At 63.2% G+C, this 114,627-nt stretch carries 114 protein-coding genes, 1 tRNA gene and 1 riboswitch (2 of these 116 only partly in view); of the genes, 37 read left to right on the forward strand and 78 right to left on the reverse strand.

The annotated features are described in order from the left end of the window. Positions 1–316, forward strand: partial view of a YbaK/EbsC family protein gene (locus H2O75_RS06150; protein ID WP_182169683.1) — the 3' portion only. It extends 257 nt beyond the left edge of the window; only the last 316 of its 573 coding nucleotides appear in the window; its start codon lies beyond the left edge, outside the window; the stop codon is at positions 314–316. Positions 317–328: 12 nt separating this feature from the next. Here H2O75_RS06150 and H2O75_RS06155 read toward each other — a convergent pair whose 3' ends face one another. Genes H2O75_RS06155 through pheS form a run of 5 tightly spaced genes read right to left on the reverse strand, consistent with a single transcriptional unit; the run spans position 329 to position 6,617 of the window. Beyond that, positions 329–1,099, reverse strand: coding sequence for an SDR family NAD(P)-dependent oxidoreductase (locus H2O75_RS06155; protein WP_182169686.1), 771 nt, complete (start codon positions 1,097–1,099; stop codon positions 329–331). After that, on the reverse strand, positions 1,096–2,250 hold the full coding sequence (locus H2O75_RS06160; protein WP_240161643.1) for a glutamate--cysteine ligase: 1,155 nt from the start codon (positions 2,248–2,250) through the stop codon (positions 1,096–1,098). Before H2O75_RS06160 ends, H2O75_RS06155 begins: the two co-directional genes overlap by 4 nt. 2 nt (positions 2,251–2,252) lie before the next feature. Then, on the reverse strand, positions 2,253–2,972 hold the full coding sequence (locus tag H2O75_RS06165; RefSeq protein WP_182169689.1) for a glutamine amidotransferase-related protein: 720 nt from the start codon (positions 2,970–2,972) through the stop codon (positions 2,253–2,255). Next, positions 2,969–5,533 (reverse strand): phenylalanine--tRNA ligase subunit beta, encoded by a 2,565-nt coding sequence (gene pheT / locus H2O75_RS06170; RefSeq protein ID WP_182169692.1) that lies wholly within the window; start codon positions 5,531–5,533, stop codon positions 2,969–2,971. The genes H2O75_RS06165 and pheT overlap by 4 nt, the downstream gene beginning before the upstream one ends. Before the next feature lies 1 nt (position 5,534). Further along, positions 5,535–6,617 carry a phenylalanine--tRNA ligase subunit alpha gene (pheS, locus tag H2O75_RS06175; protein ID WP_182169695.1) on the reverse strand — a complete coding sequence of 361 codons (1,083 nt, stop codon included), beginning with the start codon at positions 6,615–6,617 and terminating at the stop codon, positions 5,535–5,537. Positions 6,618–6,891: 274 nt separating this feature from the next. Between pheS and H2O75_RS06180 the strand changes: the two genes are divergently transcribed. Then, the gene (locus H2O75_RS06180) at positions 6,892–7,107 is read left to right on the forward strand and encodes a CsbD family protein (RefSeq protein ID WP_182169698.1); all 216 of its coding nucleotides are present in this window, start codon (positions 6,892–6,894) and stop codon (positions 7,105–7,107) included. 73 nt (positions 7,108–7,180) lie between these two features. Here H2O75_RS06180 and H2O75_RS06185 read toward each other — a convergent pair whose 3' ends face one another. Beyond that, a complete protein-coding gene (locus tag H2O75_RS06185) occupies positions 7,181–8,758 on the reverse strand; it encodes an MFS transporter (RefSeq protein ID WP_259365197.1) in 1,578 nt (525 codons plus the stop codon). A gap of 610 nt (positions 8,759–9,368) precedes the next feature. Between H2O75_RS06185 and H2O75_RS06190 the strand changes: the two genes are divergently transcribed. After that, positions 9,369–9,602 carry a hypothetical protein gene (locus H2O75_RS06190; protein ID WP_182169701.1) on the forward strand — a complete coding sequence of 78 codons (234 nt, stop codon included), beginning with the start codon at positions 9,369–9,371 and terminating at the stop codon, positions 9,600–9,602. 115 nt (positions 9,603–9,717) lie between these two features. On the opposite strand, the gene H2O75_RS06195 is transcribed toward H2O75_RS06190, so the two are convergent. Next, positions 9,718–10,851, reverse strand: coding sequence for a zinc-binding dehydrogenase (locus H2O75_RS06195; RefSeq protein ID WP_259365198.1), 1,134 nt, complete (start codon positions 10,849–10,851; stop codon positions 9,718–9,720). A gap of 170 nt (positions 10,852–11,021) precedes the next feature. Between H2O75_RS06195 and H2O75_RS06200 the strand changes: the two genes are divergently transcribed. Next, complete coding sequence (locus H2O75_RS06200; RefSeq protein ID WP_204736256.1) at positions 11,022–11,732, forward strand: sulfite exporter TauE/SafE family protein; 711 nt, start codon at positions 11,022–11,024, stop codon at positions 11,730–11,732. A 71-nt stretch (positions 11,733–11,803) separates the two neighbouring features. Here H2O75_RS06200 and H2O75_RS06205 read toward each other — a convergent pair whose 3' ends face one another. The 5 genes from H2O75_RS06205 to iolC all read right to left on the reverse strand — a co-directional run bounded on the left by H2O75_RS06205 (position 11,804) and on the right by iolC (position 18,102). Next, positions 11,804–13,300 carry a CoA-acylating methylmalonate-semialdehyde dehydrogenase gene (locus H2O75_RS06205; RefSeq protein WP_182169704.1) on the reverse strand — a complete coding sequence of 499 codons (1,497 nt, stop codon included), beginning with the start codon at positions 13,298–13,300 and terminating at the stop codon, positions 11,804–11,806. Positions 13,301–13,478: 178 nt separating this feature from the next. After that, positions 13,479–15,371 carry a 3D-(3,5/4)-trihydroxycyclohexane-1,2-dione acylhydrolase (decyclizing) gene (gene iolD / locus H2O75_RS06210; protein WP_182169707.1) on the reverse strand — a complete coding sequence of 631 codons (1,893 nt, stop codon included), beginning with the start codon at positions 15,369–15,371 and terminating at the stop codon, positions 13,479–13,481. Then, positions 15,372–16,265, reverse strand: coding sequence for a 5-deoxy-glucuronate isomerase (gene iolB, locus H2O75_RS06215; RefSeq protein ID WP_182169710.1), 894 nt, complete (start codon positions 16,263–16,265; stop codon positions 15,372–15,374). Continuing rightward, positions 16,262–17,128 (reverse strand): Cgl0159 family (beta/alpha)8-fold protein, encoded by an 867-nt coding sequence (locus H2O75_RS06220; RefSeq protein WP_182169713.1) that lies wholly within the window; start codon positions 17,126–17,128, stop codon positions 16,262–16,264. Before H2O75_RS06220 ends, iolB begins: the two co-directional genes overlap by 4 nt. After that, complete coding sequence (gene iolC, locus H2O75_RS06225; RefSeq protein WP_259365201.1) at positions 17,125–18,102, reverse strand: 5-dehydro-2-deoxygluconokinase; 978 nt, start codon at positions 18,100–18,102, stop codon at positions 17,125–17,127. The genes H2O75_RS06220 and iolC overlap by 4 nt, the downstream gene beginning before the upstream one ends. A gap of 187 nt (positions 18,103–18,289) precedes the next feature. Between iolC and H2O75_RS06230 the strand changes: the two genes are divergently transcribed. From H2O75_RS06230 to H2O75_RS06250, 5 genes are all read left to right on the forward strand, one after another. Next, a complete protein-coding gene (locus H2O75_RS06230; protein WP_182169719.1) occupies positions 18,290–19,048 on the forward strand; it encodes a GntR family transcriptional regulator in 759 nt (252 codons plus the stop codon). A gap of 139 nt (positions 19,049–19,187) precedes the next feature. Continuing rightward, the gene (locus H2O75_RS06235) at positions 19,188–20,267 is read left to right on the forward strand and encodes a transaldolase family protein (RefSeq protein ID WP_182169722.1); all 1,080 of its coding nucleotides are present in this window, start codon (positions 19,188–19,190) and stop codon (positions 20,265–20,267) included. A gap of 31 nt (positions 20,268–20,298) precedes the next feature. Further along, the gene (gene iolG / locus H2O75_RS06240) at positions 20,299–21,285 is read left to right on the forward strand and encodes an inositol 2-dehydrogenase (RefSeq protein WP_182169725.1); all 987 of its coding nucleotides are present in this window, start codon (positions 20,299–20,301) and stop codon (positions 21,283–21,285) included. Positions 21,286–21,313: 28 nt separating this feature from the next. Next, on the forward strand, positions 21,314–22,174 hold the full coding sequence (locus tag H2O75_RS06245) for a sugar phosphate isomerase/epimerase family protein (RefSeq protein WP_182169728.1): 861 nt from the start codon (positions 21,314–21,316) through the stop codon (positions 22,172–22,174). Between the two features lie 188 nt (positions 22,175–22,362). After that, positions 22,363–23,205: a class II fructose-bisphosphate aldolase gene (locus tag H2O75_RS06250; protein ID WP_182169731.1), complete on the forward strand. Its 843-nt coding sequence runs from the start codon at positions 22,363–22,365 to the stop codon at positions 23,203–23,205. Between the two features lie 37 nt (positions 23,206–23,242). On the opposite strand, the gene H2O75_RS06255 is transcribed toward H2O75_RS06250, so the two are convergent. The 13 genes from H2O75_RS06255 to H2O75_RS06315 all read right to left on the reverse strand — a co-directional run bounded on the left by H2O75_RS06255 (position 23,243) and on the right by H2O75_RS06315 (position 32,807). Next, positions 23,243–24,331: an NADH:flavin oxidoreductase/NADH oxidase gene (locus tag H2O75_RS06255; RefSeq protein ID WP_182169734.1), complete on the reverse strand. Its 1,089-nt coding sequence runs from the start codon at positions 24,329–24,331 to the stop codon at positions 23,243–23,245. Positions 24,332–24,343: 12 nt separating this feature from the next. Further along, on the reverse strand, positions 24,344–25,156 hold the full coding sequence (locus H2O75_RS06260; protein ID WP_182169737.1) for an SGNH/GDSL hydrolase family protein: 813 nt from the start codon (positions 25,154–25,156) through the stop codon (positions 24,344–24,346). Positions 25,157–25,192: 36 nt separating this feature from the next. After that, positions 25,193–25,984, reverse strand: a complete 792-nt coding sequence (locus tag H2O75_RS06265; protein WP_182169740.1) for a TrmH family RNA methyltransferase — start codon at positions 25,982–25,984, stop codon at positions 25,193–25,195. Between the two features lie 58 nt (positions 25,985–26,042). Beyond that, positions 26,043–26,432, reverse strand: a complete 390-nt coding sequence (gene rplT, locus H2O75_RS06270; RefSeq protein ID WP_182169743.1) for a 50S ribosomal protein L20 — start codon at positions 26,430–26,432, stop codon at positions 26,043–26,045. Positions 26,433–26,454: 22 nt separating this feature from the next. After that, complete coding sequence (rpmI, locus tag H2O75_RS06275) at positions 26,455–26,649, reverse strand: 50S ribosomal protein L35 (RefSeq protein WP_182169746.1); 195 nt, start codon at positions 26,647–26,649, stop codon at positions 26,455–26,457. Between the two features lie 50 nt (positions 26,650–26,699). Then, a complete protein-coding gene (gene infC / locus H2O75_RS06280) occupies positions 26,700–27,335 on the reverse strand; it encodes a translation initiation factor IF-3 (RefSeq protein ID WP_259365202.1) in 636 nt (211 codons plus the stop codon). 174 nt (positions 27,336–27,509) lie between these two features. After that, a complete protein-coding gene (locus tag H2O75_RS06285; RefSeq protein WP_182169749.1) occupies positions 27,510–28,238 on the reverse strand; it encodes an SseB family protein in 729 nt (242 codons plus the stop codon). Continuing rightward, entirely contained in the window at positions 28,235–28,966 is a 732-nt protein-coding gene (gene priA, locus H2O75_RS06290; RefSeq protein WP_182169752.1) for a bifunctional 1-(5-phosphoribosyl)-5-((5-phosphoribosylamino)methylideneamino)imidazole-4-carboxamide isomerase/phosphoribosylanthranilate isomerase PriA, read from the reverse strand. The genes H2O75_RS06285 and priA overlap by 4 nt, the downstream gene beginning before the upstream one ends. After that, complete coding sequence (hisH, locus tag H2O75_RS06295) at positions 28,963–29,601, reverse strand: imidazole glycerol phosphate synthase subunit HisH (protein ID WP_220462704.1); 639 nt, start codon at positions 29,599–29,601, stop codon at positions 28,963–28,965. Before hisH ends, priA begins: the two co-directional genes overlap by 4 nt. Next, complete coding sequence (locus tag H2O75_RS06300; protein WP_182169755.1) at positions 29,598–30,206, reverse strand: hypothetical protein; 609 nt, start codon at positions 30,204–30,206, stop codon at positions 29,598–29,600. The genes hisH and H2O75_RS06300 overlap by 4 nt, the downstream gene beginning before the upstream one ends. Continuing rightward, positions 30,203–30,799 carry an imidazoleglycerol-phosphate dehydratase HisB gene (hisB, locus tag H2O75_RS06305; protein ID WP_182169758.1) on the reverse strand — a complete coding sequence of 199 codons (597 nt, stop codon included), beginning with the start codon at positions 30,797–30,799 and terminating at the stop codon, positions 30,203–30,205. The genes H2O75_RS06300 and hisB overlap by 4 nt, the downstream gene beginning before the upstream one ends. Beyond that, complete coding sequence (locus tag H2O75_RS06310; RefSeq protein ID WP_182175005.1) at positions 30,796–31,908, reverse strand: histidinol-phosphate transaminase; 1,113 nt, start codon at positions 31,906–31,908, stop codon at positions 30,796–30,798. The genes hisB and H2O75_RS06310 overlap by 4 nt, the downstream gene beginning before the upstream one ends. A gap of 44 nt (positions 31,909–31,952) precedes the next feature. Then, entirely contained in the window at positions 31,953–32,807 is an 855-nt protein-coding gene (locus H2O75_RS06315; protein WP_182169761.1) for a universal stress protein, read from the reverse strand. A 75-nt stretch (positions 32,808–32,882) separates the two neighbouring features. Here H2O75_RS06315 and H2O75_RS06320 point away from each other — a divergent pair, with 75 nt between their 5' ends. After that, a complete protein-coding gene (locus H2O75_RS06320; protein WP_182169764.1) occupies positions 32,883–33,803 on the forward strand; it encodes a hypothetical protein in 921 nt (306 codons plus the stop codon). Here H2O75_RS06320 and H2O75_RS06325 read toward each other — a convergent pair. The 15 genes from H2O75_RS06325 to hrcA all read right to left on the reverse strand — a co-directional run bounded on the left by H2O75_RS06325 (position 33,763) and on the right by hrcA (position 48,626). Continuing rightward, entirely contained in the window at positions 33,763–34,341 is a 579-nt protein-coding gene (locus H2O75_RS06325; protein WP_182169767.1) for a hypothetical protein, read from the reverse strand. The genes H2O75_RS06320 and H2O75_RS06325 overlap by 41 nt on opposite strands. A 103-nt stretch (positions 34,342–34,444) precedes the next feature. Then, positions 34,445–35,746: a histidinol dehydrogenase gene (gene hisD, locus H2O75_RS06330; protein ID WP_182169770.1), complete on the reverse strand. Its 1,302-nt coding sequence runs from the start codon at positions 35,744–35,746 to the stop codon at positions 34,445–34,447. A gap of 9 nt (positions 35,747–35,755) precedes the next feature. Further along, positions 35,756–36,538 carry an isoprenyl transferase gene (locus H2O75_RS06335; RefSeq protein WP_182169773.1) on the reverse strand — a complete coding sequence of 261 codons (783 nt, stop codon included), beginning with the start codon at positions 36,536–36,538 and terminating at the stop codon, positions 35,756–35,758. Between the two features lie 7 nt (positions 36,539–36,545). Further along, positions 36,546–37,268, reverse strand: coding sequence for a DNA repair protein RecO (gene recO, locus H2O75_RS06340; protein ID WP_182169776.1), 723 nt, complete (start codon positions 37,266–37,268; stop codon positions 36,546–36,548). A gap of 34 nt (positions 37,269–37,302) precedes the next feature. Continuing rightward, complete coding sequence (gene leuA / locus H2O75_RS06345) at positions 37,303–39,003, reverse strand: 2-isopropylmalate synthase (RefSeq protein ID WP_182175008.1); 1,701 nt, start codon at positions 39,001–39,003, stop codon at positions 37,303–37,305. Between the two features lie 196 nt (positions 39,004–39,199). Then, positions 39,200–39,904 carry an FHA domain-containing protein gene (locus tag H2O75_RS06350; protein ID WP_182169779.1) on the reverse strand — a complete coding sequence of 235 codons (705 nt, stop codon included), beginning with the start codon at positions 39,902–39,904 and terminating at the stop codon, positions 39,200–39,202. 10 nt (positions 39,905–39,914) lie between these two features. Next, positions 39,915–40,652: a PP2C family protein-serine/threonine phosphatase gene (locus tag H2O75_RS06355; protein WP_182169782.1), complete on the reverse strand. Its 738-nt coding sequence runs from the start codon at positions 40,650–40,652 to the stop codon at positions 39,915–39,917. Positions 40,653–40,666: 14 nt separating this feature from the next. Further along, positions 40,667–42,163 (reverse strand): alpha/beta hydrolase family protein, encoded by a 1,497-nt coding sequence (locus tag H2O75_RS06360; protein WP_182169785.1) that lies wholly within the window; start codon positions 42,161–42,163, stop codon positions 40,667–40,669. An 11-nt stretch (positions 42,164–42,174) separates the two neighbouring features. Then, entirely contained in the window at positions 42,175–43,074 is a 900-nt protein-coding gene (gene era, locus H2O75_RS06365; protein ID WP_182169788.1) for a GTPase Era, read from the reverse strand. Beyond that, a complete protein-coding gene (locus tag H2O75_RS06370) occupies positions 43,071–44,306 on the reverse strand; it encodes a hemolysin family protein (RefSeq protein ID WP_182169791.1) in 1,236 nt (411 codons plus the stop codon). The genes era and H2O75_RS06370 overlap by 4 nt, the downstream gene beginning before the upstream one ends. Then, a complete protein-coding gene (gene ybeY, locus H2O75_RS06375; protein WP_182169794.1) occupies positions 44,303–44,761 on the reverse strand; it encodes an rRNA maturation RNase YbeY in 459 nt (152 codons plus the stop codon). The genes H2O75_RS06370 and ybeY overlap by 4 nt, the downstream gene beginning before the upstream one ends. Continuing rightward, complete coding sequence (locus tag H2O75_RS06380; protein ID WP_182169797.1) at positions 44,758–45,744, reverse strand: PhoH family protein; 987 nt, start codon at positions 45,742–45,744, stop codon at positions 44,758–44,760. The genes ybeY and H2O75_RS06380 overlap by 4 nt, the downstream gene beginning before the upstream one ends. Before the next feature lie 27 nt (positions 45,745–45,771). After that, complete coding sequence (locus H2O75_RS06385; protein ID WP_182169800.1) at positions 45,772–46,512, reverse strand: 16S rRNA (uracil(1498)-N(3))-methyltransferase; 741 nt, start codon at positions 46,510–46,512, stop codon at positions 45,772–45,774. Then, entirely contained in the window at positions 46,509–47,621 is a 1,113-nt protein-coding gene (dnaJ, locus tag H2O75_RS06390; RefSeq protein ID WP_182169803.1) for a molecular chaperone DnaJ, read from the reverse strand. The genes H2O75_RS06385 and dnaJ overlap by 4 nt, the downstream gene beginning before the upstream one ends. A 36-nt stretch (positions 47,622–47,657) precedes the next feature. Further along, positions 47,658–48,626 (reverse strand): heat-inducible transcriptional repressor HrcA, encoded by a 969-nt coding sequence (gene hrcA / locus H2O75_RS06395; protein ID WP_374971571.1) that lies wholly within the window; start codon positions 48,624–48,626, stop codon positions 47,658–47,660. A gap of 108 nt (positions 48,627–48,734) precedes the next feature. On the opposite strand from hrcA, the gene H2O75_RS06400 reads away from it, so the two are divergent. Both H2O75_RS06400 and H2O75_RS06405 read left to right on the forward strand, forming a co-directional pair. Next, positions 48,735–49,598 (forward strand): DUF3097 family protein, encoded by an 864-nt coding sequence (locus H2O75_RS06400; protein WP_259365206.1) that lies wholly within the window; start codon positions 48,735–48,737, stop codon positions 49,596–49,598. A 112-nt stretch (positions 49,599–49,710) separates the two neighbouring features. Next, positions 49,711–51,420: an FAD-binding protein gene (locus H2O75_RS06405; RefSeq protein WP_182169814.1), complete on the forward strand. Its 1,710-nt coding sequence runs from the start codon at positions 49,711–49,713 to the stop codon at positions 51,418–51,420. Between the two features lie 8 nt (positions 51,421–51,428). Here H2O75_RS06405 and hemW read toward each other — a convergent pair whose 3' ends face one another. The 4 genes from hemW to lepA form a co-directional block, all read right to left on the reverse strand. Next, the gene (gene hemW / locus H2O75_RS06410; protein ID WP_259365207.1) at positions 51,429–52,661 is read right to left on the reverse strand and encodes a radical SAM family heme chaperone HemW; all 1,233 of its coding nucleotides are present in this window, start codon (positions 52,659–52,661) and stop codon (positions 51,429–51,431) included. Further along, positions 52,654–53,403, reverse strand: coding sequence for a tRNA (guanosine(46)-N7)-methyltransferase TrmB (gene trmB, locus H2O75_RS06415; protein WP_182169817.1), 750 nt, complete (start codon positions 53,401–53,403; stop codon positions 52,654–52,656). Before trmB ends, hemW begins: the two co-directional genes overlap by 8 nt. After that, positions 53,400–54,032: an MOSC domain-containing protein gene (locus tag H2O75_RS06420; protein WP_182169820.1), complete on the reverse strand. Its 633-nt coding sequence runs from the start codon at positions 54,030–54,032 to the stop codon at positions 53,400–53,402. The genes trmB and H2O75_RS06420 overlap by 4 nt, the downstream gene beginning before the upstream one ends. Before the next feature lie 83 nt (positions 54,033–54,115). After that, on the reverse strand, positions 54,116–55,963 hold the full coding sequence (gene lepA, locus H2O75_RS06425) for a translation elongation factor 4 (RefSeq protein ID WP_204736257.1): 1,848 nt from the start codon (positions 55,961–55,963) through the stop codon (positions 54,116–54,118). 156 nt (positions 55,964–56,119) lie between these two features. Here lepA and H2O75_RS06430 point away from each other — a divergent pair, with 156 nt between their 5' ends. From H2O75_RS06430 to rpsT, 4 genes are all read left to right on the forward strand, one after another. Further along, complete coding sequence (locus H2O75_RS06430; protein ID WP_182169823.1) at positions 56,120–56,668, forward strand: hypothetical protein; 549 nt, start codon at positions 56,120–56,122, stop codon at positions 56,666–56,668. 64 nt (positions 56,669–56,732) lie between these two features. Further along, complete coding sequence (locus tag H2O75_RS06435) at positions 56,733–57,230, forward strand: PH domain-containing protein (protein WP_182169826.1); 498 nt, start codon at positions 56,733–56,735, stop codon at positions 57,228–57,230. A gap of 58 nt (positions 57,231–57,288) precedes the next feature. After that, positions 57,289–57,840 carry a type II toxin-antitoxin system PemK/MazF family toxin gene (locus H2O75_RS06440; RefSeq protein ID WP_259365209.1) on the forward strand — a complete coding sequence of 184 codons (552 nt, stop codon included), beginning with the start codon at positions 57,289–57,291 and terminating at the stop codon, positions 57,838–57,840. Positions 57,841–57,999: 159 nt separating this feature from the next. Then, on the forward strand, positions 58,000–58,266 hold the full coding sequence (gene rpsT, locus H2O75_RS06445) for a 30S ribosomal protein S20 (protein WP_182169829.1): 267 nt from the start codon (positions 58,000–58,002) through the stop codon (positions 58,264–58,266). A gap of 131 nt (positions 58,267–58,397) precedes the next feature. On the opposite strand, the gene H2O75_RS06450 is transcribed toward rpsT, so the two are convergent. The 10 genes from H2O75_RS06450 to leuS all read right to left on the reverse strand — a co-directional run bounded on the left by H2O75_RS06450 (position 58,398) and on the right by leuS (position 72,140). Continuing rightward, positions 58,398–59,204, reverse strand: a complete 807-nt coding sequence (locus H2O75_RS06450) for an ABC transporter ATP-binding protein (protein WP_182169832.1) — start codon at positions 59,202–59,204, stop codon at positions 58,398–58,400. Continuing rightward, positions 59,194–60,018, reverse strand: a complete 825-nt coding sequence (locus tag H2O75_RS06455) for an ABC transporter ATP-binding protein (RefSeq protein WP_182169834.1) — start codon at positions 60,016–60,018, stop codon at positions 59,194–59,196. The genes H2O75_RS06450 and H2O75_RS06455 overlap by 11 nt, the downstream gene beginning before the upstream one ends. Then, positions 60,015–60,920, reverse strand: a complete 906-nt coding sequence (locus tag H2O75_RS06460; protein WP_259365210.1) for an ABC transporter permease — start codon at positions 60,918–60,920, stop codon at positions 60,015–60,017. Before H2O75_RS06460 ends, H2O75_RS06455 begins: the two co-directional genes overlap by 4 nt. Then, positions 60,917–61,873 (reverse strand): ABC transporter permease, encoded by a 957-nt coding sequence (locus H2O75_RS06465; protein WP_259365335.1) that lies wholly within the window; start codon positions 61,871–61,873, stop codon positions 60,917–60,919. The genes H2O75_RS06460 and H2O75_RS06465 overlap by 4 nt, the downstream gene beginning before the upstream one ends. A 78-nt stretch (positions 61,874–61,951) precedes the next feature. Beyond that, positions 61,952–63,436, reverse strand: coding sequence for an ABC transporter substrate-binding protein (locus tag H2O75_RS06470; protein ID WP_220462706.1), 1,485 nt, complete (start codon positions 63,434–63,436; stop codon positions 61,952–61,954). Between the two features lie 668 nt (positions 63,437–64,104). Then, positions 64,105–65,100, reverse strand: a complete 996-nt coding sequence (holA, locus tag H2O75_RS06475) for a DNA polymerase III subunit delta (RefSeq protein ID WP_182169838.1) — start codon at positions 65,098–65,100, stop codon at positions 64,105–64,107. A gap of 4 nt (positions 65,101–65,104) precedes the next feature. Beyond that, the gene (locus H2O75_RS06480) at positions 65,105–67,309 is read right to left on the reverse strand and encodes a ComEC/Rec2 family competence protein (protein WP_182169840.1); all 2,205 of its coding nucleotides are present in this window, start codon (positions 67,307–67,309) and stop codon (positions 65,105–65,107) included. Next, complete coding sequence (locus H2O75_RS06485; RefSeq protein ID WP_220462707.1) at positions 67,306–68,097, reverse strand: helix-hairpin-helix domain-containing protein; 792 nt, start codon at positions 68,095–68,097, stop codon at positions 67,306–67,308. The genes H2O75_RS06480 and H2O75_RS06485 overlap by 4 nt, the downstream gene beginning before the upstream one ends. 206 nt (positions 68,098–68,303) lie before the next feature. Further along, positions 68,304–69,263, reverse strand: a complete 960-nt coding sequence (locus H2O75_RS06490) for an aldose 1-epimerase (protein ID WP_182169842.1) — start codon at positions 69,261–69,263, stop codon at positions 68,304–68,306. A 9-nt stretch (positions 69,264–69,272) separates the two neighbouring features. Then, positions 69,273–72,140, reverse strand: a complete 2,868-nt coding sequence (gene leuS, locus H2O75_RS06495; protein WP_182169843.1) for a leucine--tRNA ligase — start codon at positions 72,138–72,140, stop codon at positions 69,273–69,275. A 94-nt stretch (positions 72,141–72,234) separates the two neighbouring features. On the opposite strand from leuS, the gene H2O75_RS06500 reads away from it, so the two are divergent. Beyond that, on the forward strand, positions 72,235–72,663 hold the full coding sequence (locus H2O75_RS06500; protein ID WP_182169845.1) for an HIT family protein: 429 nt from the start codon (positions 72,235–72,237) through the stop codon (positions 72,661–72,663). 67 nt (positions 72,664–72,730) lie between these two features. Here the strand turns inward: H2O75_RS06500 and H2O75_RS06505 are convergent, their stop codons facing one another. Beyond that, entirely contained in the window at positions 72,731–73,381 is a 651-nt protein-coding gene (locus tag H2O75_RS06505) for a vitamin K epoxide reductase family protein (protein ID WP_182169848.1), read from the reverse strand. A 278-nt stretch (positions 73,382–73,659) separates the two neighbouring features. Here H2O75_RS06505 and H2O75_RS06510 point away from each other — a divergent pair, with 278 nt between their 5' ends. Together H2O75_RS06510 and H2O75_RS06515 are read left to right on the forward strand one after the other, a co-directional pair. Continuing rightward, complete coding sequence (locus H2O75_RS06510; protein WP_182169851.1) at positions 73,660–74,697, forward strand: glutathione S-transferase family protein; 1,038 nt, start codon at positions 73,660–73,662, stop codon at positions 74,695–74,697. Beyond that, a complete protein-coding gene (locus tag H2O75_RS06515; RefSeq protein ID WP_182169855.1) occupies positions 74,690–74,944 on the forward strand; it encodes a thioredoxin family protein in 255 nt (84 codons plus the stop codon). The genes H2O75_RS06510 and H2O75_RS06515 overlap by 8 nt, the downstream gene beginning before the upstream one ends. A gap of 61 nt (positions 74,945–75,005) precedes the next feature. Here H2O75_RS06515 and H2O75_RS06520 read toward each other — a convergent pair whose 3' ends face one another. Then, positions 75,006–75,749, reverse strand: coding sequence for an HAD-IIB family hydrolase (locus H2O75_RS06520; protein ID WP_182169858.1), 744 nt, complete (start codon positions 75,747–75,749; stop codon positions 75,006–75,008). Positions 75,750–75,772: 23 nt separating this feature from the next. Beyond that, positions 75,773–76,312 carry a hypothetical protein gene (locus tag H2O75_RS06525; protein WP_182169861.1) on the reverse strand — a complete coding sequence of 180 codons (540 nt, stop codon included), beginning with the start codon at positions 76,310–76,312 and terminating at the stop codon, positions 75,773–75,775. Between the two features lie 202 nt (positions 76,313–76,514). Between H2O75_RS06525 and H2O75_RS06530 the strand changes: the two genes are divergently transcribed. Both H2O75_RS06530 and H2O75_RS06535 read left to right on the forward strand, forming a co-directional pair. Further along, positions 76,515–77,702, forward strand: coding sequence for a cobalamin-independent methionine synthase II family protein (locus H2O75_RS06530; protein ID WP_240161648.1), 1,188 nt, complete (start codon positions 76,515–76,517; stop codon positions 77,700–77,702). Between the two features lie 87 nt (positions 77,703–77,789). Then, on the forward strand, positions 77,790–78,494 hold the full coding sequence (locus H2O75_RS06535; protein WP_182169864.1) for a purine-nucleoside phosphorylase: 705 nt from the start codon (positions 77,790–77,792) through the stop codon (positions 78,492–78,494). Here the strand turns inward: H2O75_RS06535 and H2O75_RS06540 are convergent. Further along, complete coding sequence (locus tag H2O75_RS06540) at positions 78,463–78,954, reverse strand: winged helix DNA-binding protein (protein ID WP_187996215.1); 492 nt, start codon at positions 78,952–78,954, stop codon at positions 78,463–78,465. The genes H2O75_RS06535 and H2O75_RS06540 overlap by 32 nt on opposite strands. Positions 78,955–79,037: 83 nt before the next feature. On the opposite strand from H2O75_RS06540, the gene H2O75_RS06545 reads away from it, so the two are divergent. Together H2O75_RS06545 and trhO are read left to right on the forward strand one after the other, a co-directional pair. Next, positions 79,038–79,694: a metal-dependent transcriptional regulator gene (locus H2O75_RS06545; protein WP_182169871.1), complete on the forward strand. Its 657-nt coding sequence runs from the start codon at positions 79,038–79,040 to the stop codon at positions 79,692–79,694. A gap of 38 nt (positions 79,695–79,732) precedes the next feature. Then, positions 79,733–80,632, forward strand: a complete 900-nt coding sequence (trhO, locus tag H2O75_RS06550; protein ID WP_223147024.1) for an oxygen-dependent tRNA uridine(34) hydroxylase TrhO — start codon at positions 79,733–79,735, stop codon at positions 80,630–80,632. 53 nt (positions 80,633–80,685) lie between these two features. On the opposite strand, the gene H2O75_RS06555 is transcribed toward trhO, so the two are convergent. Together H2O75_RS06555 and H2O75_RS06560 are read right to left on the reverse strand one after the other, a co-directional pair. Next, positions 80,686–82,017 (reverse strand): NAD(P)/FAD-dependent oxidoreductase, encoded by a 1,332-nt coding sequence (locus tag H2O75_RS06555; protein WP_182169874.1) that lies wholly within the window; start codon positions 82,015–82,017, stop codon positions 80,686–80,688. A 125-nt stretch (positions 82,018–82,142) separates the two neighbouring features. Beyond that, a complete protein-coding gene (locus H2O75_RS06560) occupies positions 82,143–82,892 on the reverse strand; it encodes a Crp/Fnr family transcriptional regulator (protein WP_182169876.1) in 750 nt (249 codons plus the stop codon). Positions 82,893–83,013: 121 nt separating this feature from the next. On the opposite strand from H2O75_RS06560, the gene H2O75_RS06565 reads away from it, so the two are divergent. After that, positions 83,014–83,226 (forward strand): heavy-metal-associated domain-containing protein, encoded by a 213-nt coding sequence (locus tag H2O75_RS06565; RefSeq protein WP_240161650.1) that lies wholly within the window; start codon positions 83,014–83,016, stop codon positions 83,224–83,226. 5 nt (positions 83,227–83,231) lie between these two features. On the opposite strand, the gene H2O75_RS06570 is transcribed toward H2O75_RS06565, so the two are convergent. Continuing rightward, entirely contained in the window at positions 83,232–84,242 is a 1,011-nt protein-coding gene (locus H2O75_RS06570; RefSeq protein WP_182169882.1) for an ADP-ribosylglycohydrolase family protein, read from the reverse strand. A gap of 238 nt (positions 84,243–84,480) precedes the next feature. On the opposite strand from H2O75_RS06570, the gene H2O75_RS06575 reads away from it, so the two are divergent. From H2O75_RS06575 to H2O75_RS06600, 7 genes are read left to right on the forward strand one after another with little or no spacing between them, the layout of a single operon-like run. Further along, positions 84,481–84,666, forward strand: coding sequence for a DUF8730 family Cys-rich protein (locus tag H2O75_RS06575; protein WP_182169885.1), 186 nt, complete (start codon positions 84,481–84,483; stop codon positions 84,664–84,666). A 2-nt stretch (positions 84,667–84,668) separates the two neighbouring features. Next, positions 84,669–85,031: a thioredoxin gene (gene trxA, locus H2O75_RS06580; protein WP_182169887.1), complete on the forward strand. Its 363-nt coding sequence runs from the start codon at positions 84,669–84,671 to the stop codon at positions 85,029–85,031. 19 nt (positions 85,032–85,050) lie between these two features. Continuing rightward, positions 85,051–85,167 carry a DUF8730 family Cys-rich protein gene (locus tag H2O75_RS11040; RefSeq protein ID WP_488655873.1) on the forward strand — a complete coding sequence of 39 codons (117 nt, stop codon included), beginning with the start codon at positions 85,051–85,053 and terminating at the stop codon, positions 85,165–85,167. 19 nt (positions 85,168–85,186) lie between these two features. Next, a complete protein-coding gene (locus H2O75_RS06585; protein WP_182169889.1) occupies positions 85,187–86,602 on the forward strand; it encodes an MBL fold metallo-hydrolase in 1,416 nt (471 codons plus the stop codon). Positions 86,603–86,608: 6 nt separating this feature from the next. After that, positions 86,609–87,373, forward strand: coding sequence for a sulfite exporter TauE/SafE family protein (locus H2O75_RS06590; protein ID WP_182169891.1), 765 nt, complete (start codon positions 86,609–86,611; stop codon positions 87,371–87,373). 7 nt (positions 87,374–87,380) lie between these two features. Next, entirely contained in the window at positions 87,381–87,914 is a 534-nt protein-coding gene (locus H2O75_RS06595) for a DUF4395 domain-containing protein (RefSeq protein ID WP_220462708.1), read from the forward strand. Between the two features lie 5 nt (positions 87,915–87,919). Continuing rightward, positions 87,920–88,261 (forward strand): rhodanese-like domain-containing protein, encoded by a 342-nt coding sequence (locus H2O75_RS06600; RefSeq protein WP_220462709.1) that lies wholly within the window; start codon positions 87,920–87,922, stop codon positions 88,259–88,261. Positions 88,262–88,280: 19 nt separating this feature from the next. Here the strand turns inward: H2O75_RS06600 and H2O75_RS06605 are convergent, their stop codons facing one another. From H2O75_RS06605 to H2O75_RS06635, 7 genes are all read right to left on the reverse strand, one after another. Continuing rightward, complete coding sequence (locus H2O75_RS06605) at positions 88,281–90,323, reverse strand: sensor domain-containing diguanylate cyclase (protein WP_182169904.1); 2,043 nt, start codon at positions 90,321–90,323, stop codon at positions 88,281–88,283. A 732-nt stretch (positions 90,324–91,055) separates the two neighbouring features. Then, positions 91,056–91,131, reverse strand: a tRNA-Ala gene (locus tag H2O75_RS06610). A gap of 73 nt (positions 91,132–91,204) precedes the next feature. Beyond that, entirely contained in the window at positions 91,205–91,822 is a 618-nt protein-coding gene (locus H2O75_RS06615; RefSeq protein WP_259365213.1) for a histidine phosphatase family protein, read from the reverse strand. Then, positions 91,819–92,193 (reverse strand): ribosome silencing factor, encoded by a 375-nt coding sequence (gene rsfS / locus H2O75_RS06620; RefSeq protein ID WP_182169908.1) that lies wholly within the window; start codon positions 92,191–92,193, stop codon positions 91,819–91,821. The genes H2O75_RS06615 and rsfS overlap by 4 nt, the downstream gene beginning before the upstream one ends. After that, the gene (locus H2O75_RS06625) at positions 92,190–92,867 is read right to left on the reverse strand and encodes a hypothetical protein (protein ID WP_182169911.1); all 678 of its coding nucleotides are present in this window, start codon (positions 92,865–92,867) and stop codon (positions 92,190–92,192) included. Before H2O75_RS06625 ends, rsfS begins: the two co-directional genes overlap by 4 nt. Positions 92,868–92,898: 31 nt before the next feature. Beyond that, complete coding sequence (gene nadD / locus H2O75_RS06630; protein ID WP_182169914.1) at positions 92,899–93,615, reverse strand: nicotinate-nucleotide adenylyltransferase; 717 nt, start codon at positions 93,613–93,615, stop codon at positions 92,899–92,901. Further along, positions 93,605–94,867, reverse strand: coding sequence for a glutamate-5-semialdehyde dehydrogenase (locus H2O75_RS06635; RefSeq protein ID WP_182169918.1), 1,263 nt, complete (start codon positions 94,865–94,867; stop codon positions 93,605–93,607). Before H2O75_RS06635 ends, nadD begins: the two co-directional genes overlap by 11 nt. Positions 94,868–94,954: 87 nt before the next feature. Between H2O75_RS06635 and trxA (H2O75_RS06640) the strand changes: the two genes are divergently transcribed. Continuing rightward, positions 94,955–95,317 (forward strand): thioredoxin, encoded by a 363-nt coding sequence (gene trxA / locus H2O75_RS06640; RefSeq protein WP_182169921.1) that lies wholly within the window; start codon positions 94,955–94,957, stop codon positions 95,315–95,317. A 71-nt stretch (positions 95,318–95,388) separates the two neighbouring features. Here trxA (H2O75_RS06640) and H2O75_RS06645 read toward each other — a convergent pair whose 3' ends face one another. The 10 genes from H2O75_RS06645 to H2O75_RS06690 all read right to left on the reverse strand — a co-directional run bounded on the left by H2O75_RS06645 (position 95,389) and on the right by H2O75_RS06690 (position 106,799). Beyond that, the gene (locus H2O75_RS06645) at positions 95,389–96,288 is read right to left on the reverse strand and encodes an LLM class oxidoreductase (protein ID WP_182169924.1); all 900 of its coding nucleotides are present in this window, start codon (positions 96,286–96,288) and stop codon (positions 95,389–95,391) included. Between the two features lie 233 nt (positions 96,289–96,521). Then, a riboswitch (SAM riboswitch) is annotated at positions 96,522–96,624 on the reverse strand. Between the two features lie 120 nt (positions 96,625–96,744). After that, complete coding sequence (locus H2O75_RS06650; RefSeq protein WP_182169927.1) at positions 96,745–97,368, reverse strand: MusI family membrane protein; 624 nt, start codon at positions 97,366–97,368, stop codon at positions 96,745–96,747. A gap of 4 nt (positions 97,369–97,372) precedes the next feature. Then, the gene (locus tag H2O75_RS06655) at positions 97,373–98,287 is read right to left on the reverse strand and encodes a carbohydrate ABC transporter permease (RefSeq protein ID WP_182169930.1); all 915 of its coding nucleotides are present in this window, start codon (positions 98,285–98,287) and stop codon (positions 97,373–97,375) included. Beyond that, on the reverse strand, positions 98,284–99,129 hold the full coding sequence (locus H2O75_RS06660; RefSeq protein WP_182169933.1) for a carbohydrate ABC transporter permease: 846 nt from the start codon (positions 99,127–99,129) through the stop codon (positions 98,284–98,286). Before H2O75_RS06660 ends, H2O75_RS06655 begins: the two co-directional genes overlap by 4 nt. 93 nt (positions 99,130–99,222) lie before the next feature. Next, a complete protein-coding gene (locus tag H2O75_RS06665; protein WP_182169936.1) occupies positions 99,223–100,551 on the reverse strand; it encodes an ABC transporter substrate-binding protein in 1,329 nt (442 codons plus the stop codon). Between the two features lie 313 nt (positions 100,552–100,864). Continuing rightward, positions 100,865–101,968 (reverse strand): glutamate 5-kinase, encoded by a 1,104-nt coding sequence (gene proB, locus H2O75_RS06670; RefSeq protein ID WP_182169939.1) that lies wholly within the window; start codon positions 101,966–101,968, stop codon positions 100,865–100,867. Further along, positions 101,965–103,479: a GTPase ObgE gene (obgE, locus tag H2O75_RS06675; RefSeq protein ID WP_182169941.1), complete on the reverse strand. Its 1,515-nt coding sequence runs from the start codon at positions 103,477–103,479 to the stop codon at positions 101,965–101,967. The genes proB and obgE overlap by 4 nt, the downstream gene beginning before the upstream one ends. Before the next feature lie 71 nt (positions 103,480–103,550). After that, positions 103,551–103,808, reverse strand: coding sequence for a 50S ribosomal protein L27 (gene rpmA / locus H2O75_RS06680; protein WP_182169944.1), 258 nt, complete (start codon positions 103,806–103,808; stop codon positions 103,551–103,553). A 17-nt stretch (positions 103,809–103,825) separates the two neighbouring features. Further along, on the reverse strand, positions 103,826–104,143 hold the full coding sequence (gene rplU, locus H2O75_RS06685) for a 50S ribosomal protein L21 (RefSeq protein ID WP_182169947.1): 318 nt from the start codon (positions 104,141–104,143) through the stop codon (positions 103,826–103,828). Between the two features lie 133 nt (positions 104,144–104,276). Further along, the gene (locus H2O75_RS06690; protein WP_259365215.1) at positions 104,277–106,799 is read right to left on the reverse strand and encodes an Rne/Rng family ribonuclease; all 2,523 of its coding nucleotides are present in this window, start codon (positions 106,797–106,799) and stop codon (positions 104,277–104,279) included. 449 nt (positions 106,800–107,248) lie between these two features. On the opposite strand from H2O75_RS06690, the gene H2O75_RS06695 reads away from it, so the two are divergent. The 5 genes from H2O75_RS06695 to H2O75_RS06715 all read left to right on the forward strand — a co-directional run. Beyond that, positions 107,249–108,727, forward strand: a complete 1,479-nt coding sequence (locus H2O75_RS06695; protein WP_182169953.1) for a cytochrome ubiquinol oxidase subunit I — start codon at positions 107,249–107,251, stop codon at positions 108,725–108,727. Between the two features lie 12 nt (positions 108,728–108,739). After that, positions 108,740–109,873: a cytochrome d ubiquinol oxidase subunit II gene (gene cydB, locus H2O75_RS06700; RefSeq protein WP_182169956.1), complete on the forward strand. Its 1,134-nt coding sequence runs from the start codon at positions 108,740–108,742 to the stop codon at positions 109,871–109,873. 63 nt (positions 109,874–109,936) lie between these two features. Further along, a complete protein-coding gene (gene cydD / locus H2O75_RS06705; RefSeq protein WP_182169958.1) occupies positions 109,937–111,568 on the forward strand; it encodes a thiol reductant ABC exporter subunit CydD in 1,632 nt (543 codons plus the stop codon). Further along, positions 111,565–113,280 (forward strand): thiol reductant ABC exporter subunit CydC, encoded by a 1,716-nt coding sequence (gene cydC / locus H2O75_RS06710; protein WP_182169960.1) that lies wholly within the window; start codon positions 111,565–111,567, stop codon positions 113,278–113,280. Before cydD ends, cydC begins: the two co-directional genes overlap by 4 nt. Next, positions 113,277–114,627, forward strand: partial view of a GAF domain-containing sensor histidine kinase gene (locus tag H2O75_RS06715; protein ID WP_182169962.1) — the 5' portion only. 326 nt of this gene lie beyond the right edge of the window; the window shows 1,351 of its 1,677 coding nt (coding positions 1–1,351); the start codon lies at positions 113,277–113,279; the stop codon falls past the right edge of the window. The genes cydC and H2O75_RS06715 overlap by 4 nt, the downstream gene beginning before the upstream one ends.

Here is a 114,627-nt window from a genome sequence, read left to right on the forward strand (position 1 = left end):
GACGACCCGGGCCAACATCAATCACACCGTGAAGCGCAGGCTCGACGTCCGCAAGTGCTCGTTCCTGCACATGGAGGCGGCCGTGGAGCGGACCGGGATGGAATACGGCGGCATCACGCCCCTCGGGCTCGATCCGTCGTGGCCGATCTGGCTCGACCCGCTTGTCACGGACGGCCCCGCCATCATCGGTTCCGGCCTGAGAATCTCGAAGATCAAACTCCCGGGCAGCCTTCTCGCAGCATTTCCCGGAATCGACATCGTCCCCGATCTGGCGGTGGCTCAAGACCCTCCTCCCGTTCCCGGGCAGGATCGCTGACCGAACTGGTTCTCAGGACTGTCCCTCGGACCACGGCGTGAGGCGAAGCCTGCGCTCCTGGGGAGAGACGCCGTGACGTGCACGCTCGCGCAACTCCCCCAGAGCATCGACGCCGGCACGAATATGAGTCCCGGCTAGCGCGTCGAGCTCACCGTGGGAGATCGCGGCGATGATGGTGGCAACCTCCGAGACGTCGGTCCATTGAGTCCGCCCGTCGTGCATCATCATCCCCGCCGTCATGTCCGTCTGGACAACGCCCGGAGCGACCTCGAACACTTTCAGCCCGCGGTCTCTTCCCGCCTCGTGGAAGGACCCGCCGAGCCTCATGAGTGCAGTCTTGGACACCCAATAGTCGGCAGAGCGGGCAGAGTCTGTGACAGCGGCGCCCGAGGACAGGTCGACGATATAGGTACCGCGATCGAGCCTGCTGCGCGCCACGGCGGACGCGAGAATAAAAGGAGCGATGACGTTTGTCGTCAGGGTCTTGGCGAACTCCTCCGTGGCGATGTCCCACGGAACTCGTTCTGTACCGGAGATCCCGGCATTGTTGACGAGCATGTCGAGATCGGGAAGCTCGGCCGCGAAGGCTTCGACTGCCGCAACATCGGACAGGTCGGCTTCGTGGCAGACGACGTCCGCGCCGCTTTCGCGGCACAGTCCCGCAGTCTCGTCGAGAGAGTCGATACTCCGTGCATGCACGTGGATCACCCGGCCAGGCTCCGACAGGGCGTGGGCGATGGCGCGGCCGATGCCGCGGGAGGAACCGGTGACGAGAATGTTCAACGTGGCCCCTTGATCTCTGGAACGGTGGCCGCCGGCGGGAGCGGCTTATCTGCCTTCATCTCGGCCCTCATGTGCTCCACGACGGCGTCGAGCGAGCCGCCGTTACGGTTGGCGACCTCGGTGAAGCGCTGATAGGCGGCACCGATCTCGAGGATGTCGCGGATACCATCGAGCTCCTCGGCGCAGCGAAGCTTCTCGGCCGTCGGCTCGAGCGTCGTCAACAGGTCTTTCACCGTGTCGGCGATATGCTCTTCGTTGCCGTGCCTGTCCGTGATGAGGATCGCGTCGAGACCGTACCGGGATGCACGCCATTTGTTCTCCCCCACATACCAGTCCGGGATCGAGGGGATCTCCCTGCCCTCGTCGAGCTCCGTCGAGAAATAGTCGACAAGGCAATGGATGAGGGCGGCGATAGCCTGAAGCTCATGGAGATTCGTATTCGCGTCGCACACGCGCGTCTCGATCGTGCCCCATCCCGGTGACGGGCGAATATCCCAGCGAACCTCGTTGAAATCCTCGATGACGCCCGTCTTCGTCAAATCAGCCGTGTACTGCTCCAACTCCGCCCACTCGCCGAACTGGCGGGGCGTCCCAGCCGTTGGGAGCTGCTGGAACACCATGGCCCTGTTCGATGCGTACTGGGTGTGCTTGCCAGCCCAGTACGGGGAGGAGGACGAGAGCGCCTGGATGTGGAAGGCCCGGGTCAGCATGGCCTTGAGGATCGGCAGGACCTTGTCCCGCTTGTCGATCCCCACGTGCACATGGGTGCCGAACAGGAGCATCTGCCGCCCCCAGTACTGCGTCCGATTGACGAGCTCAGCATAGCGATCCGAGTCTGTCACCCGCTGGTAGGCGGGATTGGCGAACGGGTGCGAGCCCGCGGTGGCGATGTCGATGCGGAGCGGCTCCGTCACCTCGCGGAGGACCTGGGATCCCTGGATGAGATCCCCGATGCAGCCGGAGATCGACTGGTGCACACCGGACGTGATCTCGACCGTGTTGAGGAGCATCTCAGCGTGGATGAACGGTTCACCCTTGAGCTGGTCCATGACGAAGCCCGCGGCCTGCCGCAGGTCGTTGGAATCCTTGTCGATGAGCTGAAGCTCCCACTCGATTCCCACGGTGGATTGGGCAGACTGCGCGAAATCCATGCTCAGCTCCGATACGTCTCGATGAAAGTGGAAAGAATAGTGTGTTCAGTGTAGGCGTCCTGGCATTCCTTCATCACACGATCGCGCTCCTGCGGGTCGAAATAGGTTCCCCCGTAGAAGCCGACACGGACCGCGCTGCCCTGTTTCGTGATCTCGGGATGGAACTGCGTGCCATAGACGTTCCGTCCCCATCGACCCATCTGCACCGGCACCTCATCGGACGTGACGAGGACGGTCATCGACTCCGGCACCCGCCCGATAGCCTCGGCGTGCCCCACATAGGTCTGGAAGGTGTCACCCACCCCTGCAAGAAGGGGATCCTCTCGCCCCTCGGCCGTGACGCGAAGCGTGGGCGCGGAGAGCGGCTCGGCATGGTCCCTCGTCAACGCCCCTCCTGAGCGCAGCGCCAACATCTGCAGCCCGAAGCACAGTCCCAGGGTGGGAATGTCCCGCTCGAGAACCTCATCGCACACCTCGGCCAGCTTCTCCTCCACTGCGACCTGGGTTGCGGGCTTCGCCTCGGGCGCCGTCATGAGATTGTAGGGGGAACCCGAGATCAGCACTCCGGAATACTCATCAAGATCGGGCAGGGGCCCGGGAAGCTCGAGGCGGCGGCTGACAAGCTCGCCCTCCTCCAGCTTCCCGCGCTCGTGGACCTCGCCCAGCTCCGAATCCGCAACGAGACCCGGTGGACGGCAGATGAGGAAGAGGAACGGCCTCACGCCCGCAAAGCCGCCCCGACAGCATCGCCGGCGCGATCCACGATCGCAGTCCTGATCGCTGCTGTCTCCTCAGCTGTCAACGTGTGGTCCCCACGGAACTGCAGAGCATAAGCCAAGGACTTCGTGCCAGGCTCCAGCTGCGATCCCGTATAGACATCGAAGAGAGTCACGTCCTCGAGAAGCTCCCCTCCGGCCTCCCAGATGATTGCCTCGACCTCGGCAGAGGTGACGTCATCGGCGACGACGAGGGCAATGTCCTCCTTGGCGGCCGGATGGGTGGATACGGGTGCCACGCTGATCGGGTCATGACCACGAGCCGTGCCCATCGCATCCGTATCGACCTCGAACGCGATCGACCGGGACGGCAGCTCGAAGGCCGTGCACACCGTCGGTGCGAGTTCACCCGCGAAACCGATCGTCACGCCGTTCGCTTCGATCCGTGCACATCGGCCCGGATGGAAGGGAGCACGATCGGTTGCGTGGACGGTGACGGGCAGGCCGAGGATGCGGGCGATGGAGCGGACGGCCTCAATCGCATCGCGCCAATCCCATACGACTGCGTCAAGGCCCGCACGCGGAGCGAGCACCCGCGGTGCCGCGACGCCGGCGACGTGATGCGGCTGGCGCGGGATCGCGGCATTGAGCGCCGCGAGCTGGTCGTCTGTCGGCTTCGTCGCGACCGGCAGGGAGAGTGCGGGGACGATGCCATCCGGAATGGTGACAAGCCCTGCCTCGACAACCGCAGTCCCCTGGTTCTGTCGCGCCACGTTGAGGGCGGCTGTCTGCAGAAGAGAATCGAGGATCGACGTCCGCATCAGCGGCACATCGTCCTGGAGCGGGTTCTTCAGTCGAAGGGCGGTCCTGCGATCATCATCCTCGGGGATCCCCTGCGCGTCGTGCGCACCGGAGCTGACGAACGGATAGGACAGGACTTCCGTCCACCCCATCTCCACAAGCGTCCGCATCATATCCCTGCGGCGTCGCTGAGCATCGGTCAATCCGCGCCCGGCGGGAGCGGGCGGGAGGAGTGTCTCGATCTCGTCGTAGCCGATGAGGCGCGCGATCTCTTCGACGAGGTGTGCGGGACCGACAAGGTCGGGGCGCCACGACGGCGGTGCAACTTCGAGGGGGAACGAGCCGGACACGTCGCAGCCGATCTGCCCGAGGATGTCGATGACGTCCTCCGTCGATGGTGTGAGGCCCGTCAGACGGGTGACCTCTGCCGGGTCGAAAGCGATTGTCGGGAACGGAACCGTGTTGTCGACATCGGTGACCATGCCGGATGCTGTTCCGCCGCCGTATTCGACGAGAAGGTCGACGACGCGCTGTGCCGCGACGGGGGCAAGCTGTGTATCGACCCCGCGTTCGAATCGCTTCGAGGCTTCCGAGGGGAGCTTGTGGCGCCGGGATGTGCGGGCAACGCTCGTCTGGTCGAAGTGTGCGGCCTCGATGAGGACGTTCTCCGTCGTCTCGCTGATCTCTGTCGATTCTCCGCCCATGACTCCCGCCAGGCCGAGAATCCGCTCCCCGTCGCTGTCGGTGATGAGGAGGTCTTCCGGATCGAGGGTTCTCTCGACATCATCGAGGGTGGTGAGCTTCTCGCCCTCCTGCGCACGACGGACGACGATCGGGAGACTCATCTTGTCCAGGTCATAGGCATGGAGCGGCTGACCCAGATCGAGCATGACATAGTTCGTCACGTCGACCGCGAGCGAGATGGGCCGCATGCCGGCCTCTGTGAGCCTGTCCCGCATCCACTTGGGGCTGGCGGCCGTCGGATCGATGTTGCGGACGATCCGCGTCACGAACCTGTCGCAGCCGACGCGGTCATTGATCGGCGCCCGGTCGTCGATCACAACCGTGGTCTCTCCGCTCGGCTCCGGCAGACCTGCCGGGAGGTTCTCCGGCAGGCCCGGGTCCGTGAAGGATGCTCCTGTCGAATGGGAGTATTCGCGGGCAACGCCTCTCATGGAGAAGCAGTAGCCGCGATCGGGGGTGACGTTGATTTCGAGCGTCTCCCTGCCCAAGCCCAGGTAGGGCATGATGTCCTCGCCTACGGCCGGGAGCTCGGCGATCGCGTCCGCGTCTGCGCCGCGTGCCAGGACGATGATGCCATCATGGTCGCTGCCGAGTCCAAGCTCGAGGCTCGAGCAGATCATGCCGTCCGAGATGTGTCCGTACGTCTTCCGCGATGCGATCGCAAACCCGCCGGGAAGGACCGCGCCGGGCAGGGAGACGACGACATAGTCGCCCTCCGCGAAGTTGTGGGCGCCGCAGATGATGCCGCGGGACGGCAGGTCTGAGGGTTCCTTGCCCTGCCCCGGTGCGTCGTTGTGCTGGCCGACGTCGACCCGGCAGTAGTTGATCGTCTTGCCGTTCTTCTGCTCTTCCTTCGAGACGGTCAGCACGCGGCCCACGACGAGGGGGCCCGTGATATCGCCGCGATGGATTTCCTCCTCTTCGAGACCGACCTTGACGAGGTCGGCCGCGAGCTGATCGGCGGTCAGGCCGTCCGGTGTCTCAACGTGGGCGGAGAGCCAGTCGATGGGGATGAGTGGCATGTCAGATGCTCCTTCCGTTAGTCGAGAACTGTGCCGAGAATCGGACGTCCCCTTCAACAATGTCTCGCATGTCGGCGATGCCGTGCCGGAGCATGAGGGCGCGCTCCACTCCCATGCCGAACGCGAACCCTGAGTATTCGTTGGGATCGATGCCTGCGGAGAGGAGCACATTGGGGTTGACCATGCCGCAACCGCCCCACTCGATCCAGCCTGCTCCGCCCTTCTTCTGGGGGAACCAGATGTCGAGCTCCGCGCTCGGCTCGGTGAATGGGAAGAATGAGGGCCGCAGGCGGGCACGCGCCTCGGGCCCGAAGAGTGCCTTGGCGAGATGATCGAGCACACCCTTGAGGTGCGCCATCGTCAGACCCTTGTCGACCGCAAGGCCCTCGATCTGATGGAACACGGGAGTGTGCGTTGCATCGAGTGCGTCCGTGCGGAAGGTCTTGCCCGGAACCGCGACATAGAGCGGCACTCCCCTGCTCAGCATCTCATGCGCCTGGACGGGGGATGTGTGGGTGCGGAGGACGAGGCCCGGCTGAGGCTCGACTGCTCCGCCACGCTCGACGCCGTCGACATAGAACGTGTCCTGCATCTGGCGGGCAGGATGGTCAGGGCCGAAGTTCAGCGCATCGAAGTTGAACCACTCGTGCTCGACCTCGGGGCCCTCTGCGATATCCCAGCCCATGGAGGTGAAGAAGTCTGATACATCCTCGAGCAGGACCGACAGCGGGTGCCTTGCACCGAGCGGGGTGCGCCGCGTCGGGACCGTCACGTCGACGGTCTCCTCCTCGAGCATGCGCCGGGCAGCGTCAGCCTCGAGGCGGGCCGTTGCCTGCGCCAACGCGGCCTGCAGGTCTTTGCGCGCCTTGCCCATGACCTTGCCCGCCACCGGCTTATCGGCCTTATCGAGGCCTTTGATCAGCTGGTTGGCGAGGGTGATGGGGGCATGATCGCCGCTGTGCGCGAGTCGCGCCGCCTTCAGTTCATCGAAGGTGGTTGATGCGGCGAAGGCGGAGCGAGCCGCTTCGACGGCTTCTGCCACTCCTGCCTCGTCGCGTGGGTCGAGCCCAGGTGCCTCAGACATATTGGCCTTTCTCGTGGAAACCTCCCCCTATCGTATCGCCCGATGCGCAACCATCGCGCATCGACCCGTGGAACAGTGTCGGGCGGTCCGATCGTGTCGGTGCTCGAGCACCGATCGTCGCGGGCACATGCCTCCACACGGCCTCCCGGTGGACCCTTCCCACTCCCCCTACCTGGGAGAATCCAGGGAGAGGCCTCCCCTGACGGCGTAAAAAGATGCGAGTAAACGAGATCCAACGCACACTGGTCTCACACGACAACCGAGAGGAGACCTTATGGGTATTGACGATAAGGCGAAGAACGAGTTCCAGGATCTTGGCGGAAAGGCCAAGGAGGGCGCTGGCAAGCTCACCGATAACGAACGCCTCGAGGCTGAAGGCAAGGGCGATCAGGTCGGCGCGAAGGCCAAGAAGGCAGGCGAGTCCATCAAGGACTTCGCCAAGGACGCCACCGACAAGGCGAAGGATCTCTTCAACAAAGATTCCAAGTAGGTAGATGACGATGAGTGAGGCGGGCCGCTGGCCCGCCTCACTCGCGTCTAGGGTTCCGGTGTCGGCGTCCCGGTTAGGAGTATCGCCTCTCCATCTCCAGTTCGATCTCTTCCATGGACAGGCCTGCCGTCTCCGGCATCCACCGCCAAAGCGCAGCGAACATGACGATATTCATGAGGCCGTAGATCCCGTACGTCATCATGCCGCCCAGCCCGTCCATCATCACCGGGAAGGTGACTGTCACAAGGGCGTTGACCATCCAGAGGAAGAAGATGCAGGTGCCGTTGGCGATGCCGCGGACATAGGAGGGGAAGATCTCCCCGAGCATCGTCCACACGACAGTGCCGTTCGAGGATTGCACGATCAGCATGAAGATGCCCATGACGGCAAGGACGGCGAAGGCTGCGGCAGCGGCCGGCTGGGTGCCATCGTCGAGGTGCGGCTGGATGAAGACGCCGAAGAGGGCCGCGATCGAGAACATGCAGATCGAGACGCCGGCGATGCAGAAGAGAAGGATGGAGCGGCGCTTGAACTTGAAGATGAGGTAGAGCCCGAGCGTTGCGCCGATGACGGACATGACGCCGTTGGCGACCTGGGCCGTGATGGCCGCCTGGGTCGTCATGCCGGCATACTCCAGCACTTTCGGCGCGTCATACATGACCGTGTTGACGCCCGTGAGCTGGTTGGAGGCCGCGAGCAGCAGTCCGACGAAGAAGAGCTTGCGCAGCCAGGGCGTTCCCCATATGTCGGAGAAGGTTCCCTGCCTTGTCCTCTTCTGTTCGATCTGAAGCTGGATACCCTCGGCCATCTCCTCCTCGATCGGGTCATCCCGGTCGTCTCTGACGCGCTTCAGCGCGCCGATGGCATCGATGTATCGGCGATTCTGGGTATACCAGCGCGGAGATTCGGGCATGAGGCGCATGCCGAGCCACAGCGCAACGGCGGGTATTGAGCACAGGACGAGCATGTACCGCCAGGCGCTGCCGTTGCCGCCCTTGATGACGAGCTGATCGACAAACGCCCGGAAGGCATCGCTGGTCGCAAAGCTGTTCTGCAGTGCCGTGACATTCGACCAGAGCTGGACACCGGGTTCGAGGGGTCCTGACGGGTCGTTGATGATATCGATCTTGGGACCGCCAGCCACACTGTTGATGACGGCATTGAAGGAGAACGCGGTGAGCTGGCCGACGACGATCATGAGCTGGTCGATGGCGACGATCGTGCCGCGGATGCGCTTGGGCGCGGTCTCTGCGAGGTAGACGGGGACGGTTGCCGATGCTCCGCCTACGGCCAACCCGAGGACGAAGCGCGAGAGATACATGAACCACAGGCTCGGTGCGAGCGAGACCATGAGCGCACCCGTGAAGAACAGCATGGCGAGGAGCATGATGTTGTGGCGGCGGCCGAACCTGTCGGACAGGCGCCCTCCGAACAGCGCTCCACAGGCGGCGCCGATGAGGAGGATGCCGCCGATCAGGCCCTCCTCGAGCGATGTCAGATGCATTCCTCCCGCGCCCCAGGGCATGTACATGTAGGGCAGGGCCCCAGAGATCACGCCCGTGTCGTAGCCGAAAAGGAACGAGCCGAGGCAGGCGATGCTGGCGACCCATCCGATCGAGCGCCGCTTCCCCGACGGAGGGGTGTCCTCCACCAACGACTTGAGCGTCGCCCCTGTGGGATATTGGTATTCCTGACCGTCATCGACATGAGGTATTATGGTCCCTGCGTTCCTTCCGTTATCGCACGCGCTCACGACTACGTTCCGCCATCATCAGCGCAACGGGCGCGTCGTACGAGCACTATCGCCCGCCGCGTCGTCATCGACATCATGCTGTCTTCCGTGAAAGGCCAAGCTACCCTGCCTGGCGCTCCCCAACCATTCACACATATGTGCTAACAATGACTTAATTCATCGTCAGACATGCACACATATGTCAGAGATCGCGACGGCCGTGAACGTGAGGTCAGAGGTCTGGTGTCTTCGGTCAGTCGATAGTCGAGAGACTGCAAACTTCTGCAACATATTTCAGATCATTGCATGGGGGACGTTGACTGCGACGAGCTGCAGGATGAGTCGATCTCAAGCGACCGAGTAGAATCACGTTAAAGCCGACCATGCTCATGCAACATAGCGCACATTTCCTTGCATGTTTGTTGCATCGGCGTATGCTTGAGGTGTACCAAACGGAACGGGTCCCCCGGGATCGAGCACACGGATGTGCAGAGCATCCAGCGCTCTGCATCCTTGAAAGGACAATTCAATGTCGAGCATCATCGAAGCACAGGCCTACGCCCAGGGATTCACCCCCCAGGACTCGACCGTGACGCAGACTGACGCACGCTTCCACGCCCTCATCGGCTTCCTGATCCTCATGGTCATCGGCGCGCTCACGGGTGTTGCGCTTTCCGCTCCCGCGATCACAATCGCAGCGGGCCTCATCACCGCCGCCAGCGTGACGGCGGTCGCCTACTCCGCCATCAGCTCCGAAAACTGAGCCGAGACCAGGACGCGGCTCCCGCGCTGCGTCCTCGTCGCATCACACCGCACACGCAAGGGGCGAGATGATCTCGCCCCTTTTCTGTGCCCGCCCATACCCAGAGTCGGTCCGCTCAGAGGGTCATGTCGACCACCGCGCGCCCGCGGATCTTGCCCTGGGCCAGCAGGTCGTAGCCTTCACCCACGTTGTCGAGTGAGTAGTGCGCCGAGACGATCTCCTTATAGTTGACGATGTTGGCGGCGGCGAGTTCGACCACTGCCGGCAGATCGTGGCGGGTACGGGCACCATAGGAGCCGATGATCGACTGAGACCGGCGCACGGTCCGATTGATCTCGACAGAGGCCGATTGCACGCCGGCACCAAGGCCGATCGGGATCATGCGTCCGCCGTCTTTCAAGGCGGCAAGTGCAGAATCCCATGTCTCCGGCCGTCCGAGAGCCTCAAAGGCAACGTCCACGCCGCGGCCCCCGGTGATGGCGAAGACCGCTTCGCGCACGTCCTCCACTGCGGAGTTGATCGTATGCGTGGCGCCGAGATGACGGGCGGCCTCGAGCTTCTCGTCCGTCACATCGATGGCGATCACGTGCTTCGCACCGAATGCTCTGGAGATTTGAATGATGTTCGATCCGACGCCGCCGGTCGCGACGACTGCGACGCTCTCGCCGTGGTGCACGTCAGCGCCGCGACGAACTGCGCCATATGCCGTGAGCACCGCACATCCGATGATGGCGCCTGCAATCGGGTCGACACTGTCGGGAAGCGGCGCAACTGAGGTCGTCGGGATGACGCAGTACTCGGCGAGAGCTCCCATGGAATACTGGGCAATCTCTTCGCCGTCGAGACCGAAGAGTCTGGTTTGACCGTCGTAGAGCTGTCCCTTGAGACGGTTGAGATCGAAGAAGGGGCCGCAGAGATCGTCTCGCCCTTCGGCACAGGCGGGGCACTTGCCGCACGGCATGAGGAAGGCCCCCGCCACCATGTCGCCGACCTTGAGCGTCGAGTGTTCGTTGCCAGGCCCGATCTCGACGATCTCGCCGCTCACCTCATGGCCGAGAACTGCAGGCAGCGGAAAGGCGATCTTGCCGTGGATGACATGCAGGTCGGAGTGGCACATGCCGCAGGCGCGTACCTTGACGAGGACCTCGCCAGCGCGCGGCCGGGGTGTGCGAATCTCCTCAACCTGGAGCCCTTTTTCGACATCGCGAAGGACCGATGCTTTCATTGTCAGTGGGATTTGGATCGACATGTTTCCTCCATTGGAATACGGGGTAAGCGCACTGCCGCACCCTCAACCCCAGTCTATGTAACTTTGTTCAAACAAAACTAGGCCTTTGTGCTTACAAATATAGGTTCTTTCAACAAGGAGATGGAATCCTGGTACTCCCCGATCTCGCGCCACTCGCGTGGGCAGCCGTCGTGTCCGCAGCCCTCTTCGTCGGCATCGGCAAGACTGCGCTCCCCGGTATCGTCACCGTCTCCGTGGCACTCTTCGCGGCCGTCCTGCCCGCCCGGGAGTCGACTGCCGCGCTTCTCATACTCCTCATGACAGGGGATCTGGTCGCCGTGACCATCTACGCCAAGAGCGCGGACTGGACGATCCTGCGAAAGCTCGTCCCTTCCGTCATGGTCGGTGTGGCGATCGGCGCATGGTTCCTCTTCGTCGTCAACGACGAGGTGATGCGGCGTTCAATCGGCATCATTCTCCTGCTCCTCACTGCCATCACCCTGTTCCTCATGCGGAACAATACGGGCGAGGCCCTCCACGGCTTCTTCGCACGTCGCTCGACTCGGAGCCTGTACGGCTCGCTCGGCGGCTTCACAACCATGGCGGCCAACTCCGGCGGGCCCGTCATGAACCTGTACTTCATCGCCTCCGGTTACGAGATGAAGAGGTTTCTCGGCACTCAGGCCTGGTTCTTCTTCATCGTCAACGTCTTCAAGGTGCCCTTCTCCGCCAGTATCGGACTCATGACCCCTGATGTGCTCTCGCTCGCATTCACCTTGATCCCGCTCGTCCTCGTCGGCACCATCATCGGACGCCTCATCGTCGGGCACATCAATCAGAAGCTGTTCAATCTCATCATCATCGGGCTGACCGTCGTGTCCGCCGTCTACCTGCTCCTCTGAAGCGGCGATCGGACATGAGTGAGCGGCAGGATGCCTAGGCTTCCTGCCGCTCACTGTTCAGTCTTGTGGCTCTACTCTTCGCGGGCGAAAGACATGGTCGCTTCGTAAGCGCCCGATTCGGAGGGCCAGCGCGTGGTGATGGCCTTGGCGCGGGTGTAGAAGTTCACGCCTTCGGGGCCGTGGATGTGGTGATCGCCGAGAAGCGATTCCTTCCATCCTCCGAACGAGTAGTAGGCGACGGGCGTGGGGATCGGGACGTTGATACCGACCATGCCTGCCTCCACCTCCATCTTGAACTTCCGCGCCATGCCACCATCGTTGGTGAAGATCGCGGCGCCGTTGCCGAACTCGGAGGAGTTGACGATCGCGATCGCCTCCTCGTACGAGTCGGCATCGACGACGGTGAGGACGGGTCCGAAGACCTCTTCCTTGTACAGATCGGAATCCGTGGAGGCATGGGTGACGATGGTGGGGCCGATGAAGTGGCCCTTCTCGTGGCCGTCGACGACGAGGCCGCGACCATCGAGGAGAACCGTTGCGCCTTGAGCCTCAGCATCGTCGACGAGGCCGACGATGCGATCCTTCGCCTTCGCAGAGATGACGGGGCCCATCTGAACGCCCTCGTCCATGCCGTTGCCGACCTTGATCTTCTCGGCATTCTGCTTGACGAGTGCCGCCAGCTTGTCGCCGATTCCGCCGACTGCCACGACGACCGGCAGCGCCATGCAGCGTTCACCTGCGGCGCCGAAGGCAGCTGCGGAGATGTGCTTGGCAGCGAACTCGAGATCCGCATCGGGCAGCACGATGGCATGGTTGTTCGCCCCGCCAAGAGCCTGGACGCGCTTGCCGTGGGTGGCGCCGGTGTCTTGGACGATATGGGCGACCGGGGTCGAGCCCACGAAGGAGATGGCGTTGATGCCGGGATGCTCCAGCATCCTGGTCACGGAATGACGGTTGCCGGAGAGCACGTTGAACACGCCGTCGGGCAGGCCTGCCTCCTTGTAGAGACGCGCGATGATGAGCGATGCGGTGGGCGTCGGGCTTGCCGGCTTGAGGATGAAGGTGTTCCCCGTCGCGATCGCGATGGGATGCATCCACATCGGCACCATGACGGGGAAGTTGAAGGGGCAGATGCCGGCAACGACGCCGACTGGCTGGCGGATGGAGTGGACGTCGACGCCAGTCGACACATCGAAGGAGTACTCGCCCTTGAGGGCGGCGTTGATGCCGCAGGCGAAGTCGAGCGTCTCACGGCCGCGCTGGATCTCGCCCAGAGCGTCCGAATAGTCCTTGCCGTGCTCGGCGACGATCGCCTTCGCGATCTCGTCCTGATTGGCGAGGACCAGCTCCCGCATCTTGAACAGGATGGCGGTCCGCTTGGCGAGAGACACCTTGCCCCAGGACTTCTGCGCTTCGGTGGCTACGGCGACCACGTGGTCAAGGTCTGCAGCGGAAGCTTCGAGAAGCTCCCCCTCGATCTCGCCGGTAGCGGGGTTCTCTACCTCGATGGTGCCTTCGGGCTCGCCTGTGTAAAGCTCGCCATTTACCCAATGCTGAATCGTTTTCACTGTGAACTCCTCGTTGCGTTCAGGCCGTCAGTGTGCGGCTGTTCATGACTCCATCCTACAGGACCAAAGTCATTTGTTCTAACAAAGTGCACATTTGACTGGTGGTGATTTCACACATGAAAAGTCGGGAGGTACGGAAAAGCGGGCGGAGTATTCCGCCCGCCTCCCCGACATGCTCTCAGAAGTAGTGCCTCTGGGGTGCCTTGTTCGCGATGTGCTCCTCGTAGGCGCGCTGCGTCGACTCGATCCGAGAAACTTCGGACACCGGCACATCCCACCAGGACGACGACGGCGGATTGGGGCCGTACAGGTCCGTCTCGATGTAGATGAGGGTGGCCCGTGTCGCGGCTTCTGCCACCCGGTAGGCCTCCTTGAACTCTGCGATCGTCGAGACCTTGAGGACGTCGACGCCCCACGATTCCGCATTCTTCGCAAGATCGACGGGAATGAGCTCCCCGTCGGTCACGTGCGGGTTCCCCCCTCCCATCCGGTAACGGGTACCGAACCGCTGCGAGCCGCGGGACTCGGAGAGCCCTCCGATCGAGGCGAACCCATGGTTCTGGAGGAGCACGAAGATCACCTTGAGCCCTTCCTGGACGATGGTTGCCAGCTCCATCGGCAGCATCTGGTAGGTGCCGTCACCCACGATCGCGACCACCTCGGAATCCGGCAGCGCCATCTTCACGCCCATGGCCGCCGGTATCTCGTACCCCATCGTCGAGAAGGCGTACTCGACGTGATACTGGACCGGGGTCTTCGCCCGCCATAGCGCCTGGAGGTCACCCGGCATGGATCCTGCCGCGTTGATGAGGACGTCATCATCCCCCATCATCTCGTTCAGCGCGCCGAAGACTTCTGTCTGGGCGGGGAGAGGTGCGTTGCCCACGTGATAACACTCATCGATCGCCCTCTCCCAGGCGGCCTTTTCGCTGGCGATCCGGGCGGCGTACTCGTCGGAGACACGGTAGTCCGCGAGCGCCTCGGTGAGATCGACGAGTGCCTCGCGTGCGTCTGCCACGAGCATTTCAGCACCGTTCTTCACGGCATCGAAAGGCTTCGTGTTGACGTTGATGAACGTGACGTCCGGGTTCTTGAACTGGGTGCGCGATGCGGTCGTGAAGTCCGAGTACCGCGTTCCGATGCCGATGATGAGATCTGCCTCGTCGGCCAGGTGGTTTGCGGCATCGCCGCCCGTGGAGCCGACGCCGCCGACAGACTGGGGGCTGTCGTGGTTGATGGCGCCCTTGCCTGCCTGGGTGTCGGCGACGGGGATTCCGGTAGCTGCCGCGAAGGCTCGGAGCTCTTCCGAGGCTTCGGAGTAGATCACTCCGCCGCCCGCGATGACGAGGGGTCGCTTCGATGCCAAGATGAGATCGACAGCCCGCTTGAGGGCCGCCTTCTCGAGCGGGTCGCGGCGGACGTGCCAGATGCGCTTCTCGAAGGCTTGGACGGGGAAGTCGTAGGCCTCTGCCTGCACGTCCTGCGGCATCGCGATCGTCACGGCACCAGTATCGGCGGGGTCGATCAGGGCTCTCATGGCCTGCATGAGGGAGGGCAGGAGCTGCTCGGGCCTGTTGATGCGGTCGAAGAAGACCGAGACGGGGCGGAAGGCGTCGTTGACGGAGGTGTCGAGCGTCTGCGCGTTCTCGATCTGCTGGAGCACGGGGTCGGGTGTGCGGGTGGCGAACTGGTCCGACGGCAGGAGGAGCACGGGGACGCGGTTGGTCGTCGCGACTGCTGCGCCGGTGACCATGTTGAGTGCGCCCGGGCCGATGGAGGACGTGCACACCATGGTCTGGAGGCGGTTCTTCGCCTTGGCGAAAGCTGCCGCGGCGTTGACCTGGCCCTGTTCGTTTCTCGGCATGTAGTAGGGCATGGAGCCGCCATCCGGTTCCGGATCGAGCTCGTTCTGGAGGAGGGCCTGCCCGATGCCGGCCACGTTGCCGTGGCCGAAGATGCCGAAGGTGCCGGCGAAGAAGCGCTGCTCCACGCCGTCTCGCTCGACGTATTGGTTGACGAGGAAGCGGATCGTTGCCTGCGCGACGGTCAGCCGTACTGTCTCGACGGTCATTTAGTTCTCCTCATTGAGTGGTGTGAATGGGACGCGGGGATCGATGTCGTCCCCTTCCCAGGCTTGTCGCTGCCACGTGTGGCAGGGGTCGTCTGTCATGAGCCAGGTCGAGTCCTCGGACGGCCCGCCCATGACGTTGAGGTAGTACATGTCGTGGCCCGGGGCCGCGACGGATGGTCCGTGGTATCCCCAGGGGACGATGACGGTGTCGCCGCTGCGCACCTCGGAGCACACGTCGATCTCTTTCCCGGGAGAGGAGTAGACGCGCTGCAGGCCGAAGCCTTCAGTGCCGCGTTCTGGCCCACCATCGCGAATCTCGAAGTAGTAGATCTCTTCCAGGACTCGTTCGTCATCCGAGTGCACGTCGTGCTTGTGGGGAGGATACGAGGACCAGTTGCCGCCCGGAGTGAGCACCTCGCAGACGAGCAGGTGCGATGTCTCGACGTCGTTTCCGAGGGCATAGTTGTTGACCTGTCGGGTCATGATGCCGGAGCCTCGGATGCCGGTCTTGACATCGGTGCGAGGACAGTAGCGGACGGGGAGGTCCTTCGATGCTGTCGTCGCGGGCAGGGCGAATCGGCCTCCGCGCGTGGCGGTGATCGTCATGGTCTTGCCGCGCGGGACGAACAGATAATCCGTGATGTTCGTGAAGACGGAGTCGCGTCCCTCCAGCTCGTATGTCGAACCGTCGACGGTCACGGTCGCGGCGCCCGAGAGCGGCAGGACGAGGAGCTCGGCCCGGTCCGTGTCGACTTCGCGGCTCTCCCCCGCCTCGAGGGCAAGGATTCGGAGGGAGCAGAACTCCCAGCCCGCACGTTCGGTGGTGATAACCGTGTCGAAGGGCCCGTCAGCGGTCTCTCCCGCCCGGATTACGTAGGTGTCATTGTCATTCATAGCAGCTCCACAGCTTGATCAACGGCCCGCTCGACATCACCGTCGGGCGGGTACAGCAAGGATCGGCCGACGACGAGGCCGAGAACATTGGGGAGGGCGAGTGCATGCGACCAGCCCTCGAACATGGCGTCCGGATCTTCGGACACTTCGCCGCCGAGGATGAGGGCCGGTAGTGTCGTCGCCGCCATGACCCTCTCCATGTCCGCCACACAGGGTAGCTTGAGCCACGTGTAGGCGGAGGTTCGTCCCAGGCCGGCGGCGATGGCGATAGACGTGATGACAGCATCAGTCGAGAGATCGTTGACGATGCGCTTCCCCTCCCAGCGGGAGATGAAGGGCTCGATCATGATGCGCTTGCCGGCGTCTGCCAGAGCATCGACAGCCTGGGACGTCGACTCGAGAGTGTCGGCCGTCGCGTCGTCATCGAAGTTGATCCTCGTCAGGGTCTTGCCGCCATCGAGATGGGAACGGATGATCCCCTCCGCGTCGTAGCACGTGAACCTGTCGTCCATCTCGAATCGTGCGCCCTTGAGGCCCCCTCGATTCATCGAACCGTAGACATTCTTCCCCTCGAGAGCGCCGAGAAGGACGAGATCTTCGATCATGTCCGCAGTTCCGAGGAAACCCGTCACTCCCGGACGCGCCAAGGCGGCCTGGCATCGCGCGAGCAGCTCCCCACGGTTCCCCATCGCCCGCGGGTCCTCTCCTGCGCCGAGTGCGCCGCGTGCGGGATGATCGCAGGCGATGATCATGGACTTCCGACCATCCAGCGGGCCGGGCCCCGGGGTGCGCGATTCGAGGGCGGTCTGGATAGCAGTGGGCTCGTACGCTCTGATACGAGTCAGATCGGCCATCTCGATCATGTCCGCGGCCTGACGACGGGAGCGGACCGAGGGTGCTGTGCCATGAGGGCGAACACTTCGTCCTCGCGCGGCATTGCCGCGGAACATTCCAGCCGGGAGACGACGATGGAACCGGCAGTCGAGGCGAACTGGATAGCCCTCGGGATATCCCACTGCTCGATGAGGGCATGGGCGAGTGCTCCAGCGAAGGCGTCCCCCGCCCCCAAACCGTTCAGCGTCTTGACCTCGGTGACGGGGACTTCGATCCGTTCGTCGGCTGTTTTCGCGAGAGTGCCTTTCGGGCCCTGCTTGACGATGGCGATCTCGACGCCGCGTTCGAGCAGAGCATCCGCGGCGCGATCGGGATCGTCTTCGCCGACGGCGACCCAGCATTCCTCACGATTGCCGACCGCCACGTTGACACGGTCGAGGATGGAGGAGATCTCACGGGAGGCGACTGCGGAGCTCTCCCAGAACATGGGCCGATAGTCGAGGTCGGCGATCGTCCATCCCTTCTTGTTCCGCACGGACAGCGCGTGGCGATGGGCGGACCTCGAGGGCTCCTGGGACAGTCCCGTGCCGGACAGGAGGAAGACGTGCGCGTCCCGCACCGCATCGCCCGGAATGTCGGAGGGGCGAAGCTGGAGGTCCGGGGCGGACGGCTCACGATAGAAGTAGAGAGGGAAATGATCGGGCGGGAAGATCTCGCAGAAGGTGACCGGAGTGTTGAAGTCCCGGTTGACGACGACGTAGTCGTCACGGACGCCGAGGCTGCGCATCTCGTTGCGCACGAAGCGCCCGAACGGATCGTCCCCGACGCCGGTGATGGCGGCGGCCGTGTGTCCGAGACGGGCTGCCGCGACGGCGATGTTGGTCGGTGAACCGCCGAGGAACTTCCCGAAGGTGGAGACCTCCTCGAGGCCGATACCGACCTGCAGCGGGTAGATGTCGACGCCGGATCGCCCGATCGTCAGAACGTCGATATGTGCCGACACGGCGACTCCTTTCCGCAACGTCGAGGGAGGTACCCCACTATCATCATCCACTTGTTAGCGGTAGTCAACACAATGTCCTAACATACAGAGCAATCACGTCCGCCAAGGAGCATGCTAAAAGTGCTTTACAAACGGAAAATCTGCGTGCTTAATGTTAACTACCAACGACGTAAAGAAGACGAGCGCCATGACCGACACATCTCTCGATATCCCCTATATTGCCGACATTACGCTCGATAGGACCTCGACTACTCCGCTCTACCAGCAGATATCGGAGCCGCTGACAAAGCTCATCATGTCCGGCGCCGTCGAGCCGGGGCGCCTCATCGAGGACGAGGTCTCTCTCGCGCAGCGCCTGCAGGTTTCGCGCCCGACGACGCGGCGTGCTCTCCAGGAGCTCGTCAACGGCGGGCTCCTCGTGCGGCGCCGCGGCGTGGGCACGCGCGTCACCCCCACCCACGTTCACCGCCAGATCGGCCTCACCTCGCTCAACGACGACCTCGAGGCGGCCGGCTTCGAGACGCGTACCGAGGTGGTGTACTACCAGGTTCAGCTTGCGGACGAGGACCAGGCCGCCAAGCTCGCCTGCAAGGTCGGGGACGAGATCGTCACGATCGAGCGCCTGCGGTGGATCAACGACACTCCGCTCGGCATCATGCACAACACGATTCCATCCCACATTGCGCCCTCCCTGACAGAGCTTTCGCAGAAGGGCCTCTACCGCTGCCTCGCCGAGCGCGACGTCAAGATGGCGACGGGCGTGCAGACGATCGGGGCCCGTGTCGCGAACGAACGCGAGGCGAAGCTTCTCGGCATCGAGGTCGGATCCGCCCTCATGACAATCGAACGCACCGCTTACGGGGTCTCCGGCGAGGTGGTCGAGTTCGGCAAGCATCTTTACGATGCCACGCAGTACAACGTGACAATTCCTCTCGTCGCAGACTAGGTCGAATGCGGACAACACACGCATATTTGTCCGCACATATGATTGACATTGTTCTCACATTGTCAGTAATCTTGGAAGTGCGAACCACGGGCCCCCAACGGCGGCGGCCGGCAAGAGTGGATTACTTCAGGAGCATGACATGAGCGAAATTCAGTACACTGACGGGCCTCTGCTGGAGGCCTCCAAGGCATTCGACACGGTGCTGTGGAATGACTCATCGGATCTCGATGAGCTCAAGCAATCCATCTCGTTCGGCGGCGTCGGCGCAACCTGCAACCCGGCGATCGCATACGCCACGCTGAGCAAGCACCCCGAGATCTGGACGCCGAGGATTCGTGCGATCGCGGACAGCAATCCGACGTGGAGCGAGTCAGAGATCGGATGGCAGGCAGTCAAGGACATGTCGGTCGAAGCGGCCGCCCTCCTCAAGCCTGCTTTCGACGCGAGCAACGGCCGCAATGGTCGACTGTCAGTCCAGACGGATCCCCGCCTGGCCCGCAGCGCGAAGGCTCTCGCTGACCAGGCCGAAGAGTTCCATCACCTGGCCGAGAACATCGTCGTCAAGATTCCCGCGACGAAGACCGGCATCGAAGCCATCGAGGATGCGACGACACGCGGCGTCTCCATCAACGTCACCGTCTCCTTCTCGGTCCCGCAGGCGCTCGAGGCGGCCGCCGCGATCGAGCGCGGACTGGATGCTCGCCGCGCCGCCGGGCACGACGTGTCCCGCATGGGACCGGTCGTCACGATCATGGTGGGCCGCCTCGATGACTGGATGAAGGCCGTCGTCGCCCGCGACAACCTCTTCATCGACCACTCCGCCCTCGAATGGGCGGGCATCGCGGCCGTCAAGAAGGCCTACGGCATCTTCCAGGAGCGCGGATACACCTCCCGCCTGCTCGTCGCCGCATTCCGCAACCCGTTCCACTGGACTGAGTTCCAGGGCGGCGATCTCGTCGTCTCCCCGCCGTTCGTGTGGCAGGAGAACGTCAACAACTCCGACTATGTGGTCGAGGAGCGGATGTCCCGCCCCGTCTCCGAGTACTACATCGAGCAGCTCCGCCGCATCCCTGACTTCAACCGCGCCTACGACGAGGACGGGATGACCGTCGAAGAATTCGAATCGTTCGGCCCCGCCGCGAAGACGCTCCGACAGTTCCTCGCAGCCGACAACGATCTTGACGTGCTCGTCCGCAACATCATCCTCCCCGCACCGTAAACCCATCCACCCTGAAGAGAATCGAACTACCGTGATCAAAATTGGCATTATCGGAGCTGGTCGCATCGCGCAGGTCCACGCCCGTTCTGTCTCAGCCCACCCCGATGCCACTCTCGTTGTCATCTCCGACCCGATCGAGCAGGCAGCCGCATCCCTGGCCGCCCGCTATGGTGCGCGCTTCACCGTCAGCGCCGACGATGTCCTCTCGGACCCCGAGGTGGATGCGGTCATCATCTGCTCCCCCACGCCCTTCCATCCCGAGCAGATTCTCGCCGCAGTGAAGGCCGGCAAGCCGGTGCTGTGCGAGAAGCCTGTCGCCATGGACATCGAGACCGTCGACCAGCTCGAGAAGGACCTCGAGGGACTGAACCCCGTCGTCATGATCGGCTTCAACAGGCGCTTCGATCCGTCGTTCCAGAAGATTCACGAACTGGCTGCGAACGGAACCGTCGGCAAGGTCGAGCAGGTCACCATTATCTCGCGCGACCCGGCCGCTCCCCCCGTGGAGTACATCGCCTCCTCGGGCGGCATCTTCAAGGATATGACGATCCACGACTTCGACACGGCCCGCTACTTCCTCGGCGATGTCGTGTCCGTTGTCGCCATCGGTCAGAACCTTGATCCGGCGCTCAAGGACTCGGGCGATTTCGATGGCGCGATCGTCACCCTCGCCAATGCCGAGGGCGCAACGGCGACGATCACGAACTCCCGCCACTGCGCGTCCGGCTACGACCAGCGCCTCGAGGTGTTCGGTGACCGTGCAACCGTCAACGCCGACAATGTCAGGCCGACAACGGTCCGCGTATCGACAAGCGACCTGACGGATGCTCAGGATCCCTACCTCGACTTCTTCCTCGCGCGCTACGAGCAGGCCTACACGAACGAGCTCAGCGAGTTCCTGTCCGCTATCGCTGAGGGCCGCGAGCCCTCCCCCACGATCGAGGACGGTCGCAAGGCCCTCATCATCGCCGAGGCGGCCGAGAAGTCGGCACGCACGGGCACCATCATCACCCTCTGACTTGGCAGCGTTGCCGAAAGGATTGACTATGAAGATCGCCGGAGCCCCCATCAGCTGGGGCGTATGTGAAGTACCGAACTGGGGATACCAGATGGCGCCGGAGCGCGTCTTGGCCGAAATGGAGGAGATCGGCCTGACAGCGACCGAGTTCGGCCCCCAGGGCTGGCTGCCCGTCGAAGCAGAGGCACGCGCAGCGGTTGTCGCCGAGTACGGCCTCCAGCCCGTCGGTTCGTTCTTCCTCGCCGTCATGCACGATCCCGACATCGACCCCATTCCGGCCGTCAACGTCGAACTCGATGCGTTCGAGGTTGCTGGCGGCAAGTACCTCGTGCTCGCTGCCGACTCCGGCCAGGAGGGCTACGATGATCGTCCCGTCCTCGACGACGAAGGGTGGCAGACGCTCTTCGCCAACATGGATCGCATTTCCGAAGCGTGTGCCGCCCGCGGCATCGAGGCCTGCATCCACCCCCACTGGGGCACGATGGTGCAGAACATCGACGAGGTCGAGCGTGTGCTCGACAACTCGAGCGTCGGACTATGTCTCGACACGGGTCACCTGGCGTGCGGTGGAGCCGACGTTGTCGAGCTCACGAAGAAGTACGCCGACCGTGTCTCGATCGTTCATGCGAAAGACCTGCACAAGGACATGACAGACAAGCTCCTCACCGGCGAAATGGTATGGGGTGAGGGCATCAAGGCTGGCATGTTCGCCCCCGTCGGTCAAGGCGATATCGACTTCCCGACGATCGTTGCCACCCTCAAGGACGCAGGCTTCGACGGCTACTACGTCCTCGAGCAGGACATCATGCTCGATGAGGAGCCGGCTGCCGGTGCCGGTCCCATCGAGAACGCACGGGCAGCCTTCAACGCATTGAAGGCACTCGCGTAGGACAGACCGGGGCGGGGCCCTTGGCATACTGCGACCGGACTGCGTGTCTCGGTTCGAGTATGTCAGGGGCCTCGCCTCATGTCTGAGACAGATCAACAGTCCCACATCGCCGCCGGCCGGCGGCGGTAGTGTCGATCTAAGCGGGCCGACGAGGGTCCGCTCGAACGGCCACACGTCAAGGACATATCATGCTTATCAGCCTCCACGATGCTCTCGCCTACGCGGAAGAGAAGAACTGTGCGATTGCGGCGGTCAACACGCCGACCTTCGAAATGCTGCTCGCGGCGATCCGCACTGCCGAACGCCATCGCGTCCCCCTCATCCTCCAGCACGCGGAGGTTCACGAGCCCATCAACACGATCGAGAACATCGGCCCTGCCATGGTGGAACTCGCTCGACGCTCGGAGGTGCCTCTCGTCGTCCACGTCGACCACGGCGAGTCCTTCGACTACGTGAAACGCGGATTCGACGTCGGCTTCAACTCGGCCATGATCGACGCCTCGGTGCTCCCGTACGAGGAGAACCTTGCGGTGACACGAGAGGTTGTCGCTCTTGCGAACGAGTACGGCTACGGGGTCGAGGCCGAGCTGGGCGTCATGCCGGGCCGCGAGGACGGCCGCACAGAGGCAAGCGCGCAGGCACTCTACACGGATCCCGATCGTGCCGAATCTTTCGTGCGCGATTCCGGCGTGACAGCGCTCGCCTGCTCGTTCGGGACGGTGCACGGCCTGTATAGGGCGGAACCGCACCTCAACTACGATCTCATCGACACGCTGCGCTCCCGTACCGGCGTGCCGATCGTCATGCACGGCGGGTCCGGTCTCAGCGCATCCGAATATCGCGACTGCATTCGCAGGGGCGTCCGAAAGATCAACTATTACACGTACGCCGACAAGGCCGCCTTCGAGGCAGCGCAGCAGCATGTGGCCGAGAACCCCGACACCTTCACGTTCTCGCCCCTCACCGTGGCTGCCGCTGCGGCCGTGGAGGAGAACCTCGACGAGCTCGTGCGCGTCCTGTACGGACTGTAGCCTGCGCCGGGCCGTCGAGGCCGATCTCGGCGGTGGGTCAGTACCGGGTGAGCTGGCGATGGTAGGGCTGCGCCATCGCCGGTTCTTCCCGAAGCCGTGTCCGCCACGCCTGGAGCAGGTAGGGGTCGGAGAGCAGGCTGCGTCCGAGGAGGACGACATCGGCGCTTTCGCGAACGATCTGTTCGGCCTGCACCGCCTCGGTGATGAGACCGACGGTTCCCGTCGGCACACCGGTCTGTGCAAGGTCCCGGGCGAAGCGAACCTGATATCCGGGCCCTGCAGGGATCCGCACATCGGGAACATTGCCGCCTGAGGACACGTCGACGAAGTCGAGACCCAGATCCTTCGCCTCCCGGACGAAGGATACGGTGTCTGCCACCGTCCACCCCGCCCTGTCGTCGACGAACTCGCACCAGTCGGTTGCCGAGACTCGGATCGCAAGGGCCCCGGGGGTCTCTTTCCGCATTGCTTCCAGCACCGCGAGCGGGAAAGCGGCCCTCGAGTCCCCGCCCCACCGATCGGTGCGAGTGTTCGACAGGGGCGAGAGGAACTGGTGGATGAGGTAGCCGTGGGCTCCATGCAGCTCGATGATCTCGAAACCGGCCTCGACGGCTCGTCTCGTGGCCTGGGCGAAGGATTCGATGAGAGCAGTGATCTCCCCATCGGACAGTTCGCGCGGCTCCATATACATGTCCGAGAACCCGATCGCGGACGGGGCAACCGGTTCCCATCCGATCTCCGACGATGACGGGTAGACGAGCCGCGCCTCATCCCACGGACGGGGCCCGGATGCCTTGCGCCCAGCATGTCCGAGCTGGATCCCAGGAACGGCGCCCGTTGAACGGATGAGTTTCGCGAGACGAGCGAAAGAAGGAATGCTGTCGTCCGAATGCAGGGAGAGATCGAAGGGCGAGATGCGACCCTCGGGAGTCACCGCCGTGGCTTCGACGATCACGGCACCGACGCCGCCCCATCCGCGCGATGCGTAGTGGACATCGTGCCAATCGGTAGGCCTCCCCATCTCCTCCCCCGCAGGCGCGGCCGAGTATTGGCACATGGGAGACATCCAGGCACGGTTACGCGCAGTCACGGATCCGATGGTGATGGGGGAGAACAGTGAAGACAACAGGTTTCCTTTCTAAGCCCAGGGCTGGTAGGCGGCTACGTCAGCCACGTCGACAGTGGGCGCGTTCAAATCCGGCGCGATGGCGTCCACCCACATCTGGGCCCAATGCTGATAGGCATGAGTATTGGGGTGGAAGAAGTCTGTGGCATGGAAGCCGAAGAGGTAGGTGGGCAGCGGCAGGCCGGCAGTGAACTCCTCGAGCGGGATGATATGGTGCCCGTCCCGCTCTCCATAGCTGTGGATCATCTCGGAGATCTCCCGCGCCCGGCGGCCGCTCGGGGTGGGCCCGAAGCTCGGCACGTCGGCCAGGTATGTTCCGTCCGGCAGGGATGCGGTCAGTGACTGGACCAGGTCAGACATCGACATCACGTCCATCCCATACCCCACGTCATTGCCACCGATGTCACACGTGACGATATCGGGAACGATTCCCTCCTGGCACTCCAGGCCCTGCACGGCCATGAGCTGGTGGGTGAGCACGGACGGGATAACGGCGCCGGACACGGAGAGGTTGATAAGGGCAACCTCCCGCCCAGTCATGTCGCCCAGCGCTGCAGCCAGACGCGGCACGTACCCGTCGATGACGGAACTCGCGCCGAGACCCTGCGCCGCCGAATCGCCGAGCGCGATATAGATGAGTGGGTCAGGTATCCCTGCGTCACGATTGCGGGCAAGCTTCTCCACAACGGCAAGATTGCGATACTCCCAATACCTCGCGTAGGGGCGTCGCTGGTGTGCAACGCGACGGGCGCGCCGTACGAGAACCTGGGAGCCCGCGAACACCGCGCCCACACCCCATGCCGCTGCTGTCGATCGTGAAACCACCGCTCTCCTCTCGCTCACGTCAAGAGTAGTCGAGGTCTAGGACTGGCGGGCAAAGACGCTCGCGTAGAGGCATACCGCTGCCGCGGTGGCAACGTTCAATGACTCTGCCTGACCCGGAATCGGAATCGCGACAGTCGTATCGGCGCGCCCGAGAATGTCCGAGCCGAGACCGCGGGCCTCGTTGCCGAGGATCCACAGGGTCGGACGAGCCAGGTCGAGTCCCGGCCCGCCGAGAGTCACCTCGCCGTGCCCGTCCGTCGCGAGAACCTGGAAGCCCTCGCGCGAGGCACGGGCGATAACCGAACGGGGATCGAGGCCGCCCGCAACGGGAAGATGGTAGGTCGAGCCGGCCGCTGAGCGGATCACTTTCGGGGAGTTCACATCGACGGATCCGGACGTGAAGAGGACACCGCCGGCGCCGACCGCATCGGCCGTGCGGATGAGAGTCCCGGCGTTGCCCGGGTCCTGCATCTCAACACCGAGCACGACGAGCTCAGTATCCGCGAAGACCTCGTCGAGGCTGGGCGTGGGGGCCGTGTTGAGGACGACGAGCACACCCTGGCAATCCGAGGAGACCTGGTGGAGGACCGGGCCGGGGACGACATGTGTCCAATGGTTCGCCGTCAACGCCTCAATGTCGGGATAACGGTCGAGAACGTCCTCCGTCACATAGATATCGCGGACACGATCTTTCGCCCAGGTGAGGGCTTCTCGGACAGCCTGCGGGCCCTCGGCGATCTCCTGGGAATAGGTGGAGCGGCTCTTGGCCGTGTACAGGCCTTGGACCTTTTGGAGTTGACCCGTCAACGAGTCGTGGTATTTACGCATGGTGTCCTTCGAGTAGACGAAAACGGGGCCGGCATGTGCCGGCCCCGCCTCAACAGATTCAGGCTGCTTCGCCCTTGGGGGCGTTGACATCTTCGGGGAGTGCCGCGCGAGCGGTCTCCACGAGTGCCTTGAACGCTGCGGGTTCGTTGACCGCGAGCTCTGCGAGCATGCGGCGGTCGACCTCAACCTCGGCGAGCTTCAGGCCCTGCATGAAACGGTTGTACGTCATGCCTTCGGCGCGGGCTGCCGCGTTGATGCGGGAGATCCACAGCTTGCGGAACTCGTTCTTACGGACCTTGCGGTCGCGGTAGTTGTACGTGAACGAGTGGGTGACCTGTTCCTTCGCCTTGCGGTAAAGGCGCGAGCGCTGGCCGCGGTAGCCGCTGGCCTGCTCGAGTACGGTACGACGCTTCTTGGCGGCGTTTACTGCGCGCTTGACACGTGCCATGATCTAGTTCTCCTTTTCAGCCTTAGCGGCCGAGCATCTTCTTAACGTTCTTGGCATCTGCCGGGCTGAGGACCTGGTCGTTCGACAGGCGGCGGGTACGGCGGGAGGGCTTGTGCTCGAGCAGGTGGCGCTTGCCAGCCCTCTCGCGCATGACCTTGCCGGAACCGGTAACGCGGAAGCGCTTCTTGGCACCAGAGTGCGTCTTCATTTTAGGCATGGGTATTTTCCTCTTTCGTCAGCCACGGGTGTCCCCGTGGTCAGGGAGTGTTAGTCGGCCTTGTCGGCCCGGCGCGCTTCGCGCTCTGCCTCGCGGCGGCGACGCTGGTCGGATTTCGCTTCGGACTTCTTCTTGAGCGGGGCGATCACCATCACCATGTTCCTGCCATCCTGGCGGGGGTGGGATTCGATGGTGCCGAGCTCGGCGAGGTCGTCGGCCATCCTCTGAAGCAGCTTGACTCCCATTTCCGGGCGGGACTGCTCGCGTCCACGGAACTGGATCATCACCTTGACTTTGTCGCCACCATTGAGGAAACGCTCTGCGTGACCCTTCTTGGTTTCGTAGTCGTGGGTGTCGATCTTGAGGCGAAGTCTGATCTCCTTGAGCTGCGTATTGACCTGGTTACGACGAGCATCGCGGGCCTTCATCGCGGCCTCATACTTGTACTTGCCGTAATCCATGAGCTTGCAGACAGGCGGCTCAGAGTTCGGTGCAACCTCGACAAGATCAAGATTGGCTTCCTGTGCAAGGCGTAGTGCGTCTTCAACGCGGACTACACCAACCTGCTCGCCGGCGGGGCCGACAAGACGTACCTTGGGCACCCGGATCCGCTCGTTGACTCTTGGTTCGTTAATAATTGCTCCTCTGTCGTCTCGACGTGTACGCGCACGGAGCAGAGGTATCACGGGACATGACTGTCCCCGCGACTCTCATAACCCGGTGCCGTAGGCACCCAGGTGGGATCTCTCCGCTTGCGTCCCGGTCCGTTGACCGGTCGGTCGCCAACCAGTCTAACAGAACACTGCACCCGCACCCCTGTGCAATGTGGCACGGAGGGGTACGGGTTTCAGTGGCGTTCGTTACGCCGTGCGTGCGGGAACGAGCTCGATCGAGTCGAGGCGATGCTGGAGCTCGTCGATGTGCGCGAGCCGCCGGCTCGCCTCAGCGAGGGCGGCAGAGACCTGCTCGCGCGGTGCAGATCCATCGACTGCGAGAACGATCGCCGTCTCGGCCTTCCGCCCGGGAGTGATCTGAAGGCCCTTCAGACCGTCGATCCCCGCAAGCGCCCTGGCAAGAATCGTGGGAAGCTCGTCATCCTTCCACGGCGGGCGCCACGTCTCCCCGGTGGCGAGTGCGTTGACGGCGGGCCGGCCGAGAAGCATGGGCCGGTCGGACCCCGGGTCGAGGACGAGCAAGCCGTCGGCCTCTGCGAGAGCGGCGATCGCGGCGTTCTGGGTGTGGACGGGAACGGGCCGGGCGCTCGGATTCCAGGCATGGAGGGCGGCGACAGAGGAGAAGATCGGCATGGCGGCACGACCATCCGGTGCTTCGACGGCCAGCATCGCGGCAGCCGTGCACGGGTCTTTCTCCATCCCGCCGTGCGCCACGACTCCGCCGCTCTCGGTCCGGCCGGGGTGTTCGTGCGCGAGCACGGGGACGAGGACGCGGACGTCCGCGATCACCGCAATGATCGCTTCGAGACGCGGAGCGAAGTCATCATGGTCGAGAGCCTCCGCCAGCCTGGGGTCGATGTCTCCCGTGTCTCCGGCGAACGGGTTGGGGCGGAGCTTATCCTGTGCGAGACTCACTGCTCCCCCGCCACCTCGATAGCCTGCGGGAGAGTGAAGGCGCCTGCGTAGAGCGCCTTGCCGACGATGGCACCCTCGACGCCTTCGCCTGTCAATGCTCGCAGGGCGGCGATGTCGGCAAGGGAGGACACTCCCCCGGAGGCGATGACCGGGGCGTCCGTGTGGGCGCACACCTCGGACAGCAGGACCGTGTTCGGCCCCTCCATCGTCCCGTCCTTGGCGACATCGGTGACGACGTAGCGCGAACATCCGGCAGCATTGAGGCGGTCGAGGACCTCGAACAGTTCCCCGCCGTCCCTCGTCCAGCCTCGAGCGGACAGGGTGTGCCCGCGCACGTCGAGCCCGACAGCGATGCGATCGCCATACTCTTTGATGACACGCTCCGTCCATGCCGGATCTTCCAGTGCGGCGGTGCCCAGGTTGACTCTCGTCGCGCCAGCATCGAGGGCTGCGGACAGGGTCTCGTCGTCGCGGATGCCGCCGGAGAGCTCGATGCGGACAGTCGATTCGGCCACGATCTCGCGGATGAGGTCACGATTATCGCCCCGGCCGAACGCCGCGTCGAGGTCGACGAGGTGGATGAAGGTCGCGCCGCCGGCGACCCAGTCCTTGGCCACATCCTTGGGATCGCCATAGCCCGTCTCGGTTCCGGCCTCCCCGCGCAGGAGCCGTACGGCCCTGCCGTCGACGACATCGATGGCGGGAAGGAGTTGAAGTGGTGCTGTCATCGTGATCCTTTAAGGCTCGTAAGCCAGTTGCGGAGAAGTGCCAGGCCAGCGTCGCCGGACTTCTCTGGATGGAATTGGGTGGCGGACAGGGGGCCCTGTTCGACTGCGGCCACGAATCGCCCGCCATGGTCTGCCCACGTGACGCGTGGTGCATCGAAAATCGGGTCAGCCTGGGCTGCGGGGTCGGTGTGGACACCGTAGGAGTGAACGAAATAGAACCGTTCGTTCTCGATCCCCCGGAACAATGTCGAGCCCTCGGGGGCGGAGATCGGAGACCATCCCATGTGGGGGATGATGGGCGAGTCGAGCTTCGTGACACGGCCCGGGAACTGGTTGAGACCCGGCTTCGTGCTGCCGTGCTCCTCCGATCCTTCGAAGAGCACCTGAAGGCCGACACAGATCCCCAGGACCGGCATGCCGCCCGCGAGACGGCGCTCGATGAAACGATCCCCGCGGCGCTGCCGCAGACGATCGACCACCGTGTCGAACGCACCCACTCCGGGTACGACGAGCCCGTCCGCCGCCATGACGCGATCCTGATCGGCGGTCAGCTCGACATCGGCTCCCGCCTGCGCGAGGGCGCGGACTGCGGAGTGGACGTTGCCGGAGCCGTAGTCGAAGACGACGACCTTCACGAGCTGTCCTTCCCGAAGAATCGGCGGGGACGGCGGGGCGGAAGCGGCGTATCGGGCCCTCGCTCCGCGAGGCGTTCGATCGCTGTCGTGTCGATCTCGCCCGACCGTATCGCGCCCGCTACCTTTTCTGGATCCTTGTGGCCCAGGAGGAGATCTTCGAGGATGTCCTCCCCCGTTGCGACGATGAGACCCGCGGGCGTGTCGGATGCTGTGCCGTTCGAGTCGTAGACGAGTGCCGTGACGAGACCTGATACGCCCTCTTCGTGGCCGACGTCTTCGCCCAGTTCCGACGTGAGCAGGATGACTCCAGCCCGGGACAGTCTGGCCAGGGCTTTGGCCACGCCCTCGTGATCATCGGCCGACAGGGTTGGGGTGTCCGCTGCTGGTTCCTCGCTCTGCTCATCGTCAGCGGGCTTGGCGCTCCCGCCGAGAAGCTCGGAAATGTCCCAGTCGTCGAAGACCGGCACGGGCAGATCGTGGACGACCATCGCGCCCTGCTTCGAGGGGACGATCCACACATCGAGGCCCTGGATCTTGCAGATCCCCGCAAGCACATCGGCCTTGGTGAACGGGGTGACGATGACGTACCGCTTCGAGGAGCTCATAAGGATCCCTTCGTGGAGGGTATGGCGGTGACGCGCGGGTCCGGCTCGACTGCGATGCGGAGAGCTCGTGCCAATGCCTTGAACTGTGCCTCCACGATGTGGTGGGGGTCCCGCCCGCGAATCACGTCGACATGGAGACAGATACCGGCATGGAAGGCAATGGACTCGAACACGTGCCGTGTCATCGAGCCCGTGAAGTGTCCCCCGATGAGATGGTATTCCTGGCCGGCCGGCTCGCCATCGTGGACGAGGTAGGGGCGGCCGGAGATGTCGACGACCGCACGTGCGAGGGCCTCATCGAGGGGGACAGTGGCATCGCCGAAGCGGCGGATCCCGCGCTTATCCCCCAGTGCTTCCCGAAGCGCCTCCCCGAAACAGATCGCCGTGTCCTCCACGGTGTGGTGGACATCCACCTCGATATCCCCGCGTGCGTGCACGTCGAGGTTGATGAGGGAATGCCGGGACAGAGCCGTCAGCATATGGTCATAGAAGGGCACGCCCGTATCGATGCTCGATGTGCCGTCCCCATCGACATTCAGTGTCAGCGTGATCGTCGATTCGCTCGTCTCGCGGTGAATTGTTGCCGTTCTCATTCCATTGCCTCTTCCAGTGCCGAGAAGAATGCGTCGTTCTCCTCGGGTGTTCCGACCGATACTCGCAGCCAGCCTTCGGGACCGACCTCTCGGATAAGGATGCCTCGGCGGAGAAGGTGGGCGAATATCGCGTGCCTGTCCGGGAAGGTCCCGAACATGACGAAGTTCGCGTCGGTTGGTGCTGTCGCTAAGCCTAACGAATTCAACCGCTCGACCATACTGTCGCGGCTGCGGCGAAGCCCCGCGACTTGGGACAGCTGACTGTCCGCATGGCGGAGGGCGGCCCGTGCCGCCGCCTGGGTGATGGCAGACAGGTGATAGGGCAGGCGGACGATCCGAAGCTGATCGATGACGTCCCGCGCCGCGCCGAGATAGCCCAGACGCAGCCCTGCCGCCCCGAACGCCTTCGACATGGTCCGAGACACCGCGAGATTGTCGTAGTCCGACAGAAGTTCGAAAGCTGATGGGACGCCCTCCCGACGGAACTCGCCATACGCTTCGTCGACGACGACGAGAGCATCCGTCCCCGGAGCATCTTCTGGGCCCTGCCCGCGGGCGGCCTCGAGCACCGTGCGGAGCTCGGCTTCGCGCAGCGCAGTCCCCGTCGGATTGTTGGGGCTGGCGAGCAGGATCACGGCTGGGCGGATCTTGGCGATGTCGGCTGGGATAGCGTCGAGATCGAGGGAGAAGTCCGCCCGGCGGGGCAGCTCGTGCCATGTCGAGTTCGTGTCTCGAGCATATTCGCTATACATCGAATACGTCGGCGCGAACGACATGACGGACCGCCCGGGACCCGCGAAGGCGAGGAGGAGATGCAGCATGACTTCGTTCGAGCCGTTCGCCGCCCAGATCTGCTCGGGACGAAGAGCGACTCCGGCTTCACCTGCGACGTAGCGGGCAAGATCCTCCCGCAGGGCCAGGAAGTCTCGGTCCGGGTAGCGGTTGAGGTTCGTCGCGGCCTCAGCGACAGCCTCCGCAATATCGGCGATCATGGCCGGGCTGGGCGGGTACGGGTTCTCGTTGACGTTCAACGTCACGGGAACATCCAGCTGGGGTGCACCGTAGGGCTCGAAGCCGGCCAATGCCGGGCGGAATGGAATACTCACCAGGCCAGTCTACGAAACCTCGGGGCGCCTCGGCACTCCCGTCCATCTCACCGCGCGACGAGAACCGCGGGCGCGTGGTGGAGGACGGCCAGCGCAACCGAGCCGAGCGTCTTCTCCTCGGGGCCGCGGCCGTTGGGCGCGACGACGACGAGCCGCGAGATTCGCGACGCGTCGATCAGGCAGTCGGTCGCATGCGCTTGGATGTGGACGAACGTGGCGTGCACGTCGGGATGGTTCGCGCAGACCTCCGTGAACAGTGCCTCGCTGTCTCGGACGGAGGCCGCGATGTCTCGGCGCAGGCTCTCCTTATGGTCGCCCTCCGGCATATTGCACAGTCCAGCCGCAGAGTGCTGATGTGCCCGGAGCGCCCGGAGGGACGTGCCTTCGGCGCGTGCCGCTCCCATCGCGAGATCGAGCGTGCGCCTGGCGGGCCCCTCGGGGGCGAGGCCAACCGTGACCGGACCGTCGGGGTTGTACTCTCCCGCTCTCACGACATAGACCGGCGAGTCAGCATAGGTTGCCACCTTCGTCGCCACTGAGCCGACGAGCATGCGATGAACGGCGCCCTGGCCGCGTGCACCGACGACAACGGCTGACGCGTAGCGGCTGGCACGGACGAGAACCGTGGCCGCGTCGCCGACGCTCCACTCGGTCTCGATGTCGATATCGCCGAATCGGTCCCTGATTGCGTCGCGAGAATCTCGCAGGATCGTTTCGAGCCTCTCGATCTCATCCGAGGTCGGTTCGGGATCGAAGGCGGTCATCGCGAAGAGGGGCGAATGGGCCGTCACGATACGGAGCGGACGTGAGTACATCCGCGCGATCCGCGCGGCTTCGAGTACAGCGTATCGTGCGCGGATCGAGCCATCCGTGCCAACAATAATTGGTCGATCATCTGCCACGCGCTCCACCTTAGCCCATGTCGGCTCCCGATTCCGAGACCGATTTCTGGCGGGACCGCCTGGCAAGATCGAAGCATGCCAGAGTTCGAGCTCCTGCCCCAGCGATTATCCGCCATCATGTCGGCGATCGAGAGCGCCCCTGGCCCCGTCCAGGTCGTCGTACCGGATGCTGGCGGTGCAGAGAGTGTCATCGCCGCCGCGCAGGCATGCGGTGTTCCGCTGTCCGATGCTCGGGGAGCACATCGGGAGCGGGCGGTGCACGAGGTCTCCTCCGGCCTGTCCCGCGGATACGTGACGACGTCGGAGTGGTCCTTTCCCGACGCGGGCACCGTTCTCACGCTCGGAGATGTTCTGCCTGGCCGCGACCGAGCCCGGGAGGCACGTATCGGAGCCCTCCTGCACGAGCGCTGGCGTGCGGGCGTAGATCTGCCCGCGCTCGGCGCGTGGCCGTCGGGGTCGCGGCTGCCCTCGGCCTCCCGCCTTCTGCCGGGCAAGGCCCTGGCAGACAGGAGGGATATCGGGCTTGGGGAGGATGTGGCGGCGTGTGTTGACGGGCGGGATGGAAGCTTCCCCCTGGCGTTGCGCACACCGTGCGCCGATTTCTTCTCCGCCTGGCAGCAGGTGAGGGGCCGCACTCGTGTCGAGGCGGTCGTGACCGCCCCACATCCCTCACATCCGGTCATGACGGCTCACCTCGCGGTGGGGATCGCCGCGATCCTGTCCGCCCGTTATGCGGGAGAGCTGGCGGGCAATGTGCCGCCGCCGGGAGCTGAGGAGCCGGGTGAGAGGGTGCGGCGGTTGGCCGGCCAGTTACGTCTCAATCCGGCTCTCGTCGACGTCAGCCAGGTTGCCGGTCGGCACGTGCTCCTCGTGGGGTTGAGCTGGGCGGAGGGCTGGACGATGACAGTCTCGGGTCAGCTGCTCCTCAGTGCGGGTGCGCGGTCGGTGCGGCCCTTCACTCTGAGTAGTGATAGTCGACGAGCACGCCGTCGATGACAGTCCCGTACAGAGTCGGCCCCATATCCGCCGCGTAGCGCGATGAGGTGAGAATGACGAGGCCGGTTCGGGAGTCGTCGAGTTCTGCCGCATAGTAGGAGGGCGTGCCGAAGTCCGCGACGAACCTGTAGGCGGCCCTGCTGGCATCGCTGTCGCCCGGCATGAGGCGCACGTCGGCATCGACCGCGTAGTCGTCGAGGAGATCGATGATGCCGCCCGACTTGGCGGGGCTGGAGACCCAGACGGTGACGTTGCCGTCGAGAACGCTGTAGCCCTCGTAGATGGCGGAGAAGCGCTCGCTCACATCGACGAGGCCGTGCTCGCGGTTGTCCTCTCCCAGATACCAGAGGTAGGCCTCGTCCCACGTCATGTCGAACATGTCCTCGTAGGTCGAGATGTGGGCCTCGAGGGAGTCGGAGACGTCCGACCGGGCCACAACCTCCGTCCCAAAGTGAACATCGTCAACATAGGCCGGTTGGACCGAATCGCTGCCCCCGCCGATAGCGGTCAGAGAAGCAATCAGTAAACCAGTCAGCACACAGTCTCCATACGTCGAACGTTCACACGGTCCGGAGAGACTTTATCAATCCCCACTGGGGGAAGGTCCAGCCGTGCGACTCTTTGTTATGAGCTTGCAACCATCACTGTTGTGTTCGTCTCACCGTGAGCGCATGACCGTGCGCGGGAAGATCCTCTGCGTCCGCGAACGTCACGAGAGGCTCCGTCAACGTTTCGAGGGCCTGCCGGGAGTAATCGATCTGCTGCACGGACTTGAGGAAGGCATGCACGTTGAGTCCCGAACTGTATCGTGCCGTGCCGCCGGTGGGGAGGACATGATTCGAGCCCGCTAGGTAATCTCCTGCCGGTACCGGAGTGTAGGGACCGACGAAGATCGCTCCCGCGTTCGTCACGCGCCGCGCAACGCTGTCAGCGTCGGCAGTCTGGATCTCCAAGTGCTCCGCGCCGTAGGCGTTGATGACCGCAAGACCATCGTCGATCGAGGAGACGAGCACGGTGCCGGACTGCGGACCCGTCAAAGCCACATGGACGCGTTCCGCATGCTTCGTCGCGGCGGCCTGTCGCACAAGCTCGTCGTCGACCGCGTCAGCGAGCGCGGCGGACGTGGTGACGAGAACTGACGCGGCGGCGGGATCGTGCTCTGCCTGCGACAGCAGGTCGGCGGCCACGTAGCGCGGATCGGCAGTATCGTCGGCAAGGATCGCGATCTCGGTGGTTCCCGCTTCGGAGTCGATCCCGACAGTGCCGAGGACGAGACGTTTCGCGGCGGCCACGTAAATGTTCCCCGGCCCGGTGATGACATCGACCGGCTCGCACTCCCCCGCACCGTAGGCGAACATGGCGATGGCACCGGCACCGCCCGCGGCATAGACTTCGTCGATTCCGAGGAGGGCGCAGGCGGCGAGAATCGTCGGATGTGGGAGGCCGCCGAATTCGGCCTGGGCGGGCGAGGTCAGGGCGATCGAGCCGACTCCGGCCACCTGTGCGCAGACGGCGTTCATGACGACCGAGGACGGATAGACGGCGAGACCGCCCGGCACGTAGAGCCCGACGCGCTGCATGGGGATCCAGCGCTGGGTGACGGTGCCGCCGGGAACGATCTCGACGGTCCTCTCCTCCGGCATCTGCATCTCATGCCCGATGCGGACGTGGGCGATGGCGAGCTCGATGGCGGACACGAGCTCCGGGTCGAGGCTTGCGAGCGCTTCCTCACACGCATGTGCCGGCACTCGGATCGACGTGGGGCGAACCCCGTCGAACCTCTCGGCCTGGTCCATGAGGGCGTCCACTCCGCGCTCGCGCACGTCTGCGACGAGCGGCTTCACTGCCGCGAGCGCGGCATCGATGTCGATCGCGGCGCGGGGGAGGGATTCTGCAAGGGCTGCGGCGGTGACACCGCTGCGGAGATCGAGTCGAGAAAGCATGGGACTATCCTATTCTCCCGCGGGCTGCAGGGACGCATTGTCCACGGCCCCGCCCCAGCGGCGGTTCCTGCGGGCGTACGTGTCGATCGCGTCCCACAGGTCGCGCCTGTCCACGTCCGGCCAGGGCTTGTCGGTGACGACGATCTCGGCGTAGGCGGATTGCCACAGGAGGAAGTTCGACAGCCGCAGTTCTCCGCCGGTCCGCCAGAACAGGTCCACATCGGTCATGGGCTGGTGGAGGTAGGAGGCGAACACGTCATCGGTGACGCGGTTCGGCTTGAGAGTACCGTTCGCAACATCGCGCGCGAGTGCAGCCGCTGCGTCGACGATCTCGGCCCGCCCGCCATAGTTGACACACATATTCACCGTCATCGCCGTGTTGTTCTTCGTGAGCTCCTCGGCGATCTCGAGCTCTTTGATGACGGAGCCCCACAGCCGGGGCTTGCGTCCGGACCATCGAACTCGGACACCCCACTCGTGCAGCGTGTCGCGTTGGCGGTGGATGACGTCCCGATTGAACCCCATGAGGAACCTGACCTCGGCGGGACTGCGGGACCAGTTCTCGGTCGAGAACGCGTAGGCGGAGAGCTCCTTGACGCCGATCTCGAGGGCTCCCGCGATGATATCGAGGAGAACGGGTTCGCCCTTCTTGTGGCCCTCGGTGCGCGGCAGGCCGCGAGCATTGGCCCACCGCCCGTTCCCGTCCATGACGATCGCGACATGTCCGGGGATCATGTCGGCGGGAATCTGAGGAGGTGTGGCGCCCGGGAGCGGTGTCGGCGGGGTTGGCATAGTGATCCTAGAGCAGTGAGAGGGACTTGATGCGGTGTTCGAGATGCCATTGAGCATGCGCGACGGCAAGAGATTTCGCCTGGTCGCGGACGTGGGGAGGCTCCTCGTCGGCGCCGTCCCACTCCCCTGCCATGAGGGACCCGAGGAGGAGGACGCTCTCCCGGCTGGGCGCTGCTGCACCCGGGGGCCGGCAGGCGAGGCAGACGGTGCCGCCTGCCGGGATGGAGAACGAGTCATGCGGGCCGATCGCGCCGCATGAGGCGCAGTCGCGCGTCGAGAGTTCGAAGCCTGCCAGGCCGAGGGCGCGGAGCAGGTAGGCGGTGACGATGAGCTCGGGACGGTGATCGTTGTTCGCGATCGAGTGGAGTGCTCCGTGGAGGAGCAGATACTGCTGGACGTCGGACTCCCCCTCGTCCCACGCGAGCCTGTCAGCGGTTTCGAGCAGCACGGTGGCTCCCGTGTAGCGCTCGTAATCCTCGACGATCTCCTGCCCGTAGGCATGGACTGATTCCACCTGCGTCACGATATCGAGGGTGCGACCCCGATAGAACTGGGCATCGACGTGGGAGAACGGCTCGAGGCGTGCGCCGAACCGTGACGTGGTTCGGCGCACGCCTTTCGCCACGGCACGGACTTTGCCGTGCTGTCGCGTCAGGAGGGTAATGATCCTGTCTGCCTCCCCAAGCTTGTGGGTGCGCAGGACGATCCCCTGGTCGCGGTAGAGTTTCACCCCACCATCATATTCCCACCGCTCGGGACTGTGCCTAGCGGCGGGTCCTGTTGAGTGCCGAGATGATCGCCTTGAACGAAGCGTTGATCGTCGAGGGGTCGATTCCGACGCCCCAGAGGATCTTGTCGTCGATATCGGCCTCCACGTAGGCGGCTGCCGTCGCGTCGCCGCCCTCGGACAGTGCGTGCTCCGTGTAGTCGAGGATGTGGATCCTGTGGCCGAGCTGTTCGATCGCGGCGACAAAGGCATCGATGGGGCCGTTGCCCGACGTGGAGATCACGCGGTCTTCCCCGCCCACCGAGATCGTCACGGTCAGCTGGGATGCGGACCCTTCACCGGTCGAGATGTTCATGCCCTTGAGCGCATACTGCCCCCACGGTTCGAGCCCTGCGACCTCGGAGGCCGGCAGGTATTCGTCAGCGAAGATGTACCACAGTTCGTCCGCCGTGACCTCTCCGCCGCTCTCGTCCGTGTGATCCTTGACGATCTGTGAGAGTTCGATCTGCAGGCGGCGCGGCAGGTCCATATTGCGCGTCGTCGAGAGCAGATAGGCGACGCCGCCCTTGCCGGACTGGGAGTTGACCCGGACAACAGCTTCGTAGGACCGGCCGAGATCGGCGGGATCGATGGGCAGGTAGGGCAGATCCCACGTGTCGTCACCGGTCTGGGCGATCTTCTTGCGGCGTGCCTCGAAGCCCTTCTTGATCGCGTCCTGATGCGATCCGGAGAACGACGTGTAGACGAGATCACCCACGTACGGCATCCGTGCCGGTACCTCCATGCGGGTGCAGTACTCGACGACGGAGCGGACTTCGTCGATGCGGGAGAAGTCGATCTGCGGGTCGATGCCCTGGGTGTAGAGATTGAGGCCGACGGTGACGAGATCGACGTTGCCGGTCCGCTCCCCCTGCCCGAACAGGCATCCCTCGATCCTGTCGGCGCCGGCCAGCATGGCGAGCTCCGATGTTGCGACGCCGGTGCCCCGATCGTTGTGGTTGTGCGCCGAGAGGACGATGAACTCGCGCCGCGACAGGTTCCTGCTCATCCACTCGATCTGGTCCGCGTACACGTTCGGTGTGGAGCGTTCGACCGTGGACGGCAGGTTGAGGATGATCTCCCTCTCCTCCGAGGGCTGCCACACGTCCATGACCGCCTCGCACACCTCGAGGGCGAAATCGAGTTCCGTGTCGACGAAGATCTCCGGCGAATACTGGTAGCCGACGATCATGTCATCGCCGAGGGTCTTCTCCATGTAGTCGACGACATCCTGCGTGCCCGCGATAGCAAGCTGTTTCGTCGCTTCCTTGTCGTTGCGGAACACGACGTTGCGGAAGACGGGAGCGGTCGCGTTGTACAGGTGCACGGTTGCTCGGGGGAATCCCTCGAGGGAATCGATCGTGCGGTGGATGAGGTCGGTGCGCGCCTGCGTCAGAACCGACACGGTGACGTCCTCGGGGACGGCGTCGTCATCGACGAGGGATCGTACGAAGTCCCAGTCGGTGCGCGAGGCGGCGGGGAAGCCGATCTCGATCTCCTTGTAACCCATCGTCACCAGAAGATCGAACATGGCGCGCTTGCGAGCCGGATCCATGGGTTCAATGAGTGCCTGGTTGCCGTCCCTCAAGTCGGTCGACAACCATCGCGGGGCTTTGACGATGCGGTTGTCTGGCCACTGGCGGTCAGGCAGGGAGACGGGGTTCGTGTCGAGGAAGGGCCTGTACTTCGTGTACGGCATCGTCGACGGCTGCTGCTGATTGTGGGGTCCGGAGGTTTTCACTGCTTATCCTGCTTCGCTATGGTTCCTGGACCGGCGCGCCGTAACTCCGCGGTGAGGGGCCGGTCGGATCAGGCCTCGCCGCGGCGACTAAGCAGGAGGTTACGCACAGGGCCAGTGTACGCCCTCCCCGCAAAAATCTCGCCCCTGTCCATATTCAGTTCGCGTCGTCGTATTCTGCCGGATTATCGAGCCGGTAGAGGTCCTCCGCGGTGACGAGGCGCGTCGCGACCGAATGCTCGACGAGCCTGGCACGACGGTTGACGGCAAGCTTTCCGGGGCCCCCGTGCAGGCCCCGCACACCGTATCGTGTCAGGCGTTCGCAGATGTGGTCGAGCTTGCGGTTGAAGCGGGTGATCGGCCATCCCAGCCTGTCGGCCGCCTGCTGGGAGGACGGGATGGAGGATGTGGTGCCCCGCCCCGTCAGGACGGGCTCCGCGAGCGCGAGGATGAGAAGGATCTGGGAGGGGGTGAGTTCGACGGGACCGATCGTCGTCTCTCCCGTCTCGTCGGTATCGGCGACGTGCGAGGGCAGGTAGGCGGGTTCGTCGTTGAAGATCGTCATCTCGTATGTTGTGGGGCCCGCCGTGAAGAGGAGAACCGTCTGCGGATAGACGAGGGGAAGCTTCGCGCCGGGGGCGAGATAGGCCTGGGTGGCACCATCGTTGTCCGCGAGCGTCGCCGACAGCCTCGAGCCTACGTTCTCGATCCAATACATGCCATCGACGTTCGTGATCGTGAGGAAGCGCCGATGGAGGTAGGGGTTGTCGTCCAGTTCGAGGGGGCCGTCGCGTCCGATGAGAAAAGGCTCCGTCCCGTCCACCGTGTACCATTCGCCGACGAACTCGATTGACACAGTCATGGTCTGTCCTTCACTTCCGTTGTACAGCTCTCGCGAGGACGACGGTTGCGTTGTCGCGCCCGCCGGATTCGAGGGCGGCATCGACCAGTGCTTGCGCCGTGTCGGTCAATGTCTCGCCTTCGTACCTTCGCATAATGTCAGAAATTTCTTCGTGCGTCAGTTCGTCCGAGATGCCGTCAGAGCAGGCGATGAGGATGCGGGGGGTTGCCTCCACGTGTCGGAAGCTGGGTTCTGCCGAGACGGATGTGCCGATAGCGCGGGTCACGATGCTGCGGCGGGGATCGTAGCGTGCCTGCTCGCGCGAGATGATGCCAGCATCGATGAGTTCTTGGACGAGAGAATGATCGCGGGTGAGACACTCGAGATCGCCGTTCTCGTAGGAGTACATGCGGGAATCCCCCACATGGAAGATCAGCCACGAGGGGGAAGCAGTCCCCTGACCGAGGACCGCACCGACGACGGTCGTGCCGCATTCGGCGCCGCGATGGGATGATCGAGCGATCTTGTGGCCGGCGCGATTGATGGCACGCTTGAGCTCTGTTCGCACCTGTGCCGTGCGGTTCGGCATCCGCCTCTCGGCGAGAGCATCGATCATCGTGCGGGCCGCGAAGTCTCCCCGGGCTAGGCCTCCCATGCCATCCGCGACGGCGATCATGCGGCCCGAATCGAGGTAGCGGTCCTCCTGTTTCGTCCGCACCCGTCCCACGCTCGTCGCGTGTCCCGTCTCGACGCGGAGGCCCGCCGACATCCTGCTTCTCCTCATCATGTCAGTGCCGTCAGGAGCGATGGGTAGACGTTCCAGTAGGCCAGTGCGGCAAGGAGAGTGGTGAGACCGATGATCGAGGTGACGAGCACGACGTGCGGGAACCCTGTCAGGGGCCGCGCCCGCCACCATGCGAAGCCGAGACGGACAACCATGCCCGCCGCGATCAGCGCAATGATCTGGCACGCGAACCAGCCGCCGCGGACGATCAGGGCGTCGCGCTGATAGGACAGTGCCAGTTCCGCGATCGAGATGAGGTACCACAGGAACGCCGCCCAGGCAGCGACGACGGACACGCCGGCGGCGACGAGGGGTCGTGCTGTTCCCTTGAGGTCGAGGAGCGGGGCCTTCCGCACCGTGATCTGGCCGATGAGTCCGCTGAGGAAGCCCCCCAGTGTAAGGACGAGGCCGAGGACGAGAATAGCGACCGCCGCGGTCCCGGATGCGTACCAGCGGGGGGTTCCCGGCCGCTCGGCCGTGAAGTTCTGGACGGGTTGGGCACCTGCGATATGAGGGTCGGCAGATGCTGTCGCGGGGAGGCCGAGTATCCATCGCGAGAGGTCCCTGCCAGCATCGCTGGACAGCGTACGCGAACCGCGCTCGAGCACTTTCAGCCCGTGGTCGGCATCCTTGTAGTAGCGCAGCGTGTAATTCGTGTTGCCGTTGACGGCAAGATCGTCGATGATCTGGTTCGCGCCCTGGATGACGGGCATGGAATAGTCTCCCGTCCCGTACATGATGAGCACGGGCTGGTTCATCTGCTGCTGGTAGGGGCTGACATCGAAGTCGATATAGTCGAAGCCTCCCGGCAGCTCGCCGCCGATCAGGCGGGGAATGGCCTGGAGGAGCTGCTCGGGGACGCCGAGTTGGCGCAGGTACGTGTCCGCGGCAAGAGCGCCCTGGTGTCGGATCGGGAGAACCGGGGAGGATACGAGGACGACGAAGGCGACGTCCGGTTCGGCCGCGGCCACGATGGGAGCGACGAAAGCTCCCTCGGACTCCCCGTAGACACCGACCTGGTTGGGGTTGATGCCCTCCACCTGCGTCAGCCACTGCCACTGCTCACGATAAGCATCGGCAAGGTCCGCGTAGTCGCGTGCGGTCGTCGAGTACCTGTCGAGCGGCTTGTCACCCACGAGGGTGGTGATGCCGGAGCTGGCCAGGAGCGTCGCGTGCTGGGAGAACGCGGTATGCAGATAGGTTCCCGTTCCGTGCATGAACACCACGGCGGGACCATCCCCGTCGCGTCCGACAGGGGTGCGAAGCGTCGCGTTGAGGACTTCCCCCGACGCGGTCTCGATGCTGACCACTTCTTTCTTCACGTCGTACGTGTGCGGCGGGGTCGTCTGGACGGAGGAACCGATCGACGTGTCGGACGTGGCGGGAATGATCTGGTTGAGATAGGGATCGGGAGACCATCCGGGACCGGCGATCGTCCCCCACATGCCGAGGATGAGGATGACGATGGTGGTGACGATGAGTCTCGGATGCCTCACCTCCCTGGGCACTAGAAGCCTAGGCGGCGCAGAAGCTTCGGATCTCGCTGCCACTCTTTCGCAACCCTCACGTGAATATCGAGATAGACGCGGCATGCCAGCATCCGTTCGATCTCTGCCCGTGCGGCCTGCCCGACCTCCTTCAGGCGGGCGCCTTTCGCGCCGATGACGATGCCCTTCTGGGAATCCCTCTCGACATAGAGGTCGGCGTGGATATCGACAAGCGGTGGACGCGTGTCGCCCTTGCGCTGGGGACGCTCGTTCATCTCCTCCACGAGGACGGCGATCGAGTGCGGCAGTTCATCGCGCACCCCTTCGAGCGCCGCTTCGCGGATCAGCTCGGCGACGACGAGTCTCTCCGGCTCGTCGATCGATTCGCCCTCCGGGTACAGGATCGGGGATTCCATCATGAGGGACACGAGGAGATCCGCCAGGTAGTCGACGTTGTCCCCCGCGGTTGCCGAGACTGGCACGATCTCCGTGAAGTCGGCGAACTGAGACACCTCGATGAGATGGTTGGCGAGCTGCTCCTTCGTCACAAGGTCGGACTTCGTGACGATCGCGATGACGGGGGTGCGGGAGTTCGCGATCTCTCCCAGCAGATAGCTGTCTCCGGGGCCGAGCTTCTCGTTCGCCGGCAGGCAGAGCGCGACGAGATCGACGTCCCCGAGTGTCTGGCGGACGAGATTGTTGAGGCGTTCGCCGAGGAGCGTCCGCGGCCTGTGCATGCCGGGCGTGTCCACGAGGATGACCTGGCCGCCCTCCCGGTTGACGATTCCGCGGATCACGCGGCGCGTCGTCTGGGGGCGTGCCGATGTGATGGCAACCTTTTCTCCCACCAGGGCGTTGGTGAGAGTGGACTTGCCCGCATTGGGCCGTCCGACAAGGCTGACGAAGCCTGCTCGTGTCATTGTTCCTCCAAGCTCGCGATCAGGGTCGCGAGACGTTTGCGTCGTCCCTCGAAACGTTCCGCAACGAGGTGCAGGCCCAGGATATCGGTCTCGGAGCCAAGAATTGGTATCTGGCCGAGTCCCTTCGTGAGCAGGCCGCCCGCCGTGTCCACATCTTCGTCCTCGATCTCCAGGCCGAACAGGTCACCCAGTTCGTCAATCGGGAGGCGTGCAGGAACCCGGTATCGGCCCTCGTCAAGCATTTCCACCTCGGGGGCGGCATGATCGTGTTCGTCCACCATCTCACCGACAAGCTCCTCCAGAAGGTCCTCGATCGTGACGAGTCCCGCAATGCCGCCATACTCGTCGACAACGAGCGCCATGTGGAAGTACTTCGCCTGCATGTCGTGCAGAACATCGTCGACCGGCTTCATCTCCGGGACGAAGACCGCTTCCCGCATGACGTCCTTGACGGTCAGATCGTCCGTGTCGAGCCTGTGATGGATGCGGCGGACGATGTCTTTCGAGTAGACGATCCCCGCAACATCATCGACCGTGTCGCCGACGACGGGGATACGGGAATAGCCGGAGCGCACGAAAAGGCTCTGAGCATCATCCAGGCCGACATCCTCGTGCACCGTGATCATGTCGGTGCGCGGAACCATGACCTCACGGACCATCGTGTCCCTCATGTCGAACACGGACTGGAGGAGGATGCGCTCCTCGTCCTCCAGTTCATCCGATTCAGCCATGCGCTCCACCATGACGGCAAGATCGTCATCGCCTCGCTCCTCATCGTCACGCTTGACGAACGGCGCGAACATGGATGTCAGCCAGGAGAGCGGCAGGGCTGTTGCTGTCAGCACCTGGACGGGATAGCGATACCCGACACGGCGCGGAGAGACGAGGCCCAGCAGGAGGGAGAGGATGATCGCGACAAGAAGCGCGCCCAGGACGACCTGCCACCAGGCACCGAGGAAGTCGGCGAGAAGGAGGGCGATGCCGGCGCCTGCCAGCATCTCCGCAACCGTGCGCAGGGTTGCGAGACCCGAGCGCGCGGCCGTCTTCGATGCGACGATGGCAGCGATCTTCGCCGCACCCTTCCGCCCGCTCCCCATGGCTTCCGCCGCTTCCGTCCGGGTGATCCGCAGGAGTGCCGAATCGGCCATGGTTGCCGCGGCAGCGATGATCGTGAGGACGAGAATGGTGATAACGAGGGGCCCTTCGGGCACCTCATCGATCATGGGGATCATGTGCGTGTCGCGAGGAAGCCGAGCAGCAGCGTGCGCTGCAGCCCGAACATTTCGCGTTCCTCCTCCGGTGTCGCATGGTCATAGCCGAGGACGTGCAGGATGCCGTGGGTGACGAGAAGGAGGATCTCCTCGATCGTCGCATGGCCCGCCGTCAATGCCTGCTTCGCGGCGACCGTCGGGCAGACGACAACATCGCCGAGCAGTCCCTCGGCCGGCTCGTGGCCCGGCGGCGGGGGACGCACCTCGTCCATGGGGAAGGACAAGACGTCGGTCGGGCCCTCCTCATCCATCCACTTCACGTGGAGATCCGACATGACAGCTTCGTCGACGAGCATGACGGACAGGTCGGAGCCTGGATGGATCCTCATCTCTGCCAGCACATAGCGCGCCAGTTCGACGATCTCTTCGCCGTCTATCGTCGGTTCGAAACCCGACTCGTCTGCGTACTCGATCAACGCCGTCTCCTCGTCCGATTGTCTGTGTCGGGATGATCGGCACCCCACCGTTCGTAAGCATCGATGATCTCACCGACGAGCCGATGCCGGACAACGTCGGCACTCGTCAGCTCGACAAAGGTCAACGCTTCGATGTTTGTCAGAATCCGGCGGACGACACGCAGGCCCGACTGTGTCCCGCCCGGCAGATCGACCTGGGTCACGTCACCCGTGATCACGGCTTTGGAGCCGAATCCGAGACGGGTGAGGAACATCTTCATCTGCTCCGGCGTCGTATTCTGCGCCTCATCGAGGATGATGAACGCATCGTTGAGAGTGCGCCCCCGCATGTACGCAAGGGGTGCGACCTCGATCGTGCCGGCCGCGATCAGCTTCGGGATCGCCTCCGCGTCAAGCATGTCGTGGAGTGCGTCATAGAGGGGACGCAGGTAGGGGTCGATCTTGTCTGTCAAGGATCCCGGGAGGAAGCCCAACGACTCCCCCGCTTCCACAGCGGGCCTCGTGAGGACGATCCTCGACACCTCGCGCCGCTGCAGCGCGACAACGGCCTTCGCCATCGCGAGATAGGTCTTGCCCGTGCCGGCCGGACCGATGCCGAACACGACAGTGTTCTCGTCGATCGCATCGACATACTGCTTCTGGCCCACGGTCTTCGGGCGGATGGTCTTGCCCCGGTTGGAGAGAATGTCGGTCGTCAGGACGTCGCTCGCCGCGGCCAGCCCATCCTTCGTGATCTTGATGGCGCGCTGGACAGAATCGACGCTGAGAGCCGTACCGCCCCGGACGACGTCGATGAGTTCGCTGATGAGCGAGGCGGCAAGGGAGACCGGCCCCTCGTCGCCGCTCACCGTGATCTCACGCTCGCGCACGTGGATGACGGCAGGGGCGAGACCTGTCTCGAGAGCACGAAGGACCTCGTCCCTGTGCCCGAGAAGATTGATGAGCGGAACATCGCTCGGGACAGTGAGAACCTGTGTCGTCACGGTGTGCCTTCCTTGTCTGGCGTCATTCTAGCGCCACGTCCCGCTGATCACCTGGAGGATAGTCGCAGCAACCGTACCCGCGGTACCTGATCGCAGGACGGAGTTGCCGAGGAGGACGGGCTCTCCCCCAGCCGCCACGAGGCCAGCCAGCTCCTCCTCGGAGATGCCGCCCTCGGGGCCGACAATGATCCAGAGCGGTCCAGGGACGCCGACTGTCACGGAGGACAGGGTGGAGGTTGCCGTCTCGTGGCAGATGAAGACCCGTCCGCCCGCCTGTGTCACCGACCGGGCCCGGTCGTTCAGCTGCCTCGACGTGACGACATCGCTGACGCCGGGAAGGAATGCCTGGCGGGACTGCTTCATGGCCGAGAGGGCCACGTGGCGCCATTTCGCTGCGCCCTTCTCGCCCTTCGGCCCCGACCATCGAACAATCGACCGATCAGCCTGCCACGGGACGATACCGGCGACACCCACCTCGACCGCCGATTCGATCGCGGCTTCGTCCCGCCCGCCCTTGGCGAGAGCCTGGACGAGGGTGATGGGATGCTCCGGCCGAGGATCGACCCTGCGGCCGATGATGGTCCCGCGCAGCGATGACGGTGACACGCCCGTGACCTCGACAGTCACCCTGCCACCATCGCCGTCGACAAGGTCGATCCGTTCGCCGACGGTCGTGCGCTTGACGTGGGCGTGGCGGGCCTCCTCGCCGAGGAGCTCCACCTCACCGCCGTCCGGCAGATCTGCGCAGTAGTAGACGGGAAGGGTCACAGGAAGCGGTCCTTGAACCGGGTGAAGACCGATGCGCTCTCAGACATGAGCTTCGCATCCGGCTGGGTCTCCCCGCGGACCTCGGCAAGCTCGCGCAGCAGCTCTTTCTCCCGCGCGGAGAGCTTCGTGGGTGTCTGGACGTGAAGATTGATGACAAGGTCTCCGCGGTCGTGCCGGTGGAGACGACCGACGCCCTTGCCCCGTACCCGCAGCGATACCCCGCTCGAGGTGCCGGGCTCGATCGTCAGCTCCTCCGGACCGTCGAACGATTCGATCGTCACAGTCGTTCCCAGGGCCGCGGCCGTCATCGGCACCTGGAGGTCGCAGACAAGATCGTCGCCCTGCCGTGTGAACTGCTCGTGGTCGGCGACATGGACCTCGATGAACAGGTCGCCCTGGGGGCCACCTGCTGGACCAACCTCGCCCTTGCCGGACATGCGGATCCGCATGCCGTCTTCGATGCCGGCGGGGATGCGGACGGACAGTGTCTGCTGAGCCCTGACCCGGCCCTCGCCAGCGCAGTCGAGGCAGGGATCTGTGATGACGGTGCCGTGGCCCTGGCAGACTCCGCACGACGTTGTCGACATGACTTGGCCAAGGAACGAGTTCGTCACCTTCCGCACCGAACCCGACCCGCCACACGCCGTACACGTCTGCGGCCCGGACCCTTCACGGGTACACGAACCCTGACATGTCGTACATCGCACGGCCGTCTCGACCGTGATGTCCGTATCGAGTCCGAACACGGCGTCCCTGAGCTCGATCTCGATGGGCACGAGTGCGTCTTGGCCGCGCCGGCCGCGCGGCACGGGACCGCGTGCGGCGGTCGCGCCGCCGAAGAACGTGTCGAAGATGTCCTGGAAGGAACCCCCGAAACCACCGGGAGCCCCGCCATTGCGCACGGCAGACTCCCCTCCCATGTCGTACAGGCGTCTCTTCTCCTCGTTGGAGAGGACCTCATAGGCGGCGGTCACGTCCTTGAACTCGCCCTCTTTGTCGGGACCCGCCACGTCCGGATGAAGCTTGCGTGCAAGTTTGCGGTATGCACGTTTGATCTCGTCCTGCGTTGCACTGCGAGACACGCCAAGAATGTCGTAGTAGTCAGCCACTAAAGCCGGTTCTTTCTCATCGGGAACTGTTGAATATCAGGATCCGAGGATCCTGGTCAAGTATCGGGCCACCGCGCGCACGCTCACCATGGCACCTGGGTAATCCATTCGCGTCGGGCCGACGATGCCAAGCCGAGCGGTCCCGGCACCACCGTAGGTGGATGTGACGATCGAGGCCTCGGAGAGGCCCTCGTCATTGTTCTCCGAACCGATCGTAATAGCAAGATCGCCGCTCACCTCCGCGAAGAGGCGCAGCAGCACCACCTGCTCTTCGAGCGCCTCGAGGACGGGGGTGATGGTGTGGGTGAAGTCGATGTTCGTCCGGGCCAGGTTCGCGGTGCCTGCCATGACCAGGCGCTCCTCGACATCGTCCGTCATCACGTCCTTGAGCACGGCAATGATGGAACCTGCACGCTGCCTGTCCGCCGGGGACAGTGTGTCGTCGTCGAAACCCGACTCTGCGATATCGGGACCCGATTTGTTGACGAAGGACGCGTTGAGCCTGCTCGAGAGGTCAACAGCCTGCGGGTCGGTCAAGCCGACCTCGATGCTGCGCTGCTCGACCGTGCCCGAATCGGTGATCACGATCAGGAAGGAGTGATGGTCAGAGATCGGCACGAGCTCGATATGCCTGACCGTGCTGCGCTCCCGCGTGGGGTACTGCACCACGGCGACCTGCTTCGTGAGCTGAGCCAACAGCCGGCCCGCACGGAACAGCACATCATCGACGTCGACCGCCCCTTCCAGCCACGTCTCGATCGCCTTCTTCTCAGCAGGAGACATGGGTTTGACCTGGGAGATCGTGTCGACGAATGCTCGATATCCGCGATCGGTCGGGACCCGCCCAGCCGACGTATGCGGCTGATGGATGAGACCGACCTCTTCCAACGCTGCCATGTCGTTGCGGATCGTCGCAGAGGACACGTCAAAACCGTGCCTGTCCGCAATGGCCTTCGACCCAACAGGTTCGCGGGTCTGCACATAGTCCTGGACAATGGCCTGCAAAACCTTCAGTCTTCTCTCGTCGCTCCGCACGCCATCCCCCTTCCTTGCACTCGACATGCCCGAGTGCTAATTCTACGCATGAATCGATTTAATGCCTACCCTGGACCCGTGAGAGCTTCGCGACCAGCTGACAGATACGGCAGGGATGTCCTGTCGTCACCGCGCACCACCAGCCGCCTTCGTGCCCAGCGGGACGTCCCCGCAACCCCCGGGCTCGTTCTCGAGGACGTCGAGAGCGGCTTCGTCGGGGAGATCGTCGACGTCGGGAAGGTTGCGGGCGAACTCCTCCTCACCCTCGAAGGGCGCGGCGGAGCACGCCGCCGGTTCCCGCTCGGGCCCGGCTTCTGGATCGATGGCGAACCCGTCAGGATCGTCCCGCCGCCGCGCGCCGCACCCGAGCGGCCCACCGAACTCACAGCATCCGGGTCGATCCGTGTCCGCAAGAAGGCGACCACCATCCTGCCCTCCCGCATGTGGGTCGAAGGCAAGCACGACTGGCAGCTGATCGACAAAGTGTGGGGTGAAGACCTGCGGCTCGAGGGGATCGCCGTCGAGGAGCTGGCGGGTGTCGACCATCTGGCCGAGATGCTGGCCGATTTCAAGCCTGGGCCCGGTCGGCGTGCCGGCGTGCTCGTCGACCATCTCCTGCCCGGCACGAAAGAGAGCCGCCTCGTCGAGGAGGCCCTCGCACGCCACGGCAACGGGCATGTCCTCGTCCTCGGCCATCCCTACGTCGACGTGTGGCAGGCCATCAAACCCGGCAGGGTCGGGCTCACGGCCTGGCCCCACATCCCCAAGGGCACGGACATCAAGGCCGGCAGCCTCGCGGCCCTTGGGCTTCCGCACGAGAGCCTCGAAGACATCGGCATCGGCTGGTCCAAGATCCTCGGCCGGGTCCGCAACTGGAAGGATCTCGAGCCTTCCCTCCTCGGCAGGGTCGAAGAGCTCATCGACTTCCTCACGCAGGGCTGACCCGCGGCCCTCATCTCAGGCGGGATACCGCTGCAAGCTCTAGATTCTCGGTCGCACACTGGTTAGGTTGAGCACAACACGCGTTGGGTTCGAGCACGACAAGGGAGTTGCGATGAACACGAGTTGGGATGAGACATTCGATGTCGTCATCGTCGGCAGCGGCACAGGCCTCTTTGCGGCAATGATGTCGGCTCGGCGGGGGCTGAGCACGCTTGTCGTCGAAAAGGACGAACGCTTCGGCGGTTCGACCGCACTGTCGGGAGGAGGCATGTGGCTCCCCGGCAACAGGATCGTCGCGCGGGACGGAGTGAAGGACACGCGCGAACGTGCCGAACGCTACCTGCGCGGCATTGTCGACGGCGTGTCTCCCGAGGAGAGGTGGCAGACGCATCTGGACTATGGTGCGGCAGTTGCCGATGCGATCGAGGAGAACACGAGCCTGAGGCTCGAGACGATGCGGGAGTATGCGGACTATTTCTCGGACGAGCCGGGCGGCTCGAGCGGCGGACGGTCTGTCGAACCCTCCCCCTTCGATCTGAACACTCTCGGCTCGGGATCTGACATGATTCTCACCGGCACCCTGTCAGCCCCGATTCCCATGCCGATCACAGGAGGGGACTTCAAATGGATGAACCTCATGTCGCGCAAGCCGGGCAAGGCAGTTCCACGGATTGTGCGGCGCGTCCTCCAGGGGCTTGGTGGTCTCGCCCTCGGAAAGAACTATGTTGCCGGTGGACTCGCACTCGCTGCGGGACTATACGACGGCGCGGTCAAGGCGGGTGCCACCCTGTGGAACTCGACTCCGCTCACGGATCTGATCATCGAGGATGGTGCTATCCGGGGGATCGTCGTGGACCACGGCGGTCGACAGCTCAGGATCGGAGCGGAACGCGGAGTCATTCTTGCGGCCGGGGGCTTCGACCGTGACATGGCAAGCAGGAAACGTTACCAGTCTGAGGCCATTGAACCGGGCTGGCAGTTCGGCGCTCCGGGCAACACGGGGGATCTGCTCGGACTGGCCGAGAAGCACGGTCTCGCCCTTGCCCTCCTCGACAAGGCGTGGTGGTTCCCCGCTATTCCAGAGCTCGCGCCCGGCTCGGGACCCATCGTCCTGCTGGCTGAACGATCCCTGCCGGGCTCCCTCATCGTCGACAGGAGCGGTCACCGCTTCTTCAACGAATCCGTCAACTACATGACGGCGGGCGAAGAGATGCTCGGGTTGGACGACGGACAGCCGCCTCACCTGCCGGCGTGGATGATCGTCGACAGCGACTTCGTCAAGGCGTATGTCATGGGCGGAGTGAAGATGCCGGGCATGAGCATACCGCGCGCCTGGTTCGATGCCGGGGTCGCCTTCTCGGCGCCAAGCATCGAGGAACTCGGACGAATCATCGGAACCACGGATCTTCCCGGCGGGGTGGCACGCTTCAACGTACTCGCCGCGCAGGGCAACGACGATGATTTCGGCCGCGGTCGGACAGCCTACGACCGCTACTACGGAGACCCGACAGTCACCCCCAACCCCAATCTCAGGCCGCTGTCTCCCCACGGACCATACTTTGCGCTCTCCGTCGTCCCCGGGGATCTGGGAACGTGCGGCGGACTCCAGGCCGACGAGCATGCCCGCGTCCGCTCGGTGGACGGCAGCATCGTGCCGGGTCTCTATGCGATCGGGAACGCGGCCGCGAACGTTTTCGGTGGGGTCTATCCGGGCCCCGGCGCCACCATCGGCCAGGGCCTGACGCTGGGATATGCGGCCGTCCTCGACATCGCCGGAGGCGAGAGTCGACAACGGGACAGATTCACTCCCGCAGAGAGCTGATCACCGTCTCACTCCCACAGAGAACGGATCACCGTATCGGCGAGGAGCCGACCCTTGAGGGTGAGTACCATGCGCCCCTCGGCGAGACGATGAGGTTGGAGAAGGCCGTCGGACGCGAGGAGCATCGTCACATGCCTGCGCTTCGCGAGCGCGGCGCGGGCGGGCGCCTGGCCGGGTTTGGCGATACCGGCGGTGAGAGGCAGTCCCTCCGCGAGACGGATCCCCAGCATGATGTCTTCCTCGGCCCGCTCGCGAGGAGTGAGGATCTCTCGGGCAGCGGCCGGTGATTCGCCTGCCTGGAGGCGGGCTGACCAGGCGCGCGGATGCTTGACGTTCCAGAAGCGGGTGCCGTTGATGTGGGAGTGGGCGCCCGGTCCGAAACCCCACCAGTTGTCGTTTCGCCAGTAGGCGATGTTGTGTCGCGCCTCGTGGCCAGGCTTCGCCCAGTTAGACACCTCATACCAGGCGTAGCCTGCCGCCGAGAGCATACTGTCGGCGATTTCGTATTTCGCCGCGAGATCGTCAGGATCCGTATCGGGGAGGAGCCCGCGCTTCACCTGCTGACCCATCTTCGTTCCCGGCTCGATGCCCAAGCCATAGGCCGAGATGTGGTCCGGCTCCATCGCGATCGCCTCGCTGAGCGAGAGCCGCCAATCGTCGAGAGACTCCCCCGGCGTGCCATAGATGAGGTCGAGCGAGGCGGACAGCCCAGCATCCCGAGCCCAGTCGCGCACGAGCGGAACTCTCGCTGGCGTGTGGAGCCTGTCGAGGGTCGCGAGAACGTGGGGCACTGCCGACTGCATCCCGATCGACACTCGCGTGAACCCTGCCTCCTTCAACGTGTGAAGGTAGTCCCCGTCGACGGTTTCCGGGTTCGCTTCGGTTGTCACCTCCGCAGCTTCCTCAAGGCCGAACACGAGGTCGAGGACGCCGAGAATATGTGCCAGCTGGGAGGCTTGGAGGAAGGTGGGTGTGCCGCCGCCGAAGAAGACGGTCTGGAGGGGCCGTCCGCCCTCGAGCACGGTACCCGCCAGGGCTATCTCCCCGAGGAGCTGCGTGTCGTATTCGCGCGGGGTCGCGCCAGCACCGAGCTCGTTCGAGGTGTACGTGTTGAAGTCGCAGTAGCCGCACCGCACCTGACAGAACGGGACGTGCACGTAGGCGGAGAGGGGCCTCTCCATCGAAACGTCGTCCAGCCTGCCATCGCGCGGAGCGTCCTCACCGTCGGGAAGATCAGCCACGGTAGACCTCGAGATCGTGGATCCGCCGGTTCTCGCCGAGGCCGCGGGTCTCGAAGCGGGTGGTGATGCGGCCCTCCCAGCGGGGGGCGAATCCGCCGACGATCCCCTCATCACCCGGGTCATCCTCATCGATACGCTGGCCGGCGTGAGGGTTGACGAGTTCCGGAACCGCGGCGATCGCGTCCCTCATCTGCCACGCGTAATCGTCCCAGTCCGTTGCAAGGCGCCACACACCCCCGGTGGGGAGGATGTCGGCAACGATCTGGGCGAAGCTGGGCGTGACGAGCCGCCGCTTCCGGTGGCGGGCCTTCTGCCACGGGTCGGGGAAGAACGTCCACACTTCGACCGGTTTCTCACCCTGCCCGAACAGCAGGGGCAGTGCGACAACGGCGTCAGCGTTCAGCAGCCGGACATTGTCGACGCCCTCTCGAACGATTCTGGAGACGGAGGAGGCGACTCCGGGCCACCACACTTCGAGGGCCAGATAGTTGTTCTCGGGATGCTCTTTGGCGTGGGCAACGATCTGATCGCCGGCCCCTGCACCGATCTCGACGATCAGGGGGGCCTGCCTGCCGAACGATTCCTCGAGACGAGGCCGCTCAGTCAGCACATACGTGTCGTCGATCTCTGCATCGATGATGTAGGTCGCTCCGTGGGCGCGCAGCGCGCGCTCCTGCCGTTCGGGTATACGCCCGCTCCGCGGCACGAAGCTCGTGATTCGACGATGGCGCTTCTCTGTCACAGGGTCTCCCTCAACTCGCGTGGCATGTGTTTGATCAGGTACGGGGCTAGCGTGATATCGCCGCTCCGATGGGCCGCAACGAGTCGCGGTGCTGGTTCGGGACGTTCACGGAACCACTCCCCGACTGTCACGCCATGGGAGGGCACGCTGAGGGTCTCGAGGATGTCACCGGCCTGCGCCACTCCGGGATCGATGACACGGAAGTAGGCGCCTGACCGGCCGCGTGCCATGAAGCGTGCGATCCAGTCCTCGTCCCCGCGCCACCACGCGAACGTCCGGCAGGGTGTGCGGCAGCCGGTCGCTTCGAGGAGTGCTGAGCCGAAGCGGTAGCGGCTACCGATGACGATCTCATCGACATCACCGTCCACCCGCAGGTTCTCTCCGAAGATCCCGGGCTTCAGATCCTCGCCGCTCTGCGCCCACCACGCCATTTCCGCGTTCGACATGGCATAGACAGCCTTGTCCAACCCTCCGTGGTTGGCTCGGTCGCACTGGACGTCACCCCACACGCCATAGCGTCCGATCTTGACCGGCCCCGTGACGGGCCGCTTATCGATCCCGGTCACCCCGACTCTGCCGATATCGACAGGGACGAGGCGCGAGGCCGTGCAGATGTGAGTGACCAGCATGGAGTGTCACCTCTCGGATGGTGGGTTGGCCCTGCCCCAGATGATGACGACGACGATGATGATGACGGCGAGAAGAAGCCACTTCATGGTTTTGCCGTCGGCTGATCGGATGTCAGGGCGGCGACGAACGCCTCCTGGGGAACCTCCACGCGGCCGATGTTCTTCATCCGCTTCTTGCCTTCCTTCTGCTTCTCCAGAAGCTTGCGCTTGCGGGAGATATCGCCGCCGTAGCACTTGGCCAACATGTCTTTGCGCAGGGCCTTGATCGTCTCGCGGGCGATGACACGCGACCCGACGGCGGCCTGGATGGGAATCTCGAACTGCTGGCGCGGGATCAGGTTCTTCAGCTTCCCCGTCATCTCCGTGCCGTAGGCGTAGGCCTTGTCCCGGTGGACGATAGCGGAGAACGCATCGACCTTCTCGTGGTTGAGCAGAATATCGACCTTCACCAGGTCGGCTGTCTCCTCCCCATCCATGTCGTAGTCGAGGGACGCATATCCCCTCGTCTTGGATTTGAGCTGGTCGAAGAAGTCGAAGACGATCTCGGCGAGCGGGAGGCGGTAATGCATCTCCACCCGGTCCTCCGAGAGATAGTCCATGCCTCCCATGATCCCGCGGCGCTGCTGGCACAGCTCCATGACGGCGCCGATATAGTCAGCCGGCGTGAGGATCGTCGCCTGCACCATCGGTTCGGAGATCGCGGACAGTTTGCCGTCGGGGAACTCGGACGGGTTGGTCACCTCGATGATCTCCCCCGTCTCCGTCTCGACGCCGTAGATGACGGACGGTGCGGTCGCAATCAGGTCGATGTTGAACTCTCGTTCGAGTCGCTCCCGGATGATCTCGAGGTGGAGCAGGCCGAGGAAGCCGCAGCGGAACCCGAAGCCGAGCGCTGCCGAGGACTCGGGCTCGAACGTCAACGCCGCATCGTTCAGCTGCAGCTTGTCGAGTGCTTCGCGGAGCGCCGGGAAATCGGATCCGTCGATCGGATAGATGCCGGAGAAGACCATGGGTTTCGGCTCGACATAGCCATCGAGCTGCTCGGTCGCCGGGCGTGATGTCAACGTGACAGTGTCACCCACGCGGGTCTGGCGAACGTCCTTCGCGCCGGTGATGAGGTAGCCGACCTCGCCCACGCCCAAGCCCTTCGAGGCCTTCGGTTCGGGAGAGATGATACCGATCTCCTGGAGTTCGTGGCTGATGCCCGTCGACATCGTCGTCACCTTCGTGCGTGGCGTGAAGCGACCATCACGCACACGGACATAGGTGACAACGCCCCGATACGAGTCGTAGACGGAATCGAAGATCATCGCCCGCGCGGGAGCATCCGGATCCCCGACAGGCGCAGGGATCTCCCCGACGATCCGGTTGAGAAGCTCGGGCACCCCGACACCGGTCTTGCCCGAGACGCGCAGGCAGTCCTCCGGCTCACCGCCGATGAGGGAGGCGAGTTCTTCCGCGAATTTCTCCGGCTGGGCGGCAGGGAGATCGATCTTGTTGAGGACGGGCACGATCGTCAGATCGTTCTCGAGCGCCATATAGAGGTTCGCGAGTGTCTGCGCCTCGATGCCCTGCGCCGCATCGACAAGGAGGATCGCTCCCTCGCACGCCGCGAGGGAACGGTTGACCTCATACGAGAAGTCGACGTGGCCGGGGGTGTCGATCATGTTGAGCGCGTACTCGGTCCCGTCAACCGTCCACGGCATGCGAACAGCCTGCGACTTGATGGTGATGCCGCGTTCGCGTTCGATATCCATCCGGTCCAAGTATTGGGCTCGCATGAGGCGCTCATCCACAATGCCGGTGAGCTGCAGCATGCGATCGGCCAGGGTGGACTTACCGTGGTCGATGTGGGCGATGATGCAGAAATTCCGCAACCGGTCAGCGGGCGTGCTGGCCGGCTGCAGCGACTGGGTGGGATTCGTAGACACTGGTCTCCTTAAGATATTCCGCACCAGTCTACCCACCGCCTGCCCGATGCGATCTACTCGCGCGGGTGACCTCCCTCAAACGCCGCCCTGTTCGCTCTCCGAAGAGGCTCGACCGGTTTTGCTCCAACGCCCAGGAACGTCTGGAATGCTTGAGCCATGAGTGCTCTTCCCGGTGCCCTATCGGTCTTCCTGCCCCTCCTCGTCAGGCTCCTGCGCGGGCCGGGGAAATTCATGCTCGCCGTCAACGGCGCCCTCACTGCGCTCCTTGTCGCGCTGGCAGCGGCCGCAGTGCGGGACGGTCACGCTGCGGTATGGGTTCCGCTCGTGCTCGGCATCGTACTCGCCGCCGCGATCGTGTTCTTCGGCGTGCGCCTGGCGCGGCTGTCGAAGCATGTGGATGATCTCGAGAAGCTCCAGACGGAATCGACGGATGTGGAGATCATCGCGAAGGATGGTCGCCCGGTCGTCGATGACGAAGCCCGCCAGCGGTTCCAGGACGCCTCGTACGAGGCATCGCTCCGAACGAGCCGTTTCATGCCACGCGTCGAGGCCGCCCAACGGGCCGCTGTCGCCGCCGCTGGAGGCACGGTGGCAGCCCCTTATCTCAAGGATGATCTCCGGTGGACGATCGTGTCCGGCCTCGTCACCGCGGCGGCAGGTCCCGTCGCGTTCTTCCTCCTCATCGTCACCGCGATCATCTCCTAAAACCCGTCCGTCTCGCCCATCCGATAAACAGTCGCACATGCGGTGCGTGTGCGACGATGGTGACATGGGACTACCACGCAAATACTTGGGTCAGGACGAAGTCGTGATCCGTCACATGCACAGCCACGTCAAGGAGCTGTTTCTCGCCGGGATCATCGCCGTTCTCCTGATCGCCGCGGTGATCGCCGCCTATGTCTTCATTCCGGACTCGGCCCAGCCGTGGGGCACTCTCGCCGTCGTCGGCGTATCGATCATTCTTGCGATCTGGAAGATACTGATCCCGTGGCTGACATGGTTGACCGATACGTACACGATCACGTCGCGACGCATCATCACCCGCACCGGGATCATCGCGAAGAACGGACACGATATTCCTCTCGCCCGGATCTCCAATGTGGCGTACGAGCATGATCTCATCGACCGGATCTTCGGCTGCGGCACCCTGATCCTCGAGACCTCGGCCGACAATCCGCTCCGTCTCCACGACATTCCTCACGTCGAGAAGGTTCACGTCGAGCTGACCGAACTCCTCTTCAACTCAGATCAGTCCGACGAGTATTAGACTGTCTCGGTCCTGACTGTGCGCGGTCAGGACCGAGACACTCAAGATTGGTGACACTGTGGCTCTTATCGACCGAGCAATGAGGATCGCCGCATCCTTCTTCACACCGAAGCCTGCAGGGAGGCAGCAGAGCCGTCCCACTGCGCGGGACGCACACGCCCGCAGCGGGCTCACGCTCAACCCCAATGACGTCCCGGTCGAGTACTCGATCGAGAAGCATGGCATGCCGCGTTTCTCGTACGAGCCGTTCCCTGACAGCGATGCCGATCCGGGAGAGGTTGTCTGGACGTGGGTACCGTACGAGGACGATCCCGCGCAGGGGAAGGACCGTCCCGTCCTCGTGCTCGCACGCGACGGAGAGACCGTCATCATCGCCCAGATGACATCCCAGGATCACACGAGCACCAGCATCAGCCGCGAAGACCACCTGGGACGGGTGTGGATGGAGATGGGGAGCGGTGACTGGGACCGTCAGGGCCGGCCCTCCGAGGTTCGGATCGACAGGCTTCTGGCCGTCCACAAGGACGCGATCCGCCGCGAAGGCGGAAAACTCGATAAGACGAGATTCACACGGATCACCGACGCTATCGGTTCGTTTCACGCACGCTAAGCTGATAATCTGGTTCATCGGACTTGCTATCTGGTCGATACGCAGGTCATAGCCACCGACCACTCCACGGGGTGCCCCACGCCCTAGTCCCGGTCATGGCGGAGCCCTCACTGACCGTGTAAGCATTCGCATCCGCGAATAGACGAAAGAATTGAGAACGTGGCAAATATTAAGTCGCAGAAGAAGCGCAACCTCACCAACGAGAAGCGCCGTGTCCGTAACCAGGCATACAAGGCCGAGCTGAAGACCTACGTCCGTAAGGTTCGCGCTGCCGTTACCGCTGGCAACAAGGAAGAGGCCACCGCGGCTCTCGGCGTCGCCGGTCGCAAGCTCGACAAGGCCGCGTCCAAGGGTGTCATCCACAAGAACCAGGCAGCCCAGCGCAAGTCCAAGCTTGCCAAGGCTGTGTCGAAGATCGACGCTTAAGCATTCATGGGGAATGGCGGCACTCAGGTGCCGCCATTTTTCTTTGCCTCAAAGCTCTCCCGCCCGAGCATGCACCATGGACGCCCATTGATCCCGGCGCCCCGGGCGACAATCCCGCGGGGCGCCGCTCGTCACACCTCGGGCAGTGTCGGCACGGCTGCCAAGAGCTCGCGCGTGTACGAGTCCTGAGGATTCGTCAAAACACGATCTGTTGGGCCCCACTCGGCAATCCTGCCATCATGGAGGACTGCCGTGCTCTCGCACAGGTTGGACACGATCGCAATATCGTGGCTCACCAGGATAAGAGTGAGCCCCAAACGTTCTTTCAACTCCGCCAAGAGGTCGACGAGCTGTGCTTTGACCGACACATCGAGCGCACTGACAGGCTCATCGGCGACGAGAATGTTGGGACGCGGCGCGAGCGCTCGCGCGATCGCTATCCTCTGCCGCTGTCCCCCGGAGAACTGCCCGGGATATCGCGAGACGATATCCGGGTCAAGACCGACGGCGTGGAGGACTTCCGCCACTCGTTCATCATGACGTCCCGGTATTCCCAGCGATTTCAGCGGCTCCGCGACGATCCTGCCGATCGTCAGACGAGGGTTGAGCGACGAACGCGGATCTTGGAACACCATCTGAGTGTCCCGCCGGAAGTCGCGCAGGGAGCCGCGCTTCCTGGCCGATAGGTCTTCTCCGCGCCACAGGATCTGACCGCGAGACGGTGTGTTGAGAGCCAGCAGCAGTCTCAACATGGTCGACTTCCCTGCCCCTGATTCCCCGACGATTCCGAGGCTCTCGCCATAGACGACGGTGAGGGAGACGTTGTCCAGCGCGAGCGTATGGCTGGGGCCGTTTCCGAACTCCTGGCTGACCCCGCGCAGCTCAAACGCCGCGGCCTGATGGCCTGGCACGACAGCATTCTCTTCGTTAGCGCTCATGAGTTTTTTCCTCAGCCGGTTCTGTCGCTTGAACGCCGTCGGGCTTTGCGAAGCTGACGTGGCGTGCGGCCTCGATCAGGCGCGCCGTGTACGGATCCCCCGGATTCGTCAGAGCGCGATGGACGGTTGTTCGTTCCACCACTCGCCCGTCCTTCATCACCACGAGGTCCTCCGAGACCTGGGCAATGACAGGGAGGTCGTGCGTGATGAAGACGAGGGTGCTGCCGGTTTCTGTGATGAGTTCGGACAGGAGGGACAGAATATCCGCCTGCACGGTCACGTCGAGTGCGGTGGTCGGTTCGTCGGCGATCAGGACGTCCGGTTCACAGCCGAGAGCCATCGCGATAGCGACACGCTGACGCTGCCCACCGGAGAGCTGCCACGGATAAGAATTCGCCACACGATCGTTCAACGCCACCTGGCGCAGAAGTTCACCCGCCCTGGCTCGTGATGCTTGCCTGGATACCTTGTGATGGAGGCGAATGGGCCCAGCGATCTGCTCGCCGACCTTCATGAGAGGATCGAGAGACGTCAGAGGCTCCTGAAAGATCATGGCGATCCTCGAGCCACGAAAACGGCGCTTCTCCCGCTCGGACAGAGAGAGGAGTTCGCGGCCGTCGAGCATGACAGAGCCGGACGCCGTCAAGCCGTCCGGCAGCAGGCCGAGGATGGCGAGCGAGGTGAGAGACTTACCCGAACCGGATTCGCCGATGATGCCGAGGCGTCCCCCGGTCTCCACCTCCCATGAGCAGCCGGAAAGAAGGGGCTTCCCCTGCTCCGTGGTGATCGATAGGTCAGTTACTGACAGAGTCATGTGCCCGTCCTCAATGTGGGATCCGTGTAATCCCGAATACCGTCTCCGAGAAGATTCAGTCCAAGGACGGTCCAGGCGATTGCCAAGCCGGGTGCTACCGCCGCCCAGGGCTGGACCAGCACCGTCGATTGGGCCTCTTGCAGCATGCGCCCCCAGCTCGCTGCCGGCGGCGGTGCTCCCAACCCCAGATAGGATAGGGATGCTTCGGCGAGAATAGCGGCGCCTGCCAGCAGCATGAGCTGGACGATCAGCATCGGCATGATGCCGGGCAGTACGTGGATGCGGATGATCCCGAACCAGCCTGTTCCGCTGACACGGGCAGCCATGACATAGTCCTCGCGCAGCACACGGGCCGCGTTGACGCGAGTGACGCGCGCGATCACGGCAGAGCCCGCGATACCGATCGCGAGAATCGCGGAGCTCAGCGAGGCTCCCCGGACCGTCACGATCAGCATCGCGAGAAGCAGAGTGGGAAAGGCAATCATGACGTCGATGAGCTTCGAGATCCCAGCATCGACGAACCGACCCGATAATGCCGCAAGTATGCCGAGAATGAGTCCCAGCGATCCGGCCAGCGCCGCTGTCGTCACCGCAACGATCACCGCTGACGTGAAACCCGCCATGAGTTGGCTGAAGAGGTCGCGGCCAAGCCTGTCCGTCCCGATCCAGAACTCTGAGGACGGGCCTGAGAGCCTGCCTCCTGCACCGACAACATCGAGCGAATAGGGAGTCCACAGGGCCGCAATCGCCCCGATGATGGCGACCGTGCCGACCATGACGAGACCCATGATGAACGTTGGAGGGAGGCCCCGGAGCCGCTGGTTCCGTGTCCGGTTCGCGGGTTCGCGAGATTCGTTCACCGCTGTCGTCACGCCCTGTGATGGAGAGACTGACTGCATCATGCACCCACCTGACTCTTCGATACTCGCAGGCGTCTGCGACGACCGTGCGGAACGCGCAGACGCGGATCCAACCACTGCTGCAGGATCTCGACGAGGGCGTTGATGATCAGGACAACCGCGGTCAGCAGCAGGACAAGGTTCTGGATGATCGGCAGGTCCCTCGACGTGACGGAGGAAAGAAGCAGCTGGCCCAGTCCCCCGAGACCGAACACGTTCTCGACCACGACAGCCCCGAGGAGCGAGGTCCCGAGTTCGATGCCCAAGATCGCGACGACCGGCACGGCGGCGTTTCGCAGTCCGTGGCGCAGCAGCGCCCTGGACTGGGAGTACCCAAGCGACTGGGCGGTGCGCATGTAGTCGGTCTCCAGCACGTCCAGCACTGAGGAGCGAACATATCTGACCATGACGGCGGACATGGCGATAGCTATCGTCAATGCCGGCAGGATGAGCGCACGCAGGGCCTCTCCCGGATCATCCCAGCCCTGTCTCGGGAACGTGCCTGCCGGCAGCCATCCGAGCTGGAGAGAGAAGATGGATATCAGGAGGATTCCAACCCAGAAGATCGGAACAGCCACACCCACCTGGGAGGCTGCCGACACGAAGGCACCGAGCGCAGACGTGCGCTTCGTGGCCGACACAATGCCGAGCGGAAGCGACACGAGGACAGCGATCGTGAATGCCATGAGGCTGAGAGGAACAGTGATCGACGCGCGCTGTATCACCAGCTCACCGAAGCTGCTGCCGGAGATCAGCGAGACGCTCGAGCCGGTCACGAAGTCCTTGAGCCATTGCGCGTATTGGACGACGAGGGGCTCATTCGCTCCCAGTTCATCGCGCAGCTGGTCCAGCTGTTCCTCGGTCGTTCCGACGCCGAGCAGCGTTGCCGAAGCATCTCCCGGAAGCATCCTCAGCACGAAGAAGATGATGACGGACGCGAGGAAGAGCGAAATCACCAACGAGAGCAGTGTTCCTGCTGCGACTCTCAACCCGTCCACCACGGAAGAACTCTTCCTCGCGTCCGCCCTCATCACTCAGCCTTCTTTGACCAGGTTGCCCACGTAGAACGGTTCGGCGTTCTTGCTGGCGGAGAACCCGCTCACGCTGGCGTCGGCGATACGGATCTGCGGCGCCATGAACAGCCAGGCCGAGGGTGCTTCGTGAGCGATGATGTCCGACAGTGAGTGAATGAGCTCGACCTGTTCCTCTTCGCTCGCCGCGCTGTCGGCCTGCACCGCGAGTTCCTGCACCTGCGCATTGTCGTACTGCCAGTAGAAGTCAGGATTCGCGTACCACAGCACATCGCGCGGATTGTTGTGGTTCATGAGGGTCGTCTCGTAATCCTTGTTCGTGTAGACATCCTCATACCAGGCGCTGTCGTCGACAGGCACAAGATTGAGGGTGACGCCGATGTCCGCAAGGTTGGCGCGGAGCTGCTGGACGATGATCTCTTCCGTTCCACCTGCCACGTAGGTGATGTCGGTGGTCAATCCGCTCGCCCCGGCTTCTTCGAGCAGAGCCTTCGCCTCTTCCGGGTCGTAGGCGTGGATGTCGGCGAAGGACGCATCGAACCAGGGCTCGGAGACGGGCGGCATGGAGCCGATCACTTCACCGTATTCGCCCCACACGGCGGTGAGAAGCGCTTCCCTATCGATCGCCTTGTACAGGGCCTGGCGTACGCGTTCGTCGGTGAACGGCTCTTCCTTGTTGTTGAAGGTCCACACCCACTTCTTGATCGAGTCGCCCTCTGTCACGACAAAGTCCGGATTGGACTCGAAGGTGGCCAGCTGGTCGGGGCTCTCCTGGTGGATCACAAGATCGACTGCACCGGTCTGCAACGCGTTGTTGAGCGCTGTCTCGTCGGTGAAGAACTGGAATGTGATGACGGGAGTCTTCGCGGGTTCACCCCAGTAGTCATCGTTGAGAACCATCGTCAAGTGGTCACCCTGCACCCATTCGTCGAGGACGTAGGGACCGGTGCCGTTCTCGGAGTTGTTCTCTTTATCCCCATCTTTGACAATCGTCACGGAGGCGAGGAAGAAGGGAAGGGAGGCGCTGGCATGATCCAGGTGCATGACAACCGTACGATCGTCTGGGGTTTCGATCTCCTGAATAACTCGAAGATCCGAGGCGCGGGCAGAGAGCGAGTTCGGACCGATTGCTTCGTTCACAGACCAGGCGACGTCTGCCGACGTCAGAGGTGTTCCGTCGTGGAACAGGACGTCGCGTTGAAGGGTGAACGTGTACGTCAACCCATCCTCAGAGACCTCGATGGTCTCGGCAAGCGTATTCTCTACCTTGCCCTCATCGTTGATCGAGGTGAGACCTTCGAAAACGTTGCGTGTCAGGGCCTCTGATATTCCCGAGGACCCGCCGACGTTGCGTTCGAGTGTGGTCGGCTCGTTGGTCGAGCCGACGATCACTTCGTCGGCGATCTGTCCCGTCGATGTTTCTTCGTTCGGGGACGCGTCGTCGTTCGATGCGTTCGAGCATGCGCCGAGAACGAGCGCTGCCGACACGAAGAGGGCTGTTGCTACTGAGGCTTTACGTGGGTTGTGTGATGATCGGCGAAATCTCATGGACGCCATTCCTGTCTACTGCGGCTTATCTGCCAAAACTTCAAGATTGTCTGGTGGCTTGATATGCGTCGCCATGACGCGTGGGGCTACTGCTTGTCGTGTGCTTGACTTCCCTCGAGCGGGATCGTGTCGGTCTTCAGGTTCGCTCATGACCAGATTGCCGTACCACCGGCGTCATTCGCGTCGCTTCCAGCAGAAGTGGTGGCGGAATTACGGGGTGAAGGGCGAGCTGGGCGGAAAGCCTGAACAGCCGGGCACGGCTGGCTCGACCAGCGCGTGCGTGTCAAGTGGCGGGGAGCAGGCCCCTAACAACACTCGAGCGGACAGGAACAACCCATAGCGTCGTTGACGCATACGAACGGAGCTAAGGCGTCGTGTCGGGTCATGGTGTTCATGGATGGGACAATATCACGGCCGATAGAGCATGTGGGAAGCCCCCGCTCGATTTTGAGACGGCAACAACACTGAACGGCGGTCTTTGTTCATGAGAATCCGCTAGATCCGCCGGTCGCGACCAAGCGCTGGTCTCGGTCATCAGGATTACCTCGCGGCGGATCCTGGCAGGCCCCTTCGAACGGCGCTTCTGCGGAGGTGACGGGCCCTCGTCCTTAAAGCCGCCTGGCGAGAGTGATATCGCGGATGCAGCGCTCGACCGCATAGGCGGGATCCTTCGCCTCTCCACGGAAACCCTTGACGTCACTATCGGCTTTGGCGATCGCGGTGATAGCGGCGGCTAGCCCAGCATCCGACCAGGTCCGCAGCTCCATGCGGGCATTCTTGATCTGATTCGGGCTGCCCTGGACCGTGACCGACTGCCCATTCTTCCCCATCGACGCAGAGACAGTCGCGAGTTGGCGGAACTTCCAGGCAAGCGCTGCGACGACGAGAACCTCGGGCGTCCCTGTCGCTAGCGCCTGCCGGAGCAGCTGGAGGGCGCGGCCAGCATTCCCTGCCACCGCAGCGTCTGCGATATCGAAGCCTGACGATTCGACCCTGCCGCCGAAGTACTTCTTCACGATCGGGCCCGTGATCGTGCCGTCGACATCGCTGAACAGCTGGTTGAGCGCCGCTGACATCTCCCGAACGTTCGATCCCATGCTTTGGACGAGGGCCTGGTATGCATCGTCGGTCACTGCCCGCTGTGCGCGTCGAGCATCGCCCTTGAGGAGGCCGATCTTGTCAGAATCCCATTTCAGTTCGTCGATGGTGACGACGGGGAAACCTGCCTGCGCGGCGGAGGTGAACAGTTTCGGGCCCTTGTTTCCGCCATTGCGGATAGCGATGAGGTACAGATCAGGGCTCGGATTGGCGATCAGCTCGAGCAGGTCCCGAAGGAAGTCGTCAGTCGCGTTCTCGACCCCGCTGGCACGCACGATCTTTGCCCCACCGAACAGGGATGGACTGGCGAGAAGCGCGATCTCTCCGGCTGTGTAGGCACCCGCATCGATCGTTGAGACGTCGATCTCGGGATCCTGCGCACGGGCCTGCGAAAGAAGCCGCTCCCACGCACGGTCGGCAAGCACCTCCTCTTTCGATTTGATGAGAACAATCGGCGCCAGGTCCACTCGATCCCACGTCGTCTCGCTACCGCGTTTGTGTGCCATGGTTCTAGTATCCCACGCCTGCCGGCACCTCTTCTGACCCGTCGATATGAAGGACGATATCGCCCTCGGCCGTCGCGAGAATCGCCCCGAAAGCCGCATACAGGTCGATGGTCGAAGGGGCGGGATGTCCGTAGGTGTTGTCCCCGTATGACAGAAGTGCGGTCGCTGCGCCGACAGACTGTGCGAACGACTCATCTTGGTTCGGCGATCCGTGATGGGGAATGAGCACGATGTCGGCCGCGATGTCGCGCCGTGCCAGCATCTGCTGCGTCTCTCGTTCGATGTCTCCCGTCACAAGGAGCGTCTGCCCGACGTTCGCGCGCACGACGAGCGACTGGTTGTTCTCGCATGATTCGTCGTAGCACGGGACGTGGCGATCGGGCCATAGCGTGTCGACCCCGAACTCGCTGTCACCGGCCGATCGTTCGATGATCGGCACCGTCACGCCCAACTGGGCCACAGGGTCTGTCATGCCGGGACCCACCCAGACTTCGGCGACGCCGTGACGCAGGGCGCCGTCCAGGTTCCCGGCATGATCGGCATGCAGGTGCGTGAGAATGAGAACGTCGACTCGTGCTCGCGCCCGTTGGAGACAGTCCTCCAATCGCCCCTCAGACGGCCCCGTGTCGACGAGAAAGATGCGCCCGTCGAGGCGGAAAAGTGTCGCGGCGCCTTGTCCGACGTCGCATTGGATGACAGACCATTCCCCCATTGCCGGGGAGACAAGCCTGGCGGCCGCAACCCCCACTGCGGCCGCCGCGATCCAAAGCCGACGGACTCCCCGCGAGACGATCAGCCACGACGAGAAGAGGATGGCGGCATACAAGGCCAGGACGAGACGCCCGTCGATACCGGAGCCGGGCCATTGCGACACGCTCCCCGCCACGATATCGATCCATGACACGCATCTCGCCGCCAGCCAGGCGAGAATCGGTCCGGCGGGCGTCCCTGCCAGAAGAAGCGCGCATAGGGCAAAGACTGTCCCTGCGGGAACCACGGGGGCAACGAGCGCGTTGGCAAGTGCTGACCAGACGGATGCGGTGTCGGTGAGGAGGAGGATGATCGGGGCACACGCCACGTGTGCGACAAGGGGCACCGCGAGAAGGTTCGCTCCCGGAATCGTCACGAGCGGAGCAAGAAGTCCGGCCGCTGGCCGCGCCCAGGCGATGATGGCGGCTGTCGACACGACGGAGAGAACGAAGCCGTAGGCGAGAGCGAGCGTCGGCTCGAGTGCGAGGAGGACGACGATCGAGACACCGAGGGCAGGCAGCGCACTGCTCGGGCGGCGCAGCCAGACTGCCCCGAGGACAACGACCCCCATGACTCCCGCCCTCATGACAGACGGCTGCGCCCCTGTCGCAACGATGAGGGAGAAGAGCACTCCACCGGCAACTGCTACCGACAGCAGTCTGCGCCTGCGTCCGACGAGTGCGAGAGCAATGGCGCACACCATCGATACGTGAGCGCCAGATACCGCAGTGAGATGAGTGAGGTTGACGGCGGCGAGCGCTTCCCCGCGGTCCTCGGGGATTCTCGAGTCGTCACCGATCGCTAGACCCGGGACCAGTCCCTGCACCTGGGGTGTTTCGTCGGCCAGATGGTCCATCATGTACGACGCCCTCACTGCGATCCAGCGGGACAGCGGACCTGCTGGTTCCACGACTGTTGCACGTCCGATCACGGTGGCCCACGCGATCTCTCGCGATGCTCTCCCCTGCGGTTCAAGACGTACATCCACAATGATGGTCTCGTCGAGATTGAGGCGCGAGAGCTCCTCGTCTCCGAGGAGCATGACGGACGCATGGGCGCGGGAGACCTGCCCCCGTCCCTCGACGGTCTCCACGCGCAACCTCCGCAGCACACGTTCCCCTGCCGGATTGGGATATGACGCGACAGTCCCCCGGATTGTTGCCGTTGCACGCGCGGAGGCAAGGTCGGCAAGAATGCCCGAACGAGCCGCATGGTCATGTGCGGCCGTCACACCGGCGGCGCATAGCATCGCCACGGCAACGACGAGGAGCGTGGGCATCCAGAATCGCAGCAGCCGTCCACGGTTGGCGTGGCCGAGCGCCATGCTCGTCACGAGGGTGGCGCCCGCCGCCGCGACGACAACGGTGACCACGAGCCCCATTCCTTCGAGCAGGGCAACGACTGTGGACAGCCACCATGCGGCGGCTGCGAGGAGGACCCTCAGGTCACCATGCGTCATAGTGTGACGCGATCTCGCAGTTCGGCGAACGTTGCGGGGCCGATGCCAGAGACTTCCATGAGCTCCTCGATGGAACTGAACTGCCCATTCGTGTCCCGCCAGTCGATGATTCTCTGCGCAAGAGTCGGGCCGATTCCGGGCAGGGTCTCGAGGTCGGCGGCACTGGCGGCGTTGAGACTGACCAGCCCACCCTCAGAAGACGACGGCTCGGAGAGGGAAGGGTCGGACAGGGACGGGTCGGACAGGGACGGGTCGGACAGGGACGGGTCGGGGGCCGGGAGGTCGTCTCCTGGTGCGGGCACGATGATGTGCTCCCCATCGTTGAGGACACGCGCGAGGTTGAGTGCGTTCTGGTCTGCCTCGGCGGTCATGCCGCCCGCACGATCGACAGCTCCTGCGACGCGCGAGCCCGCGGGGAGCTCGACGAGACCTGGGGTGTTGACGTGGCCCGACACGTAGACGGTCACCGTTGTGGCCGGTGGGGGTGATGCAGGCTCGGAGTTCTCCGATGTCTGTTCCGGCGCCTCCTGAGTGGAGGCGGGTGCTGGTGTCGTTTCTGGCGGGCTGTCTGAGGTGACAGATGCTTGCAGCGCATGCACTTCCACGGGGCGCGACAGCGTCCATCCCACGACGAGCCCGCACAGCACTGCCAGCGTGAGGATAACGATCGCGGCCGCCCGGCTATCGAATGCTAGCCGCCTCGTCCTGTCGGCGCGCTCCGGGGGCGCCATGACGTCTTCTCCGGTACCGATCCGGTAAGCGGTCCGCACAAGATTCTGAGTCTTCATGCGCCTAGAATCGGCTAGATCCCGCCTGCTCACATCCACGGAGAAGCTCAGGGGGATGAGGCCGCCGTGCACAGGACGCGGAACTCAGCCCGCGTGACCTCATGGTCGTTCGTGACCGTGGGATGCTGGACGGGTGAGCTCCGCGCCCGACATTCGACTCGACGGCACGTGTGCGGGCGAGACGTCGACTGCCGGAGGCTAGGACATCAGGCGTAGACGAGCGTCGCTGTCATCGACCGCGTTGCGCCGGGTGCGAGACCGATCGATGCTGACGCGTCCGCACGGTTCACGGCGTCCGGGACGTGCGAGTAGGGTTCGAGCGCGACTGCTTCGCGGGCTCCGCGGTCGAGGCCGTCGGCCGTCCACACCACGACAACGGGCGCGGCTGCGGGCTCTTGGACGAGCGAGATCGTCCGCCCCGAGAGGGGATTCTTCAGAGTTGTCCGAACAACTCCCTCATCGTTGGGAACGAGGCCCATGTAGGCAATATCGAGAGACTGGCGGCCGATACGATCCATGGCGACGGGAGCGAGGATGCCCGCGTATGCCGACTCTCCGGGAAGCGGGATGAGATCCTGCGAGGTCGATACCTTCTTCCTGGCAGGGATCGTCAGACCCAGATCGGTGATCTTTCCGCCGCCGGGGAACCGGACGAGTGGATGCCAGCCGAGACCCGCCGGGGCGGCCTCCGCGGAGAGGTTCGTCAACGAGATATCGATCGACAGATGCGATGTCCTGCCATCGCCCTCGCCAAGCGCATAGACGACGTCGACCGCGAAGGACCACGGCCATTCCTCATTCGCCTCGTGTTCGCCCCGCAGCTGGAGCGTTGAGCCCGTCGAGACGCGCACGAAGTCGAGAGACGAGACGAACCCGTGCCGGGCGTGGCCGTCCGACGCGACGGGGAGGGTGATCTTGCGACCATTCCACGTGAAGGTTCCCCGATTCACCCTGCCCGGGTAGGGGGCGAGTATGCGGCTTCGAGAGCCGTTGCCCTGCGCGAGCTCCTCGGGAGACTCGTAGCCATCGATGATACTCTCCCCCACACCTGGATCCCAGGAGATCAGGGTCGCGCCGCGAGAGGCGACGACGGCGGAGGCACCTCCTTGGTCGATGCGCCAAGCAGTGCCTCCAAAAGTCACCTCTGTGACGGTCCCGTGATCCATGCCTACTCCTTAGGGAACGATGTTGATGAGCTGGGGGGCGCGGACGATGATCTTGCGCGGCTCGCCGTCGAGGTACTGCTGGATGCGGGGCAGGGCTAGTGCCTGCGCAGTCAGCTCAACGTCAGAAATGTCGGCGGGGACGTCGATGCGATCGCGCACCTTCCCCTTGACCTGGACGACACACGTGACCGTGTCTTCGACAAGAAGTGCCTCATCGATGACCGGGAACGGAGCGTAGACGACCGAGGTGTCGTGCCCGAGACGGGACCACAGCTCCTCCGCGATGTGAGGAGCGACCGGTCCGACCATCGCGACGATCTGTTCCGCAGTCTCACGCGGAACCACGTCGAGGGACGTCAGGTGGTTGTTGAGCACGATGAGCTTCGCGATCGCCGTATTCGGCCGCATCGCCTCATATTCGGTCCGAACATCCGTCACCGTGCGGGCTGCGAGCCGTGCCGTCTCCTCAGAGGGCGCAGTATCGGACACGATCACTGCGCCTGTCTCCTCGTCGACGATGTTGCGCCACAGGCGCTGCAGAAAGCGCTGGGCACCGACGACGGCCCTGGGCTCCCACACGCGCGACTGTTCGATCGGGCCCATCGACATCTCGTACACGCGGAACGTGTCGGCGCCGTACTCGGAGCTGATATCTTCCGGCGTGACCGTGTTCTTCAGCGACTTCCCCATCTTTCCGTACTCGCGGTTCACACGCTGGCCCGCGTACGTGAAGATCTGTTCGCCGTTCTCCTCGCTCGTCTCGACCTCATCCGCAGGGACGTACTGGCCCCTGGAGTCCGTGTAGGCGTATGCCTCGATCATGCCCTGGTTGAAGAGCTTGTGGAATGGTTCAGAGGACGAGACGTAGCCCAGGTCGAAGAGCACTTTGTGCCAGAAACGGGCGTACAGCAGGTGCAGGACGGCGTGCTCGACGCCGCCGACATAGAGATCGGCTCCGCCCGACAGGTTGCCGGCCTCGGGCCGCGGCCCCATCCAGTACTTCTCGTTCTCGGAGGATACGAACTCATCGCTGTTCGTCGGATCGAGGTATCGCAGCTCGTACCAGCACGAACCCGCCCAGTTGGGCATGGTGTTCGTGTCCCGATAATAGGTCTTCTCGCCGTCTCCGAGGTCCAGTGTGACCTTCACCCAGTCGTGCAGGCGCCCCAGCGGCGGCTCGGGCTGTGAGTCAGCATCGTCCGGGTCGTAGGAGCGCGGGGAATAGTCCGGAGTCTCGGGCAGTTCGACGGGAAGCATCGAGGCGGGCAGATCGTGCGCGACGCCCTCCTCGTCGTAGACGATGGGGAAGGGCTCACCCCAGTACCGCTGGCGAGAGAACAGCCAGTCGCGCAGACGGTAGGTGACGGCGGCCCGGCCAGTTCCGTGTTCGCCCAGATAGGAGGTGATCGTCTCGATCGCCTCCGCCTTGTCCATGCCGTTGATCGAGACGTCAGCATTCTCCGAGTTGATGACAACACCATCTCCGACATAGGCCATGTCGCCCTCGAAGCCAGCCGGGGGCTGGATCGTCAACCGGATGGGCAGATCGAAAGCCGTCGCGAAATCGTAGTCGCGCTGATCGTGGGCGGGCACCGCCATGATCGCGCCGGTTCCGTAGCCCATGAGGACGTAGTCCGCCGTGAAGACGGGGATCTGTTCGCCATTGACCGGATTGGTCGCGAAGATCCCGGTGAACACACCTGTCTTCTCGCGATCGTCGCTCGCCCGTGCCGCATCCCCCAGGCGCTTCGCCTCAGCCTGGTAGGCGGATACTGCTGAGCGCGGATCGGAGGCCCCACCGGTCCACGCATCCTTCGCACCATCGGGCCACTGGTCCGGGACAGCACCATCGAGCATGGGATGCTCGGGCGAGACAACCATGAAGGTGGCGCCGAAGAGAGTGTCGGGCCGTGTCGTGAACACGGTGAGCTCGTGGTCGAGGTCGGCGCCGTGCGCCGTGAACGTCACGTAGGCTCCTCGGCTCTTACCGATCCAGTTCCGCTGCATCGCCACGACCTTGTCGGGCCAGTCGACCGTGTCGAGGTCTGCCGCGAGCCGGTCGGCGTAGGAGGTGATCCTCATCATCCACTGACGGAGCTGGCGCCGGAAGACAGGATAGTTGCCGCGTTCGGACCGACCCTCGTTCGTCACTTCCTCGTTCGCGAGCACCGTGCCGAGACCGGGGCACCAGTTGACGGGGGCATGGGAGATAAAGGCGAGACGATGATCGTCGATGATCGCGTTCTGCTCGGCCCGGCTCAGGCTCGACCAGGGCGCCCCGGTGGGAGTGGGGCGGACTCCGGACTCGAACTCGGCGATAAGGTCTGCGATGGGGCGAGCCCGTCCGACCGTGCCCGGCACACGGCCATCGGCCGTCTCGTCATAGAAAGAGTTGTAGATCTGCAGGAAGATCCACTGCGTCCAGCGGACATAGTCGACATCGGTCGTCGCGAACGATCGGCGCTGGTCGTGACCGAGACCGATCTGGCGCAGCTGCCTGCGCATGTTCTCGATATTCTGCTCGGTCGTGATGCGCGGATGCTGGCCGGTCTGGACAGCGAACTGTTCCGCAGGAAGCCCGAAGGCATCGAAGCCCATCGTGTGGAGGACAGACTTTCCCAGCATGCGCTGGAAGCGTCCCACGACATCGGTGGCGATGTAGCCGAAGGGGTGACCGACGTGAAGGCCCTTCCCTGACGGGTAGGGGAACATGTCGAGGAGGTAGAACTTCTCATCCGAGACATCGCCGGCAAGGTCGCCCTCCGGATTGGGCACGTGGTAGGTGCCGTCCTCATCCCATCGGTCCTGCCAGCGGCGTTCGATCTCGCCAGCGAGTTCTGCCGTGTACCGATACGGATGCTCGGTCATCTCAGACATTGTTCTCCCTTCGTTTGCCCTCAACTCTAGCGCAGGACATCGGTCATTCCGGCTTTGGTCCACGTGATGGCGACGACCCTCCTAGAATGGCGCCATGAGCGTTTTCGTGAAAATCATGTCAGGGGAGATTCCCGGTCGTTTCGTCTGGGCCGACGACATCTGCGTCGTCCTCGCAACCATCGAGCCACACGCCGATGGTCACGTCATGGTCATCCCCCGCGAGGAGATCGATAAGTTCACGGACCTCGACGATTCAACGGCTGACCACCTGTTCCGGGTCGCACGGATCGTCGCACGCGCCCAAGAGGCTGCGTTCGATGTCCCGCGGGCCGGCCTCGTCATCGCCGGTTACGGAGTTCCGCACTGTCACCTCCACGTCATCCCCATGGTGTCCGAGAAGGTCCTGTCGTTCGATTCCGCGAGGAAGGATGCGACCGCGGCCCAGCTGGATGACGCGATGGAGAGGCTCCGACGTGCACTCATCGACGCTGGCTACGGCGAGTTCGTTCCCACCACAGCCTGACACTGCCGAACACCCCGGCCGCAGGTTCGGGACTGCGGAGCCGGCGCGTCAGCGAGTCAAAGCTCCTCTAGGACGACCATCCGAAGATGAATGCCCACGTGTCGTAGAAGTACACGAACGCGAACACGACGACTCCGAGAATCCAGAGCGCAACGATCGGCCATCGCATCCGCCACACCCAGCTCGTCGGCCCCGCGAGATTCGCATGTGCCTGCCCCACCGTGAGGACGATGAAGGGAATGAGGCATGCCCAGATCACAAGGCACCACGGGCAGAGCGTGCCTGCTTCGATGAAGGAGGTGTACTGGAACCAGAGAAGGGCGAGGAAGGCGAAGGCAGACCCTGCGAGGAGTGCCACCCACATGAACGAGGGCAGGGTCTTCTTGAGGAGGAGATAGACCCCGAGAAGGGCCATGGCCCCAAAGCTGGCGATACCGAGATAGCTGTTCGAGAAGCCGAGGACGCTGCCCTCCCACGAGGTGAGGAAGGTCGAGCATGCGAGGATCTCGTTGACGTCACAGGCAAGGTTCGCGTACGGGTCTGCCTCGAGCTTGCGCTCCCCCAGCAGGAGCTGGAAGGAGGCGAAGATGCCGACAAGTCCCGCGATGATGAGGAACCAGGAGTACTCCGTCACGCCCTTCGCGGCGGGCTTGGGTGCCTGATGGGCTGCGAGGTAGGCCTCGACTTCCTCATCTGTCATCTTCTCGAAATCGGTCATCGTCCGTCCATCTCCCGACACTAGGCGGCTGCTGCCGCCGTGCGCCATGGCAGCGCCGTCCCGATCGTACCAAAGGACTTTCGCCGCACCGTCCGACAAACGTCTCCTCCGTCACCCCCGGGGTCCAGCTCCTCGCATCCGCCAGACTTTCGGCACGCCTCTGATCAGCGCTGACGGCGATTCTGAAACTAGGCTGAACATTCTGGAATTAATATCGTTTTCAACCAGTTAACCTGGGTAGAGGCCGCCGTGCGGAATCGAAAACTGGAGGAAAGAACGTGACTGAACGACAGGAACACTCAAAGGGCGGGGTCTACTCTGTGCCGGGGCAGGCTTTCGAGCGCGATTCGAGGTACATCACGACGCGGATCACGAAGGATGGTGCCGACGGGTACGCGGTTGAGGCCGGACGCTATCGACTCGTGGCCGCCCGAGCATGCCCTTGGGCGAACCGGACCCTGATCGTCCGCCGTCTCCTCGGATTGGAGGACGCCATCTCTGTCGGGCTTCCGGGACCGACGCACGATGCGGATTCGTGGACCTTTGACCTCGACGAGGACGGTCTCGACCCCGTCCTCGGCATCCACCGCCTCAAGGATGCTTATCTCGCACGCGACCCGCACTATTCGAAGGGCATCACCGTCCCCGCCATCGTCGACACCCGCGACGGTGCCGTCGTGACGAATGATTTCGCACAGATCACCCTCGACTTCTCGACCGAGTGGACCGACTTCCATCGGGATGGCGCACCCGATCTCTATCCCGCCCACCTGCGGGAGGAGATGGATGCCCTCATGCGGTACATCTACACGGAGATCAACAACGGCGTCTATCGCTGCGGTTTCGCGGGCTCGCAGGAGGCGTACGCCAGCGCCTACCATCGTCTCTTCGATGCTCTGGATACGATCTCGGAGCGCCTTGAGACCCGCCGCTTCCTCATGGGCGAATCGATCACCGAAGCCGATGTTCGACTGTTCACGACGCTCGTCCGTTTCGATGCGGTCTATCACGGACATTTCAAGACGAATCGGAGCAAGCTGAGCGAGATGCCGGTCCTGTGGGCCTATGCCCGGGATCTCTTCCAAACGCCTGGTTTCGGCGACACCGTCGATTTCCAGCAGATCAAGAGCCACTATTACGAGGTGCACCGGGATATCAATCCTTCGGGAATCGTACCCCTCGGCCCCGATCCTGCTGTCTGGCTCACCGCACACGGGCGGGAGACGATGGGCGGGCGGCCGTTCGGCGATGGCACACCTCCCGGGCCGGTGAAGCCCGGCGAGGAGGTCACTCCCGACGGTCGTGCCGATGCCTGAGATCACCCTCTACACGACGGGGTTCTGCGCCCCGTGCCGTGCAGCCCGCCAGGTGCTCGACTATGCGGGCAGGAGCGTGCGCGTGACCGTCACGGAGATCAACGCCGCCGATCATCCGGGTGATGCGGAGCGAGCGGGAATCACGTCGACGCCCACGATGATCGCCTTCGACGGCGATGTCGAGACCTGGCGCCATGTGGGAGTTCCGCGGCTTGCGGAACTCACCGCAGCGCTCAAGAATCTCTAGGCGAGACGAGTGTGGGATGCTCCGAAGATCCGGAGCATCCCACGTCACGAATGTGGTGCGGCTACACGGGGAAGCACTCGACGAGCTTCTCGACGAGCTCGGCAGTATCTTCCCAGTTGCGGACCGCGACCGTCTTGCATCCGAGCGCGACGACAGGATAGTCGTTCCCGCCCTTGTCGAGGCGGTCCCCGACGAACACCATGTCCGCGAAATCCACCCCGGTGTACTCGGAGAGCCTCGTGATTCCGAAGGCCTTGTCGACCCCCGTGCGGGTGATGTCGATCGATGTCGACCCACCGGAACGCACCTCGAGCTCCGGCAGATCGTCCGCGACGGCCGCCCGGAGGGCCTCCTTCTTCGAACCGTCGGGATCCCATGCTCGCTTCGCCTCGATCGGGGCCTCCTGCCCGAGTGCGGAGAACGTGATCTGGGATCCCCGATCCTCGATGATGTCTCCCCACGTCTCGGTCTCCCACAGCCCGAGCTCCTCGGCGCGGTCGCGCAGCGACGCGATAGCACCGTTGCGCTCCTCATCGGTGAGATCGTGGGCGTAGACCGTCACCCATGCCCCGTCCTGGAAACGCAGGTATCGGGTTCCGCAGGTCGGCATGAGGTGCAGATGTTCGAGGGCTTCGTGTCCAGCGACGATCTGGTCGAGGACCTGCCGTTCGAACTGGGTGACGTTGCCTCCCGAGATGATGCAGACGTCCGCACAGGCGAGCAGCTCGACGAGTGCCGATGCCATGCGGGGCGGAATGGGAGACTTGGAGGGCGCTAAGGTGTCGTCGAGGTCGAAAGCGACCATACGATAGTGGGAACTCACGTGGCTTACTGAGCTGCTTTCTTGTCTTCTCGGTTCACGTACTCGAGGATGACGCGCAGGAGACCCAGGAGTACGAGGCCGATGGCGATGCGGTAGGCGAACTGGATGATCAGGGTGACGATAGCCATCCCACCCGGACCGTAGTCGGCCGTGACGTATGTCAACAGATCGAAGAGAGCGTATCCCGCAAAGATGCCGAACGCAACGACACCCAGAAGCATGATGATGGAGACGAGCGACGATGTCGCTCGGGATGCGAAGTTCGTCGAGAACACTGCCGCCAAGCCCGACTGGGGGCGAACGCCCGCACCGGGGAAGCCGTGCGGGCCGGGCTGTCCGAATCCCGGCTGCTGGCCTGGCTGCTGACCGTACTGCCCGTACCCCGGCTGCTGACCATAGGGTTGCTGGCCATATCCCGGCTGGGGAGCTGAATATGCGGATGGAGCATAACCCGGACTGTGCTGCTGAGGATTGTTCGTCTGATCAAAGCTCTGGCCCTGGGGGCCACCGTCATGACCCTGGGGGTCTCCTGGCTGTTGTGACATGGTTGATCCTTTCCACTGTGGTCCCGAGTCTACCTGACCGGACCACGACAGGTGATGACCATTCTTGCTGATAGCAGGCGTCTCCGCACCCGATGCGCCCCGCTGGCGCGGCCACGATGTGAGATGTTGTGTCCACCGACGCCCGCCCTGCCGGTTCACTGCAACGATGAGACCCACATACATCTCCTGAAAGGACACTGCCTTGATTTTGACAACGCATGCAGGATCACTGCCCCGCACAGAACGGCTCTTCGAGGCGAACCAGGCGGACATGCCGATGTCTGATCCGGCAGGGTACGCGTCCCTCCTCTCAGAAGAAGTCGCCGTCATCGTCCAGAGGCAGCGCGATGCTGGAATCGATATCGTCGGCGACGGCGAGTACGGCAAGTTCATGTCCAAGTCCGTCGACTATGCCGCCTGGTGGTCGTATTCCTACGCGCGAACTGGCGGGCTCGAGATCATCGAGGGCGACGACTCCTGGCTGACCAAGGTGCACCATTCCACACCGGATGACATCCAGCTCGCCGGCTTCGGTCAGCGCCGCGACTTCAACCGCTTCCTCGATGCCTACTTCGGCCCGAACGCCACGGTGGAGATGGGCTCGAGCAAGGCCCAACCCACCGCAACCGGTCCCCTGTCCTATATCGGTCAGGACGCTGCCACGGCCGATGCATCGAACCTCGTCGCCGCGCTCGCGGCCGCGGGTCGTCCCGCCGATACGGGCTTCGTCACCGCTATCGCGCCCGGCTCCGCAGCACGAATCTCGAATGCGTACTACGGTTCCGAAGAGGAATTCATCAAGGCCTGGATCCCGGTGCTGCGCGAGGAGTACAAGACGATCCTTGACGCGGGCCTCCTGCTCCAGCTCGACGATCCGTCCCTGGCGGAGTCCTACGATCAGATCACGCCGGAGATCGACCCGAAGGATTACGTCCGTTTCATTCGGACGCGAGTCGATGCCGTCAACGAGGCCCTCGAGGGCCTCGACAGGTCCCGAGTCCGCTACCACCTGTGCTGGGGCTCGTGGCACGGCCCCCATACGACAGACCTCGAATTCGAGAACATTGTCGATGCGATGCTGGACATCGATGTCGCCCAGTACTCCTTCGAGGCCGGCAATGTTCGCCACGAGCACGAATGGCGCGTGTGGGAGAACCGGGACCTGGGCGGACGCACCATCCTTCCCGGCGTTGTCTCCCACGCGACCAACGTCGTCGAGCATCCTCAGCTGGTCGCGGACCGTCTCGTGCGTTTCGCTCGTCTCGTCGGCGAGGATCACGTCATCGGATCGTCTGACTGTGGCTTCGGCGGGCGTATCCACCCGCAGATCGCCTGGGCGAAGCTCGAAGCACTGTCCGAGGGTGCGGCTCTCGCCTCCGATCAGCTGTAGAGCTGCCTGACCCCCGGGCCTCGAGAACCTCCGCAACGATGGGTCCCCACGCGTACACTTGTGGGGACCCATCTAGTAAGGAGCACTATGCCTACCCCTCATATCAATGCCCCCGACGGCGCTTTCGCACCTGCCGTCCTCATGCCCGGAGATCCCCGCAGGGCCGAGCGCATCGCCAACCTTCTCATGCCGGATGCGGAGAAGGTCTCCGACGTTCGCGGCATCGGCGCCTACACGGGCGTCTACAACGGCAAGCCGCTCTCCGTCATGGCGTCGGGAATGGGTCAGCCCTCCCTCTCCATCTATGCGACCGAGCTCTTCACCCACTACGGCGTCAAGCGCATCATCCGCATCGGTACGTGCGGCGGTCTGTCCTCGAAGGTCACGGTCGGTGATGTCGTCATCGCGATCGGAGCCCACTCCGACTCGTCGGTCACGAACCTGATCCCGGGAATCGGCCTGTCCCACACAGCATCGTGGGAGCTCCTCTCCGCGGCAGTCGCCGCCGCCGAGGGTGAGACCTCGGTCCATGTCGGTCCCGTCGTGTCACGCGACAAGTTCTACGGCAACGATCCGTCCGAGGTTCAGAAGCTCGCGGATCTGGGCACGCTGGGCGTCGAGATGGAGACCGCTGCGCTCTACATGCTCGCAGCCCAGCACGATGCTCAGGCCCTCACGGTCCTCACGGTCTCAGACCATCTTCTCGACGGTTCCGATGACATGTCGGCCGAAGACCGGGAGTCACGCTTCCAGGGTGCACTCAAGCTCGCGGTAGCTGCCGCTCACTGCTGAGCCCTCTCATGAGGTCGAGAGTGGCAGTCAGCCTCTCGATTTGATGATCGTTGAGCCTGGTGGAGGCCAGGTCGGCGCTGCGGATCCGGATCGCATCGGCGCGATCCACCATTGCCGCCCCGGCCTCCGTCAGGTGAAGCAGGTTCGACGTGTCGCGCACGAGAAGCGCCCGCTGGATCAGGGCATCGACAACCGTGGCCGCGGCATCATCGACAAGTCCGAGAGCGTCGGCAAGGTCCTCGAGTCGATGGGCTCCGCTATCGACCAGCTTGAGGGCTTTCACTTCGGAAGGCTTGAGTCCGGTCACGTCCTCAACCGCACGATCGAGAAGCTCATCGACCTGCCGGGCACGGTCGATCTGATCGAGCAGGCTGACCGACAGGTGCAGATGAGGGGTGGGGCCTTCGGCCATCATCTCGTCGAATTCGGTGTGACCGTTATTCAAGGCTTCGTCGTCCATCACACCATCTCAACGTACCTTCATGAACATTTGTTCCGACGTTCGTGAGAATTCGCTGGGAGCAAAGCTCGGAAGGAACACCCATGAGCGATATGTCGGCAACCGTCCAGGACTATCTGAAACACATCTGGGCGGCGACAGAATGGTCGAACGAGCCCGTCAAGACCTCGAGTCTGGCGAGACAGATGGGACTATCGGCATCGACCGTGTCGGAGACGATTGCGCGCCTTGCTCGCGACGGGCTCGTCGAGCACGAGAAGTATCAGGCGATCAGGCTCACCCCTGAGGGCACGGCACACGCACTCGCCATGGTTCGCGCCCATCGGCTCATCGAGACCTTCCTCCATTCGTCACTCGGCTATTCATGGGACGAGGTGCACGTCGAAGCAGATGCGATCGAGCACGCCGTGTCCCCTCGATTCATCGATGCGATCGACGAATTCCTCGGCAGGCCCACCCACGACCCTCACGGGGATCCGATACCGACGAGGGCAGGGATCCTGCCGCGCACCAGGGCAGTACCCCTGCGGGAAGCGGCAGACGGCATTGTCACGATCGTCAGGGTCGATGACGGCGACCCCGAGCTGCTTCGGGAGGCCTCTCGTCTCGGCCTGCACCCCGGGCACACTGTCACCGTGGTCGACGGCATGGTGCGCGGCGCGCGAGACAGCGAGAACGTGGGCGCCTGCGCCGACATCGTGTGGGTCACAGACCCGAGCTCTCACCCTCCGATCCCGTGACTCGCCCCTATACTTGCCTAGTCTGAAAGGTGCCCATCATGATGTCCCGCGTTCTCCTCTTCTACTGCTTCACTCCCCTCGCGGACCCTGAGGCGATCCGGCTGTGGCAGCGCGAGCTGTGCGAGCGCCTCGGCCTGCGTGGCCGTATTCTCGTCTCAGAGCACGGCATCAACGCCACCGTCGGAGGCGAACTGAAGGCCTGCAAGCAGTACGTGAAGAACCTCAAATCGTACGGACCGTTCAAGGACATCGACATGAAGTGGTCGGAGGGGACCGGCCTCGACGAGTCCGGCATGTCGAAAGACTTCCCGCGTCTCGTCGTGAAAGCTCGTCCAGAGATTGTCGCCTTCGGTGCCCCTGGAGAACTGGAAGTCGATCGTGACGGTGTCGTGGGCGGCGGCATCCACGTGCGCCCAGACGAGGTCGAGGATCTCATTCGCAAGCATCCGGATCTCGTCTTCTTCGATGGGCGCAACAGCATCGAGGCCGAGATCGGCCGCTTCGAGGGAGCGATCGTCCCGCCGACGGAGACGACGCACGACTTCATCAAGCTTCTCGATGCCGGGATGTACGACCATCTCAAGTCCACACCGATCCTCACGTACTGCACGGGCGGGATTCGCTGCGAGGTGCTCTCGGCACTCATGCGCAACCGCGGATTCGAGCACGTCTATCAGCTCTCCGGCGGAATCGTCCGATATGGGGAAGAGTTCGGCAACGAGGGCCGTTGGACGGGTTCCCTCACGGTCTTCGACAATCGCGAGACGATGACATTCGGACCGGATGCCGACATGATCGGCGTCTGCTTCGGATGTGGGGCGCCGGCCGGATCGCTTCACAACTGTGATGACCCCTCGTGTGTATCGCGCCTCGTCACGTGTCCAGAATGTGCGGCAAAGCCCGTCTGGTGCGGGAAGCACGCCCCGGTCACGGCATAGGGGGAAGGGGAGACGGATAAGACCGTCTCCCCTTCTTCACTCTCGCGAGTGTGTCACTTGTGGTGGTGGCGCTTCATCGACCTCGCGGCTGAGAGCGGGCCCGTTGTGGCATTGCGGGAGAAGTCGGTGATGTCACCGACGATGAGATTGTGGCTCCTCCCCCAGACCAGATACTTCGTCCCCAGGTTGACCATGGAGGAGATGCGATTGCGTCCGCCCATGAGGGTCGCGATATGGACAGAGTTCCAGATCATCCACGCGGCGAAGCCCTTGAGCTTCGGCAGGCCTGTCACCTCGGCGACAGCATCGGCGCGGCCGATCGTCGCCAGAATACCCAGATCCTTGTATCGGAAGGACCGTGGAGTTCGATTGTCGAGCAGGTCCCGGATCACGCCGGCGGCATGATGGCCGGTCTGCTTGGCGGGCTGGGCAAGCTGCGGAAGCGGTCCGTCGGTCATCGCCGCGACATCGCCGACCGCGAAGACGCGGGGCAATCCGTCGACTTGAAGCGTTCCCGAGACGGGGATCCGGCCGCCACGCACCTGGGGCAGATTCCAGTTCGAGACGGCGGAGGGAACGGTGACGCCCGAGGCCCAGAGAACAGCCGCGGCAGGCACCCACGTCTCCTCGCCCGACCCGTCCATGGCGCCGAGGGTGACGCCGTCGACCCTGACCTCCTTGACGGACTGTGCAAGGACGACGTTCACTCCGCGCTTCTCGAGTTCCTTCTTCGTATAGGTCGAGGATTCTTCGGAGAATGCACCGAGGACACGGTCGGCCATATCGACCAGCATGATCTCGAGAGCGTCCGGATCGAGCTCGGGATAGAGAACGGGAAGGTCCTTGTCCTTGAGCTCGGCGATGGCTCCGGCTGTTTCGATGCCGGTCGGGCCGCCCCCGACGATCATGATGCGGACCTTTTCGTTGGGACGCTTCGTCGCAGCATCGAGGAGTCCGTTGATCCTGTCACGAACATCGATCGCCTCTTGGCGGGTATAGAGCGGAAGGGCATGATCTTCGGCCCCCGGGATCCCGAAATAGTTCGCCGATACACCGGTTGCGACGATGAGGTAGTCGTAGGAGATTGTCCGGCCGTCGTCCATGACGATCCGCTGATCATCGTGGTCCATCGACATCACGGTGCCGAGCTCCACTCGCAGATTCGGCTGCCCGCGCCGTACCGCTCGGAGGAAGTAGGTGACGTCTCCCGGGTTGAGCGTCGACGTCGCAACCTGATAGAGGAGCGGCTGGAACGTGGAATAAGGGTTTCGATCGATCAGGGTCACACGAACATTCGCCTTGCGCAGACCGCGGGCGGCCGCGATCCCGCCGAATCCTCCGCCGACGATCACGACGTGGGGCAATGATGCAGTTTCATCGTTCATGCGCTCCACATTAACGATACGAGTTCGTGACGTATAGGACGGGGGCGTAGGACTTTGGCCACGTAAATTATCAAAAACCGTGATTCTTTAACGGAAATCCGCGAGAAATCACGTGACTTCTCGGATTACGCCGTGCGCGTGATCCCGGTTGCGATGGTGCGGATGATGTCGGGTCGCAGGACGCGCGTCCACTGCCGCCCCGAGTCGACGATCCCCTCCGCCTTCCACACGCTCATCGTCCGCGATACGGATTCCGGGGTGGATCCTGCCATGGCGGCGATATCTACCCGTGTCAGCGGCAGGTCGATGAGGATCCCCTCTCGGTCGCGCCGCCCGACTTTCGACATCAGCATGAGGAGCACGTCTGCGAGGCGTTCGGGGACCGGCCTTGTTCCGACGGTCACGGAGTGCCTCGTCCGAGCCAGCTTCCCCGCCACATCATCGAGGACATGGAGGGTGACACTGGGGTACCGGCGCAGGATCGTGGAGAACCGGTTCGCGTCGATGCGGAGAGCACACGTCACCCCGAGCGTGACGACTGAATCCGCATAGACGGGATCGCCCAATTGGGGAAGCACGCCGACGAGATCTCCCGCGACCGCAATATCGACAATGTGGGCGGTTCCGTCAGGAGCGATCTTCTCGACCTTGGCCACGCCCTCTGCGATCACGTGCAGACTGTCGGCAGCATCCCCCTCGATGTGAATGTACTGGCCTGCCGCCCACGCATGGGAGGTGATCCGCCCGTTGAGCTCGATCAGCTCCTCGTCCTCGAGGTCCGCGAACCATCGCACCTCGCGAAGCACCCGCAGGCGCGTCTCGATCGAGCACTGGTGCGGCTCTCCCGCTGAACGTGTTACCGGTGACTGTGGCACTGGCACATCCCTCCCTTGGGTCGTCCCCCCATTGTAGGCATGTCGCGCTCGTTCATTGACGCACGTCATGGAAGCCCCACCGGGATCCTCATAACGTGGGATCACCAAGGAAAGGATGACCATGACAACACTGCTCCGCGCCGAAGGCTTCTCCTGCCCCTCGTGCGTCGACAAACTCGAAAAGGCACTCAACCGAGTGGATGGCGTCGAAGACACGACCGTCCATTTCACAACGGGCCGGATCACCGTCGACCATGATGACACGGTGGACCCTCAAGCCCTGGCCGATATCGTGACGAAGAATGGGTACCCAGCCCGGGTGTCAGCCATGTAGCGCGATCAGCCGATACTGCCTTTCACAGCAGTTCCCCTGCCCGAGAGCAGAACGAGCCTGTCTGCGAGATCGAGAGCATCCTCAGCCGCGTTCTTGGCGATCTGCGCCAAGACGGGCTGAGGAAACGCCTCGATCCCGAGGCATGCACCGAGGATCGCACCGGCCATGCTCCCAATAGCGCAGGTTTCTCCCCCGATCTGCGCCGCCAGACACAGTCCGCGACAAGGATCGTGCGAGAAGGCTTTCGCGATGATGATCGCAGCAGGGATCGCTTCCCCGGCTCTCTTCGAGAGGCCGACAATATCGTGGAGGTGTGCACCGATTTCAATGTCCCGCAGGTTCTCTGCCCAGTCGATCGCTTGGAGGGTTCGCGCGATGACGGAGGATTCGGATGTCCACTCCCCCCGGCGCGGCGTTGACGCGACGATCTCCAGGCCATATTCGATCGCGTCGTCGACGCCGGCCCCATCGACACCCGCACTGATGATGTGGGCGAACAGCGCCGCACCCTCGACCGCCTGCCGCGACCTGTGGGTCGATTGACAGGTCACGTACACGGCATCACCCAGATCACTGCACTGCTCTGAAGAGTGGGCGAGGCCAAGAGGGAGCACCCACGCCGTCGGTTCGCACGTCGTGCTGCGATGATCGCCGGGCACACCGGCGAGCAGCTGGTCGAAGCCGTATCGGCTCTCGGCTTCGAGGAGATCGAGGCGCCCCGCCATTCTTGCCCTATCATCCCATGCCACCATGAGTCTAGCCAGACGCGTCGGATCGATCGGGCCACCGTCGATCATGCTGGCGACGAGCAGCGCATGCTCGGTCCGCGACGTGACAGAACCCGTTCCCATGCCCGGATTCATCGGCTGCACAGTACTCGCCGGCCCGAGACCGATGACAAAACCGTAGGTTGCGATGATGTTCTCCCCGCTCATCGCCCGCGTCGGCATGCCGAGACTGTCACCCAGGACAAATCCTGCAAACGCGCCGCGAGCGCGGTCGTGATAGCTGGTCACGTGGCATCCTTTCCGTCACGCAGGACGCTACCACCGCCCGTCGACGCCCTCAGATGATATTGAGTCGATCGGAGTGTCCAATCAGAGGACTGCTTCGGAGCCATGGGCTGGCCGTCAATCAGTCTCCCTGACGCACGCTGTCGACTTGACAACCAACATACCCCCCTGGGTATCATAAACCGTCAAGATAAATACCCCTCCGGGTATGTGATGGTTGTGAAGACCGAGGAAGGCAGACATGTGTAGAGCAGTCACCTGTAAGACGTGCGGCAAGACGACATGGGCGGGATGTGGGCAACATGTTGCCCAGGTCAAGAAGTCCGTTCCCGCCGGCCAATGGTGCAACGGCAAGCACTCCCAGGCAGAGATCGATGCCGCGAAGAGCGAGCGGGGCGGGTTCTTCTCCCGTCTCTTCGGGCGGTAGAGATGGCGACCGTGAACCTCACTGCGCAGACCTTCGCGCAGACCGTCGAGGACGGCATCACCTTCGTCGATTTCTGGGCGGCATGGTGCGGCCCCTGCCGCAACTTCGCGCCCGTTTTCGAGAAGGCCTCCGATGATCATCCCGACATCACGTTCGGCAAAGTCGACACGGAGAGCGAACAGCAGCTCGCGGCGGACTTCCGGATCACCTCGATCCCGACTCTCATGGTCTTCCGCGACGGCATCCGAGTCTTCTCCCAGCCAGGGGCTCTTCGCGGCCCGCAGCTCGAGCAGCTGATCCAGGGCGCACGCGACCTCGACATGGATGACGTCCGCCGTCAACTCGCAGACAACCCCACCCCGTAAACACCTGAAAGGACCACCTATGTGCTCACGAATCACCTGCCACCGCTGCGGCAAGCCGACCTGGACAGGCTGCGGCCAGCACATCGACGACGCTCTCGCGGGCGTGGCCGAGGCCGACCGCTGCTCGTGCAGCTGACCCCGACGAAAGGACACTCATGCTTCTCGAACGCATCTACGACGAAGACCTCGCACAGGCGAGCTACATCATCGGCTGCCAAGCCAAGGGCGAAGCACTTGTCGTCGACCCCCGCCGCGACATCAATGTCTATCTCGACCTAGCCGAGAAGCACGGCATGACGATCACCGCGGTCACGGAGACTCATATCCATGCCGACTATTTGTCCGGCACTCGTGAGCTTGCCGCGAGAACGGGGGCACGCATGTTCGTGTCGGACGAGGGAGGCCCCGACTGGACCTACTCCTCAGCATTCGACGACGCGACGAGGATGAAGCACGGCCACAGCATCAACCTCGGGAACATCACCGTCGAAGCCGTCCACACGCCGGGACACACACCCGAACACATGTCGTTCCTCATCACCGACGGAGCCCAGTCCACCGAACCCGGATTCATGCTGACCGGTGATTTCGTGTTCGTGGGAGACCTCGGCAGACCTGACCTCCTCGACGAGGCCGCCGGCGGCGTCGACACCAGGTTCCAGGGAGCGAAAGACCTCTTCGCCAGCCTCAAGAGCCGTTTCCTCACCCTCCCCGACTACGTGCAGGTTCTTCCCGCACACGGTTCAGGATCTGCGTGCGGGAAAGCGCTTGGAGCGATCGCCTCCTCCACCGTCGGCTACGAACGCATCTTCTCCTGGTGGGGGCCCTACCTCTCGGCAGACGACGAGCAGGGCTTCATCGACGAGCTGCTGTCGGGGCAGCCGGACGCTCACGCCTACTTCGGGCGGATGAAGCGGGAGAACAGGGAAGGACCCGCCGTTCTCGGCCCGCTCCCCGAGCTCATCGACTATACGGCCGAATCCCTCCGGGACGCTCTGGCGGACGACAGCGTCATTCTCATCGACACCCGCCACCACAGCCAGGTCCACACAGGCACGGTGCCCCGGTCGCTCAACGTGCCCGGTGTCGCGAAGGCCGCAAGCTATGGCGCATGGGCTGTCAATCCTGAAGAGGAACAGCGTCCCCTCGTCGTCCTGGCCGAATCGTTGGAGATGGCGACAGCACTGAGAGACCATCTGATGCGAGTCGGAATCGACACGGTCAGCGGCTATGTCACATCCCTCGATGGGCTCGATCTCGTCACGCCCACCGTCGTGGCACCGGCCGATATCGATCGCTATCCGCACGTCATGCTGCTCGATGTCCGCAACAAGACCGAATATGCCGAGGGGCATATCCCCGGCGCGCACCAGCTCTCGGGCGGGCGTGTCCTGTGGAACCTCGACATGCTCCCAGAGGATGGAACGATTCTCACGTACTGTCAAAGCGGGGTTCGCAACAGTGTTGCCGCAAGTGCCCTGCGGCGTGCCGGCTACGACGTCGCGGAAGTCGAGGGCAGCTACGCGGCGTGGGCGTCGATTCCCGGCAACGAACCCGTCCACAGTAACTGAGGCCGAGTGGATCCCATCGTCCTCGCGCTTCTCCTCGCCGCACTCGTCGGCGTCTCCCTCGGCCTGCTCGGGGGCGGCGGTTCCATTCTCACCGTTCCCATACTCACGTATATGGTGGGGATGGAGCCGCGGGAGGCGATCGCCTCATCCCTCTTCATCGTCGGAGCAACGAGTGCAGTCAGTGCCATCGGCCACGCGAAGGCGGGGCGGGTGCGGTGGCGCACGGGGCTGATCTTCGGCGGTGCCGGCATGGCGGGAGCCTTCGCGGGCGGGCTCCTCGGCGGTCTCATACCCGGAGCGGTTCTCATGGTGCTCTTTGCACTCATGATGATCGTGACAGCCACAGCCATGATCCGAGGAAGATCGAACACGTCGGACGCTCCGGCTCGCACAGCATCAGCAACCCGTGTCGTGATCGACGGCTTTGCCGTCGGCATCGCAACCGGGCTTGTCGGGGCAGGAGGAGGCTTCCTCATCGTTCCTGCTCTCAATCTGCTCGGCGGCCTGCCCATGGCTGTCGCCGTCGGCACGTCCCTTCTCGTGATCACGATGAAGTCCTTCGCGGGACTGGGCGGATACCTTCTGTCTGTCAGCCTGGACTGGCCGTTGCTCGCAGCCTTCACCGGCACTGCGATCGCAGCATCATTCCTCGGAGTATCACTCGCGGGACGACTGCCTGAGCGGGCACTGCGCACAGGCTTCGGAATCTTTGTCCTCATCATGGGAGTCTTTGTCCTCGCACAGGAACTACCCGCGCTTTTCACCTCATAGGGGCCACATGTTGACCACCACATCCGATTCACCAATCGGTACGATCATTCCCGGCTACTCAGTACCCGTTATCAACGAACGTGCCGTGCGCGCCGCTGCGGGGCTCCTCTTCTTGGCGGGAGCAGGCGCAGTCGCGCATGAATCGCGGACCTCCCTACAGGCTTTCGGCATGCTGTTCATGGTCGACATGATGATTCGGCTCACGGCGGGAGATCGGTGGTCGCCGAGCTTGGCGGCGGGCCGACTCATCGTCTCCAGGCAGAAACCCGAATGGGTTGGCGCACCCCAAAAGGAGTTCGCCTGGTGGCTCGGCTTCGGGCTCGCCTTCGTCTCGTGCATGAGCATGAGCGTGCTGTCGCTCCCCATGGCTTTCACGATCTCGCTGTGCAGCATCTGCCTCGCACTGCTCTTCGCAGAGGCATCTTTCGGCATCTGCGTCGGGTGCGCTATTGCGGCCAGAGTCGGTTCCACGCCCCAATACTGCGCGGGAGACACCTGCGCGCAGCCTCACTCGGACTCTCAGTCCCGCTCGGAAGGATGACAACCATGCGACGAATAGCGATCCTCACCGCCTTGCTCCTCGGCCTCGTCGGATGCTCGACCGCGACAGAATGCCTACCTGCAGATGTGACAATCATCGACGTTCGAACGTCTGAGGAGTTCGCCTCCGGCCACCTCGAGGGCGCGATCAATATGGATGTCACAGCCGCAGGCTTCGCTGAGGCACTCGAATCCTTGGACCCGGATGACTCCTACGCGGTCTACTGCCGGTCCGGAAACCGCTCCGCCCAGGCAGCAGCGCTCATGCAATCAGCAGGCCTGACAGTCACCGATCTCGGATCGTTGGAGAACGCGGCGGACCTCAGCGGGACCACCATCGTGCGGTAGTGACGCTTGGTCCCCTCTGTCACTCAGAGTGCCGCTGTTCCTTCTGGACGCGCTTGCGCTCGTACATGGCTCTATCCGCGCGGCTCAGGACATCAGCCGCAGAATCGCCCTCCCGGCCGATCGTCATACCGACAGACGCGCTGAGAGAAACTGTTTGAGTCGGAGTCACAACGGGCTCCGAGAGCGTACGGTCGAGACGCTCGACAATCGTTCGAGCCTTCTCATCGCTCACGTCATGGCAGATGACGACGAACTCGTCGCCCGCGAGACGGACGGCGATATCGCCGTCGCGGGTGACGTCCGTCAGCCGCTCCCCCACTGCCATCAGCACCGCATCACCCACCTCATGTCCGAAGCGATCGTTCGTCATCTTGAAATCGTTGACGTCGATATAGATGACGGCAATCGACTCGCACGAGGAGTGCGAGCTTCTGCGATGAAGGAGGCGATCGAGGTGCTCCTCGAGAAAACGCCTGTTGGGAAGCTCGGTCAGAGGATCCTCGTACGCCAATTCTGCCAGTCTCGCCTGTTCACGGGCACGCAGCGCCAGTGAAACGCTGTCGCCGAACGCGTATGCATCCTCGGCGACCTCTCCCCAGGGCACTGACTGGCTCTGGAAGCTCTCCCGCCACGACGCAAAAGAGCTGCGCGGAGACAGCGGCGTGGGCCTATTGCTCGCCGTCTGGTCGCCCAGCCACACCACTTCCCTAGCTGCAGCCACACGGCAGAAGACCAGACAGTCACCATCGTTCACCAGTGGGACGACAAGAAGACCCTCATAGCCCGGCAGATGCTTCGACACCTCCGGATAATCACGCGTGACAGAATCGGTCATGATGCGATCGGTTCCCAGGACATCGAGGGCCGCCTCGATCTCGGCGAGGACCGGCAGGCTGCCCAGCGTGTAGATCTCTCCCTCGTAGCGCAGGAACACAGCATCGCACGGGATCAGCGACCGGATCGACGCCTTCGCCTGCTCGAGGATTCCCTCGAGCGGATCATCCCCATAGAGCGGTGCGAGGATGCGAGCCATTTTCGTCCTCGTCTCCAGCCGACGTGCCATGCGCTCCACTCGGCGCTCTGACGCAACATGCTCCGCAATCACGCGCGCAAGGACCTCGAGTTGACGTCGGGCTGCGATGGGAAGCCGGCGCGGGGATCGGTGCGCGCACGTGATCATGCCGTATAGCTGTCCCTGATAGGTGAGGCTCAAGCTGAGCGTCGCACGCTGACCCATGTTGCGCATGAACTGAAGGTGATGGGAGGAGGCGAGGCGGAGTTCAGACAGGGAGAGGTCGAGCTTGCCCTCGCCCGCCTGCAGGAGAGCATCGCCCGGGTCCTCCGTATCGACGATCATGCGCGAGAGCTTGCGCAGGTAGAGGCGCCTGGCCTGGGCCGGGATGTCGGAGGCGGGGAAATGGAGGTTGAGATATCCCTCCATGTCCTCAGGATGCTCGTCCGCCACAACCTGGCCGTGACCATCCTCGAAGAACGTGTAGCCTAGCACCCTGTCGTAGCCGGTGATACGCCGAAGCACGCGGGCGGCAACCTCCATCGACTCCGAAGCGCCCCGCACCTCGCTGAGTTCGTGGATAGCCCTCGAGATCTCGACGACGCTGACATCCGCCGTGCCCTCCACGATCTCGAACTCGATGACAAGGAGCTCATCGTCTGAAACGCCCTCCCCTACCAGGGTGGAGCGATGGATGGAGAAGCAGCAGTCCTCGCCGAGAATCGAGAGTCGATGCGTATCGTCGTCAACTGCGGGCGTGGCGATCATCGCGGCGAGTTCTTCGTGAACATCGGCGAGATTCGCGCCGAGCCATCCACTCAGCCGCTCGCTCGCAACAACGACAGTTCCGTCGCGCATGGCAATGACGTGACCGTGGGAGCCGACTCGATCGATGAGATGGATCGCTTCAGATGAGCAGGACTCCAGGCGGAGCTGCTCGTCTAAGTCGACTCGAACTCCGGTTCGATGTTCACGAGCCTGCGTTCGCTCGTTCCATGTCTGTTCACCCGACGCGAGTGTTGCTTCGAGGAGATCAACCTGGTCTTTCATAATGTCATCAATTTTCCATCCAGAAGGAACAGAACACCAGCACGTGTCGCCACCGGCACAGTGGCACGAGCTCTCTCTCTTTGCCGATCACCTGAAATAGTCAAAAACAATAATAAGAACTCACTCGATAAGAAACGCGGACACAATCTATATAAACATCGTTAACATCGTTGACATTCGATTCTCTATCATACCCTGTTCGACGAATTCAGAGCCGAAGGATATTGGCGGCTCACATCATGCATGACCCGCGTTGACCACCCACCCACACCCTGCTTCGTGCTGGTCAGAGCATTGGCCAGCACCGTAGCGTATGAATGCCGTTCCTCGACCGCCAACAGCATAAAGTAGCGAGTACCACCGTTCCCGCACGCTTCGAGACAGTAATGATCGCCCGCACCACTCTTGGCCGCGGCGTCCAGACTGGAGCAACAGCACCGCTGGGAGATAGCCGAATCCGCTTCCGGTGCATATCCCGCCGTCCGATATCGATGTCGGCACCGCATGGAACACCGTCAGCATTCGGCTGAGCGCATGCTCCCCCACACACAAGCCGCCTATCGGCACGGTCGCGCAGACTCTCCCCGTGCCATGCCGCACCATCCACTCACACGCACTCGATGACTCAGGCCTCTGACGTTGCGTCCCGAGCTCGTGGAGAGACCAAAAAACCCTTCGAACATCGCATGGTTAAAAGCTGCGATACCCGAAGGGTTCTTTCACTAGAACAAGTGGTGGAGCTAAGGGGATTCGAACCCCTGACCTCTTCCATGCCATGGAAGCGCGCTACCAACTGCGCCATAGCCCCTTGTGCCTCCCTAGTGTAAGTCGAAACACCCCCGCGATGCCAAATCGATAAAGGTGGTGACCGCCACAGGCACTCAGCTGATGTTGTAGCCGTTCAGCCGCCACACCGGCGTCCGGTTCGCCTGGGGAGTCAGAACCGCCCAATGGCAGTTGTCCAGGCCTGCTAAGGGCTGTGCCAGGGAGGGATTCACCCCGAGCATCGTCATGACACCATTCGAGATTGCCCCGCCATGCGACACGACGACGAGGACGCCGTCCTCGACGCCCATCTCCAAGAACCTGTTGCCCCAGTCCGCGATCGCAGCCGCGAAGCGTTGGCCGCAGTGTTCACGGGTCTCAACATCACCGCCCGGTTCTCTCCCGTTTCGCCAAAGCGTCAGACCCTCGGGATCGACGGCGGCGATCTCATCCACCGTCATGCCCTCCCATGATCCGAAGCTCCGCTCCTGGACGCGCGGATCGACGTGAATCTCCTGATTCGTCACGCTTGCGAGCGCAGTGGCCGTGTCATACGCGCGGACGAGATTGGACGAGACGATAGCAGTGGGACCGAGTGCGGCTATCTTCTTCGCGGCAGACCGCGCCTGTGCGCGACCGGAGTCGTTGAGCGGGTAGTCGCTTGCGCCCTGAAGGCGCCGCTGCTTATTGAGATCGGTTTGCCCGTGACGCCACAGAACGAGCTGTGAGATCAACGCTCGCCGTCCAGGTCCGACACGTCAATCGACGGGCAGTCCCCCCACAGCTTCTCCAGCGCATAGTACTCGCGGTCTTCGTCCTGCTGAACGTGGACGATGATGTCCCCGTAGTCGACGAGAACCCAATGGGCTTCACCCTCGTAGCCTTCGCGCCGAATACGGCGCACGCCCTCCTTATGAAGGGCTTCATCGATGCCGTCGACAATGGCGCGAACCTGTCGGCCCGTTTCGCCTGAGGCGACGACGAAGACGTCGGTGAGGACGAGCCGTTCAGAGACGTCGATTGCGACGACGGAGGTCGCCACCTTTTCGAAGGCGGCAGCCGCGGCGACGCGAGCTTTTGATATGGATTCGGGGGTAGCTGTCACAACGCTCCAGGGTAGTGGTGGATCGCGGCGGATGCCGCGGCGGCGGAATCCCCGCCGGAGAAAATCAGTGATCCGAGAAGGATGCCGACGCCGAAGCCAACGATGATGAGGAGGAGGAAAAGAACAATGGTCTTCCACCGGCTCGGTTCAACGAACTCATCGTCAATGGACTCGGCCGTATCATCGTCCTCGTCTGTCGGTGGTTTGGCCTTGAGCTTGGCACGGAGAGCGTCCGCGAAATCGGACTCCTCCACAGCTGCGTCCTCGTCGAGTGCCGAGGCGAACTCGTCGTCGCGCGCCAGTACTGGTGATGGTCGGTCGGACTCGGGCTGATCGGAATCCTGCGAGAAACGATCGAAGACGCTCGTGCGTTCCGGAGCGGCCTGCGGCTCGTCATCACCACTCTCAGGAGCCGAGTCGGGCGTCGCTGGAGAAGCCAGATCCCCGCCGAGCATCGTAGCCTCGGCAGACTGCTGCGGAGTGAAGGCCGCCGTCTCCGGGCCACCATCGTGCTCAGCGGCAGGCGCCTCAGGCAAGGGATTGTCGGCTGAGCCGATCGGAACATCCGGTGTGGTCACGTCTTCGTGGGGTGAACGATCCTCAGATTCTGCCTCCTGCCGTGGCTTGAGAAGCCCGGCTTTTCGCATTTCGCGCCGCGACATCCGCTCGCTCATCGGTTCTCCTTCGCTCGACCTACAGATCAGTCTATCGTCCCGCGCGCTGCCGTGCCGCCCTAGCGGGCTGTGACACGCGAGGAATGCGGCTGGGCGAGTAAAGCCCATACTTTCGAATGTACTGGACCACACCATCCGGCACGAGATACCAGATAGGGACGCCGATCTTCTCGCGCTCACGCACGTCCGTCGACGAGATCGCCATGGCTGGCACCTCGATGACGGTGACGCGATTCTCGGGGAGCCCGTTCGAGGCAATGGTGTGGCCGGGTCTGCTGACACCGACGAAGTGCGCAAGGTCCCACAAACCAGGAGCATCCTTCCATCCAAGAATCTGGGGAAGAACATCGGCGCCGGTGATGAAGAAGAACTCGTCGTCAGGATAGATCTCTCTCAAGTCCCGAAGAGTGTCGATCGTGTAGGTGAGACCTGCCCGATCGATGTCGACCCGGGACACGGAGAACCGAGCATTCGACGCCGTTGCGATAACGGTCATGAGGTAGCGGTATTCTGCAGGGGATACTTCCCGCTCCTGCTTGTAAGGCGGCTCCCCTGTCGGCACGAAGATCACCTCATCCAGGCCGAACCGGTGCTGCACCTCCGAGGCGGCGACGAGGTGGCCGTGATGAATCGGGTCGAAGGTGCCGCCCATGATCCCGATCCTGCGCCTCAGATTATCGTTCGGGTGAGGTGCCTCGATCCACGCGAGGTCATGTTCGGCCGTGACGGGAAAGCCGCTAGCGGACATGCCCCGCACCTTCGACAACCCACGTCGTCGTCGTGAGCTCAGCAAGCCCCATCGGACCCCTCGCGTGCAGCTTCTGAGTCGAGATGCCGATCTCAGCACCGAGACCGAGCTCCCCGCCGTCGGTGAAACGGGTCGAGGCATTGACCATGACAGCAGCCGAATCGATCGACGCGACGAAGCGGTTCGCATCAGCGACCGAATCGGTCACGATCGCCTCAGTGTGGCCCGAGGAGTGGACACCGATATGCTCAATCGCCGCATCCACCGAATCGACGATCGCGACCGCCATGTCCATCGACAAGTATTCGCGATCCCAATCGTCCTCCGTCGCATCAAGCACATCAATACCCACTGCGTGTGCGATGGTCTTCGCGCCAGCATCGGCGTGCAAGGTGACGCCCCGCTGGGAAAGTGCGGTGAGAACTTCTGCAGCGCCCGGGAAGTCCCGGTGCAGGAGAAGCGTCTCGGCCGCGTTGCACACGCCCGTTCGGTGCGTCTTCGAGTTGAGGGTGATCGCGATGGCACGATCGATATCGGCATCAGCGTTGATGAACACGTGGCAGTTGCCGACCCCTGTTTCGATGACGGGAACGGTCGAGTTCATGACCACGGACTGGATGAGGCCCGGACCTCCGCGCGGAATGAGGAGGTCGATATAGCCGCGCGCCTTCATGAGCTCCGTCGCGCCCTCTCTCCCCCACTGATCGACGGACGCGATCGCATCCGCCGGGATGCCGACGGATTCGACGGCGTCCCTCATGAGAGACACGAGCACCTCGTTCGTCTCCTCGGCCGCGCTGCCGCCGCGAAGGAGGACAGCATTGCCGGATTTCAGTGCCAAGCACGCCGCATCGACCGTCACATTCGGGCGGGCCTCGTAGATCATGCCCACCACTCCCATCGGCACTCTCACGTTGCGCACGGTCAAACCATTCGGAAGCGTACGGCCGACAACCACCTCACCGACGGGATCCGGGAGCGCCGCAACATCGCGGACCGCGTCCGCGATGTTGGCAATACGCTCGCTCGTCAGAGTGAGACGGTCCACGAGGGCCTCCGTCAGCCCGTTCGCCACGCCCTTGGCAATATCGCGCTCATTGGCCGCGACAATCCGCGGTGCGTGGGCCTCAAGTGCTGATGCGATCGCGGCCAGCGCCGCATTCTTCGTCGTCGTTGACGCGCTGCGGAGAACCCTGGCGGCGCCGCGCGCCTTCGTTGCAAGCTCTCGAACGTCATCTCTCGTGTTCGTCATGAGAGTAAGCGTATAGGGAATTAAACGAAGGTCCACCCCGTTACAGGCCTTGTATCACGAAAGATGACTAGAGAAGGATTGTGAGACATGGCGACCGTCGAGATCACGAAGGACAACTTCACCGACACCGTGAAAGAAGGAACCGTGTTCCTCGACTTCTGGGCAGAATGGTGCGGCCCGTGCCGCCAGTTCGCTCCGACGTTCGAGGCTGCCTCTGAGAAGCATGAGGACGTGACGTTCGGGAAGGTCGATACCGAGGCTGAGCCGGAGCTCGCGCAGAGCTTCCAGATCATGTCGATTCCGACCCTCATGGTCTTCCGTGACGGCATCAAGATCTTCGAACAGGCAGGCGCTGTGCCGGCCTCGGCGCTCGAGGACCTCGTTGGTCAGGCGCAGAAGCTCGACATGGATGCTGTGCGCGCACAGATCGCAGAGCAGCAGGGGAACTAACGCTGGCGTGGCAGAAGGGGGAGCACATTGAACTGCTCCCCCTTCTCGTCGTGCTTACTCGGCGCTTTCTGTTACTCCGCGCTTTCCGCGCTTCGGCGCGCACGCAGGAGAGGAAGCACGCCGCAGACGGTGGACGCGAGATCTGTCGGCAGTGAGCCGGGCAGGATCGTGAACGCGTCTGCCGCGCCGAGATCTGTCCACGACTCGATGTGATCGGCAACGTCGTGGACGGTTCCGAGGACCCGCGCGGCGCCCTCCGCGTACCGATCGGCACCGATAGCCGAGATAAGGTTCGCGCGTTCCTCCGCATCCATCGCGCAACCGGACACGATCATGAAAAGGTCGGAGACGACCTGGAGATCCCGGCCCTGCTCGAGAGCGGCCGAGCGCAGTGAGTAACGGATTTCGCGGGCTGAATGAGGGTCTGCCTCGCGCAGGCGGACCCGATCGAGCACACTGCCGAGTGCCGTGAGATCGATGCGGGACGCTGTTTCACCCGTCAGGGCGACAGTCACGGGCGTACCGTCCCTGTGCGCCGCCGCGATCAGGCTGATAACCGGGCCGAGGTCATCGCCGGTGACGAGAATCTCCAGCCCGACACCCGTGTCCTTGACTGCTTCAAGCGCGGCCTCTCCTACCGAGTCGGCTGTCACCGAAGCGAAAATGGGGCCCGTGATCTTCGATGTGAGCTTGACGCTGGCACGCACTGCGTCGAGACGGCAGTCTCGCAAGTGAAGGTCTGAACGGAGGAGGAAGCTCGAGCCGAGCGTCACCGCTGCGAGACCATCGCTCAGCGCGGCGCTTGTCATCGAGGCGAGTCTTGGAAGGTTGCACGTCTCGACGGGAAAGTCCTCGCCGAAGTCTGATGAGCTGTCGAACACCTCAACGCCGAGGGAGGACAGGTCGATGCTGATAGAGGGGACTTTGAAACTGAGCCGTGACTGTGACGATGATGGCAGTTGGATAGTCATCTTCTGATCCTTGGGTATAGCAAATGGGCTCCCTATGGAGCTGAGTGAAGGTGCATAAAGCGAGGCGGGATGCTTCCCGGGCAGATCTCGTTGGCCGGATCAGGCCATGGACTTATGCCACATAAACATTCGACGAAGTCGGAACGGAGCCGATACGGGGGCAGAATGCCGTGTCGTCTGGGTGTTATTCGTGAATGTCATGATATTTTCCTTCGTGCTCTCCACCGCGGACGGTGCTTCGCTTGCCAAGTAAGGCCTGGTCGTCACCCGGGGCACCCCTCGCACGTGAGGGGTTGTCGACCAGCTAGCCGGGGCTCTCTGCTGGTTCTCTGGACCACCGCCAGAATAACACGAGCTCGGGTCCGTATGTCAAGACACGCCCGCCCAGTAGGTGAGATCGACTGGTGTGAGCATGAGAAAGTCCCCATACCCGAGGGCATGGGGACTTTCATTCGCCTAGAAATTTGCCGAGACCTGCCGCTCGATGAGGAGGTCATGGACGTACAGAGTCGCCGCAGGAAGAATCACCATATTCGCGAAGATCAGGATGGCGATGATGTCCACATTCATGTAAAGAAGCAAAGGCTGAACGCCGAGAGTCGCGAGGCACACGAGCGTGCGAGGGAGGTATCCAATAGCGAGAATCGCCGATCTTTTTGCGACATCGGCGAGCGGCTTCTCTGACTGGCTGATGAGGGGGAAGAACCAGATCGCGAAGCACACGACGAGCACGACCCCCGTCAACGCCACCACCGTGGCCGCCGTCCCGGCTGCACCCAAGTCCATGCGACGAATGGCCCAGATCTCCCACGCCGATACGAGAAACGCGAGGAGGATGAGAAGCCAGACGATTGTTGCCCGGGCGAACGACGTGCGGAAGCCGGTCCAGAACGCCTTGGCGGGCGACGATCCCTCTTCCCGGACCTGCTTGAGCAGGGCCGCGTGAGCGCCGGCAAGTGCTGCGCCGGCGGTCACGACTGGAAGGCTGAAGATCAGAAGCAGCACATTGACGATGATGGTGTCCGTGACGGACACCAACCCGTTGTAGAACTTCGAATCGGGTGCAAGCCACCCTGCCATACGGTCAGCCCTTGACCGAGCCGGCAACGACGCCCTCGATGATGTGCTTCTGCGAGAACAGGTAGAACACGACGATCGGAATGATCGCAAGGACGAGCATTGCCATCATCGCGCCCATGTCCCGGTTGCCGTTGGAGCCGACCAGCATCTGCACCACCACGGGGATCGTCTTGTATCGGGTGGAGAGGCCGATGACGAGATATGGCAGAAGGTAGTCGTTCCAGATCCACATGGCGTTGAGGATCGCGACCGTCACGGTTGTCGGCTTGAGAATCGGAAGGACGATCCGGAAATAGTTCTGGAGCGGTCCACAGCCGTCGATGTAGGCAGCCTCTTCGATCTCGAGCGGAATGGACTTCACGAAGCCGGAGAAGATGAAGACGGACAGGCCTGCGCCGAAGCCGAGATACAGCACCACCATGCCTGCAGGATTGGCCAGGCTCAGCATGTCGGCGATCTTGACGGTCGGGAACATGACCATCTGGAATGGGATGACCATCGAGAACACGAACATGTAGTAGAGCATCGACGTCCACCACGTCTTGACGCGCGTGATGTAGTACGCCGTCATAGCGCTGAGCAGGACAATCGTGGCGACGGATGTGACCGTGATGAGGAACGACCAGAAGATCGCCTCGAAGAAGCCGGTCCGTTCAAGACCTGTCGTGTAGTTCGACAGCCCTGCCCACATGTCGCCCAGTGGGAGCGAGAAGGGGTCGGAGCTGATCGAGAACTTCTGTTTGAACGAGTTGATGATGATGAACAGAATGGGCCCGAGGAAGACGACGACCAAGAGGCATAGGACAACGTAGTAGAAGCCCTTGCGCGCACCGAGCTGCTTCCGGCTTGGATCAGGATTGCCCTTCTTCTCGGGGACCTGACCGTCGAATGATTCGACTGTTTCGATAACCGCGCTCATGCCTCGACCTCCTTGGTTCGTGTAGCTCGCAGCTGAAGGAATGCGACGGCGACAACGATAATGACGAAGATGACGGCCTTGGCCTGGCCTACACCTTCCTGCCCGACTCGGGCAAACATTGTGTTAACGATGTTGAGAGCAACCATTTCGGTCTTCGACTGGGGCGCACCATTGGTGAGCGCGAGGTTCTGGTCGAAGAGCTTGAATGAACTCGACAGCGTGAGGAAGATACAGATCGTGATCGTCGGCATGATGACGGGGATCGTCACATGCCGCAGGATCTGCCACCTGCTAGCGCCATCGATCTCGGCCGCTTCGGTCAGCTCCGGCGGAACAGCCTGGAGGCCTGCGATGTAGATGATCATCATGTAGCCGACCTGCTGCCAGTTGATGAGAAGGATCAAACCGACATACCCGTATTCCCAGTTGGACACGATCGTCGTCCCGTAGTTTGCGAGAACGGCGTTGATCATCGACTGCCACGTGTAGCCGAGCACGATGCCGCCGATCAGGTTCGGCATGAAGAAGACTGAGCGGAAGAAGTTGGTGCCGCGAAGCTTCTGCGTGAGCATGCGCGCGATGGCGAAGGCGAACAGGTTGACGGTGAGTATCGAGACCGTCACGACGAGGAGAGTGAACGTGAAGGAACTCGTGAATCCTTGATTCTCTTCCAGTGCCCGCTGGTAGTTGGCGAGTCCGACCCACTCCGCGTCAGTGATCGTCGTGAACGATGAGAATGACAGGTAGATACCTATAAAGAACGGCAACAGGAACGCGATCATGAAGGCAAGGCCTGTTGGCGCGACGAATATGGGGAAGTATTTCTTCAGTGTTCTTTGCATCGGTGTCCGTCTCCCGCTGTAAAGCGCCGTCGAGACGCTTGAACGTTGAGTAGCCGGGGCGGGCGGAATCACCCGCCCCGGCATCAATGGCTATTAGCCGAGGTTGGCCTTTTCGCGGGCCCAGGAGGTGATGAAGGTGTCAGTCACTTCATCCCATTCGATGTTGCCGGACGCGTACTGAGCAAGCGACTGACCGAACTCTTCCTTGAACTGCTGCGACGGGAAGGTCGTGAAGACCCACGGAATCGCCTCAAGGTCGGGGTTCGTCAGGTAGGTGCTGATCTGGATCGCGAGCGGATCGTTCGGGGTGGAATCGCCGAACGCCTTGAACGGAGCGATGAATCCGAGATCCTCGGTCACGTAGGTCATGCCGGTCTCAGAGCTGAAGAGCCAGTTGACGAAGTCGATCGTCGCCTGCTGATCGGCTTCAGATGCCTTGGCGTTGACGGCCATGAATGCCTCGGTGCCGACGTTGATGCCCATGGATTCTTCGCCTTCAACGCCGGTGTAGATCGGCATGAACTTGATGTCCTCTTCGGCGACGACGTTGCCTTCGATGTCCTTGATCTGGCTCCAGGCCCAGTTGCCGTTCTGGACGATCGCGGCCTTGCCGGTTGCGAACTCCTGCATGGAGTCGGTGACCGTCTTGGAGGGGGTCAGCGCCGGCTCAACCGTGGAGTTGGTCAGGTACAGGTCGAAGATGTTCTTGTAGTTGTCGCTGTAGGTGAAACCGATTTCCTGCATGTCGGTCACACCCTCGTCGCGGTACTCGTAGAAGACGGGGATGTTCGCAAGGTGGGTCTGCCAGCGCCAGTCCTCGCCGGAGGCGAGCGACGTCACGGCGAAAACGCCGTCGATGCCGAGCTCGTCCTTGCGGGCCTGCATGTCGTCAGTGACTTCCTTGAGCTTGTCGAAGCCGTCGATCTCGTCGACCGATGAAGCCTTCGCACCATCGAGCGCGAAGTAGTCGTCGAAGATCGCCTGGTTGTAGATCAGGCCATAGCCTTCGACGGCGAGGGGCACACCGTAGACCTTGCCGTCCTCTCCCTTGAGCGCGAGGCCCGGATCGTTGAGATCCTTGGCGAAATCGGTGTCATCGAGTTCGAGTGCATAGGACTGCCAGCTCTTCAGGCCCATCGGGCCGTTGATCTGGAAGAGTGTCGGAGCGTCGGACTTCGTGACTTCCGACTTCAATGTCTGCTCGTACGTACCGGAGGCGGCTGTCACGACCTTGACCGGAACGCCGGTCTCCTCTTCGTAAACCTTGGCGATCTCCTTGTAGGTCTCCTCTGACTCGGGCTTCCAGTTGAGGAAATAGACCGAGCCCTCATCGTCTCCGCCGTCGGATCCGCAGGCGGCAAGGCCGCCAAGTGCGAAAGCGGCGACTGTCATGAGCGAGACGGCGCGCTTAGCGTTGAACATGTGTGTCCTCCCTTGGACATCAAGTTGATTCATCGGCACCATTACCGACGTCGTGATTCAAGTTCTGCCCGTAACATAGCGTTTAAGGAGGAACTGTCACACGATTAACTTAATCATTGCACAAACTTTTCCCAGTGACCAAGTCAACAACCCGTCAGGGAGTAGACCCGGTACCGACACGGCAATCCGCTCAAACGCCCTGGTCCTTGTCTTACGACGCTGGCTGGATCCGTGCGCTGGTGCTATGACCGTGTAAGACCAGGATACTCCTACCCGGGACTAAATTAGACATTTGTGGATCGAGTGTGCCGATTCAATGTCGCAGGAGAACCATATCGTCGACATGGACGGCCGCGCGGCCCACTCCGGACCTGCCGGCAGCTTCGCGCAGGCTCTCCGAATCCCAGCCGGCAAGACCTTTGGCGACGAGGTCCCCTCCCGGACCGATGATGTCGATCGGGTCCCCCGGGTCGAAGGTCCCGACGACGTCCGTGATACCGACTGCCAAGAGCGAGTTCCCGCCGGACTCGAGAGCCGCAACAGCTCCACTATCGAGACGCACCTGTCCACTCGTCTGGGCAGCATGCGCGATCCAGAGTGCTCGAGCATTGGATTTGTTGCCCGTCGCAGCGAACCATGTGCCGACGGCTTCGCCCTCGAGAGCGGCACCGAGGTTATCGGCTGACGTGACGATCGTCGGGATACCGAACGCCGTTGCCATCCGAGCAGCGGTCACCTTCGTCGACATTCCGCCCGTCCCGAAAGCGCTCCCGCGCCCGGTGATAGAATAGTTCTGCAGCTCGCTCATGTCCCCGACAAATCTGATCGGGCGCGATCCCGGCTCTGATGGAGGTCCAGAGTACAAACCGTCGACGTCTGTCAACAGGAGCAGGAAATCGGCGTTGATCAGGTGCGCGATAAGGGCCGCTAGGCGATCGTTGTCCCCCAGCCTCAGCTCCGAGGTTGCGACAGCATCGTTCTCGTTGACTATCGGGATGATGCCGAGCTGAAAGAGCTTCTCGAGTGCCAGCCTGGCATTTCGATAGTGGCTCCGACGAATGACATCGTCGGCGGTCAGCAGCACTTGGCCGATCCCGATGCTGCGCCGCGCGAAGCGCTCCGCATACTCTTTCATGAGATGCGGCTGTCCCACCATGGCCGCGGCCTGGAGCCCCGACATGTCGGAGGGACGTGACGCGATGCCGAGATGACCGACGCCGGCGGCAACAGCACCCGAGGAGACGAGCGCGAATCGCTGATTCCTGTCGTAGGCGTTCGCCAACGTTTCCGATAGTGAGTCGAGCCTGTCGCGATTGAGCGTGCCGTCCGGGTTCGTCAGAGAGGACGAACCGATCTTGACGACGAATCGGGGGGCTCTCGATACCAGTGCCCTGTTAGCAAGCGCCCTCTTCATCATGCGTCAGGATCCGTCCAGACACCCGAGTCCCTCTCCATCCACAGCTCCTGACGTGCGGCCTCCTTCGCGTCCATCTTCTCGTAGAAGGACTCGCGCTTATCGCGTCGGGTCGGCCGGTCTGTCTGTTCGAAGCGAAGATCGCTGCCGCGCGGGCCGAGAAGCTCCGCACCGGTCGCCATGGTGGGCTCCCAGTCGAAGACGACGCCGCCGTCGACGGGTCCGATCACCACGGGATCGCCGGCCAAGGCGCCCGCTTTCGCGAGCTCGTCCTCGATACCGAGCTTTGCGAGGCGGTCAGAGAGGTATCCAACGGCCTCATCGTTGGCGAAGTCGGTCTGGCGGACCCACCGCTCGGGCTTCTCGCCAACAACCTGGTAAAGCGGTCCGCCGGTGCCGCCGAGCTTGTTGATGACGAAGTCTTGTCGCTTGCCACGGGGAACTGGCCGAATGACGATCGGAGCAGGATCCTCCTCGGGCTGGCTTGCTCGAACGTCTTCGACGAGTGCGGCGAGAGCGAAAGACAGCTCCCGCAGGCCCTCGCGGGACACTGCAGATACAACGTGCACCGGGTACGTGGTGCGCAGGTCCTCCGCGACGAACTCGGCAAGCTCCTTGGCTTCCGGCACATCAGCCTTATTGAGGACGATGAGTCGTGGTCGCTCCATGAGCGGCACGTGTCCGTGAGTCGGGGGTATCTGCTGCGAGTAGATGGAGAGTTCGTTCTCGATGATGTCGAGATCGGTCTGCGGATCCCTATTGGGCTCGAGCGTCGCACAGTCAAGGACGTGCACGATCACGGCACACCGTTCGATGTGGCGCAAGAACTCGAGTCCGAGACCCTTGCCCTCGGACGCCCCGGGGATCAGGCCCGGAACGTCGGCGATCGTGTAGCGGACTCCCCCGGCATCGACGACGCCGAGATTCGGGACGAGCGTCGTGAACGGGTAGTCGGCGATCTTGGGACGCGCAGCGGACATGGAGGCGATGAGGGAAGATTTCCCTGCCGATGGGAAGCCGACGAGAGCGACATCGGCGACGGACTTCAGCTCGAGGACAACCGACACCTGCTCGCCGAGATCACCGAGGAGGGCAAAACCGGGGGCCTTGCGCTTCGGCGAGGCAAGCGCGGCATTGCCGAGACCGCCGTGACCGCCCCTCGCGAGGACGTATTCCGTCCCGACGCCGACAAGGTCGGCGAGCACATCGCCGTCGAGACTCTTGACGACGGTGCCGCTGGGCACACCGAGGACGAGGTTCTCTCCGCTCTTGCCGATACGGAGATCACCCTCCCCCGGTTTCCCGGAGGGCGCGCTCTGGTGGGGTGAGCGGTGATAGCTCAGCAGTGTTGTGACCTGCGAGTCGACCTTGAGAATAATATCGCCGCCGTTGCCGCCGTTCGCCCCGTCGGGACCGCCGAGCGGCTTGAACTTCTCACGGCGCACCGAGACGCAACCGTTGCCGCCATTCCCCGCCTGTGCGTGTAGAACAACCCTGTCAACGAATGTCGCCATCGTTACCTCCAAATATGGCAGATGGGGTGGACGGCCTAGAGCCGTCCACCCCATCCTGAAAAAACTTTAGCTCAGGCGGAAACCGGAACGATGTCGACGACCTTGCGATCGCGACGGGTGGCAAACTCGACAGTGCCGGTGGCGAGGGCGAACAGAGTGTCGTCCTTGCCGCGGCCGACGTTGTTGCCGGGGTGGAACTTGGTGCCGCGCTGGCGGACGAGAATCTCGCCTGCGCTGACAAGCTGGCCGCCGAAGCGCTTAACGCCGAGGCGCTGTGCGTTCGAGTCGCGACCGTTGCGAGTTGAGGATGCACCCTTCTTGGTTGCCATGGTTCAGCTCCTTTGGTTTAAGCGATCGAGGTGATCTTGACGCGGGTGAGCTGCTGGCGATGGCCCATGCGCTTCCGGTACCCGGTCTTGTTCTTGTACTTGATGATGTCGATCTTCGGGCCCTTTTCGGCGCGGACGATCTCACCGGTCACGGTTGCGGAGATTCCGTCCGCAGACGTGATGACCTTATCGCCTTCGACAAGCAAGATCGGCTCAAGCTCGACCTTGTCACCGGCCTCGCCCTCGATCTTGTTCATGACGACAATGGAGCCGACGGACACCTTTTCCTGGCGGCCGCCAGCCTTGACAATCGCGTAAGCCACGTTGTTGCTCATCTCTGGTTGACGTATGCGGACATAAAAGTCTTGTGCCCGGGTTAGGCACCGACGTCCTATCCTACGGGACTCGGTCTTGTCTGACCAAGCCTGAACCCGTGTTGGACAGGAGTTTGTGCTGTGGTTTTCAGCACTACTTGACGGGGAAGCTCATGATGGCGGGCGTCGAGCCGGAAGCCGGGATGATCGTTCCCGACGAGGCGACGCGGCGCTTCTTCCGCGTCTCATCGACCGGCTTCGGCTCGGGCTGAGTCTTCTCAACCTTCGGCTGGGCCTTGGCAGGAGCCTGTACGGGCTTCTTTGCGGGCTTCTCCGCCACGATGATAGCGGGGCCGGATGAGCCTGTCACGATCGTTCCGGATGATGCGACGCGGCGCGACTTGCGCTCCTGAGGCTGCACAGCCGGCTTCTGCTCCGCGTGCTGGACGGGAGCGGTCTGCGCCTGGACCGGTGTGATCCTGCCCGTCTGGACGGGCTTCTCGACGTCGCGGCGGACCGGTTCAGGGGTGCTCTCGGGCGCCGAATCGACGACATCGCGAGACTTCTTGGACTGATTGGAGCGATTCGATGAGTCTCCGCGTGAGCCGCGTGATCCTCTCGAGCGCCGGGTCTGCTTCGGCGCCTCCTCCGGATTCTCGTCACGATGCAGCTGTGCGGCGGCTGCTGCGATCGAGGCGAGAGCGGTCTTGACCTCTTCTCGCTTAGCCGGATCATCATCAGCGGCGGGCGACGGAGCGGCTGCCGGCGCCGGGGCCGGTGGCTGCTTCGCCGGCTTGCTCTTGGGCGTTGGTTCACCCTTCTCGACGGCGTGCGTGTGAATGTTGTAGCCGCGGCCTTCGCAGTGCTCGCATGTTGACGAGAACGCTTCGACGAGTCCCTGGCCGACACGCTTACGTGTCATCTGGACGAGTCCCAGCGAGGTCACCTCTGCGACCTGATGGCGCGTGCGATCGCGGCCCAGGCATTCGATGAGTCGGCGCAGGACGAGGTCTCGGTTCGATTCGAGGACCATGTCGATGAAGTCGATGACGATGATGCCACCGATGTCACGAAGCCTCAGCTGGCGGACGATCTCCTCAGCGGCTTCGAGATTGTTCTTTGTGACTGTCTCTTCGAGTGTTCCGCCCGAACCCGTGAAGCGCCCGGTGTTGACGTCCACCACTGTCATCGCCTCTGTCCGGTCGATGACGAGGGAGCCGCCGGAGGGCAGGTAGACCTTGCGATCCATCGCCTTCGAGAGCTGCTCATCGACTCGAGCATCTGTGAAGATATCCTTGTTCTCGACCCATTTGTGGACGCGATCATCGAGTTCCGGGGAGAGCTCGTGGACGTATTCCTTGATCGTGGCGTACGTGTTCTTGCCCTGGATGTAGAGAGATTCGAAGTCCTCGTTGAAGACGTCACGCACCACGCGGACGGCCAACTCAGGTTCACCCTTGAGGAGTGCGGGAGCGGACTTGGCGCTCTTGATCTTCGCCTGGATATCATCCCACTTGCGGGTGAGGCGCTCGACATCCTTGCGCAGCTGGTCCTCTGTCGCGCCTTCAGCGGCTGTCCTCACGATCACGCCGTGCTCGGGCGGAACGATTTCCTTGAGGAGCTTCTTCAGCCGCTGGCGCTCCCTATCGGGAAGCTTGCGGGAGATCCCGGTCATGGCACCGGACGGCACGAGGACGAGATGACGGCCTGCGAGGGTTATTTGCGCTGTCAGGCGGGCACCCTTGTGCCCGATCGGATCCTTCGTCACCTGGACGAGTACAGACTCACCGGACTTCAGCGCCGATTCGATACGTCTCGGCTTGCCCTCGAGTCCCGCAGCCTCCCAGTTCACCTCTCCGGCATAGAGCACCGCGTTGCGGCCCTTGCCGATATCGACGAAGGCGGCCTCCATGGACGGGAGGACGTTCTGGACGCGGCCGAGATAGACGTTGCCGACCATCGATACCTGGGTGTGACGTGCTACGTAATGCTCGACAAGGATGTCGTCCTCGAGGACGGCGATCTGGTTGAGACCGTCCTGCTCGCGGACGAGCATCTTCCGGGACACTGCCTCGCGGCGTGCGAGGAACTCGGACTCGGTGATGGAGTGACGACGGCGGCCGGCTTCACGCCCGTCGCGACGCCGCTGCCTCTTCGCCTCCAGTCGAGTCGACCCCTTGAGGGCAGTCACCTCGTCCGAGGAGGTGGACCGCCTGCGACGGCGCCGCCTCGTCGTCGTGCCGAGCTCGTCATCGTCCGAGGACTCGGGAGCCGAGTCGTCGTCATCCGTGTCATCTGAATTCGCTTCGCCCTCGTCGGACGCGCGCGAGGAGCGCGAGGATCGGGTACGAGTCCGCGTCCGCGTCTGCGGCTCGCTTTCCTGGTCGTCCTCAGCCTGATCAGCTGCGGCATCGTCTGCGGATTCGGTCGTCTCCTCGGCCTGGTCGACCTCGGTTGACCGTCCGCGGCCGCGCGATCCGCGCCTGCGAGGCTTACGCTCATCATCCTCGTCGTGTTCGGGATTCTCGTCGACCTGCTTGGCGGGCCGGCGGTCCTCCTGACGCACCGGACGGCGGACGACGTGCGTGGGGTCTGGCTCTTGGAAGAGGAGATAGGTCGCTGGCAGCGCCTTCGGCTTTGTTGTCTCTGTCGTACTGTCGGACTGTTCTTCGGTCATCGGGACTCCTGTCCGGAAAGACGGCACGGAAGCCTTCCCACGTATATCGCCGTCGCTGCGGCGGAAGCTTCTTCTACGTTGATATTTCGGCAGCACGCCTGGTCGGCGGCGCTCAACACATGCAACGTCGGCTATGCGGTCCGTGCCCGCAAAGCCTTCAACGAATTCTCTCATACTTTAGCTCAGGTGGCGTGATCAGGGCGATCATGCTCGACACGCGACACCCCGGCAACCCGAAAGTGACGAAAGTCCCGGCACCGGCAAACATCGAGCTGAGCGCTCCCATCGGCCCTGAGATTCGGCGACGTTTCGCTCATTGCAGACGGTACCGAGAAGCCGCCGCTAGACTTTTTACGACACCGTGTCGAGGATTGGGACCTTGGTCCCTACCGCCTGTCTACCGGGGTCCTAGATTTGGTTCATATATCTACAATCGGAAGGGAATCCAGGTGGAAGCTCTCGACCTAGCGCGATGGCAGTTCGGCATCACGACCGTCTACCACTTCATCCTTGTCCCACTGACGATCGGCCTGGCCCCATTGGTTGCGATCATGCAAACCAAGTGGCTGCGATCCGGTGAGGAGAAGTGGCTCAAACTGGCCGACTTCTTCGGCAAGATCCTTATCATCAACTTCGCGCTGGGGGTTGCCACCGGCATCGTCCAGGAGTTCCAGTTCGGCATGAACTGGTCGGAGTACTCCCGCTTCGTCGGCGACATCTTCGGCGCACCTCTCGCCTTCGAGGCTCTGGCAGCGTTCTTCCTCGAATCCACGTTCCTCGGCCTGTGGGTCTTCGGCAGGGGACGGATGAGCGCGAAGCTCAACACCCTCTGCATCTGGCTCGTCGCCATCGGCGTCAACGTGTCCGCCTACTTCATTCTCACCGCGAACTCGTTCATGCAGCATCCCGTGGGTGCGGTCTACAACGAGGAAACCGGCCGCGCCGAGCTCGACGGAGTGGGGGGCTTCCTCGAGGTCCTCACGAACAACACGGCCATTGCAGCAACGTCGCACACGATCACGGCCTCCTTCGTCGTGGCAGGCACCGCCGTCGCCGGTATCGCTACATGGTGGATGGTCCGCTCCACGAAGATGAAGCTGGACGGCCAGCCCGACATGTGGCGGTCTGCCGCACGCCTCGGCTTCGTCACGATCCTCATCGCCTCTGCCGGGGTCGGACTGACCGGCCACTACCAGGGCCAGCTCATGTACGAGCAGCAGCCGATGAAGATGGCATCCGCGGAAGCACAGTGCAACACCGAACAGGGCGCACCGCTTTCACTGTTCGCAATCGGCGACTTCTCGAACGACTGCGAAAACGTCACCCGCATCCTCGACGTCCCCTTCGTCACGTCCTTCTTGGCGACGAATCACTTCACGGGCCCCGAGTCCGAAGTGATGGGTGTCAACGACGTCCAGGAAATGTACCAGGAGATGTTCGCCGACCTGCACGGCGAGGACTACGACTACCGTCCCAACCTCGTCGTCACGTACTACTCGTTCCGCGCCATGATCGGTCTCCTGATCTTCCCCGTCATTCTTGCTGTGGCTGGCCTCTGGTACACCCGCAAGGACCGGATCTGGGAGTCCGAGACCTGGGCGAAGTTCGCACTCTTCGCCATCCCGATGCCGTTCCTCGCCTCATCCTTCGGGTGGATCTTCACGGAAATGGGGCGTCAGCCTTGGGTGGTCGCACCCAACCTCAGCGGTGTCGAGCGAGTCATGCTCCTCACCGACTACGGCGTCTCCCAGGTGACGAGCCCCGGCATGGTTCTCGGCACTCTCATCACGTTCACCCTGCTCTACGCAGTCCTGGGTGTGATCTGGTTCCTCCTCGTTCGGCGCTACACGCTTGAAGGCATCGACCTGACGGGCGAGAAGGCACCCGCTCCGGACGACGAAAACCAGCCCTTGAGCTTCATCTACTAAGAAGAGAGAACAATGGACTTCCTACCTATTCTCTGGTTCATCCTCATCGCCGTCCTGTGGGCCGGCTACCTCACCCTCGAGGGCTTCGACTTCGGCGTCGGCATGCTGTACACGACGATGTCCCGCAACCCGAAGGAGCGACGCGTCGCTCTCAACACGATCGGCCCCCACTGGGACGGCAACGAAGTGTGGCTCCTGACCGCTGGCGGCGCCACCTTCGCCGCCTTCCCCGAGTGGTACGCGACCATGTTCTCCGGAATGTATCTCGCTCTCGCCCTCATCCTCGTCCTCCTCATCGTCCGCATCTGCGCGCTTGAATGGCGGGGGAAGATCAATGATGAGCAGTGGCGCAACCGTTGGGATATCGTCCACACGGCTTCAGCGTGGCTCGTCTCCATTCTCTGGGGTGTCGCATTCGCGAACCTCGTCCAGGGCATGGAGATCGAGGTGATCGACATTATCGATCCGGCCACCCAGACATGGGAGGTCGTGCCGGCGGGAGTGCTCGAAACGGCTTCTGCCGCTGAGGCTGCCGGCTTCACCCACCACCTGACCGGCGGGTTCTTCTCCCTGCTGACACCGTTCACGATCCTCGGCGGGCTCGTCACCCTGACGCTGTTCCTGTCGCACGGCGCGATCTTCATCGCACTCAAGACATCGGGCGAGCTGCAGGTTCGGGCAGAGAAGTACGCTGCACGCCTGTCCCTCATCTCCCTCGGTGTCACGGCCGTCTGGGCACTGTGGGCTCAGCTCGCATACGCATCCGGCATGTGGTCGTGGATTCCGCTGGCTATTGCCGCCCTGTGCCTTGCGGCAACCGCACTGTTCGCCCAGAAGGGTGACGAGCTCAAGGCCTTCATTGCGAACTTCGTCGCGATTGCCAGCGCGGTGGCCTTCATCTTCATCGCGATGGCTCCGAACGTCATGAAGTCCTCGATCGACCCTGCATACTCGCTCACCATCGAGCAGGCCTCTGCGACGGGACCGACGCAGATCATCATGTCCTTCGCTGCGCTCGTCTTCGTGCCGATCATCATCGGCTACTCGATCTGGTCCTACAAAGTGTTCTCGAAGAGGATCTCGGTCGATGACCTTCCTGACAAGGCGGCGGGCTTGCCCGGTGTCTACAACAGGTCAATGTTCTAAACACCTCGAAGCGTGGGCGCGACCGGTTCGGTCGCGCCCACCTTTTTAACTAAAGTGAGCCTTGTGAAGCCCCTGGATCCGAAACTGCTGTCCCACGCCGCTCCCGCACGACGATACGTCGCTCTCGTCACCCTGACGGGCATCATCTCCGCGGCGCTTATCATCGCGCAGTGCTTCCTCATCTCGCTCGCCATCTCCCCCGTCATCGATGGGACCGCGGATCTCTCAGATGCTCTCCCCCTCGTGGGCATGCTGGCGCTCGTGGTCCTCGGGCGGATGTTCGTCACGTGGGTCCAGGAGTCGTTCGGGCACCGGGCCGCACTCGAGACGATCGCGGACTTGAGGGGGCAGGTGCTTGCCCGGGCGGGTGCTTTGGGGCCGCGCTGGCTCGCATCGAAGACCACGTCGATCGTCACCTTCACCACTCGTGGCCTTGACGACCTCGAGCCCTACTTCGTGAAGTATCTTCCCCAGCTTCTGCTGACGGCGACCGTTACACCCGCCTCTCTGATCGTCATCCTGCTCCTCGACTGGCCCTCGGCCATTCTCATCGTCTTCTGCCTCCCGATCATCCCGATCTTCATGATCCTTATCGGGAAGATGACGGAGAATACGTCTCAGAAGAAGCTGGCTGCGATGGCGAGTCTCGGAGATCAGGTCCTCGACCTCATCGCAGGCCTGCCGACGCTCAAGGCTCTCGGCCGTGAGCGCGGCCCGGCGAAGCGTGTCGACGAACTTGGGAAGAGCTACACCGAGACGACGATGGCGGCGCTTCGTATCGCCTTCCTGTCGGGCACCGTCCTCGAATTCCTTGCCACACTCTCGACTGCCCTCGTCGCGGTCGAGGTTGGCTTCCGTATGGTGTACGGATATCTCGACCTGACCACTGGTCTTGTCATCATCATGCTCACGCCCGAGATCTTCAAACCACTGAGAGAGGTAGGCTCCCAATACCACGCATCGACGGATGGTCTGGCAGCCGCCGAGCAGGCCATCTCCGTCATCGAAACACCCGTCCCAGCCCGCGGGGACACCTCCTCCCCCGATCTGTCGCATTCCGACATTGTCATTGCGAATCTCTCGGTCGAGGCTGAGGGCAGAGGCGTCACCGCCCCGGCGAACCTGTCGGCGGTGATCCGCCCCGGTCGCATCACCGCTCTGGAAGGCCCGTCCGGCGCGGGGAAGTCCACGACCGTGTCCGTCCTGCTCGGACTCCTCGAACCGACTTTCGGGACCGTCACGGTCGGTGGCGTCCCCCTGACTGCCATCGATCCTGACTCGTGGTGGTCTCAGATCACGTGGGTACCCCAGCGTCCCGTACTCGTCCCAGGAACGGTTGCCGAGAATATCGGTGGTGTCGATGACGCCGCCGCCGCTCTCACGGGATTCGATGAGGTGCTCGCAACGCTTCCGAACGGCTGGGAGACTCCGATCGGTCAGGGCGGGGTGGGGTTATCGCTCGGCCAGAGACAGAGGTTGGCCCTGACTCGGGCGCTGCGCGAACGCCGCCCGCTGCTCGTCCTCGACGAACCGACAGCACATCTCGACGCCCGGTCAGAGAACCAGATCGTGTCCGCTGTCCGTGCCGCACAAGCCAATGGACAGACCGTCCTCATCATTGCCCACAGGCAAACCCTCCTCGATATCGCCGATGAGGTCATCACCGTCACCGCTATGGAAGGCGCCGCATCATGATGGAACGCCGCGAACGGGACGCGCTGCGCCGCTGCCTGGCCGCTCTCGAACTTGATCGACGTCGCTTCGCACTGTCCGTGCTCTTCGGCTCTTTCGGGCTTGGCAGCGCCATTGCACTGGCCGCCGTCTCAGCCTGGCTGATCGCCCGAGCATCGCAGATGCCGCCGGTGCTCGAACTCTCCGTTGCCGCGACATCGGTCCGCATGTTCGGTATCGGCAAGGCGATCTTCCGCTATCTCGAACGCCTCTCCTCTCATCGCGTCGCGCTGGCCGGCATGGGGCATCTTCGCACGAACATCTACACGTCTCTCGCGAGCTCCCCCCACTCGACCGTGGCGACTCTCCGTCGCGGAGATCTCCTTGCCCGCACGGGCGCGGACGTCGACACGATCGGGGACACGGTCGTCAAGGCAATCCTGCCCGCCTGCATCGCCTTCTTCACCGCCTTCATCTCAGTCGGCATCGTCTGGTTCCTCTCCCCGCAGATCGCAGTCGCACTCGTCATCGCGCTCCTCGTTTCGGGTGTCACGGGCCCCGCCGTGACCGCGATCGGCGCGCGCCGAGCAGAGCAGAACCGTGTCACGGATGAAGCGGAGCTCTCTGCCCTGTCTCTCGCGCTGCTCGAGGGTGCGGGTGAGCTCCGTATCTCCGGTCGCCTGCGCGCCATGGAGGACGCGATCGACGCGACAGAGGCCCGCATCCGCCACCATCGCGATCATGCTGCACGGCCGCTCGCGTGGGCGGCAGTGATCGACACTCTCGCCCTCGGCATCGCCGTCCTCTCGGCCATCCTCATCGGGGTGGCCCAACTGGATGCTGGTGTTCTCAACGGTGTTGAGCTTGCCGTGTGCGTTCTCGTGCCCCTTGCCGCGTTCGAGGGGACAGCAGCGCTCGGGCCTGCCGCGCTTGTCCTCGTCCAGTCGGGACAGGCCGCCCTTCGAATTTCCGAGCTTCTCGGAGAGGAATACTCGGATAACAGGAGGCATTCCCCCGATCTGGAGCCTGTTCTCGAGGCGCGCGATCTTGTCGTGGGATGGCCGGGGGGACCCGACGTGGCGGGACCGTTCGACCTGACTCTCGCGAAAGGCACGAAGATCGCGGTCGTCGGCCCCTCGGGGATCGGTAAGTCGACTCTGCTGTCCACCGTTGCCGGCTTGATCGAGCCCCATGCGGGAAGCGTCACCCTCGGCGGGGTCGAGGTGTCGTCGCTCGACCGGGAATCGATCTCGGCCGCGATGATTCTCATCGCAGAGGACGCCCATGTTTTCGAGACGACCGTCATGGAGAATCTGAGGGTCGTACGCCGTGATCTCACCGAAGCCGAAGCGCGTGATGCTCTGGAGAGGGCCGGGCTCGGCTCGTGGCTCGGGCGGCTGCCAGCGGGCCTCGACACCATGCTGGGGTCGAATGCGACCACGGTGTCCGGTGGGGAGCGTCGACGCCTCCTTCTCGCGCGCGCACACGCCTCCAACGCCCCCATCATCGCTCTCGATGAGCCCGGAGAACACCTGGAGCCCGCAACCGCGGACCGGCTTCTCGGGGAGCTTCTCGATTCAGATCTCGGTCTTATCATCGTCACCCACCGCCTGACTGGGCTCCACAAGGCTGACCTCATCATTCATGTCGACCATGATGGTGTGGACGTGGGCCGTTACGATGATCTGATGGAACGCAGCCCCAGTTTCCGCTGGGCGGTAGAGGAGACAGCATGACGGAACCGATCGGTTATCCGATTCCCGCGACGGCAGCAAGCACAGACGGTCTCTTCGACTCGGCCCTTGCACTCACGTCCCGCCTCGACTTGAAATCCGCGTTGCAGGAGTTTGTCGAATCGGCCCGTCGGCTCACCGGCGCGAAATATGCCGCTCTCGGAATTCTCGGCTCACGCGGCGAGACGGTGGCCTTCCACCACACCGGTATGTCGATGTCCGAAGTGGATCGGCTCCCTCATCCGCCGCGCGGCAACGGCGTCTTCGCGCAGATACCGGTCGATGCTCCTCTGATCATCAACGATCTCATGAGCCATCCGGCGTTCGAGGGATGGCCGGACTATCACCCTCGCATGCAGAACTTTCTCGGCGTTCCCGTCCGTATTCATGAACAGGTCTACGGTAGGCTCTACCTCGCGGAGAAGCCCGGCGGTTTCGATGACGATGATGCCGCGAACATGACGATGCTTGCGAACGCGGCCGCCATCGCCGTCCAGAATTCGCGCCTCTATGCCGAATCGGAAGACCGAGCGGCCTGGATCGCAGTATCGCAGGCGATCACGACTGCGCTGCTCGAAGGCACGGACGAGGAGGAGGCCCTCGAGCTGATCGCGAAGAAGATGAGGGTCGTCTCGAAATCCTGCACCGCTCTGATTGTCCTTCCCTCGGTCGGTGATGCCTGGGTATGCGAAATCGCAGACGGGTACGAAGCTGACAGCATGATCGGGCTCGAGTTCCCGCCGGACGGTCGAGCGCAGACAGTCATTCGGGAGGGAAGCGGAGTTGTGGTCGATTCCATGACGCGCACGAGGACCATGAGAATCCCGGCGCTTCGCGGCTATGGTCCTGCCCTCTACGCGCCGATGATGGTGCAGGGAGTCGGTGCGGGTGTCATCATCCTGCTCCGCTCTCGCACCCAGCCCGAGTTCGATCTCGCGGACCTTGCGATGGCGGAGTCCGTCTCGAAGCAGGCCGCCTTGGCCCTCGAGCTCGCATCGGCACGACACGCGCAAGATGTTGCCGCCCAGATCGACGAACGCGCCGCCATCGGCCGCGATCTCCATGATCTGGCGATCCAGCAGCTCTTCGCAACCGGGATGCAGATCACTGCTATCCGGGAGGACCTGGAGTCGAAGGACGCCCCCGCCGAGATCGTCACTCTCCTCAACCAGGCAATCGAATCGGTTGACGAATCGGTCAAGGAGATTCGGCATATTGTTCACAAGCTCCGAGAACCGGACGCGAACGTCGTCATCGTCGAGCGGCTCCGCCGCGAAGCATCGCTCGCCCGCACCTCTCTCGGCTTCGCCCCGTCTCTCGTCATCACGCTCTTCGGTGAAGCACTGCCGT

Origin of the sequence: Flaviflexus equikiangi, from assembly GCF_014069875.1 — a bacterium.
Classification (GTDB): Bacteria; Actinomycetota; Actinomycetes; order Actinomycetales; family Actinomycetaceae; genus Flaviflexus; species Flaviflexus equikiangi.

What these genes read in the sequence shown, in the direction of transcription:
- H2O75_RS06505 (WP_182169848.1), bottom strand. Translation starts at nt 73,381, where the DNA reads ATGACCGATTTCGAGAAGATGACAGATGAGGAAGTCGAGGCCTACCTC.
- leuS (WP_182169843.1), bottom strand. Translation starts at nt 72,140, where the DNA reads ATGTCTGAGATGACCGAGCATCCGTATCGGTACACGGCAGAACTCGCT.
- H2O75_RS06180 (WP_182169698.1), top strand. Translation starts at nt 6,892, where the DNA reads ATGGGTATTGACGATAAGGCGAAGAACGAGTTCCAGGATCTTGGCGGA.
- H2O75_RS06665 (WP_182169936.1), bottom strand. Translation starts at nt 100,551, where the DNA reads ATGTTCAACGCTAAGCGCGCCGTCTCGCTCATGACAGTCGCCGCTTTC.
- H2O75_RS06160 (WP_240161643.1), bottom strand. Translation starts at nt 2,250, where the DNA reads ATGGATTTCGCGCAGTCTGCCCAATCCACCGTGGGAATCGAGTGGGAG.
- trxA (WP_182169921.1), top strand. Translation starts at nt 94,955, where the DNA reads ATGGCGACCGTCGAGATCACGAAGGACAACTTCACCGACACCGTGAAA.
- H2O75_RS06660 (WP_182169933.1), bottom strand. Translation starts at nt 99,129, where the DNA reads ATGCAAAGAACACTGAAGAAATACTTCCCCATATTCGTCGCGCCAACA.
- H2O75_RS06420 (WP_182169820.1), bottom strand. Translation starts at nt 54,032, where the DNA reads ATGCTGGTCACTCACATCTGCACGGCCTCGCGCCTCGTCCCTGTCGAT.
- rplU (WP_182169947.1), bottom strand. Translation starts at nt 104,143, where the DNA reads ATGAGCAACAACGTGGCTTACGCGATTGTCAAGGCTGGCGGCCGCCAG.
- H2O75_RS06500 (WP_182169845.1), top strand. Translation starts at nt 72,235, where the DNA reads ATGAGCGTTTTCGTGAAAATCATGTCAGGGGAGATTCCCGGTCGTTTC.
- H2O75_RS11040 (WP_488655873.1), top strand. Translation starts at nt 85,051, where the DNA reads ATGTGCTCACGAATCACCTGCCACCGCTGCGGCAAGCCGACCTGGACA.
- H2O75_RS06195 (WP_259365198.1), bottom strand. Translation starts at nt 10,851, where the DNA reads ATGTCGATCCAAATCCCACTGACAATGAAAGCATCGGTCCTTCGCGAT.
- iolD (WP_182169707.1), bottom strand. Translation starts at nt 15,371, where the DNA reads ATGACCGTCGAGACAGTACGGCTGACCGTCGCGCAGGCAACGATCCGC.
- H2O75_RS06320 (WP_182169764.1), top strand. Translation starts at nt 32,883, where the DNA reads ATGCCAGAGTTCGAGCTCCTGCCCCAGCGATTATCCGCCATCATGTCG.
- H2O75_RS06370 (WP_182169791.1), bottom strand. Translation starts at nt 44,306, where the DNA reads ATGATCCCCATGATCGATGAGGTGCCCGAAGGGCCCCTCGTTATCACC.
- H2O75_RS06490 (WP_182169842.1), bottom strand. Translation starts at nt 69,263, where the DNA reads ATGGATCACGGGACCGTCACAGAGGTGACTTTTGGAGGCACTGCTTGG.
- H2O75_RS06435 (WP_182169826.1), top strand. Translation starts at nt 56,733, where the DNA reads ATGGGACTACCACGCAAATACTTGGGTCAGGACGAAGTCGTGATCCGT.
- H2O75_RS06450 (WP_182169832.1), bottom strand. Translation starts at nt 59,204, where the DNA reads ATGAGCGCTAACGAAGAGAATGCTGTCGTGCCAGGCCATCAGGCCGCG.
- H2O75_RS06605 (WP_182169904.1), bottom strand. Translation starts at nt 90,323, where the DNA reads ATGAAAGACCAGGTTGATCTCCTCGAAGCAACACTCGCGTCGGGTGAA.
- H2O75_RS06645 (WP_182169924.1), bottom strand. Translation starts at nt 96,288, where the DNA reads ATGACTATCCAACTGCCATCATCGTCACAGTCACGGCTCAGTTTCAAA.
- rplT (WP_182169743.1), bottom strand. Translation starts at nt 26,432, where the DNA reads ATGGCACGTGTCAAGCGCGCAGTAAACGCCGCCAAGAAGCGTCGTACC.
- cydB (WP_182169956.1), top strand. Translation starts at nt 108,740, where the DNA reads ATGGACTTCCTACCTATTCTCTGGTTCATCCTCATCGCCGTCCTGTGG.
- H2O75_RS06585 (WP_182169889.1), top strand. Translation starts at nt 85,187, where the DNA reads ATGCTTCTCGAACGCATCTACGACGAAGACCTCGCACAGGCGAGCTAC.
- cydC (WP_182169960.1), top strand. Translation starts at nt 111,565, where the DNA reads ATGATGGAACGCCGCGAACGGGACGCGCTGCGCCGCTGCCTGGCCGCT.
- holA (WP_182169838.1), bottom strand. Translation starts at nt 65,100, where the DNA reads ATGGCACACAAACGCGGTAGCGAGACGACGTGGGATCGAGTGGACCTG.
- obgE (WP_182169941.1), bottom strand. Translation starts at nt 103,479, where the DNA reads ATGGCGACATTCGTTGACAGGGTTGTTCTACACGCACAGGCGGGGAAT.
- H2O75_RS06235 (WP_182169722.1), top strand. Translation starts at nt 19,188, where the DNA reads ATGAGCGAAATTCAGTACACTGACGGGCCTCTGCTGGAGGCCTCCAAG.
- H2O75_RS06520 (WP_182169858.1), bottom strand. Translation starts at nt 75,749, where the DNA reads ATGGTCGCTTTCGACCTCGACGACACCTTAGCGCCCTCCAAGTCTCCC.
- H2O75_RS06405 (WP_182169814.1), top strand. Translation starts at nt 49,711, where the DNA reads ATGAACACGAGTTGGGATGAGACATTCGATGTCGTCATCGTCGGCAGC.
- H2O75_RS06460 (WP_259365210.1), bottom strand. Translation starts at nt 60,920, where the DNA reads ATGATGCAGTCAGTCTCTCCATCACAGGGCGTGACGACAGCGGTGAAC.
- H2O75_RS06625 (WP_182169911.1), bottom strand. Translation starts at nt 92,867, where the DNA reads ATGAGCGAGCGGATGTCGCGGCGCGAAATGCGAAAAGCCGGGCTTCTC.
- H2O75_RS06565 (WP_240161650.1), top strand. Translation starts at nt 83,014, where the DNA reads ATGACAACACTGCTCCGCGCCGAAGGCTTCTCCTGCCCCTCGTGCGTC.
- proB (WP_182169939.1), bottom strand. Translation starts at nt 101,968, where the DNA reads ATGATGAAGAGGGCGCTTGCTAACAGGGCACTGGTATCGAGAGCCCCC.
- H2O75_RS06655 (WP_182169930.1), bottom strand. Translation starts at nt 98,287, where the DNA reads ATGAGCGCGGTTATCGAAACAGTCGAATCATTCGACGGTCAGGTCCCC.
- H2O75_RS06430 (WP_182169823.1), top strand. Translation starts at nt 56,120, where the DNA reads ATGAGTGCTCTTCCCGGTGCCCTATCGGTCTTCCTGCCCCTCCTCGTC.
- pheT (WP_182169692.1), bottom strand. Translation starts at nt 5,533, where the DNA reads ATGCCACTCATCCCCATCGACTGGCTCTCCGCCCACGTTGAGACACCG.
- rpmI (WP_182169746.1), bottom strand. Translation starts at nt 26,649, where the DNA reads ATGCCTAAAATGAAGACGCACTCTGGTGCCAAGAAGCGCTTCCGCGTT.
- leuA (WP_182175008.1), bottom strand. Translation starts at nt 39,003, where the DNA reads ATGCCGTACACGAAGTACAGGCCCTTCCTCGACACGAACCCCGTCTCC.
- H2O75_RS06515 (WP_182169855.1), top strand. Translation starts at nt 74,690, where the DNA reads ATGCCTGAGATCACCCTCTACACGACGGGGTTCTGCGCCCCGTGCCGT.
- hisD (WP_182169770.1), bottom strand. Translation starts at nt 35,746, where the DNA reads ATGCTTTCTCGACTCGATCTCCGCAGCGGTGTCACCGCCGCAGCCCTT.
- H2O75_RS06190 (WP_182169701.1), top strand. Translation starts at nt 9,369, where the DNA reads ATGTCGAGCATCATCGAAGCACAGGCCTACGCCCAGGGATTCACCCCC.
- H2O75_RS06485 (WP_220462707.1), bottom strand. Translation starts at nt 68,097, where the DNA reads ATGAAGACTCAGAATCTTGTGCGGACCGCTTACCGGATCGGTACCGGA.
- iolB (WP_182169710.1), bottom strand. Translation starts at nt 16,265, where the DNA reads ATGAATGACAATGACACCTACGTAATCCGGGCGGGAGAGACCGCTGAC.
- H2O75_RS06690 (WP_259365215.1), bottom strand. Translation starts at nt 106,799, where the DNA reads ATGACCGAAGAACAGTCCGACAGTACGACAGAGACAACAAAGCCGAAG.
- H2O75_RS06635 (WP_182169918.1), bottom strand. Translation starts at nt 94,867, where the DNA reads ATGACGAACACGAGAGATGACGTTCGAGAGCTTGCAACGAAGGCGCGC.
- H2O75_RS06300 (WP_182169755.1), bottom strand. Translation starts at nt 30,206, where the DNA reads ATGAGCTCCTCGAAGCGGTACGTCATCGTCACCCCGTTCACCAAGGCC.
- H2O75_RS06540 (WP_187996215.1), bottom strand. Translation starts at nt 78,954, where the DNA reads ATGGACGACGAAGCCTTGAATAACGGTCACACCGAATTCGACGAGATG.
- nadD (WP_182169914.1), bottom strand. Translation starts at nt 93,615, where the DNA reads ATGTCCGCTAGCGGCTTTCCCGTCACGGCCGAACATGACCTCGCGTGG.
- H2O75_RS06545 (WP_182169871.1), top strand. Translation starts at nt 79,038, where the DNA reads ATGAGCGATATGTCGGCAACCGTCCAGGACTATCTGAAACACATCTGG.
- H2O75_RS06335 (WP_182169773.1), bottom strand. Translation starts at nt 36,538, where the DNA reads ATGCCAACCCCGCCGACACCGCTCCCGGGCGCCACACCTCCTCAGATT.
- H2O75_RS06575 (WP_182169885.1), top strand. Translation starts at nt 84,481, where the DNA reads ATGTGTAGAGCAGTCACCTGTAAGACGTGCGGCAAGACGACATGGGCG.
- hisB (WP_182169758.1), bottom strand. Translation starts at nt 30,799, where the DNA reads ATGAGAACGGCAACAATTCACCGCGAGACGAGCGAATCGACGATCACG.
- H2O75_RS06265 (WP_182169740.1), bottom strand. Translation starts at nt 25,984, where the DNA reads ATGCGTAAATACCACGACTCGTTGACGGGTCAACTCCAAAAGGTCCAA.
- H2O75_RS06480 (WP_182169840.1), bottom strand. Translation starts at nt 67,309, where the DNA reads ATGACGCATGGTGACCTGAGGGTCCTCCTCGCAGCCGCCGCATGGTGG.
- rpmA (WP_182169944.1), bottom strand. Translation starts at nt 103,808, where the DNA reads ATGGCAACCAAGAAGGGTGCATCCTCAACTCGCAACGGTCGCGACTCG.
- H2O75_RS06245 (WP_182169728.1), top strand. Translation starts at nt 21,314, where the DNA reads ATGAAGATCGCCGGAGCCCCCATCAGCTGGGGCGTATGTGAAGTACCG.
- priA (WP_182169752.1), bottom strand. Translation starts at nt 28,966, where the DNA reads ATGACAGCACCACTTCAACTCCTTCCCGCCATCGATGTCGTCGACGGC.
- H2O75_RS06535 (WP_182169864.1), top strand. Translation starts at nt 77,790, where the DNA reads ATGCCTACCCCTCATATCAATGCCCCCGACGGCGCTTTCGCACCTGCC.
- trhO (WP_223147024.1), top strand. Translation starts at nt 79,733, where the DNA reads ATGATGTCCCGCGTTCTCCTCTTCTACTGCTTCACTCCCCTCGCGGAC.
- pheS (WP_182169695.1), bottom strand. Translation starts at nt 6,617, where the DNA reads ATGTCTGAGGCACCTGGGCTCGACCCACGCGACGAGGCAGGAGTGGCA.
- H2O75_RS06455 (WP_182169834.1), bottom strand. Translation starts at nt 60,018, where the DNA reads ATGACTCTGTCAGTAACTGACCTATCGATCACCACGGAGCAGGGGAAG.
- H2O75_RS06595 (WP_220462708.1), top strand. Translation starts at nt 87,381, where the DNA reads ATGTTGACCACCACATCCGATTCACCAATCGGTACGATCATTCCCGGC.
- H2O75_RS06555 (WP_182169874.1), bottom strand. Translation starts at nt 82,017, where the DNA reads ATGAACGATGAAACTGCATCATTGCCCCACGTCGTGATCGTCGGCGGA.
- H2O75_RS06650 (WP_182169927.1), bottom strand. Translation starts at nt 97,368, where the DNA reads ATGGCAGGGTGGCTTGCACCCGATTCGAAGTTCTACAACGGGTTGGTG.
- era (WP_182169788.1), bottom strand. Translation starts at nt 43,074, where the DNA reads ATGACACGAGCAGGCTTCGTCAGCCTTGTCGGACGGCCCAATGCGGGC.
- trxA (WP_182169887.1), top strand. Translation starts at nt 84,669, where the DNA reads ATGGCGACCGTGAACCTCACTGCGCAGACCTTCGCGCAGACCGTCGAG.
- H2O75_RS06355 (WP_182169782.1), bottom strand. Translation starts at nt 40,652, where the DNA reads ATGTCGGCGGGCCTCCGCGTCGAGACGGGACACGCGACGAGCGTGGGA.
- H2O75_RS06600 (WP_220462709.1), top strand. Translation starts at nt 87,920, where the DNA reads ATGCGACGAATAGCGATCCTCACCGCCTTGCTCCTCGGCCTCGTCGGA.
- H2O75_RS06230 (WP_182169719.1), top strand. Translation starts at nt 18,290, where the DNA reads ATGACCGACACATCTCTCGATATCCCCTATATTGCCGACATTACGCTC.
- H2O75_RS06525 (WP_182169861.1), bottom strand. Translation starts at nt 76,312, where the DNA reads ATGTCACAACAGCCAGGAGACCCCCAGGGTCATGACGGTGGCCCCCAG.
- H2O75_RS06220 (WP_182169713.1), bottom strand. Translation starts at nt 17,128, where the DNA reads ATGATCGAGATGGCCGATCTGACTCGTATCAGAGCGTACGAGCCCACT.
- H2O75_RS06250 (WP_182169731.1), top strand. Translation starts at nt 22,363, where the DNA reads ATGCTTATCAGCCTCCACGATGCTCTCGCCTACGCGGAAGAGAAGAAC.
- H2O75_RS06350 (WP_182169779.1), bottom strand. Translation starts at nt 39,904, where the DNA reads ATGACTGTGTCAATCGAGTTCGTCGGCGAATGGTACACGGTGGACGGG.